The organism is Variovorax dokdonensis (assembly GCF_030316895.1).
GTDB lineage: Bacteria > Pseudomonadota > Gammaproteobacteria > Burkholderiales > Burkholderiaceae_C > Variovorax > Variovorax dokdonensis.
Genome location: NZ_JASZYV010000001.1, coordinates 1,134,672 through 1,250,014, shown reverse-complemented (window position 1 = coordinate 1,250,014; position 115,343 = coordinate 1,134,672). Strand labels below are relative to the sequence as shown.

General features: G+C 66.3%; 100 protein-coding genes and 1 tRNA gene (2 of these 101 cut by a window edge). 46 read left to right on the top strand and 55 right to left on the bottom strand.

The genetic code is table 11. The features are described 5' to 3' along the window. A protein-coding gene (locus tag QTH91_RS05780) for an endonuclease/exonuclease/phosphatase family protein (protein WP_286659051.1) crosses the window boundary here: on the top strand, nt 1-854 show its 3' portion. The gene continues 7 nt to the left of window position 1, outside the view; the window shows 854 of its 861 coding nt (coding positions 8-861); the start codon falls outside the window, past its left edge; it ends in the stop codon at nt 852-854. Nucleotides 855-890: 36 nt separating this feature from the next. On the opposite strand, the gene QTH91_RS05775 is transcribed toward QTH91_RS05780, so the two are convergent. The 4 genes from QTH91_RS05775 to QTH91_RS05760 form a co-directional block, all read right to left on the bottom strand. Further along, a complete protein-coding gene (locus QTH91_RS05775; RefSeq protein WP_286659050.1) occupies nt 891-1,097 on the bottom strand; it encodes a dodecin in 207 nt (68 codons plus the stop codon). 77 nt (nt 1,098-1,174) lie between these two features. Then, a complete protein-coding gene (locus tag QTH91_RS05770) occupies nt 1,175-2,596 on the bottom strand; it encodes a cytochrome P450 (RefSeq protein ID WP_286659049.1) in 1,422 nt (473 codons plus the stop codon). Between the two features lie 7 nt (nt 2,597-2,603). Then, nucleotides 2,604-3,782, bottom strand: a complete 1,179-nt coding sequence (locus QTH91_RS05765) for an acetyl-CoA C-acetyltransferase (RefSeq protein WP_286659048.1) — start codon at nt 3,780-3,782, stop codon at nt 2,604-2,606. A gap of 34 nt (nt 3,783-3,816) precedes the next feature. Beyond that, nucleotides 3,817-5,517 (bottom strand): PHA/PHB synthase family protein, encoded by a 1,701-nt coding sequence (locus QTH91_RS05760; RefSeq protein WP_286659047.1) that lies wholly within the window; start codon nt 5,515-5,517, stop codon nt 3,817-3,819. Nucleotides 5,518-5,664: 147 nt separating this feature from the next. Here QTH91_RS05760 and QTH91_RS05755 point away from each other — a divergent pair, with 147 nt between their 5' ends. Beyond that, on the top strand, nt 5,665-5,961 hold the full coding sequence (locus tag QTH91_RS05755) for a hypothetical protein (RefSeq protein WP_286659046.1): 297 nt from the start codon (nt 5,665-5,667) through the stop codon (nt 5,959-5,961). On the opposite strand, the gene pgeF is transcribed toward QTH91_RS05755, so the two are convergent. After that, a complete protein-coding gene (gene pgeF / locus QTH91_RS05750; protein ID WP_286659045.1) occupies nt 5,893-6,663 on the bottom strand; it encodes a peptidoglycan editing factor PgeF in 771 nt (256 codons plus the stop codon). The two genes, QTH91_RS05755 and pgeF, sit on opposite strands and share 69 nt — an antisense overlap. Then, nucleotides 6,660-7,301, bottom strand: a complete 642-nt coding sequence (maiA, locus tag QTH91_RS05745; protein ID WP_286659044.1) for a maleylacetoacetate isomerase — start codon at nt 7,299-7,301, stop codon at nt 6,660-6,662. Before maiA ends, pgeF begins: the two co-directional genes overlap by 4 nt. Nucleotides 7,302-7,453: 152 nt before the next feature. Here maiA and QTH91_RS05740 point away from each other — a divergent pair, with 152 nt between their 5' ends. The 3 genes from QTH91_RS05740 (at nt 7,454) to QTH91_RS05730 (ending at nt 9,495) form a co-directional block, all read left to right on the top strand. Further along, complete coding sequence (locus tag QTH91_RS05740; RefSeq protein WP_286659043.1) at nt 7,454-8,155, top strand: fumarylacetoacetate hydrolase family protein; 702 nt, start codon at nt 7,454-7,456, stop codon at nt 8,153-8,155. Nucleotides 8,156-8,162: 7 nt separating this feature from the next. Beyond that, nucleotides 8,163-8,714: an NUDIX hydrolase gene (locus QTH91_RS05735; protein ID WP_286659042.1), complete on the top strand. Its 552-nt coding sequence runs from the start codon at nt 8,163-8,165 to the stop codon at nt 8,712-8,714. 121 nt (nt 8,715-8,835) lie between these two features. Beyond that, nucleotides 8,836-9,495 (top strand): murein hydrolase activator EnvC family protein, encoded by a 660-nt coding sequence (locus tag QTH91_RS05730; RefSeq protein ID WP_286659041.1) that lies wholly within the window; start codon nt 8,836-8,838, stop codon nt 9,493-9,495. Nucleotides 9,496-9,499: 4 nt separating this feature from the next. Here QTH91_RS05730 and QTH91_RS05725 read toward each other — a convergent pair whose 3' ends face one another. Then, nucleotides 9,500-10,462 carry a LytTR family DNA-binding domain-containing protein gene (locus QTH91_RS05725; protein ID WP_286659040.1) on the bottom strand — a complete coding sequence of 321 codons (963 nt, stop codon included), beginning with the start codon at nt 10,460-10,462 and terminating at the stop codon, nt 9,500-9,502. A gap of 166 nt (nt 10,463-10,628) precedes the next feature. Between QTH91_RS05725 and QTH91_RS05720 the strand changes: the two genes are divergently transcribed. Beyond that, entirely contained in the window at nt 10,629-11,831 is a 1,203-nt protein-coding gene (locus QTH91_RS05720; RefSeq protein WP_286659039.1) for an acyltransferase family protein, read from the top strand. Here QTH91_RS05720 and QTH91_RS05715 read toward each other — a convergent pair. From QTH91_RS05715 to QTH91_RS05680, 8 genes are all read right to left on the bottom strand, one after another. Then, complete coding sequence (locus tag QTH91_RS05715) at nt 11,758-12,459, bottom strand: ABC transporter ATP-binding protein (RefSeq protein WP_286659038.1); 702 nt, start codon at nt 12,457-12,459, stop codon at nt 11,758-11,760. The two genes, QTH91_RS05720 and QTH91_RS05715, sit on opposite strands and share 74 nt — an antisense overlap. After that, nucleotides 12,459-13,205, bottom strand: coding sequence for an ABC transporter ATP-binding protein (locus tag QTH91_RS05710; protein WP_286659037.1), 747 nt, complete (start codon nt 13,203-13,205; stop codon nt 12,459-12,461). The genes QTH91_RS05715 and QTH91_RS05710 overlap by 1 nt, the downstream gene beginning before the upstream one ends. Before the next feature lie 23 nt (nt 13,206-13,228). Further along, on the bottom strand, nt 13,229-14,179 hold the full coding sequence (locus tag QTH91_RS05705; protein WP_286659036.1) for a branched-chain amino acid ABC transporter permease: 951 nt from the start codon (nt 14,177-14,179) through the stop codon (nt 13,229-13,231). A 20-nt stretch (nt 14,180-14,199) separates the two neighbouring features. Beyond that, nucleotides 14,200-15,072 (bottom strand): branched-chain amino acid ABC transporter permease, encoded by an 873-nt coding sequence (locus QTH91_RS05700; RefSeq protein ID WP_286659035.1) that lies wholly within the window; start codon nt 15,070-15,072, stop codon nt 14,200-14,202. Between the two features lie 195 nt (nt 15,073-15,267). Next, entirely contained in the window at nt 15,268-16,434 is a 1,167-nt protein-coding gene (locus tag QTH91_RS05695) for an ABC transporter substrate-binding protein (protein ID WP_286659034.1), read from the bottom strand. After that, complete coding sequence (locus QTH91_RS05690) at nt 16,431-17,240, bottom strand: alpha/beta fold hydrolase (RefSeq protein ID WP_286659033.1); 810 nt, start codon at nt 17,238-17,240, stop codon at nt 16,431-16,433. Before QTH91_RS05690 ends, QTH91_RS05695 begins: the two co-directional genes overlap by 4 nt. Nucleotides 17,241-17,243: 3 nt before the next feature. After that, complete coding sequence (locus QTH91_RS05685; RefSeq protein WP_286659032.1) at nt 17,244-18,800, bottom strand: benzoate-CoA ligase family protein; 1,557 nt, start codon at nt 18,798-18,800, stop codon at nt 17,244-17,246. After that, on the bottom strand, nt 18,797-19,273 hold the full coding sequence (locus QTH91_RS05680) for a DUF4863 family protein (RefSeq protein WP_286659031.1): 477 nt from the start codon (nt 19,271-19,273) through the stop codon (nt 18,797-18,799). Before QTH91_RS05680 ends, QTH91_RS05685 begins: the two co-directional genes overlap by 4 nt. Before the next feature lie 184 nt (nt 19,274-19,457). Between QTH91_RS05680 and QTH91_RS05675 the strand changes: the two genes are divergently transcribed. The 6 genes from QTH91_RS05675 to QTH91_RS05650 all read left to right on the top strand — a co-directional run bounded on the left by QTH91_RS05675 (nt 19,458) and on the right by QTH91_RS05650 (nt 26,835). Further along, the gene (locus QTH91_RS05675; RefSeq protein WP_286659030.1) at nt 19,458-20,393 is read left to right on the top strand and encodes a helix-turn-helix transcriptional regulator; all 936 of its coding nucleotides are present in this window, start codon (nt 19,458-19,460) and stop codon (nt 20,391-20,393) included. 127 nt (nt 20,394-20,520) lie between these two features. Continuing rightward, on the top strand, nt 20,521-22,194 hold the full coding sequence (gene boxC / locus QTH91_RS05670; RefSeq protein ID WP_286659029.1) for a 2,3-epoxybenzoyl-CoA dihydrolase: 1,674 nt from the start codon (nt 20,521-20,523) through the stop codon (nt 22,192-22,194). 44 nt (nt 22,195-22,238) lie between these two features. Continuing rightward, nucleotides 22,239-23,666 carry a benzoyl-CoA 2,3-epoxidase subunit BoxB gene (gene boxB / locus QTH91_RS05665; RefSeq protein ID WP_286659028.1) on the top strand — a complete coding sequence of 476 codons (1,428 nt, stop codon included), beginning with the start codon at nt 22,239-22,241 and terminating at the stop codon, nt 23,664-23,666. A gap of 33 nt (nt 23,667-23,699) precedes the next feature. Beyond that, a complete protein-coding gene (gene boxA / locus QTH91_RS05660; protein WP_286659027.1) occupies nt 23,700-24,983 on the top strand; it encodes a benzoyl-CoA 2,3-epoxidase subunit BoxA in 1,284 nt (427 codons plus the stop codon). Nucleotides 24,984-25,014: 31 nt separating this feature from the next. Then, entirely contained in the window at nt 25,015-25,455 is a 441-nt protein-coding gene (locus QTH91_RS05655) for a MaoC family dehydratase (protein WP_286659026.1), read from the top strand. 105 nt (nt 25,456-25,560) lie between these two features. Further along, complete coding sequence (locus QTH91_RS05650; protein ID WP_286659025.1) at nt 25,561-26,835, top strand: DUF2254 domain-containing protein; 1,275 nt, start codon at nt 25,561-25,563, stop codon at nt 26,833-26,835. A 9-nt stretch (nt 26,836-26,844) separates the two neighbouring features. On the opposite strand, the gene QTH91_RS05645 is transcribed toward QTH91_RS05650, so the two are convergent. The 5 genes from QTH91_RS05645 to QTH91_RS05625 form a co-directional block, all read right to left on the bottom strand. Next, complete coding sequence (locus tag QTH91_RS05645) at nt 26,845-34,380, bottom strand: autotransporter outer membrane beta-barrel domain-containing protein (RefSeq protein WP_286659024.1); 7,536 nt, start codon at nt 34,378-34,380, stop codon at nt 26,845-26,847. Between the two features lie 300 nt (nt 34,381-34,680). After that, complete coding sequence (locus QTH91_RS05640) at nt 34,681-35,121, bottom strand: CBS domain-containing protein (protein ID WP_286659023.1); 441 nt, start codon at nt 35,119-35,121, stop codon at nt 34,681-34,683. Between the two features lie 60 nt (nt 35,122-35,181). Beyond that, complete coding sequence (locus QTH91_RS05635; RefSeq protein ID WP_286659022.1) at nt 35,182-36,237, bottom strand: 2-oxoacid:ferredoxin oxidoreductase subunit beta; 1,056 nt, start codon at nt 36,235-36,237, stop codon at nt 35,182-35,184. Nucleotides 36,238-36,253: 16 nt separating this feature from the next. Further along, nucleotides 36,254-38,149, bottom strand: a complete 1,896-nt coding sequence (locus QTH91_RS05630) for a 2-oxoacid:acceptor oxidoreductase subunit alpha (protein ID WP_286659021.1) — start codon at nt 38,147-38,149, stop codon at nt 36,254-36,256. After that, on the bottom strand, nt 38,146-39,966 hold the full coding sequence (locus tag QTH91_RS05625; RefSeq protein WP_286659020.1) for an FAD-dependent oxidoreductase: 1,821 nt from the start codon (nt 39,964-39,966) through the stop codon (nt 38,146-38,148). Before QTH91_RS05625 ends, QTH91_RS05630 begins: the two co-directional genes overlap by 4 nt. A gap of 184 nt (nt 39,967-40,150) precedes the next feature. Between QTH91_RS05625 and QTH91_RS05620 the strand changes: the two genes are divergently transcribed. Further along, a complete protein-coding gene (locus tag QTH91_RS05620) occupies nt 40,151-40,435 on the top strand; it encodes a hypothetical protein (protein ID WP_286659019.1) in 285 nt (94 codons plus the stop codon). Between the two features lie 6 nt (nt 40,436-40,441). Here the strand turns inward: QTH91_RS05620 and QTH91_RS05615 are convergent, their stop codons facing one another. After that, nucleotides 40,442-40,918 (bottom strand): outer membrane protein assembly factor BamE, encoded by a 477-nt coding sequence (locus QTH91_RS05615; RefSeq protein WP_286659629.1) that lies wholly within the window; start codon nt 40,916-40,918, stop codon nt 40,442-40,444. A 65-nt stretch (nt 40,919-40,983) separates the two neighbouring features. Continuing rightward, the gene (locus QTH91_RS05610) at nt 40,984-41,883 is read right to left on the bottom strand and encodes an ion transporter (protein WP_286659018.1); all 900 of its coding nucleotides are present in this window, start codon (nt 41,881-41,883) and stop codon (nt 40,984-40,986) included. A 99-nt stretch (nt 41,884-41,982) separates the two neighbouring features. On the opposite strand from QTH91_RS05610, the gene QTH91_RS05605 reads away from it, so the two are divergent. Continuing rightward, nucleotides 41,983-43,017: an autotransporter outer membrane beta-barrel domain-containing protein gene (locus tag QTH91_RS05605; RefSeq protein ID WP_286659017.1), complete on the top strand. Its 1,035-nt coding sequence runs from the start codon at nt 41,983-41,985 to the stop codon at nt 43,015-43,017. Nucleotides 43,018-43,042: 25 nt separating this feature from the next. Here QTH91_RS05605 and recD read toward each other — a convergent pair whose 3' ends face one another. From recD to recC, 3 genes are read right to left on the bottom strand one after another with little or no spacing between them, the layout of a single operon-like run. After that, on the bottom strand, nt 43,043-45,154 hold the full coding sequence (recD, locus tag QTH91_RS05600) for an exodeoxyribonuclease V subunit alpha (RefSeq protein WP_286659016.1): 2,112 nt from the start codon (nt 45,152-45,154) through the stop codon (nt 43,043-43,045). Beyond that, nucleotides 45,151-48,960, bottom strand: a complete 3,810-nt coding sequence (gene recB / locus QTH91_RS05595; protein WP_286659015.1) for an exodeoxyribonuclease V subunit beta — start codon at nt 48,958-48,960, stop codon at nt 45,151-45,153. The genes recD and recB overlap by 4 nt, the downstream gene beginning before the upstream one ends. Next, nucleotides 48,957-52,574, bottom strand: coding sequence for an exodeoxyribonuclease V subunit gamma (gene recC, locus QTH91_RS05590; protein ID WP_286659014.1), 3,618 nt, complete (start codon nt 52,572-52,574; stop codon nt 48,957-48,959). The genes recB and recC overlap by 4 nt, the downstream gene beginning before the upstream one ends. A 108-nt stretch (nt 52,575-52,682) precedes the next feature. On the opposite strand from recC, the gene QTH91_RS05585 reads away from it, so the two are divergent. Next, nucleotides 52,683-53,993, top strand: a complete 1,311-nt coding sequence (locus tag QTH91_RS05585; protein WP_286659013.1) for a lytic murein transglycosylase — start codon at nt 52,683-52,685, stop codon at nt 53,991-53,993. 61 nt (nt 53,994-54,054) lie between these two features. Here the strand turns inward: QTH91_RS05585 and QTH91_RS05580 are convergent. The 11 genes from QTH91_RS05580 to QTH91_RS05530 form a co-directional block, all read right to left on the bottom strand. Then, nucleotides 54,055-54,131: transfer RNA gene (locus QTH91_RS05580), tRNA-Pro, on the bottom strand. A 25-nt stretch (nt 54,132-54,156) separates the two neighbouring features. Further along, entirely contained in the window at nt 54,157-54,672 is a 516-nt protein-coding gene (locus tag QTH91_RS05575) for a MerR family transcriptional regulator (protein ID WP_286659012.1), read from the bottom strand. 78 nt (nt 54,673-54,750) lie between these two features. Then, on the bottom strand, nt 54,751-55,113 hold the full coding sequence (locus tag QTH91_RS05570) for an integration host factor subunit alpha (protein ID WP_286659011.1): 363 nt from the start codon (nt 55,111-55,113) through the stop codon (nt 54,751-54,753). An 86-nt stretch (nt 55,114-55,199) separates the two neighbouring features. Continuing rightward, nucleotides 55,200-57,617, bottom strand: a complete 2,418-nt coding sequence (gene pheT, locus QTH91_RS05565) for a phenylalanine--tRNA ligase subunit beta (RefSeq protein ID WP_286659010.1) — start codon at nt 57,615-57,617, stop codon at nt 55,200-55,202. A 45-nt stretch (nt 57,618-57,662) separates the two neighbouring features. Further along, on the bottom strand, nt 57,663-58,709 hold the full coding sequence (gene pheS, locus QTH91_RS05560; RefSeq protein WP_286659009.1) for a phenylalanine--tRNA ligase subunit alpha: 1,047 nt from the start codon (nt 58,707-58,709) through the stop codon (nt 57,663-57,665). Nucleotides 58,710-58,822: 113 nt separating this feature from the next. Continuing rightward, nucleotides 58,823-59,182 (bottom strand): 50S ribosomal protein L20, encoded by a 360-nt coding sequence (gene rplT / locus QTH91_RS05555; protein WP_028253492.1) that lies wholly within the window; start codon nt 59,180-59,182, stop codon nt 58,823-58,825. 24 nt (nt 59,183-59,206) lie between these two features. After that, a complete protein-coding gene (gene rpmI / locus QTH91_RS05550; protein ID WP_132733279.1) occupies nt 59,207-59,410 on the bottom strand; it encodes a 50S ribosomal protein L35 in 204 nt (67 codons plus the stop codon). A 181-nt stretch (nt 59,411-59,591) separates the two neighbouring features. Beyond that, entirely contained in the window at nt 59,592-60,209 is a 618-nt protein-coding gene (gene infC, locus QTH91_RS05545; RefSeq protein WP_286659628.1) for a translation initiation factor IF-3, read from the bottom strand. 96 nt (nt 60,210-60,305) lie between these two features. Continuing rightward, entirely contained in the window at nt 60,306-62,213 is a 1,908-nt protein-coding gene (gene thrS, locus QTH91_RS05540; RefSeq protein WP_286659008.1) for a threonine--tRNA ligase, read from the bottom strand. A 338-nt stretch (nt 62,214-62,551) separates the two neighbouring features. After that, on the bottom strand, nt 62,552-63,883 hold the full coding sequence (gene aceA, locus QTH91_RS05535) for an isocitrate lyase (protein ID WP_286659007.1): 1,332 nt from the start codon (nt 63,881-63,883) through the stop codon (nt 62,552-62,554). A gap of 250 nt (nt 63,884-64,133) precedes the next feature. Next, nucleotides 64,134-64,538: a gamma-glutamylcyclotransferase family protein gene (locus QTH91_RS05530; protein WP_286659006.1), complete on the bottom strand. Its 405-nt coding sequence runs from the start codon at nt 64,536-64,538 to the stop codon at nt 64,134-64,136. A gap of 86 nt (nt 64,539-64,624) precedes the next feature. Between QTH91_RS05530 and QTH91_RS05525 the strand changes: the two genes are divergently transcribed. Beyond that, nucleotides 64,625-65,563 carry a DMT family transporter gene (locus QTH91_RS05525; RefSeq protein ID WP_286659005.1) on the top strand — a complete coding sequence of 313 codons (939 nt, stop codon included), beginning with the start codon at nt 64,625-64,627 and terminating at the stop codon, nt 65,561-65,563. A gap of 111 nt (nt 65,564-65,674) precedes the next feature. Continuing rightward, on the top strand, nt 65,675-66,091 hold the full coding sequence (locus QTH91_RS05520; RefSeq protein ID WP_286659004.1) for an SWIB/MDM2 domain-containing protein: 417 nt from the start codon (nt 65,675-65,677) through the stop codon (nt 66,089-66,091). A gap of 103 nt (nt 66,092-66,194) precedes the next feature. Here QTH91_RS05520 and QTH91_RS05515 read toward each other — a convergent pair whose 3' ends face one another. Next, nucleotides 66,195-67,925: a thiamine pyrophosphate-binding protein gene (locus QTH91_RS05515; RefSeq protein ID WP_286659003.1), complete on the bottom strand. Its 1,731-nt coding sequence runs from the start codon at nt 67,923-67,925 to the stop codon at nt 66,195-66,197. A gap of 148 nt (nt 67,926-68,073) precedes the next feature. Here QTH91_RS05515 and QTH91_RS05510 point away from each other — a divergent pair, with 148 nt between their 5' ends. The 9 genes from QTH91_RS05510 (at nt 68,074) to QTH91_RS05470 (ending at nt 77,385) form a co-directional block, all read left to right on the top strand. Next, the gene (locus QTH91_RS05510; protein WP_286659002.1) at nt 68,074-68,715 is read left to right on the top strand and encodes a TetR/AcrR family transcriptional regulator; all 642 of its coding nucleotides are present in this window, start codon (nt 68,074-68,076) and stop codon (nt 68,713-68,715) included. 81 nt (nt 68,716-68,796) lie between these two features. Then, nucleotides 68,797-69,816, top strand: a complete 1,020-nt coding sequence (locus tag QTH91_RS05505; RefSeq protein ID WP_286659001.1) for a Bug family tripartite tricarboxylate transporter substrate binding protein — start codon at nt 68,797-68,799, stop codon at nt 69,814-69,816. Between the two features lie 73 nt (nt 69,817-69,889). Next, nucleotides 69,890-70,378, top strand: coding sequence for a tripartite tricarboxylate transporter TctB family protein (locus QTH91_RS05500; protein ID WP_286659000.1), 489 nt, complete (start codon nt 69,890-69,892; stop codon nt 70,376-70,378). Nucleotides 70,379-70,400: 22 nt separating this feature from the next. Beyond that, nucleotides 70,401-71,897 (top strand): tripartite tricarboxylate transporter permease, encoded by a 1,497-nt coding sequence (locus tag QTH91_RS05495; protein ID WP_286658999.1) that lies wholly within the window; start codon nt 70,401-70,403, stop codon nt 71,895-71,897. Further along, nucleotides 71,894-72,730 carry a sugar phosphate isomerase/epimerase family protein gene (locus QTH91_RS05490; protein WP_286658998.1) on the top strand — a complete coding sequence of 279 codons (837 nt, stop codon included), beginning with the start codon at nt 71,894-71,896 and terminating at the stop codon, nt 72,728-72,730. Before QTH91_RS05495 ends, QTH91_RS05490 begins: the two co-directional genes overlap by 4 nt. Further along, nucleotides 72,727-74,103 (top strand): enolase-like domain-containing protein, encoded by a 1,377-nt coding sequence (locus QTH91_RS05485; RefSeq protein ID WP_286658997.1) that lies wholly within the window; start codon nt 72,727-72,729, stop codon nt 74,101-74,103. The genes QTH91_RS05490 and QTH91_RS05485 overlap by 4 nt, the downstream gene beginning before the upstream one ends. 22 nt (nt 74,104-74,125) lie before the next feature. Beyond that, entirely contained in the window at nt 74,126-75,301 is a 1,176-nt protein-coding gene (locus tag QTH91_RS05480; RefSeq protein WP_286658996.1) for a Gfo/Idh/MocA family protein, read from the top strand. A 12-nt stretch (nt 75,302-75,313) separates the two neighbouring features. Further along, a complete protein-coding gene (locus QTH91_RS05475) occupies nt 75,314-76,501 on the top strand; it encodes a dihydrodipicolinate synthase family protein (protein WP_286658995.1) in 1,188 nt (395 codons plus the stop codon). 5 nt (nt 76,502-76,506) lie between these two features. Further along, nucleotides 76,507-77,385, top strand: a complete 879-nt coding sequence (locus tag QTH91_RS05470) for a sugar phosphate isomerase/epimerase family protein (protein WP_286658994.1) — start codon at nt 76,507-76,509, stop codon at nt 77,383-77,385. 18 nt (nt 77,386-77,403) lie between these two features. Here QTH91_RS05470 and QTH91_RS05465 read toward each other — a convergent pair whose 3' ends face one another. Both QTH91_RS05465 and ettA read right to left on the bottom strand, forming a co-directional pair. Next, entirely contained in the window at nt 77,404-78,717 is a 1,314-nt protein-coding gene (locus QTH91_RS05465) for a PQQ-dependent sugar dehydrogenase (protein ID WP_286658993.1), read from the bottom strand. Nucleotides 78,718-78,788: 71 nt separating this feature from the next. Continuing rightward, entirely contained in the window at nt 78,789-80,450 is a 1,662-nt protein-coding gene (gene ettA / locus QTH91_RS05460) for an energy-dependent translational throttle protein EttA (RefSeq protein WP_286658992.1), read from the bottom strand. 461 nt (nt 80,451-80,911) lie between these two features. Here ettA and QTH91_RS05455 point away from each other — a divergent pair, with 461 nt between their 5' ends. After that, the gene (locus tag QTH91_RS05455) at nt 80,912-82,711 is read left to right on the top strand and encodes a DEAD/DEAH box helicase (protein ID WP_286658991.1); all 1,800 of its coding nucleotides are present in this window, start codon (nt 80,912-80,914) and stop codon (nt 82,709-82,711) included. Between the two features lie 83 nt (nt 82,712-82,794). Here the strand turns inward: QTH91_RS05455 and QTH91_RS05450 are convergent, their stop codons facing one another. Continuing rightward, nucleotides 82,795-84,066, bottom strand: coding sequence for an amino acid deaminase (locus tag QTH91_RS05450; RefSeq protein WP_286658990.1), 1,272 nt, complete (start codon nt 84,064-84,066; stop codon nt 82,795-82,797). 34 nt (nt 84,067-84,100) lie between these two features. On the opposite strand from QTH91_RS05450, the gene QTH91_RS05445 reads away from it, so the two are divergent. Next, nucleotides 84,101-85,000: a 2-dehydro-3-deoxygalactonokinase gene (locus QTH91_RS05445; RefSeq protein ID WP_286658989.1), complete on the top strand. Its 900-nt coding sequence runs from the start codon at nt 84,101-84,103 to the stop codon at nt 84,998-85,000. A 37-nt stretch (nt 85,001-85,037) separates the two neighbouring features. Then, nucleotides 85,038-85,679 carry a 2-dehydro-3-deoxy-6-phosphogalactonate aldolase gene (locus QTH91_RS05440; protein ID WP_286658988.1) on the top strand — a complete coding sequence of 214 codons (642 nt, stop codon included), beginning with the start codon at nt 85,038-85,040 and terminating at the stop codon, nt 85,677-85,679. Nucleotides 85,680-85,706: 27 nt separating this feature from the next. Here QTH91_RS05440 and QTH91_RS05435 read toward each other — a convergent pair whose 3' ends face one another. From QTH91_RS05435 to QTH91_RS05420, 4 genes are all read right to left on the bottom strand, one after another. Further along, nucleotides 85,707-86,474 carry a TSUP family transporter gene (locus tag QTH91_RS05435; RefSeq protein WP_286658987.1) on the bottom strand — a complete coding sequence of 256 codons (768 nt, stop codon included), beginning with the start codon at nt 86,472-86,474 and terminating at the stop codon, nt 85,707-85,709. A gap of 153 nt (nt 86,475-86,627) precedes the next feature. Then, nucleotides 86,628-88,070, bottom strand: a complete 1,443-nt coding sequence (locus QTH91_RS05430) for an MATE family efflux transporter (RefSeq protein WP_286658986.1) — start codon at nt 88,068-88,070, stop codon at nt 86,628-86,630. Between the two features lie 13 nt (nt 88,071-88,083). After that, nucleotides 88,084-89,337 (bottom strand): MFS transporter, encoded by a 1,254-nt coding sequence (locus QTH91_RS05425; protein ID WP_286658985.1) that lies wholly within the window; start codon nt 89,335-89,337, stop codon nt 88,084-88,086. Beyond that, entirely contained in the window at nt 89,330-89,809 is a 480-nt protein-coding gene (locus QTH91_RS05420; RefSeq protein WP_286658984.1) for a MarR family winged helix-turn-helix transcriptional regulator, read from the bottom strand. The genes QTH91_RS05425 and QTH91_RS05420 overlap by 8 nt, the downstream gene beginning before the upstream one ends. Nucleotides 89,810-89,858: 49 nt before the next feature. On the opposite strand from QTH91_RS05420, the gene QTH91_RS05415 reads away from it, so the two are divergent. Further along, entirely contained in the window at nt 89,859-90,404 is a 546-nt protein-coding gene (locus tag QTH91_RS05415) for a PaaI family thioesterase (protein WP_390368336.1), read from the top strand. A gap of 50 nt (nt 90,405-90,454) precedes the next feature. Here QTH91_RS05415 and QTH91_RS05410 read toward each other — a convergent pair whose 3' ends face one another. From QTH91_RS05410 to QTH91_RS05400, 3 genes are read right to left on the bottom strand one after another with little or no spacing between them, the layout of a single operon-like run. Then, complete coding sequence (locus QTH91_RS05410; RefSeq protein ID WP_286658983.1) at nt 90,455-91,615, bottom strand: alpha/beta fold hydrolase; 1,161 nt, start codon at nt 91,613-91,615, stop codon at nt 90,455-90,457. A gap of 14 nt (nt 91,616-91,629) precedes the next feature. Next, the gene (locus QTH91_RS05405) at nt 91,630-92,892 is read right to left on the bottom strand and encodes an acyl-CoA dehydrogenase family protein (protein WP_286658982.1); all 1,263 of its coding nucleotides are present in this window, start codon (nt 92,890-92,892) and stop codon (nt 91,630-91,632) included. Between the two features lie 5 nt (nt 92,893-92,897). Continuing rightward, complete coding sequence (locus tag QTH91_RS05400) at nt 92,898-93,956, bottom strand: 2,5-dihydroxypyridine 5,6-dioxygenase NicX family protein (RefSeq protein ID WP_286658981.1); 1,059 nt, start codon at nt 93,954-93,956, stop codon at nt 92,898-92,900. 180 nt (nt 93,957-94,136) lie between these two features. On the opposite strand from QTH91_RS05400, the gene QTH91_RS05395 reads away from it, so the two are divergent. The 13 genes from QTH91_RS05395 (at nt 94,137) to QTH91_RS05335 (ending at nt 106,897) form a co-directional block, all read left to right on the top strand. After that, the gene (locus tag QTH91_RS05395) at nt 94,137-94,856 is read left to right on the top strand and encodes a TetR/AcrR family transcriptional regulator (RefSeq protein ID WP_286658980.1); all 720 of its coding nucleotides are present in this window, start codon (nt 94,137-94,139) and stop codon (nt 94,854-94,856) included. 52 nt (nt 94,857-94,908) lie between these two features. Next, nucleotides 94,909-95,667, top strand: coding sequence for an SDR family oxidoreductase (locus QTH91_RS05390; protein WP_286658979.1), 759 nt, complete (start codon nt 94,909-94,911; stop codon nt 95,665-95,667). A gap of 72 nt (nt 95,668-95,739) precedes the next feature. Then, a complete protein-coding gene (locus QTH91_RS05385) occupies nt 95,740-96,765 on the top strand; it encodes an ABC transporter substrate-binding protein (protein WP_286658978.1) in 1,026 nt (341 codons plus the stop codon). Between the two features lie 28 nt (nt 96,766-96,793). Continuing rightward, nucleotides 96,794-97,567, top strand: coding sequence for an ABC transporter ATP-binding protein (locus QTH91_RS05380; protein ID WP_286658977.1), 774 nt, complete (start codon nt 96,794-96,796; stop codon nt 97,565-97,567). A 49-nt stretch (nt 97,568-97,616) separates the two neighbouring features. Next, the gene (locus QTH91_RS05375; protein WP_286658976.1) at nt 97,617-98,336 is read left to right on the top strand and encodes an ABC transporter permease; all 720 of its coding nucleotides are present in this window, start codon (nt 97,617-97,619) and stop codon (nt 98,334-98,336) included. 19 nt (nt 98,337-98,355) lie between these two features. After that, nucleotides 98,356-99,123 (top strand): SDR family NAD(P)-dependent oxidoreductase, encoded by a 768-nt coding sequence (locus tag QTH91_RS05370; protein ID WP_286658975.1) that lies wholly within the window; start codon nt 98,356-98,358, stop codon nt 99,121-99,123. 41 nt (nt 99,124-99,164) lie between these two features. Further along, nucleotides 99,165-100,181: a flavin reductase gene (locus tag QTH91_RS05365; protein ID WP_286658974.1), complete on the top strand. Its 1,017-nt coding sequence runs from the start codon at nt 99,165-99,167 to the stop codon at nt 100,179-100,181. A gap of 143 nt (nt 100,182-100,324) precedes the next feature. Further along, entirely contained in the window at nt 100,325-101,365 is a 1,041-nt protein-coding gene (locus QTH91_RS05360) for a Fe(3+) ABC transporter substrate-binding protein (protein ID WP_286658973.1), read from the top strand. Beyond that, entirely contained in the window at nt 101,362-103,089 is a 1,728-nt protein-coding gene (locus QTH91_RS05355; protein WP_286658972.1) for an ABC transporter permease, read from the top strand. Before QTH91_RS05360 ends, QTH91_RS05355 begins: the two co-directional genes overlap by 4 nt. Continuing rightward, nucleotides 103,086-103,772, top strand: a complete 687-nt coding sequence (locus QTH91_RS05350) for an ABC transporter ATP-binding protein (RefSeq protein ID WP_286658971.1) — start codon at nt 103,086-103,088, stop codon at nt 103,770-103,772. The genes QTH91_RS05355 and QTH91_RS05350 overlap by 4 nt, the downstream gene beginning before the upstream one ends. Before the next feature lie 86 nt (nt 103,773-103,858). Continuing rightward, a complete protein-coding gene (gene gloA / locus QTH91_RS05345; RefSeq protein ID WP_286658970.1) occupies nt 103,859-104,269 on the top strand; it encodes a lactoylglutathione lyase in 411 nt (136 codons plus the stop codon). Nucleotides 104,270-104,439: 170 nt separating this feature from the next. Then, nucleotides 104,440-105,438: an alpha/beta hydrolase gene (locus QTH91_RS05340; protein ID WP_286658969.1), complete on the top strand. Its 999-nt coding sequence runs from the start codon at nt 104,440-104,442 to the stop codon at nt 105,436-105,438. Further along, complete coding sequence (locus QTH91_RS05335) at nt 105,413-106,897, top strand: wax ester/triacylglycerol synthase family O-acyltransferase (protein WP_286658968.1); 1,485 nt, start codon at nt 105,413-105,415, stop codon at nt 106,895-106,897. The genes QTH91_RS05340 and QTH91_RS05335 overlap by 26 nt, the downstream gene beginning before the upstream one ends. On the opposite strand, the gene QTH91_RS05330 is transcribed toward QTH91_RS05335, so the two are convergent. From QTH91_RS05330 to QTH91_RS05315, 4 genes are all read right to left on the bottom strand, one after another. Beyond that, nucleotides 106,882-107,622 (bottom strand): haloacid dehalogenase type II, encoded by a 741-nt coding sequence (locus QTH91_RS05330; RefSeq protein ID WP_286658967.1) that lies wholly within the window; start codon nt 107,620-107,622, stop codon nt 106,882-106,884. The two genes, QTH91_RS05335 and QTH91_RS05330, sit on opposite strands and share 16 nt — an antisense overlap. A gap of 46 nt (nt 107,623-107,668) precedes the next feature. Beyond that, nucleotides 107,669-108,313 carry a bifunctional 4-hydroxy-2-oxoglutarate aldolase/2-dehydro-3-deoxy-phosphogluconate aldolase gene (gene eda, locus QTH91_RS05325; RefSeq protein ID WP_286659626.1) on the bottom strand — a complete coding sequence of 215 codons (645 nt, stop codon included), beginning with the start codon at nt 108,311-108,313 and terminating at the stop codon, nt 107,669-107,671. Continuing rightward, complete coding sequence (gene edd, locus QTH91_RS05320; protein ID WP_286658966.1) at nt 108,310-110,136, bottom strand: phosphogluconate dehydratase; 1,827 nt, start codon at nt 110,134-110,136, stop codon at nt 108,310-108,312. Before edd ends, eda begins: the two co-directional genes overlap by 4 nt. 143 nt (nt 110,137-110,279) lie before the next feature. Further along, a complete protein-coding gene (locus tag QTH91_RS05315) occupies nt 110,280-110,798 on the bottom strand; it encodes an OmpA family protein (protein WP_286658965.1) in 519 nt (172 codons plus the stop codon). Nucleotides 110,799-110,940: 142 nt separating this feature from the next. On the opposite strand from QTH91_RS05315, the gene QTH91_RS05310 reads away from it, so the two are divergent. Further along, nucleotides 110,941-111,663, top strand: a complete 723-nt coding sequence (locus QTH91_RS05310) for a gamma-glutamylcyclotransferase (protein WP_286659625.1) — start codon at nt 110,941-110,943, stop codon at nt 111,661-111,663. Beyond that, the gene (locus QTH91_RS05305) at nt 111,660-112,211 is read left to right on the top strand and encodes a superoxide dismutase family protein (protein ID WP_286658964.1); all 552 of its coding nucleotides are present in this window, start codon (nt 111,660-111,662) and stop codon (nt 112,209-112,211) included. Before QTH91_RS05310 ends, QTH91_RS05305 begins: the two co-directional genes overlap by 4 nt. A 10-nt stretch (nt 112,212-112,221) precedes the next feature. Here QTH91_RS05305 and QTH91_RS05300 read toward each other — a convergent pair whose 3' ends face one another. Next, nucleotides 112,222-112,812: a nucleotidyltransferase family protein gene (locus QTH91_RS05300; RefSeq protein WP_286658963.1), complete on the bottom strand. Its 591-nt coding sequence runs from the start codon at nt 112,810-112,812 to the stop codon at nt 112,222-112,224. A gap of 48 nt (nt 112,813-112,860) precedes the next feature. On the opposite strand from QTH91_RS05300, the gene pdxH reads away from it, so the two are divergent. Further along, nucleotides 112,861-113,508 (top strand): pyridoxamine 5'-phosphate oxidase, encoded by a 648-nt coding sequence (gene pdxH / locus QTH91_RS05295; RefSeq protein ID WP_286658962.1) that lies wholly within the window; start codon nt 112,861-112,863, stop codon nt 113,506-113,508. Between the two features lie 21 nt (nt 113,509-113,529). Here the strand turns inward: pdxH and QTH91_RS05290 are convergent, their stop codons facing one another. The 3 genes from QTH91_RS05290 to QTH91_RS05280 all read right to left on the bottom strand — a co-directional run. After that, the gene (locus tag QTH91_RS05290) at nt 113,530-114,135 is read right to left on the bottom strand and encodes a class I SAM-dependent methyltransferase (RefSeq protein WP_286658961.1); all 606 of its coding nucleotides are present in this window, start codon (nt 114,133-114,135) and stop codon (nt 113,530-113,532) included. A 19-nt stretch (nt 114,136-114,154) separates the two neighbouring features. Next, nucleotides 114,155-115,006, bottom strand: coding sequence for an isocitrate lyase/PEP mutase family protein (locus QTH91_RS05285; RefSeq protein WP_286658960.1), 852 nt, complete (start codon nt 115,004-115,006; stop codon nt 114,155-114,157). Nucleotides 115,007-115,085: 79 nt separating this feature from the next. Then, nucleotides 115,086-115,343, bottom strand: partial view of an AEC family transporter gene (locus tag QTH91_RS05280; protein WP_286658959.1) — the end only. The gene runs 690 nt beyond the window's last position; only the last 258 of its 948 coding nucleotides appear in the window; its start codon lies off the right edge, out of view; the stop codon is at nt 115,086-115,088.

The window sequence follows — 115,343 nt, the reverse complement described above, 5'->3', positions numbered from 1 at the left end:
TCGTCACCTGGAACACCCAGTGGTGCCGTGGCCTCGACGGCATCGTGAACCCCGAGCGCATCGTCGAAGGCGCGCGTGCCATGGCCGACTTCGACGTGCTGTGCCTGCAGGAGATCGCCCAAGGCTTCGACGACATGCCCGGCCATCCCGGCGACCAGCCGATGCAGTTGCAAGGCCTGCTGCCGGGCTTTGCCGTGTTCTTCGGCGCTGCGGTCGACGAGATCGACGCCCACGGCAAGCGCCAGCGCTTCGGCAACCTGATCGCCACGCGGCTGCCGGTGGCACGGATTCAGCACCACGCCCTGCCCTGGCCCGCCGACCCCGATCAGCCCAGCATGCCGCGCATGTGCACCAGCGTGACGGTGATCGACCCCGACCTGGGCGCGATTCGCGTGATGACCACGCACCTGGAGTACTACTCGTCCACGCAGCGCATGGCACAGGCGGTGGCGTTGCGCGAACTGCATGCGCAGGCCTGCGCGCAGACCCTGGCGCCGCCCAGGCGCGAAGAAGGCGACGCCGGCCCTTTCCAGGCCAAGCTGCATACCGAGCAGGCGGTGATCTGCGGCGACTTCAACATGGCGCCCACCGATCCGGCCTATGCGGAGATGGTCGAGGGCTTCGAGCCCATCGCCGGAACGCGACGCCACCTGCAGGACGCCTGGCGCGTCGCGCATGGCGATGCGCCGCACGCCCCCACCTTCCGTCTGTTCGACCGGCGCTACGGACCGGACCCCGTCGCCTGCGATTTCGTCTTCCTGAGCGAGGCGCTCGCCCCACGCCTGCGGCGCATCGAGGTCGACGGCAACACGCAGGTGTCGGACCACCAGCCAGTGGCCATCGAACTGGCCTAAAAGGCGATTCGACTCGGCTCGGCCCGGCTAGGCTGTCTATTCGAGCGTGAAGCCCACCTTGATCGTCACCTGCCAATGCGCAACCTTGCCGTCCTTGACATGGCCGCGCGTTTCAAGCACTTCGAACCACTGGATGTTGCGCACCGTGTCGCTGGCCTTGGCGATGGCGGTCTTGATCGCGTCGTCGCTGCCCTGCGTGGAAGAGCCGGTCAGTTCCAGAATTTTGTAGACATGGTTGCTCATGGCTTGCTCCTTGATGGTGCGGCCCATCATGCGCCACGACGCGGCGGGGTCAAGTCCGCCGGCTTCCATGATTTCCCTCAGCCGGGGCTGCGGGCAGCCAGTCGCATGCGAAGCCCGACCGGTGCCATGGTGAAGGACATGCGCTCCTGCGCCGGCAGCCCGTCGGGCGTATCCACGCCAAGGATGTCGAAGCGCTGCAGCAGCATCGCCATCGCCAGCTTGATTTCCAGCAGCGCGAGATAGCGCCCTGGGCAGATGCGCGGCCCGGCCCCGAACGGCATGGAAAGGCGTCGCGCCTGACTGGCCGCCGCCCCGGGCGCGCCATCTTGCAGCCAGCGCCGCGGGTCGAACGAAAGGGCTTGCGGCAGTCGGCCTTCTGCCACGCTGTCACGCCGCATCAGCGCCAACACGACCGCGCCCCGGGGCACGGCCACGTCGCCCACTTCGGTGTCGCGCAACGCCTGCAGGCCGATCAGCGGCGCCACGGGCTTGAGTCGCATGGTCTCGTGCGCGCAGGCCTCCACGAAATCGAGCCGCCCGATCTGCTCGTAGGCAGGCAGCGCGCGCGGGTCGTTGCCGAGCAGGTCCCTCACCTCGTTCCTGGCCTGCTCCAGCATGTCCGGATGGCGCCACAGCAGATCGATCATCCAGGCGATGGAGTTGGCCGTGGTGTCCTCGCCGGCCAGCAGCATGGTCATGACGTTGCCGGCCACTTGCGCATCGGTGATGCCGCTGCCTTCGACGTCGGCGGCAGCGATCATGGCTTCGAGCAGGTTGGACGGATGCTCGCGCAGGCCCGGGTCCGCCGCCATGCGCGTGCGCGCCTGCGCCACGAAGCCGTCGACCGCGCGGTTGACCTCTGCCACGCTGCGCACCAGTTGCCGATCGGCCGCGCTCGGAAACAGCCGCCACGTCGGTATGGGCGACAGCATGCGCTTGAGCAGGGCCGGGAAGATCTTGTCCAGGTGCTGCTGGATCACATCGCCGTCGGATTGCAGCGTGTTGACCTCCGCGCCGAAGGCCAACCCGGCGATCGTGTCGACGGTGTAGCGCATCAGGTCGGCCTGCAGGTCGATGCGGCGGCCGTCCTGCGCGGCCAGTTCCCAGCGCTGCCCCAGGCGCTGAGCGACCTTCTGCATCGCGGGGTAGTAGTTGCGCACATGGGCCGGGTCGAACCCGGCCATCACCATGCGCCGCTGGCGGCGCCAGTCATCCCCGCCGGCGGCGAACACCCCGGGCTTGAGCCCCATTTCGGCACCGACCAGTTCGAGCCGGGAATTGCGCTGAAAGCCCTCGGGCCGGTCGCGCAGCAGCATGGCCACCGTTTCATGGTCGCCCACCACCAGCAGCGGATGCCGTCCCAGCTTCAACTGGAAAAAAGGGCCGAAGCGATCCGCCCAGTCCTCCAACTGCTGATGCAATCTGGCGGGGCGGACCTGGGGCAAGTTGCCCAGCACCGGCCATCGAGCCGGCCCGGGCAGTGCGCCGATGCGACGCACGAACGGATCAGCGCTCGATGGTCAGCGCAACGCCCATGCCACCGCCGATGCACAGAGAGGCGATGCCCTTCTTGGCGTTCTGGCGCTGCATCTCGTGCAGCAGCGTCACCAGGATGCGGCAGCCAGACGCACCGATCGGGTGGCCAAGCGCAATGGCGCCACCATTGACGTTGACCTTGTTCATGTCCCAGCCCATTTCCTTGTGGACGGCGCAAGCCTGGGCGGCAAAGGCTTCATTGATTTCCAGCAGATCGAGGTCGGCGGCCTTCCAGCCGGCGCGCTGCAACGCCTTCTGCGATGCCGGCACCGGGCCCATGCCCATGAAGGCCGGGTCCAGCCCGGTGGTGGCGTAGCTGGCGATGCGGCCCAGCGGCTTGAGGCCCAGCGCCTGCGCCTTCTTGGCCGACATGACGACCACCGCGGCTGCACCGTCGTTCAGTCCGGAGGCATTGCCCGCCGTCACGCCGCCGGCCTTGTCGAAGGCAGGCTTGAGCCCCGCGAGCCCTTCGGCACTCGTCTTGCGATTGATGAACTCGTCCTGGCTGAACACCAGCGGATCGCCCTTGCGCTGCGGGATGTTGACCGAAACGATCTCGTCCTTGAACTTGCCGGCGTCCTGCGCGGCAGCGGCCTTGGTCTGGCTGGCCAGGGCCAGTTCGTCCTGGGCGGAACGGTCGATGCCGTACTTCTTGGCCACGTTCTCGGCGGTGATGCCCATGTGGTACTGGTTGTAGACGTCCCAGAGGCCGTCGACGATCATGGTGTCCTGCAGCTTCCAGTCGCCCATGCGCTGGCCGTTGCGCGAGTTGGGCAGCACGTGCGGGGCCATGCTCATGTTCTCCTGGCCACCGGCCACCACGATCTCGCTGTCGCCACAGGCCACCGCCTGCGCGGCCAGCATCACGGCCTTGAGGCCCGAGCCGCACACCGCGTTGATGGTGAGGGCCGGCGTTTCCTTGGCGACGCCACTCTTGATGAGCGCCTGACGGGCCGGGTTCTGCCCTGCCCCGGCGGCCAGCACCTGGCCCATGATCACTTCGCCGATCTGGTCGGCAGGAATGTTGGCGCGTGCCAGCACGTCCTTGATCACGATCGAGCCCAGCTCCGTGGCAGCGATGCCCGCGAGCGTGCCGCCGAACTTGCCGATGGGCGTGCGAGCGGCCGAAACGATGACGATGTCTTCCATGTCCAGATCTCCAGTGGTGTGAGTAGGGGACCGCTCAGGCCTTGGCCTTGACGTAGCGGCCGGGTGCGGGTTCGATGGCTTGGTACTTGCGTCCGCGCCCGTAGGTCTTGGGAGCGGCAATCTGGCGGCCGGCGTGCGAGGCCAGCCACTTGGACCAGTCGGTCCACCAGCTGCCGGAATGTTCGGTGGCGCGGGCCATCCATTCGTCGACCGAAGGGGGCAGCTTGCCGTCGGCGCGGATCCAGTGGCTGCGCTTCTTCTTGGCCGGCGGGTTGATCACGCCCGCGATGTGGCCCGACGCACCCATCACGAAACGGATGGGCCCGCCCAGCAACTGGGTCGACCCATAGGCGCCGCCGATGGGCACGATGTGGTCTTCGCGCGAGCCATAGACGTAGGCCGGCGCCTCGATGCGGCCCAGGTCGATCTGCTCGCCGCACACGGTGAGCGCGCCAGGCTGCGCCAGCTTGTTCTCCAGATAGGTGTTGCGCAGGTACCAGGCGTAGAAAGGTCCCGGCAGGTTGGTGGCGTCGCAGTTCCAGTAGAGAAGATCGAACGCCGGCGGCGTTTCGCCCTTGAGGTAGTTGCCGACGACGTAGTTCCACACCAGGTCATTGGGACGCAGAAAGCTGAAGGTCGACGCCAGGTCGCCGCCTGCCAACAGCCCCCCACTGCCCATCTGCATTTCGCGGTACTGGACCATCTGCTCGTCGATGAACACGTCGAGCACGCCGGTGTCGGAGAAGTCGAGCAGCGTGGTCAGCAAGGTGACCGAGGCGACCGGGTCTTCGCCGCGCGCAGCCAGCACGGCCAGCGCGGTGCTCAGGATGGTGCCGCCCACGCAAAAGCCCAGTGCGTTGATCTGCTCGGAGCCGCTGATGTCCTGCACCGTGTGGATCGCCTCGATGGCGGCGTTCTCGATGTAGTCGTCCCACGTGGCTTCGCGCAGCGATTCGTCGGGATTGCGCCAGCTCACCACGAAGACGCGGTGCCCCTGCTCCACCGCATAGCGGATCAGCGAGTTCTCCGGCTGCAAATCGAGGATGTAGAACTTGTTGATGCAAGGCGGAATGAGCAGGAAAGGCCGCTCGTACACCTTGGCGCCCAAGGGTTTGTACTCGAGCAGTTGGAACAGCTCGTTCTCGAAGACCACCGCGCCTTCGCTCACCGCCACGTTGCGCCCGACCTCGAAGGCACTCTCGTCGGTCATGCTCAGGTGGCCTTGGCGGATGTCTGCCAGCAGGTTCTGCATGCCACGCGCGATGCTCTCGCCCTGGGTGTCGATGGCCTTGCGCTGCGCCTCGGCGTTGAAGGCGAGGTAGTTGCTCGGTGCGCTGGCGGCCATCCATTGCTCGACCGCAAAGCGCAGCCGGGCGCGGACCTTGCCATCGCCATCGGCCGATTCGGCCAGTTCCATCAGCGTCCGCGCGTTGAGCAGGTACACGGCAGCCGAGAACGCGGCCATGGGGTTCTTGCTCCAGGCTTCGTCGGCGAAACGTCGATCCGGCAGCGAAGCCGGCGCAAAGCCCTGTTGCCACAGCCTGGCAGCTTCTGAAACATACTGTTGCTGTATGGCCTGGAGTTTTTCAGGATCGAAGGACAAGGCCGGCATCGCCATCCCCGGGTGATCGCCACCCTTGCCGCTCGACAGCGCCTGCATCGATGCCAGGGCCTGCGTCCATCCTTGCTGAAGGTTTGCAAGCAAGTCGGTGTTGTTCATGGCGCTTGCGCTCATCCGTGGTCTCCCTCTGATTGGCTTTTACGACGATCTGGCTTGACGATGTGGCTTGTGACGCGCTCCCGTGCGCTGGCACGGGCTTTGAGTATGCTGCATTCGATATCGCCCCCGCAACGCACTTCCGGCGCCGCCCTGCCTGTTTCCATGCATCTCGTGATCATCGCCTGGCTCTACGTGGCCCTCATGATGGCCGTGGCCGAAGCCACCAACACCACCGGCACGGTGCTGGGCGCCATCGTCACCTTCGTGCTGTACGGCCTGCTGCCGATGGCATTGGTGGCCTATCTGGGCGGCACGCCGGCCCGTCGCCGCGCCATGCGGGCCCGCGAACGGGAACAGGACGAGGCACGCCGCGGCGCCTCGACCCCGCCCTCAGACGCGCCAGACCAGGGCCGCGAAGCGCCCGCTGACCCGATCGCGCCGGTACGAAAAGAACCTTGATGCCTGCGCCACGGTGCACCAGGCGTCGCTGCCGTCGTTGCCCCAGACCTGGTTGACGCCCAGCGCCGCCAGCTGCCGGCGTGCCAGCGCGGGCAGGTCGGCCAGCCACTTGCCCTCGGCGCCTGCTGGTCTGAAGTGCGCGGCCGCGCCGGCGTCCTTCGATTCGAACTCGGCCTTGACTTCGCCGCCCACCTCGAAGGCACGCGGTCCGATGCAGGGGCCCAGCCAGGCCATGAGCTGGTCGCGATGACCCCGGTCGTCGTCGAAGACCTGCACCGTGCGCGCGAGCACGCCGGACGCCAGGCCCCGCCATCCGGCATGCGCGGCCGCCACCCGGCGTCCTTGCGCGTCGGTGAACAGCACCGGCAGGCAATCGGCCACCATGACCGTGCACGCAAGGCCGCTGTGCGTGGTGGTGGCGGCATCGGCCTCGACGCCGTCCGGCGTACCGTCCTCAAGCACCGACACGGCGGTGCCATGCACCTGCTGCAGATACACGGGCCGCGCGCCGATGGCGGTCGCCAGGCGCGTGCGGTTGGCGGCCACCCAATGAGGCGCGTCGCCGACGTGGTCGCCCAGGTTCAGGCTCGCATAGGGCCCCTCGGACACGCCACCGGCCCGGGTCGTGCACACGGCATGCACACCCGGCGGAGCGGGCCAGTCGGGCACGATCCAGCCGGGGTCGAGGTCGCCTGCGATCACGCTTCGGCGTCCGGGCAACGTGACGGCTGGGTGCTTTCGAAGGCTTCGAGTTTCATGCAGGCATCGAACGCCGCCATCGTGCGCGGCAGGCCCGAGAAGTCGCAGTCGAAGCGCCGGCCGTTGAAGATCTGCGGCACGAGGCAGCAATCGGCCAGCGTGGGCGATTCGCCGTAGCAGTAGGTCGATGGCGGCAGCTGTGCCAGCTGGCGCTCGAATGCCAGCAGGCCTTCGCGCACCCAATGGCGGTACCAGGTGTTCTTGGCCTCTTCCTCGACCTTGAGTTCGCGCACGAGGTACTTGAGCACGCGCAGGTTGTTGACCGGATGGATCTCGCAGGCGATGGACTCGGCCAGGGCCCTGACCCGTGCGCGCCCGAGGGGATCGGCCGGCAGCAGCGCCGGCTCCGGATGCGTCTCGTCGAGGTATTCGATGATCGCCATCGACTGCGAAAGGCGCTGTCCGTCGTCGAGCTCCAGCATCGGGACGAGCATGTCGGCGGACTTGTCCGAATAGGGCGGCTTCTTGTGGTCGCCACGCGCGATGTGGACAGCCTCGTAGTCGTAGGGCAGCCCCTTGAGCGCCAGCGCGATGCGCACGCGGTAGGACGCAGACGATCGAAAATAGTTGTACAGCTTCATGGTCCGTCGAGCATAGGCGCGCCCGGCGCGAGGCACAAGCAAGGCCGGCGCAGCCGCGCAGGCATCGCGCTCGCGCGATATGCTCTGGCACTCTGCGTGTTGCGTTCGGTGTCGGAGCGCAAATCTTTGAATCAAGAAGGAATACGAAAGTCATGGCTTCCGAGTACGTTGTTCCCGCGCCTCCCGTTGTCTCGATTCCCGTCGTGGGCGAGACCGGCCGCTTCCCGGTTCACCGCATCTATTGCGTGGGCCGCAACTACGAGGAACACGCCAAGGAAATGGGCTTCACCGGCCGCGAGCCGCCCTTCTTCTTCATCAAGCCGGCCAGCACCGCGGTGGTCGTGGACGAGGGCCAGACCGGCACCATCGCCTACCCCTCGCTGACCAAGAACCTGCATCACGAGATCGAGCTGGTGGCCGCCATCGGCAAGGCCGGCAAGAACATCAAGGCGGCCGATGCGCTGCAATACATCTACGGCTATGCGGTGGGCCTGGACATGACCCGCCGCGACCTGCAAGGCGAGATGAAGAAGCAGGGCCGGCCCTGGTGCATCGGCAAGGCCTTCGAGCAATCGGCGCCGGTGGGGCCGATCGTGCCGGCAGCGCGCGCAGGCGACGTGGCCAACGCCGAGATCTGGCTGCAGGTCAATGGCCAGGACCGCCAGCGCAGCCACGTCTCCAAGCTCATCTGGAACATCGCAGAGACCATCGAGCACCTGTCGACCGCCTGGGAGCTGCAACCCGGCGACCTGATCTACACCGGCACGCCCGAAGGGGTGGCCGCGGTGGTGGCGGGCGACACGTTGGTGGGCGGCGTCGCCGGCCTGCCGGAACTTCGCGTCAAGGTGGTCTGACGCGACCATGATCGAGCGGCCTCTCATCAAGTTCTGCAAGAACTGCGGCACCGCAGTCGCCTACCGTGTTCCCGACGACGGCGACACGCGCCAGCGCGCCGTCTGCCCCGCTTGCGACACCATCCACTACGAGAACCCGCTCAACGTGGTCGGCACGATCCCCGTGCTCGGCGATCGCGTGCTGCTTTGCAAGCGCAATATCGAGCCGCGCTGGGGCAAGTGGACGCTGCCCGCAGGCTTCATGGAACTGGAAGAAACCGTCGCCGAGGGCGCAGCGCGCGAGACCACCGAGGAATCGGGCGCCAACTTCCGCATGGGCGAGTTGTTCGCGGTGATGAGCGTCACGCGGGTCGGCCAGGTCCACCTCTTCTACCGCGCCGAACTCCTGGACGACCGCTTCGATCCCGGCCACGAGACGATCGAGGCGCGCCTGTTCGAGGAAGCCGAAATCCCCTGGGACGAGATCGCCTTTCGCACCGTGCGCGAGGCACTTCGCCTGTACTTCGAGGATCGGCGCACTGGCGTCTTCGGCCGTATTCATACCGTGGACATCCGATGACGAGCGCCACGCGCACCATGCCTTGCGCATCGTGCCGTGAGCGAGGCCGCGTCCGGCCCAGGCTGGCTCACCGGCCTCGCGTGTGCGAACATCGTCGCTCGTGAGCACATCCAAGCAAGCCATGCATCAAGACAAGAAACTTCATTCCGCTTCACGCCCCTGTCACATCGCGGCCCGCAAGGTCGCGTTCCGGCGCGTGGCGATGGCCGCCGGCGCTGCGGCGTCCGCCATCCTGATCACCGCCTGCACGTCCACGCCGCTGCCGCCCATGGCGCCCTACCCGGCCCCAGGCACGCCCGGCGCGCCCGCAGGAACGCCCCAAAGCGGCATGCCGGGCGCGATGCAACCAGGTGTTTCCGGACAGCCCGTACAGCCTGGTGCCGTGCCGGGCACGGCGGTCGCGCCATTGACGGCCCGGTTCATCCGACCAGCCAACGGCACCGTGGTCGGACGCTTCGATGGCAAGGACAACAAGGGCATCGACATCGCCGGCCAGCTCGGCGACCCGGTGATGGCCTCGGCGGCCGGCCGCGTCGTCTACGTCGGCGACGAGCTGCGCAACTTCGGCAACCTGATCATCGTGGACCACGGCGACAACTTTCTGACCGCCTACGCCCACAACCGCATCGTGCTGGTTCAGGAGCGCCAGACGGTCACGCAGGGCCAGAAGATCGGCGAGATCGGCCGCAACGCCGAAGGCACGCCCATGCTGCACTTCGAGATCCGAAAGAACGGCATTCCGGTCGATCCGGCGCCTTACCTGGCGGGCATGCAGCCCTGACCTGTCAAGTGCCCCGCCCAGCCTGCGCATTCGCCTGCAGGTTGGCGCGGAAGCGGCGGCTGCAGGGCACCTGCCCGCCTCCTCGCATGTGCAGCCGGGAATCGCCGCCTTCCAGCGGTTCGATCTCCGCGATCCGATCCAGATGCACCGCCCAGCTTCGATGCACGCGAACATGACGGGCGGGATCGAGTTGATCCAGAAACTCCGTGAGCGTCGCACGCAGCAGGTAGTCGTGCCCGTTCACGTGCAAGCCCACGTAGTTGCCCTGCGCCTGCACCCAGTCGATGTCTGAAGCGGCGATCAAGAACTCGCGGCGAAGCTTGCGGACCAGGAAGCGGTCGGGCCGGCTGCGGACAGCGGGCGTGGGCGGTTCGCCGCGCTCTTCGGACGCATTGCCATCCGGTGCGGGCGCGGCGGTCAAGCCGCTGACTTCGGGTGGTAAAGGCGTCCCTTCGGGCTCGTCCAGCACGCGCGCCTCGCCCTGCAGGCGCAATAAGAACAAGCGATAGCCCAGCAGCAGCAGAAGGATGAGCACGTAGGTGCGGACATCCTTGAAGTATTCGTAGGGCCAGTGCCGGAGCCAGTCGCCGAAGTCGTATTGCTGTCCCGCCCAGGCGTAAGCCATGCGGCGCAGCAGAACCATGCCCGCCACGTGCAGCAGGCTGAAGAGCACGCTGCCCAGCGCGTGCCAGGGCAGGTTGCGCCAGAGCCGGTCGCCCGAGAGCGGAAAGCGCCGCTCGAATGCGATCACCGCCGGCACCAGCGCCAGGATCACGAGGTGGCTGCTGAGCTCCCACACCAGCACCTGCCAGAACGCCACCTCGCGGCCACCGCCGCGCGCGTCGACCAAGGCCACCGCGACGCTGGCCGCCACCTGCAGCACTAGCAGCCCGATCCAGAACGCGACTTCGGCCCGACGTCGATAGGGACGGAAGCGTTCGAAGAGATTGGCCTGCAGCACCTGCATGGCCGCGATTTTGTGGGACGCGAGCACATATGGGACGGCCGAGCGGCCGGAATTCGTCCCTGCGTGCCACCGCTCGTCCCAGGAGGCGGCGTGCCGTCCCGCCGGCCGCCGCCAATAGCGGCGCGGCACCTAGCCTGCGGGCATCGCCATCCTGTCTCCCAGCGCCATGACCACCCCGTACCGCCGCCACGACATCGACGCCCTGCGAGCCCTCGCCTTCCTGCTGCTGATCGTCTACCACGTCGGCATGTACTACGTGGCCGATTGGCCGTGGCACCTCAAGAGCGCCCATGCCGCGACCTGGCTCCAATGGCCCATGGTGGCGATCAACGTCTGGCGGATGGATCTCGTGTTTCTGCTGTCCGGCGTGGCCTTCGCCATGCTGGCCCGCCAGGCTGCGCCGCTGCAATTGCTGCGCCGGCGTGCGATTCGACTCCTGGTGCCGCTGGTGTTCGGGATGTGGTTCGTCGTGGTCTGGCAGGCCTATGCGGAAGCGGTGGACAAGGGCGCCGTCGCGCCAGGCATCGTCGACTTCGTACTTCGCTACTGGCAGATGGGCCCCTGGCCCGAGGACGCGTTCGCCGGCGCGGACTTCGGCGTCACCTGGAACCACCTCTGGTACCTGCCCTACCTTTTCGTCTACACGGCGCTCATGTGTCTGTTGCTCCCGCTATGGCGGCTTGCGGCCGGGCAACGCCTGCGCGCCGCCTTTTGCAGCCTGCGCGGCCCCGCGATGCTGCTGCTGCCGGCCCTGCCGTTGGCGCTTTATGGCGTGCTGCTGGCGGAGCGCTTTCCGGCCACGCACGACCTGCTGCACGACGGCCATCTGCATCCGCTCTATTTCACCGTCTTCGCCTATGGCTTTGTGCTGGGCACCGATGCCGGCGCGTGGAACGAACTGATGCGCCTTCGCCGATGGGCCCTCGGGCTCGCGCTGGCCAGCCTTGCCATCTATCTCGTCACGCGCGCAGCGGCATCGGCTGGGTGGGCACCCTGGCGGCAAGTGCTGCGCGCGGGCTACGCCTGGTTCGCACTGGTCGCCATTCTGGGATTCGGGCACCGTTGGCTGAACCGGCCGTGGCGCTGGCTCCCCTGGGCCTCGGAGTCGGTCTACCCCTGGTACATGCTGCACCAGACGCTCATCGTCGTGCTGGCCTACGGGCTTGCGCCCATGCGGCTTTCAGCCGGCGCGGAAGCCACCCTGCTGCTGGGCGGAACGCTCCTGGGGTGCTGGCTTCTGACCGACTTCGCGATCCGCCGCACACGCTGGCTGCGGCCGCTGTTCGGGCTGAATCTCAGACGCCCAATAGTTCGGACACCTGAGCCGGCTCGGCCAGCAGTGCCGAAGATTGGCCCTTCAGCACGATGAGGCCCTTTTCCATCACCACCGCCTGGTCGGTATGGCCGAGCACCTTGCGCCAGTCCCGATCGACGATGAGCGTCGAGATGCCGGTCGCTCGGATCTCGCCGATCACGCGCCAGATCTCCGCCACCACCAGCGGCGCCAGGCCCTCGGTGGCTTCGTCGAGGATCAACAGGCGCGGATTGGTCATGAGCGCTCGGCCGATCGAGAGCATCTGCTGCTCACCGCCCGACAGTTGCTGGCCGCCGTGCGACAGGCGTTCGGCCAAGCGCGGGAAGGTGCTCATCACGCGCTCGAAGGTCCAGGCCCGCTGGCCGTCCGGGCCAGGGCGCGCGCTCATCACGAGGTTCTCGCGCACCGACAGATTGGGGAAGATGCCGCGGCCTTCGGGCACGTAGCCGATGCCCAGTCGCGCCATTTTTTCGGGCGTCCAGCCGGTCACGTCGCGGCCCTCGGCCTGCACGCGGCCCGAAGCGGGACGCACATAGCCCATCAGGCTGCGGATCAGCGTGGTCTTGCCCATGCCGTTGCGACCGAGCAGCCCAACGGATGTGGCAGCCGGCAACTGGACATCCACGCCGCGAAGGATGTGGCTGTCGCCGTAGTAGGTGTTGAGGCCTTCGACGCTGAGCATCAGTGGTCCTCCCCGAGGTAGGCGGTGCGCACCTGCGCGTTCTCGCGGATCGATGCCGGATCGCCGCTGGCGATGACCGCGCCGTTGACCATCACCGTGATGCGGTCGGCGATGCGGAACACCGCATCCATGTCGTGCTCCACCAGCAGGATGGCGTGCTCGGCCTTGAGCTTCTCGAGCAGCGCCAGCATGCGGTCGGTTTCTTCCGCGCCCATGCCCGCCAGCGGTTCGTCCAGCAGCAGGACGCGCGGCTTGGTGGCCAGGCACATGGCCACTTCGAGCTGGCGCTTGGCACCGTGGCTCAGCGTGCCGGCCACGCGGTGCGCGACATCGGCAAGGCCGGCGGCCGCCAGCGCCTCGCCGGCGGCGGCATTGCTGGCGCTGCAGGCGCCCGCGTTCTGCCAGATGGCCCACGGCCGGGGCGTCGCGGCCTGGGCGGCAAGGCGGCAGTTCTCGTGCACCGTGAACTCCGGAAAGATGGTGGTGCGCTGGTAGCTGCGGCCCACGCCCGAACGCGCGCGCATGGCCTGGGAACGGCGCGTGATGTCGCGCCCGTCGAGCTTGATCTGACCGGCCGACGCGGCAATCTCGCCCGAGAGCATGTTGATCAGCGTCGACTTGCCGGCACCGTTGGTGCCGATGACGGCATGCACCTCGCCGCGGTGCAGGTCGAGGGTGACGTCGCTCACGGCCACCAGGCCGCCGAAGCGGCGCGTGAGTGTCGAGACGGAAAGCAGTGCGTTCATGGCGCTTTGTTCTTGTGGCCGGTTCATGCCGTGGCACGCGGTGAAATGCGCTGCGCCAGTCCGATCAGGCCCTTGGGCAGAAGCGCCACGAAGGCGATGATGGCGATGCCCAGCGTCAGTTGCCAATGGTCGGCCAGCGGTCCGACGAAGGCTTGCGTGGACAGCACTTCCTTGAGCACCGTGAAGACCACGGCGCCGATCACCGCGCCACGCAGATGCCCCAGTCCGCCAAGGATGATCATGAGCAGCACGTCGCCGGAGTTGTGCCACGACAGCAACTCCGGATTGACCACGCCGTCGCGCGATGCCAGCAGAAAGCCCGCCAGCCCGGCCAGCGCGCCGGCAATGACGAAAGCCGCGAGCTTGTAGCCGTAGACCGGAAAGCCCGCCGCCTTCATGCGCTGCTCGTTCACGCGGATGCCCGCCAGCGCCGCGCCGAAGCGTGACCTCCCGATCAGCGCCAGAAGCGCGTACGTGAACACCAGCGACGCCAACACGACGTAGAAGGTGGTCAGGCGGTTTTCCATGTCCAGCGCGCCGAGCACCGGCCGGATGTAGAGGTAGATGCCGTCGCTGCCGCCGCCGAAGTCGGTGTCGTGGAAGACGAAGAAGGCCATCTGCGCGAAGGCGAGCGTGACCATGATGAAGTACACGCCACGCGTGCGAAGGCTGAGGGCGCCGACCACCAGCGCATAGCCGCCTGCGCAGAGCATGGCCAGGGGCAGCAGCGTGGCGATCGATCCGCCCTCGTTGCCCGAAGCGAGCACCGTGGTGTAGGCGCCGATGCCGTAGAAGGCGGCATGGCCCAGGCTCACCAGCCCGGTCATGCCCACCAGCAGTTCGAGGCTCAGCGCGAAGATCGACAGGATCATCACCTTGACCACGAAGTCCGACGCATAGGGGCTCAGTTCGGGGCCGGCAACGGCCAGCAAGATCGCGCAGGCCAGCGGCAGGAAAGTCGAGAGGCGTTTCATGGGGTTGTTCTTCTTTTCGATCACGCCTTCTTGCCCATGATGCCTTCGGGGCGCCAGATCAGGATGATGGCCATCAGCACGTAGATGCCCACGCCGCTCAGCTCGGCGAAGAACACCTTGCCGAAGGTATCGACGAAGCCCACCAGCAGTGCGGCGAGCAGCGCGCCGGTGATGGAGCCGATGCCGCCAATCACCACCACCACGAAGCAGATGATGAGCACGCTCGCGCCCATGTTGGGATAGACCGAGCTCATCGGCGCGGCGATCATGCCGGCCAGCGCGGCCAGTGCCACGCCCGCCGCGAACACGATGCGATACAGCCGCCGGATGTCGATGCCCAGGCCGCGCACCATGTCTCGGTTGCTCGCGCCTGCGCGGATCATCATGCCGAGGCGCGTTCGATTGACGACGTAGTACAGGCCGATGGCCACCACGATGCACGCGACCGACGCGAAGATGCGATACCACGGATAGCTCATCAGATCGCCCAGCGCGAAGCTGCCGCTCAGCCAGGGCGGCAGCGGCACGCCGTGGACGTCGTTGCCGACCAGGATCGAGCGCAGTTCCTCGAACACGAGGATGAGCCCGTAGGTCATGAGCACCTGCTGCAGGTGGTCACGCTGGTAGAGATAGCTGAAGAACGCCCACTCGAGCACGTAGCCCAGCAAGGCCGTGAGCACCAGCCCCGCCAGCAGCATGACGATGAAGCGGTCGCCGAACAGCGGCGCCAGCGAGAACGCCAGGTACGCCCCGATCATGTAGAAGCTGCCGTGGGCGAGATTGATCACGCCCATGATCCCGAAGATCAGCGTCAGCCCCGACGCCACGAGGAACAGCAGCAAGCCGTACTGCACGGCGTTCAGGCACTGAACAAGAAAAGTCGCAAGATCCACCGTGTGGGGCCTTCAGTACAAAGAATTCGCGGAGCAAGAACCGCACCGCATTAAACCAACAGCGCGCCCCGGGCTGGCCCGCCGGGCCCAGCCCTTCGCGAACACCGCGCAACCGGCTTGGCCGGTCCGCAGGTGTTGCCCCCGTCAGGGGGTTGGCGTAGCGACACGAAGTGCGCGAAGACTGGGGGCGGGCAACTACATCCTGCATCCACGGGCAGGATCGGCCAGCCCCTTGACCGCGACACCCACCACCTTGTTCTCCATGCCGTCGACCTTGCGCAGGTAGAAGTCTTGCACCGGGTTGTGCGCCTTGCTCACGGTGAAGGCACCGCGCGGGCTATCGATCTTCGCCTTCTCGATGGCACCAGCGAATTCGGCCTTCTTGCCGATGTCGCCCTTCACCGCCGTCATGCCGGTGGCCAGCATCTGCGCGGCGTCGTAACCCTGCACGGCATAGACGTCCGGCTGCAGCTTGTACTGCGTGGCGTAGGCCGTGCGGAACGCGTTGTCGCGCGGCGTGTTCAGGCCGTCTGCATAGTGCAGCGTGGTGAGCATGCCCTGCGCCGAATCACCCTGCGCCTGCAAGGTGCCATCGGTCAGGAAGCCGGGGCCGTACAGCGGGATGTTCTTGTTCAGGCCCGCCGCCGCGTAGTCCTTGACGAACTTGACCGCGCCGCCACCGGCGAAGAACGAATACACCGCATCGGGCTTGGCCGCCGCAATCTCGGTCAGCAGGGCCTGGAACTCCACGTTCGGGAACGGCACCGTCAGGTTCTTGACCACCTTGCCGCCGCCCTTCTCGAAGCCTTCCTTGAAGCCCGCCACCGACTCGTCGCCGGCCGCGTACTTCCAGGTGATGGTCATGGCCGTCTTCTTGCCTTCCTTGGCGGCCACCATGCCCATGGCATAGGCCGGCTGCCAGTTGCTGAACGAGCTGCGGAAGATGTTCTGCGCGCACATCGGGCCGGTGACGGCATCGGCGCCCGCGTTGGGAATGATCAGCACGGTGCCGCTTTCCTTGGCGGCCTTGGCCATCGCCATCGCCACGCCGGAGTGGACGGTGCCGATGATCACATCGACGTTGTCGCGCTTGATGAGCTTGTTGACGTTGTCGGTGGCCTTGGCCGGGTCGGACTCGTCATCGACCTTCACGTATTCGATGTCGCGGCCGCCGAGCTTGCCGCCGAGTTCCTGCACACGCAGCTTGAAGCCGTTCTCGATGGCCACGCCCAGTGCGGAGTAGGTGCCGCTGTACGGCAGCATGAGGCCGACCTTGAGCGCGGGTTGCTGCGCGTGCGCGAAGGATGCGAGGCTGGCCAGCGCCAGGCAAGACAGGGCTGCACGTGGGAAGGAAAGGCTCATTGCGAACTCCAATGTTGGACAAACGAAAAGGTTGTAACTATTACCGTTTCCGGCTGATCCCGATGCGGGGAATGCCCGCATTCCGGAAGCTCCGCCAGCTGCACTGTCTTTGCACGAACCGCGCCCGAGGCGATGGCGCGGATCTGGGCCAGCGTGCCGTATTCGTCGCCGACGCCCTGGATGGCCAGCACCGGGCAGCGCACGGACGGCAGCTCGGACTCGATGTTCCAGGCGCGAAATGCCGGATCGAGCCAGATGCGGTTCCAGCCCCAGAACGCGGAATCGACGTTGTCGTGATAGCGGCTCAGGCGCTGCGGCATGTCGGTGGCGAGATAGGCCTCGCGCGCCTGCTCGATGCCTCGGATGGTCACGTCTTCCACGAAAACATGCGGCGCCATCAGCACCAGGCCCGCCACCCGCTCCGGAAACCGGGACGCATACAACAGCGAGATGGAGCCACCATCGCTGTGCCCCACCAGCCAGGGTGCATCGGCGCCCTGCTCCACGCCGACCGCTTCGAAAAACGCCGGCAGCACTTCATGCGCCTGGCGGTGCATGAAGTCCACGCCCCAGCGCTCGTCCTCGGGACGCGGCGACGAGCGCCCATAGGCCGGGCGCGAGAACACCAGGCCCCGAAAGCCTCCGGCATCGCAAAGGCGCTGCGGAAAGTCCTTCCACATCGCGACCGAGCCGAGGCCTTCATGCAAGAAGACGAGCAGCGGCGCTGAAGTGCGCTCGGGCGCGATGCACTCGTACTCGATGCGCACCGGTCGGCCGCGCCATTCGATGTCCGCGAATTCGGTCAAGGATCAAGCCCCCTGCTGCTCGCGCTCGCGCAGGCGGAACCGCTGGATCTTGCCGGTGGCGGTCTTGGGCAGCTCGTCCACGAACTCGATGAAGCGCGGGTATTTGTAGGGCGCCAGCCGTTCCTTCACGAAGGCCTTGAGCGTGTCTGCATCCACCGCTTGCCCGTTCTTGCGGACCACGAAAGCCTTGGTCTTGGTCAGGCCCTCGGCGTCGGGCGTGCCGATCACAGCGGCCTCCAGCACGGCCGGATGCTGCATGAGCGTGGCTTCGACCTCGAAGGGCGACACATAGATGCCGCTGACCTTGAGCATGTCGTCGCTGCGGCCGGCATAGGTGTAGTAGCCGTCGGCGTCGTGGCTGTACTTGTCGCCGCTCTTGGTCCATCCATCCCGGAAGGTCTCGGCCGTCTTCTCCGGATTGGCCCAGTACATCAGCGCGGCGCTCGGGCCCTTGATGTACAGGTCGCCCACTTCGCCCGGTGCCACGGTCCGTCCATCTTCGCCGCGCAGTTCGATCTCGTAGCCCGGCACCGGCTTGCCGGTGGTGCCATAGCGGATGTCCGCCGGGCGGTTCGAGATGAAGATGTGCAGCATCTCGGTGGAACCGATGCCGTCGATGATGTCGCACCCAAAGTGCTGCTTGAAGCGCTGCGCGATCTCCGCCGGCAGCGCTTCGCCGGCCGATGAGCACATGCGAAGCGAAACGGCATCGCGCGCCGGCAGTTGCGGCGAGGCCAGCATGCCGGCAAAACCCGTTGGCGCGCCGAAGAACACCGTCGGCCGCGTCGCGCCGGTCCAGCGTTTGAAGACGGCGTCGGGCGTCGGGCGTTCCGCCATCAGGACCACGGTCGCGCCAACGGTCAGCGGGAAGGTCAGCGCGTTGCCCAGGCCATAGGCGAAGTAGAGCTTGGCCGCGGAGAAGCAGACGTCGTCTTCCGTGAGCCCCAGCACCGGCGTGCCGAACAGTTCAGCCGTCCACCAGGGATTGCCATGCGAGTGGACGGTGCCCTTGGGCTTGCCGGTGGAGCCTGACGAGTAGAGCCAGAAGGCGTGGTCCTTGGGGCCGGTGTCCGCCGGCTGCGCGAGCGGCGCCTGCGCGCCGATGGCGGCCTCGATGTCCTGCGCGCCCTGCGGCAAGGCGCCTTGCGGCTGCGACACGAACAGGCTGCGCACGCGTTGCCCCGGCGCCTTTTCCATGGCGTCCTGCAGCACAGGCAACAAGGCGCCCGACACCATCGCCGTCGTCGCCTCGCTGTGTTCGAGCATGTAGGCGTAGTCCTGTGCCGTCAGCAAAGTGTTGACCGCCACCGGAATCACGCCTGCGTAGAGGCTGCCCAGGAAGCACACCGGCCAGTCGTTGCCGTCGAGCATGAGCAGCAGCGCGCGCTCGCCGGGCTTGACGCCCGAGGCCAGCAACGCGGCGCCAAGCCGGCGGGCGCGGGCTTCGAGTTCGCCATAGGAAAGCGGACCGCGATCGTCCAGGTAGGCCGTCTTGGCGGCGCGGCCGCGATTGAGCGAGAACAGGTGCTCGGCGAAATTGAAGCGGTCAGGCAGGCTCATTGGCTGGCTCCCTTGGTGAATTCGATCTTTCCTTCGGGCAGCAGATAGAGCACCAGCGCCCTGCCGCGCGACACCGTCGGGCGGTGCGCGGTGCCCGGGCCGTACACGCACCAGCCAGCCGGGCGGCTGTCGAACTGCGCGTCGCCTTCGAGCGGCATGATCAGGTCGATCTCGCCTTGCGGATGAACGTGGTGCGGGCCGGCGATGTCCTGCATGTCCACCACGTCCACCGAGAAGCGATGCAGCGCATCGTCCGCCTTGAAGACGCGGCCATAACGAATGCCGCCGCCCTCGCGCTCGCAGGCCCAGCCTTCCGCCACGCCGGCCAGGCAATCGGCCTTGATGCCCTCGTAGACGGCACTGCCGGGGCCGTGCGAGGCGTTGAGCCAGCGGTCGAGTTCGGCGTCGAGCGGTCGGCCGGCGAGCTGCGCGGTCAGCGCGGCTATGCGGTCGTGGAAGGCTTGCTTGGTCATCGTGGGGCGGCTTTGGTCGATGGAAACGCCGCTTGGCTTGCGGCTTCGAGCGGCGTGCAGTATCTTGCTTGCGGTGAAACGTTAAACACCGATCAAACCTGTGTCAAGCAATATAGTGCATGATCGGTGTTAACCCCGACCCGGCGCCGCCGGGTTCTCCCCAAGGCCAGACCGACGAGGCCCCATGAACGAACGAACCGACGAGGCCCTTCTGCTTTCCACCCAGGGCGCCGACGCCCCTGCGGGCGACGACGCCAAGAACCCGCTGCTCGCCGCATTGGGCGAACGCGTGCGCAACCTGCGCGCTCGCCGGGGCTTGACGCGCAAGGCGGTGGCACAGGCCGCCGATGTCTCCGAGCGCCACCTTGCCAACCTGGAATACGGCACCGGAAACGCCTCGATCCTGGTGTTGCAGCAGGTGGCCGGCGCGCTGCAGTGCCCGGTCGCCGAGCTCGTGGGCGACGTGACCACCGCGTCGCCGGAATGGCTGCTGATCCGCGAGCTGCTGCAGGGCCGCAGCGAAGCGGACCTGCGCCGTGTGCGGCTGGCCATCGGCGAGCTCTTGGGCAACGGCCCGCGCGACGCGTCACGTGGCCGGCGGATTGCGCTGGTCGGGCTGCGCGGGGCGGGCAAGTCGACGCTCGGCCAGATGCTCGCCGACGACCTGGACGTGCCTTTCATCGAGCTGAGCCGCGAGATCGAGAAGTTCGCCGGCTGCAGCGTGCGCGAGATCCACGACCTCTACGGCACCAACGCCTATCGCCGCTACGAGCGCCGCGCGCTGGAAGAAACGGTGCAGATCTACAGCGAGGTCGTCATCGCCACGCCGGGCGGCATCGTCTCCGACCCGGCCACCTTCAACGAACTGCTGTCGCACTGCACCACGGTCTGGCTGCAGGCCGCCCCCGAGGAACACATGGGCCGCGTGGCGGCACAGGGCGACACGCGGCCGATGGCGGCGAGCAAGGAAGCCATGGAAGACCTGCGGCGAATCCTGCAGGGCCGCGCCGCCTTCTATTCCAAGGCCGACCTCAAGGTCGACACCTCGGGACGCGACCTGGCCTCGGCATTCGCGCTGCTGCGAGAAACCGTCCGCGAATCGATCGACCGCAACGGCTGACAGCGCCGGGCCTGCCCCGCAGATGTAAGAAATCGCCAGAGGACTTGACGCGGATCAGAACATGCATAATGATGCATATCACGTTCCGCAGAACTTGCATTATTTTGCTCACACGGAGATTCCGGACATGACCGACGCCACGACCACGACCCAGCCCAAAGTCGACTACCGCATCGAGCCTTCGCAATACCGCCACTGGAAGCTGGACGTGGACGGCAGCACTGCCCGGCTGTCGCTGGACATCGCGGAAGACGGCGGCATCCGCCCCGGCTACAAGCTCAAGCTCAACAGCTACGACCTGGGTGTGGACATCGAACTGGCCGACGCGCTCAACCGGGTGCGCTTCGAGCATCCGCAGGTGCGCACCGTCGTCGTCACCAGCGGCAAGGACCGCATCTTCTGTTCGGGCGCCAACATCTTCATGCTGGGCGTCTCCAGCCACGCCTGGAAGGTCAACTTCTGCAAGTTCACCAACGAGACGCGCAACGGCATCGAAGACAGCTCGCGCCATTCGGGACTGAAGTTCCTGGCGGCCGTGAACGGCGCCTGCGCCGGTGGCGGCTACGAACTGGCCTTGGCCTGCGACGAGATCCTGCTGGTGGATGATCGTTCTTCGTCAGTCTCCCTGCCCGAAGTGCCGCTGCTGGGCGTGCTGCCCGGCACCGGCGGCCTGACCCGCGTGACCGACAAGCGCAAGGTGCGCCACGACCTGGCCGACATCTTCTGCACCAGCGTCGAAGGCGTGCGCGGCCAGCGCGCCGTGGAATGGCGCCTGGTGGACGCCGTCGCCAAGCCTGCCCAGTTCGCCGCCGCCGTGCAGGAGCGCGCCAGCAAGCTGGCCGCCGACAGCCAGCGCCCCGCCGACGCCAAGGGCGTCAAGCTGCCGCGCCTGGAGCGCCAGGACAGCGCCGACAGCATCGCCTACGAATACGTCACGGTGCAGATCGACCGCGCACGCCGCACCGCGACCTTCACGGTCAAGGCTCCTGCGGGCAAGCAGCCGACCGACATCGCCGGCATCGAGGCAGCAGGCGCCTCGTGGTGGCCGCTGGCCATGGCGCGCCAGTTGGACGACGCCATCCTGTCGATGCGCACCAACGAGTTGGACATCGGCACCTGGCTACTTAAGACCGAGGGCGACGCCCAGGCCGTGCTGCAGTCCGACGCCACGGTGCTTGCCCATCAAGACCACTGGCTGGTGCGCGAGACCATCGGAATGCTGCGCCGCACCTTGGCGCGACTGGACGTGTCGTCGCGCAGCCTGTTCGCCCTCGTCGAGCCGGGCTCATGCTTCGCCGGCACGCTGGCCGAACTGGCTTTTGCCGCCGACCGCACCTACATGCTGGTGCTGCCCGACGAACCCGATCGCGCCCCGCGCATCGCGTTGAACGAGATGAACTTCGGCGTGCTGCCGATGGTGACCGACCAAAGCCGCCTGGCGCGCCGCTTCTATGAAGAAAGCGAGCCGCTCGAAGCCGCCCGCGCCAGCATCGGCCAGATGCTCGACGGCGACGCCGCACTGGCGCTGGGCCTGGTCACCGCCGCACCGGACGACATCGACTGGGACGACGAGATCCGCATCGCCATCGAAGAGCGCGCCGCCATGTCGCCCGACTCGCTCACCGGCCTTGAAGCGAACCTGCGCTTCGCGGGCAAGGAGAACATGGTCACCCGGGTGTTCGGTCGGCTGACGGCCTGGCAGAACTGGATCTTCCAGCGGCCCAACGCCGTCGGCCCGAAAGGCGCACTGAAGGTCTACGGCACCGGCGAGAAGGCCGGCTTCGACATGAATCGGGTTTGACCCCCAGTCTTCTTATTCAATCTTCAACCTACGCAGGGCCCACCATGAGCAGCATCAACTACAGCGAGAAGATCCCGAACAACGTCAACCTCGGCGAAGACCGCACCTTGCAGCGGGCGCTCGAAGGCTGGCAACCGAACTTCATCAACTGGTGGGACGACGTGGGGCCGGACGGCTCCACCAACTACGACGTCTATCTGCGCACCGCCGTCAGCGTCGACCCGCAGGGCTGGGCCCAGTTCGGCCACGTGAAGATGCGCGACTACCGCTGGGGCATCTTCCTGAACCCGGGCGATGCCAACCGCGAGATCCACTTCGGCGACCACAAGGGCGAGAAGGCCTGGCAGGACGTGCCCGGCGAACACCGCGCCAACCTGCGCCGCATCATCGTCACGCAGGGCGACACCGAGCCGGCTTCGGTCGAGCAGCAGCGCCACTTGGGCCTGACGGCACCCAGCATGTACGACATGCGCAACCTCTTCCAGATCAACGTGGAAGAAGGCCGCCACCTGTGGGCCATGGTGTATCTGCTGCACAAGCACTTCGGCCGCGACGGCCGCGAAGAAGCCGAGGCGCTGCTGCAGCGCCAGTCGGGCGATCAGGACAACCCGCGCATCCTGGGCGCATTCAACGAGAAGACCCCCGACTGGCTGGCCTTCTTCATGTTCACCTACTTCACCGACCGCGACGGCAAGTTCCAGCTTTCCGCACTGGCCGAGTCCGCCTTCGATCCGTTGGCGCGCACGACCAAGTTCATGCTGACCGAAGAGGCGCACCACATGTTCGTGGGCGAATCGGGCGTCTCGCGCGTGCTGGCCCGCACCGCGCAGGTGATGAACGAACTCAAGACCGACGATCCGAAGAAGATCCGCGAGGCCGGCTGCATCGACCTGGGCACCATCCAGCGCTACCTGAACTTCCACTACTCGGTGACCATCGACCTTTTCGGCGCCGACCAGTCGAGCAATGCTGCCACCTTCTACAGCTCAGGCCTCAAGGGCCGCTACGAAGAGGGCAAGCGCGAGGACGACCACGTGCTCAAGGGCCAGACCTACAAGGTGCTCGAAGTGAACAACGGGCAGCTCGTCGAGAAGGAAGTGCCGATGCTCAACGCACTGAACGAGGTGCTGCGCGACGACTTCATCAAGGACTCGGTGGCCGGCGTCAATCGCTGGAACAAGGTGCTTGAAAAGGCCGGCATCCCCACGCGTCTGGTGGTGCCGCACAAGGCCTTCAACCGCCAGATCGGCGCGCTGGCCGGCATCAAGATGTCGCCCGATGGCAAGGTGGTGAGCGAGAGCGAATGGAACGCTCGCAAGGCCGAATGGCTGCCCACGCCCGAAGACTTCGCCTTCGTCGCGTCCCTGATGGGCCGCGTGGTCGAACCGGGCAAGTTTGCCAACTGGATCGCGCCGCCGGTGATGGGCATCAATCGCCAGCCGGTGGATTTCGAGTACATCCGTTTCGGCTGATTGCGTTACAAGGGAGGCACAAGGAGATTCACGATGGACATGGCCGTAGCCAAGACTGGCGTCATTCAGCAGCACCTGATCGACCCGGAGATCTGCATCCGCTGCAACACCTGCGAAGCCACCTGCCCCGTGGGTGCGATCACGCACGACGACAACAACTACGTGGTGCGCGCCGATGTGTGCAATGGCTGCATGGCCTGCATCTCGCCCTGCCCGACCGGCTCCATCGACAACTGGCGCACGATGCCGGTGGCCAAGGCCTATTCCATCGATGAGCAGTTCGGCTGGGAATCGCTGCCAGCAGAACTCACGCCGGATCAACTGGAGGCCGAGGGCCTGAACGCCGAGGTTGCCGAATCGGCGGCGCAGGCGTCCACGGCCGAGCCCGTTGCCGAAGCCGAGCCCGGCACCGTCTCCTTCAATTCCGCCCAATACAACGCGAGCACGCCGCCCTGGTCGGCCGCGCACGCATACACCAACCTCTATCCGCCCAAGAGCCCGACCACGGCCACGGTGGTGGGCAACTTCAACTGCACCGAAGCCGGCTACGAGAACCAGACACACCACATCGTGCTCGACTTCGGCACCATGCCGTTCCCGGTGCTCGAAGGCCAATCCATCGGCATCATCCCGCCGGGCACCGACGCCAACGGCAAGCCGCACCATGCGCGCCAGTACTCCATCGCCAGCCCGCGCAACGGCGAACGCCCGGGCTACAACAACGTCTCGCTGACGGTCAAGCGCGTACTGCAAGACCACCAGGGTCGGCCCACGCGCGGCGTGGCTTCCAACTACGTGTGCGACCTGAAGGTGGGCGACACGGTGCAGGTGATCGGCCCCTTCGGCAGCACCTTCCTGATGCCGAACCACCCCAAGTCGCACATCGTCATGATCTGCACCGGCACCGGCAGCGCACCCATGCGCGCCATGACCGAATGGCGCCGCCGCCTGCGCAAGAGCGGCAAGTTCGAGGGCGGCAAGCTGCTCCTGTTCTTCGGCGCACGCACGCAGCAGGAACTGCCCTACTTCGGCCCGCTGCAGTCGCTGCCCAAGGACTTCATCGACATCAACTTCGCCTTCTCGCGCACGCCCGATCAACCCAAGCGTTATGTGCAGGACCGCATGCGCGAACGCGCTGCCGACCTGGCGGAACTGCTCAAGGACGGCCAGACGCACTTCTACGTCTGTGGCCTCAAGAGCATGGAAGAAGGCGTGATGCTGGCGCTGCGCGACGTGGCGGCCGAAGCCGGCCTGGAGTGGGACACGGTGGGCGCCGCGCTCAAGCGCGAAGGCCGTCTGCACCTCGAAACCTACTGATGCCGATGGACCCGCGTTCCGTAAAGGCCGCATGAAGTTCGCCGAGTTTCATGCGGGCCAGGTGATCGAGGCCGGGCCTTACCTCGTCACCGAGGAAGAGCTGGTCCGCTTCGCCAGCGCCTATGACCCGCAGTGGTTCCATACCGATGCACAGGCCGCAGCCGAAGGCCCCTTCGGCGGACTGATCGCGAGCGGTTGGCACACCTGCGGCATTGCCATGCGGCTCGTTGCGCAGGCCGCGCTGGAAGGGTCCGAGTCCTTTGCCTCTCCGGGGCTGGACTATGTGAAGTGGCCCAACCCCGTGCGCCCCGGCGATTCGCTGCGGCTGGCAGCGCAAGTGATCGAAGTGCGGCGTTCGGAGAAGCGACCGACGCTCGGCATCCTTCGCTGGCAGTGGCGCCTCGTCAACCAGCGCGAGTTGACGGTCCTCGACCTGCTGGCCACCAGCCTCTTCAAGCTCCCCGCTGACTGAGCGTCACCCGCTTTCGCTCGCACGGCACGGGCGGGCGCGTAGGCCAAGTCCCGCGCGGCCGCCGCTGGTGCGCTGCTACGATGGCCCGGCCCGCCAGCACCAGCGATGAACCTCAAGATCCGTTTCCTGCTTCTTCGGTTGGCCCGCAAGACGTGGGTCCGTTGCACGCTGTTCTCGGCATTCGCCGTGCTGGCCGTGGCAATGGCCATCGTGATCGGCCCGTGGATTCCGTCCGACCTGGCGAAGCGACTGGGTTCTGACGCCACAGAAAGCGTCTTGCAGATCCTGGCTTCCAGCATGCTGACGGTGGCGATCTTCTCGGCAACCACCATGGTCTCGGCGTTCAGCGCCGTTGGCAGCAGCGCCACGCCGCGCGCCGCGCCATTGCTGATCGAAGACAGCACCATCCAGAACACGCTGGCCACCTTCATCGGCGCCTTTCTCTACAGCCTGATCGCGCTGGTCGGACTCAACGCGCAGGTCTATGGCGATGGCGGGCGTCTGGTGCTCTTCGGCTTCACCATCGTGCTGCTGGTGTTCGTGGTGGTCGTGCTGCTGCGCTGGATCGACTACCTCTCCAGCCTGGGCCGCATGAGCGAGACGATCCGCCGCGTCGAACGCGCGACCATCGGCGCGATCGAACAGCACCTGCCCAACCTGGGCGCCACGCCGCAGGCACCAGGTCTGCGCGGCCCGCACGAGGTGCATGCCGGCGGCACCGGATTCATCCAGTACGTGGCGATGGACGCGCTGCAGGCTCAGGCGGGCAAGCTGGGCTCGACCCTGCACCTGCATGTGCTGCCGGGCCAGTTCGTGGAGCCCACCATGGTCATTGCCAGCACCCAGGCGCCGCTGGACGATGCTGCACGCACCGCCGTGCAGGACGCCGTCATGGCAGGCGCGTCCCGCACCTTCGACGACGACCCGCGCTACGGCATGGTGGTGCTCGGCGAGATTGCCGCGCGCGCGCTGTCGCCGGCAGTGAACGACCCAGGCACCGCGCTGGACGTGCTGGCTTCGGGCGTCAGGATCGTGTCGCACTGGCGCCGCATCCAACGCGAAGCCGGGGTCACGTCGATCGCCTGGCCGGATGTGAGCGCGCCCGCGATGAGCCACGAAGGCTTCTTGCGCGACTTGGCTGAGCCGATTGCACAGTACGGCGCCAGCTCGCTGCGGGTCTCCGAAGCGCTGCTGCGTGCGCTGGGCACCGCCGTTCGCCTCGGGGGTGCCGATATGCAGGAACCTGCGCACCGACTCGCTTCCAAGGTCCTGGCGTGGGCGGATCTGGCGCAGCAACCCGCGAGCGAACGCGCTGCGTTGCTGGACGTGGCGCGCGAGACCGGCCTGTATCCGGCCTGCCTCGCACCCACGAGCGATTGAGCGGATCGATCACCAGCTGTACTTCGCTCCTGCCTGGATCCTGCCCGAGCGGTAGCCGTGGCTGCCAACTTCGCCCCCCAAGGCGCCCCATGCGCTGACCTGCTTGCTCAGGTTGACCTGCAGGCCCACCTTGACCTCGATGCGGTTCGACGGCAACGCGTCGCGAACCACATCGCCGTTGAAGCGCATCGTCGTATCGGCACCGTCGTGCCACCAGTTCAACTCCGCGAACGGGCGAAGCTGCCGAATGCCGACATCATCCTGGGTGTTGCCGTGCACCCGCACGCCCAGGCGCGTGGTGACCGCGCTACTGTCCATGCCCGAAATCACCGTGCCCGTGGCTTCGGCGTGATCGCTGGCGCGGTACGTCGACACGATCACCTGTGCCTGCGGCTCCACGTACATCTGGTGCCTGTCGTCGTCCAGCAGCTTGAAGGCATAGCCTGCTTCCAGCGAAGCGGTCACGCCCGTGGCGTTGTAGGACTCCCGTGCCAAGCCCTGGCCCTGCACGGTGCTGCGGTACTGCCCGCCCATGACCCAGGCGTCCACGTAGGGACCGGAGAGGATGTCCTGCCTGCCGTACCAGGTGCCGTAGGCGCCCAGGTTGTAGCCATCGACCTGGCCTTGGGCGATGCCGCGGCGGTTCCGATAGGCGCTGCTCATCTGGCCGAGCATGCCCATCGCGCCGATGCGGATGCTGCCCTCGCCGCCGTCGCCCAGGCGGATCAGATCGGCGCCGCCGTGCAGAAGGTACGAACTGCCATCGACCGTGCTCATCGGATCGACGCCATAGCGCTGGCTGTTAGTGCCTTCGACCCGCAGTGAGCCATTGGCATCGCTGGCGGCGCCCTTTCCGGGCAGTTGACCGTCCCGATCCACGCCGGGCGCCTGGCCCTGGCGATCACGCAAGGTGTGCATCGCCATCTGCCGGGCAGCGGCACGGTTGGCCAGGTAGGCGCCGACTTCGGGACGGTAGCTCGGCGCGGACGGCGCGGCGATGCCTGGATCTGTCGCCACATGGGTGGCGGCTGCACCCGTGTCTTCCGGCATGTCCGGTGTCGTTGCGTTGCCCGGGCTTTCCGTATCCGAAGTGAGGTACCAATCCTCGGCCTGCCCGCCATTGCCGCCACGCAAGAGGTTGTAGTCATAGGCGCCGGCCGCGAGCGTGCCCGTGCCTTTCCGATACCCCGTGGAAGACGCATCCAGATGGAAAGCATCGCTCGCGGTCGTGCCGCCGTTCAATGTTTCCACCACGCGGATGCCCTGCATCGTCGGCGCGCCAGGGCCACCTGCGCTCTGCACGATCACCGCCGTGCTGCCCGAGGCCCGTCCTCCCTCGATCACCAGCTTGTCGGTCGGTGATGCATCGTCGGCCAGCACGGTGCGAATGAGCAGCCGAGCGCCTTCGCCCACGTAGTTGCCCTTGACATGCAGGACGTTGCCTGGCGCGCTCTGCGAGGGGCCGGCAAGTTGCACCAGGCCGCGGTTGACCAGGCCTTGCGACAAGGTCAGCGTGGAGTTGGGCAGCACCGGAGCGACAGCCTGGGCTGCGGACGCTGCGGCCTTGAACGTTGGCGTGCCCTTGACGGCCACGGCAGCCAGGGGACTTTGCGCCTGCTGCGAAGGCAGCGCATTCAACGCACGGATGGTGCCCTCGTTGGTCACATGCCCGCTGACCGTGCCGCTGCCTGTGAGCACAGCGCCCTCGGCCACCGTCACCTCGCCCGCATTGGCCGCGCCGAGCCAGCGTGCCGGGTGCGCCGCATCGCCCACCATCAGCTCGCCCGCTTCGATGCGCGACGTACCGCTGTGGCGCACTGAATCGCCCACGCTCAGTGTGCCGCCGCCGCGTTTGACCAGATCGCCCGCGCCGCTCACCGCATTGACCAGTTCGCCTTGGGCTCCATCCACCGTCAGCACGCCCTGGTGGTCGATCGCTCCGCTGCCCAGCCCGGCCACATCGTTGATCCGAACCTCCGCACCTGTGGCGATGGTCGTGTTCGCGGCCAGCGCCCGATTGGCGCCTTGCACGTCCAGCACGCCCCCGGCGACGTTCAACCGCCCCTTGCCCTTCAAGGCGCCGGCGGAGATGCCGCCGTTGGCAATACCGAGCGCGCCGCCGTTGATGTCAAGCGTCGAGTTCGTCTCGCCATTGAAGGCACCGATGGTCTGCGTCTTGCCGTTCAGATCGGCGATTGCGGCGTTGGCGATGTCGAGCCGGTTGGTCTTGCCCAGGGCGTTGTCCGCCTCCAGGCGCAGCGTGCCGGTGGCCACCATGGTCTGGCCGCTGTAGTCGTTGCCCGGGTTGGACAGTGACACGGTGCCCGCGCCGGCATCGACCACCAGGCTGCCCAGCCCTGTCACCCTGGCCGACATGTCCGCACCCGCACCAGTGGCGCCGCTGTCCTGGCTCAGGCTCAGGCTGCGGCCTTGCTGCAAGTCCAACTGCGTGAGGCCCCAGTTGACGTACAGCCCGTCGCCCGGCGCGGTGCTCAGGCGATGGTCGTAGGAGCCCCTGGCCACGGTCTCGCCGCCCTGGGCAATATCAAGCAGACGGGCGGAAGCGATCGCGTTGCCCTGCTGATCCTGCAGCGCCAGACCGCCGCCATGGCCGGTGACGCGAGTCGCGCTCACCAGCCGGGTGCCGATGTTGGCGTCGTCCTGCTTCAAGAGGTTGACGCGATCGGGCGTGTCCTTGGGGCTCAGGTCGTAGCCGGCGGGTACGCTGACCTGCACGACGCCCGCGTGGCTGGCATCCAGAGTGCGGGCGGCGATGGTGGTGCTGGCGCCAATCTGGTCGGGAAGGTTCGCCGCAAAGCGCAGGGTGCCGCCGTCGATGTCCAAGCCCCCGATGCGCTGCTCGCCCTCGCCCACCGTGCTCACACTGCCCTCGCCGGCCCGCAGCGTAGCGTTGCGCAGCGCGCCCGTGTTCTGCTCTTTCAGCGCAAAGGTGGTGTCCCCCAGCGACAGCGTTCCGGTGAAATCCGCGCCGGTCGTGCCTGCATTGGCCACGCCGAAGTCGAAAGACTGCCCGCCACTGCTGGTGGTGACAGTGCCTGCGCCTTGCAGCGGGTTGTTCAGCGTAAAGGCGCCGACTGTTGCCGCCACAGCCAGCGTGCTGCCGCCGTCGATGACGATGGCGCTGCCGTCGCGGCCGTCGTCGGCGGCCAGCAGGGCCTGCTTGATGGTGACGACGGCACCGTTCGACAACCGCACGGTGTCGAAGTGTGCGATGGCGCCTGCGTCGTCGTAGGTGTAGCGCGCGCCGTCGAAGACAAGCTGGTCGGTACCCGAGACGCCGTCTACAGCGTCGAAGCTCGCATTGCCCCTGACCGTCACCAGGTCGTCGCCGCTGCCGCCATTCAGGGTGCCCGACAACGTCGACCCGTTGTCCAGCAGCGCAGAGTTGGCGCCTGCGCCCAGCGCCACGACGCCGGTGATGCGGCCCTGGTTGACGAATTCGGAGTCCTCGTCGCTCAGGGCCAGCGCATCGCCGATCGCACTGGCGGCGATGAGGCCGCCCCGTGCGTTCGTGAAGCGGCGGGCCGCGCCCGCATCGACCGTGGGCGCCAGGGCGCTGATGGAGGTGAGCGAGCCGCGGTTGATCGCCTCGGTGACTCCCTGGCGCAACACCAGGGCGGAGCCGCCGGCGGCGTGGCCGACGTCGACGCTGACGGCGGAGTCGACCTTGCCCGTGGTATTGGCCACCAGGCCCTGGCCGCCCGCGCCGCTGACCTTGATGTTCAGCGCCTCGGAGGCCGACAGGTCCAACGCATTGGCCGCTTGGCTGCCGTCGGCGTTCTGCAAGGCGATGCCGGTTCCGCTGCCCGCCACGCGGATCGTGCCGCTGTTGTTGTTGTTGATGCTGGCACCAGTGCGAAGCCCGATGCCGTCGGCCACGTCGATCGTGATCTCGTTCAACTGCAGGTTGCCGATCTCGGCCGCATTCTCGATGCCGTGGCCGGTGGCGCCCGGCGCATTGACGACGATGTGTGCGCCTTGCACCGTCAGGCCGACTGCGCCTGCGCTGACGAGCACGCCGTGGGCACTGCCGCGAGCTTCGAGCGTGCCCAGGCCGGCGCCGACAAGATCGAGGCTGGCGCCGCTGCCCAGTTCGACCGCGGCCTTACCGTCGATGGCCAGGATGGTGGCGCTGTTGGTGACCGACGAGTCCGCGCCTTCGACGTACACCGCAGTGCCGTTGGCGGTGAGGTTGCCGGCATTGTTCAGTTGCCCGGACTGCACGCGCACGGCCTGCGAGTTCGCGCCCGCGAGGACGACGCTGCCGGTGTTGACCAGGCTGCCCTGGTTCTGAGTGACGAAGCCGGTGGCGCCCGCATGAGAGGCGCTCACGGCCGTGGCGTTGGTCAGGGTCGAGCCAGTGCCTGTGGCCTGCTCGCTGCCGTCGAGTCCGTAGCGCTTCCCGTCGACGATGCCAGCCGTGGCGCCGACGCCAGCCAGTTCGATCTTCGCACCGGCGGCCACGGTGGCTTGCGCGCCGCCCGTCACCTGCAGGCCACGTGCGTCGTTGCCTTCGACGGCCAAGGTGCTGCCGGATTCGACGTGGACCGTCGCACCATCGGCGGCCTGCACGCCGGCGGCACCATCGCCTTGGAGCGTCATCGTTCCGCCCGTCATTCGGACCACGGTCTGCGTGCCACTGGCGCGAATGCCCACCGTTTGCCGCTCCGGCGAGCCACCCTGCAAGAACATGTCGCCAGAGGTCCTGACCAAAGTAGGCAGGGTACCGCTCGCGTCCTGTGCATCGATGCCCGTGCCGCCGTCGTTGACCGTGATGCTTCCGAAGTTGGTGGCTCGTGCACCTGCTTCGACCCGGATGCCCGTGGTGTCCCGGCCCAGGAAAGCGATGCTGCCGGTGTTCGCCAGTTCAGCGCCATTGCGCGCGATGTATCCCGTCACTTCGTCGAGCGCCGAACTCAGGGCCGCACCGCTGACCAGCAGCGTGCCGGAGCCGAACCCCGCCGCACCCGCCTCCAGGCTGGCGTCGGACAGCACGCCAGCGACAGGATCGCCGACCGCCGCGCCATCGATACCGTACTTCTGCCCGTCCACCACGCCCGCCACGGTGCCGACGGCATCCAGATTGACCATCGCCGCGGTGGAGATCTTGCCTTGTGCGCCGCCTTCGATGCGAACAGCGGTGGCGTTTCGGCCGGTCAGGCGTGCGTTGAGCGCTCCCGAGTTGTATGCCGACACGTCACTGCCCGTGGCGCCCGTCATGACCACCGCCGTTGCCCGTTCGCCCGATGCCAGCAACGTCCCGCCCGAGCCAGCGGCCGCGCGGTAGTCTGCCCCGGCTTCAAGCCGGAAAAGCGTCGACTCGTCCGTACTCACTTCGAACGAAGTGGTGCCGTTTCCCCTGATGCTGGAGCCTGGGCCATGGACGAAGTAGCCGATCTGCCCCATTCCGTCATTGAACCGGACACTGCCGCCCGTCGCGATGGCCACTGTCCCACCCTGTCGCGCATGCACGCCGATCGCGCCGTCGCCATCGAGGTTGACGGCGCCCGACACATCCACCCGCGATCCACTGCCATCGGCCCAGACTCCATAGCTGCGCAAGCCGCTGCCCGGGTCGAGGCCGCCGGCAACGTTGATCGAGCCGGAGGTCTGCGCCAACGCACTGCTACCGCCCGAGCTTTCGACCTTGATGCCCACGCCATTGACGCCATTGAGGTTGATCGTGCCGCGATTGAGCACGACGCTCGATCCGCTGTTGATCGCGTGCATCGCAATGTTTTCCAGAGGATCTCCGGGCGCACGGCCGTTCACTTCGATGGTCCCGGAATTGATGGCGGTGGCTCTGGTCGCGTTGGCGACCAGGAAGGCCTTTGCGTTCTGGGTGAGCGTGCCGACGACGATCCTTCCCTCGTTCACCGCCCGCGCCGTCTCGGTCACGCGAATGCCGACATCGCTGCCGCCGTTGTCGGCATTGGTGGTGTCGACGACCGCCTCGGGCGACGCGGCGTTGTACTGCGCTGCCCGGCCCATGTAGATCACCCCGGTCGGACTGTTGGTAAAGATCGCATCGCCGTTGGCGATGGCGCCGTAAGTCGTGCCATAGCTGGCCGTGTTGGCCACATCCACGTTGATGATGCCGTTGTTGACGGCCGCGGCCTTGGCCGACAGCTTCACCGCGTACTGCTCACCCGGCGTGGTGCTCAGGTTCCATCCGGCCACGTTCATGATGCCGTTGTTGGTGAACGTGGTGCCGGGGTCCGTCGCCAGGACGAGCCTGGCTTCGGTGTACTTTCCGTTGTAGTTGCCGTCCCGCGTGGTGTCCCAGCCGTTCTCCGCGTAGTAGCCACCCGACATGACCCCGTTGTTGAAGGCGGTGCCGCCCGAGGCCAGTCGCAGGCCGAGGCTTCCCGACGACGACATCGAGCCGCCCCGTTCCACCTCGAAGCGCCCGCCGTTGAAGACGCCGACGGTCGCGGATCGCTGGTCGATCTGCGCCCCCGCAAGAATCCTGCCCCGCGCACCCGCGCCGTCGACAAGAATGGAATGGCTGAACCCCCTCGGCACTGTGATTTCGTCGTCTGCGCTGAACGACACGCTGTACGCGTGGCTCTCCTGCCGCTGGCTCACCGCCTGATTGAAAGCCGCGTCATAGGCGGCCTGGGATTTCAACTTGCCCGCGCGCAGCGCTGCCACCAGCACGTCGTTGTAGGCGGCCAGTTCCTTCACGTTGGTGACGGTATAGCTGCGCCCATCGAAGCCCCTGAAGGTCCCGGCATAGACGGGCACGGTGACGTTCAGGTTGGCGCTCGTCGCACCGCTGGGCGCATAGCCGGCCACGAAGATGATCAGGTTGCGCGAGGCCCAGTCGACGCTGCTGCCATCGCCCCGCGCGATGGCGATGCTCGTGCTCTTGGCGGCCATGGAGATTGCGTTGCCGGCAGCCGCTGGCGCCCGGGTCTTGTCACCGATGTCGACCACACCGCTGGCGCCGTTGTGCACCGACAGCATGTTCGCGCCGACGTACTGCCCGTTTCCGACGTTGTTGTATTGATCCGCCCTGGCGGTGCCCCAGTTGGATACGGAAAAGCGAGCGCTGTCGTAGGTCGCCACGGTCAGGCTGCCGCCAGTGATGGGGTCGGGCGTCTTCACCCCCAGGACCTGTGCACCCAGGCTCAACTTCTCGCGCTCGTTCAAGGCTGGCACAAGCTCGGCAAACGTCGGGTAGACAAGGCCGGTATTGCCCAGCGCGATATCGCTGGCGCTGCCTCGCAATATCACCGACTGGCCTGCCCCATCCGCGATGGTGGCACCGGCCATGTCGTCGTGATCGAGCGGGTTGAATCCGACCGGACACACGCCCGCTACAGGCGAGGAGCCATCGCCGCAAGCAACGCCGGCTCGCGCGAGGCCCGAGCCACCGCTCGCCAAACACAGCGCCGCTGCGCCGAGCAATGCCCTGGCGATGGAACGGCTGGCACCCTTGCTTCGGCCCTTGCTGAACTCGGAAGCCGCAACCCAGGCATCACGTGCAGCGCACCAGACGATTCGATGAATCTTGTTCACTTGTTCTCCCTTGTGTCTCGCAGCGCAAGAAACTTCTCACAGGCTTGTGCGAAACCGCCGGGGATTGAAGCCGAACAACTCAGCTTTCCTTACCCGCTGTTTCTGCGTTAGCTGTGGGAAATTTCGCTTTCTTGCGAGCGACGCCCGACGAGCAGCACCTGGACGCAGGTGACTCTCGCCCGCTTGGGGCGCAAGGGAACAGTGAAGGCAGCACTGCGGACGACGCCGCACGCATGAGCGCAACTGCGTTGCGCGCTGATCAGGTTCGGCCCGCCGAAGCGGCAGGTTCGAGGCCGGGCCTCAGCCCAGAACGTCGTTCACCTGCTCGTTGAATTGCGCCTGGCTCCAGGCCACACCCAGTTCGCGCGGCAGCGCGTCGCGCACCGAGAACACACCGAGGATGCGGCCACTCGCGGTCATCAGCGGCAGATGCCGGAAGCCGCGCTCCAGCATGAGGCACACGGCGTCAGACACCGGCATCTCTGGCGGCACGCAGATGGGATTGGGCGTCATGACTTCGCGAACCGTGGTCCGCTCGGGATCGAGCGCGCGCGCCAGCACGCGCGTCATGAGGTCGCGCTCGGTCAGGATGCCGAGCAGAAGGTCGGGCGGTTCCATGATCAACACGCTGCCGCAGTTGGCGCGCGTCATCACGCCGGCCGCCTCGCGCACGCTGGCGTGCTGGCCCAGGCAGAGAACGTGCTTGCGCGAGATGGACTGGAACACGGTGCGTTCGGCCATGGGATTCCCTCCTGCTGGACTGCACATGCTGAGGCCTGCGCGGCCAGCGCGCAAGGCGTCTCAACGTAAGGAGTTGTTGAGCTTTTCCAGCGACGCGGCACCCGGGCACAACTCGGCCACGTCGAGCCCGTTGAGCGCCTGCTCGACTGTGTTGAGCGCGGTGTGCAGGTCGGTCGCCAGCGGATCGACGTAGAGCAGCCCGGTGACGATCTCGCCCAACGCCTGGTGCTTCTGCATGTACGCCATCGCGGCGTATCGATCGGACGGGTCGTAGTTGGCATGCAGGCTGCGCAGGCGCAGCAAGGTGCCGTCGTGCTGACGGACGTCCATCACCTCGCCGGGCGCGATGTCGGCGGTGATCTCTTCCCGGCCCGAGATGAAGTCGATGCGGCTCACGGCCTCGTTGTGTTCGCGCACGTAGTCGTAGCTCTTGGTGCTCCCGGGGTGGTTGTTGAAGGCCACGCAAGGACTGATGACGTCGATGAACGCGGCACCACCATGACTGATCGCCCCCTTGATCAGCGGGACCAGCTGCGCCTTGTTGCCCGAGAAGCCGCGCCCCACGTAAGTGGCGCCCAGCTGAAGCGCCATGCCCACCAGGTCGATGGCGCTGTCGGTGTTGACCACGCCTTTCTTGCTCTTGCTGCCTTGGTCGGCAGTGGCCGAAAACTGCCCCTTGGTCAGGCCGTACACGCCGTTGTTCTCCACGATGTAGGCCATGCGAACGCCGCGCCGCATGGCGTGCGCGAACTGGCCCAGGCCGATGGATGCCGAATCGCCATCGCCCGAGACACCGAGATAGAGGAGGTCCCGGTTGGCAAGGTTGGCGCCGGTCAGCACGCTGGGCATGCGTCCGTGCACGGTGTTGAAGCCGTGCGAGGCGCCCAGGAAGTAGTCGGGCGTCTTGCTGCTGCAGCCGATGCCCGAGAGCTTGGCCACCCGGTGCGGCTCGATGTCGAGCTCCCAGCAGGCCTCGATGATCGAAGCCGAGATGGAATCGTGCCCGCAGCCGGCGCACAGGGTGGAGATCTTTCCTTCGTAGTCGCGCCGGGTGTAGCCGACCTTGTTGGTTGCCAGCGTCGGATGGTGCAGGCGGGGCTTGGCCAGGTAGGTCATCGCGTGCGTTCCTTGCTTACTTGGCCGTGGCCTGCATGGCCGCGCTGGTGTTGGCCGGCGCTTCGGCGGGCGCAGGCGCTGCTTGCGCAGGCAGCCACGCCTCGCCTTTCACCCGCCGCCCGATGGCATCGACGATGAAGCGCGCCGTGATGGGCGTGCCGTCGTAGTGCAGCACGGCAACCACACGGGCGGGGTCGACCTCAAGCTCGTCGATCAGCAGGCTGCGCATCTGCCCATCGCGGTTCTGCTCGACGACGAACACCTGGTCATGCTCCGCAAGGAAGCGCGACACGCTTTCGGGAAAAGGATAGGCGCGCAGGCGCATCGCATCGAGATGCACATCGGCGGCCTGCAGCGCCTCCAGCGCCTCGTGCATGGCCGGCGTGGTGGAGCCGAAGTAGATCACGCCCAGCCGCGTCGGCTTCGAGGCTGGCTGCTGCACGGGCTGCGGCACCAGGGTCGCTGCCGTGGCGAACTTGCGCAGCAGCCGCTCCATGTTGTAGATGTAGTCAGGTCCGCGCTCCGAATAGCGGGCATAGGCATCGCGCGTGGTGCCTCGCGTGAAGTAGCTTCCGCGCGTGGGGTGCGTGCCGGGCAACGTGCGCCAGGGAATGCCATCGCCATCCACGTCCTTGTAGCGCCCGAAGTCGCGGCCGGCCTCCAGCTCCTGCGCGCTCATGACCTTGCCGCGGTCGTAGCGGCGCGCGTCGTCCCATTCGAAGGGCTCGCACAGGCGCTGGTTCATACCGATGTCGAGGTCGGTCATGACGAAGATGGGCGTCTGCAGCCGGTCTGCCAGATCTAGCGCAGCGGCCGCATGCTCGAAGCACTCCTGCGGGTCCTGCGGAAAGAGCAGCACATGCTTGGTGTCGCCGTGCGAAGCATGGGCGCAGGCGAGGATGTCGGACTGCTGCGTGCGCGTGGGCATGCCGGTAGAGGGCCCGCCGCGCTGCACATCGATGATGGTGACCGGGATCTCCGCGAAGTAGGCCAGGCCGATGAATTCCGACATCAGCGAGATGCCCGGCCCCGATGTCGCGGTGAACGCCCTGGCGCCGTTCCAGCCCGCACCCACCACCATGCCGATGGAAGCCAGTTCGTCCTCGGCCTGCACGATCGCAAAGCGATGCTGGCCGGTGGCCGCGTCGACGCGGAACTTGCTGCAGTAGCGCTGGAAGGCCTCGGCCACCGACGACGAGGGCGTGATCGGATACCACGCCGCCACCGTGGCGCCGCCATACACGCAGCCCAGCGCGGCCGCGCTGTTGCCATCGACGAAGATGCGCCCGCCCACCGCATCGGCACGCCGCACCTTGAGGCCCACCCGGTCGCCCAGATGCTCGCGCGCGAAGTCGCAGCCCAGGTGCAGGGCGCGCACGTTGGAATCGAGCAGCTTTTCCTTGCCCTTGTACTGCTCCGAGAACAGCGTCTCGACCACGGCCGGTTCGATGCCCAGCAGCACGGCCAGCGCGCCCACGTAGACAATGTTCTTGAACAGCTGACGCTGGCGCGGGTCCTGGTAGACGGCGTTGCAGATCTCGGTGAGCGGCATGCCGATCACGCAGATGTCGTCGCGGAACTTCGATGCCGGCAGCGGCCGCGTGCTGTCGTAGAAAAGGTAGCCGCCGCTGGCCAGTTCGGCCACGTCGGCGTCCCAGGTCTGCGGATTCATCGCGACCATCATGTCGGTGCCGCCGCGCCGGCCCAGGTGGCCGGCCTCGCTCACGCGCACCTCGTACCAGGTGGGCAAGCCCTGGATGTTGCTGGGGAAGATGTTGCGCGGGCTCACCGGCACGCCCATGCGCAGGATGGCCTTCGCGAACAGCTCGTTGGCCGACGCCGAGCCCGAGCCATTGACGTTGGCGAACTTGATGACGAAGTCGTTGACGGCCTGCAGATACGGTGTGCTCATGCCGCCGCCTCCTCGGTTGCGGCCGTGCGCGATGCGCCAGCCTGCGCCGTCTTGAGCAAGAACTTCTGCATGTCCCACGCACCGGTCGGGCAGCGTTCGGCGCACAGGCCGCAGTGCAGGCAGACGTCCTCGTCCTTGACCATCACGCGGCCCGTCTTCAGGCCGCCCGACACGTAGAGGCTTTGCGCGAGGTTGAGCGCTGGCGCCTTCAGGCGCGTTCGCAGGTCCGCCTCGTCGCCGTTCTCGGTGAAGCTGATGCAGTCCATGGGGCAGATGTCGACGCAGGCGTCGCACTCGATGCAAGCCTTCTCTTGGAACACGGTCTGCACATCGCAGTTCAGGCAGCGCCCCGCTTCCTGGAACGCGGTGGCGGCGTCGAAGCCCAGTTCGACCTCGACCTTGATGCTGGCCAACGCCCGCTCGGCCTGCGCCCACGGCACCTGGAAGCGCATGTCGGCGGAAGTGTCGTTGTCGTAGCTCCACTCGTGGATGCCCATCTTCTGCGAGATGAGGTTGGTCATCGGTGGTGGACGCTCGGCCAGCGGCTCGCCTTCGAGCAGTCGGTCGATCGACACGGCCGCCTCGTGCCCATGCGCCACGGCGGTGATGATGTTCTTGGGCCCGAAAGCCGCATCGCCGCCGAAGAACACATGCGGCACGCTCGACTGGAAGGTGGCCTTGTCCAATACCGGCAGCCCCCATTCGTCGAAGTCGATGCCGCAGTCGCGCTCGATCCAGGGAAAGGCGTTCTCCTGCCCCACGGCCACCAGCACATCGTCGCATTCGAAGAAGACCTCGGGCTCGCCGGTCGGCACCAGCGTGCGACGGCCCCGGGCGTCGTATTCGGCGCGCACGACCTCGAAGCGCATGCCGACCAGCTTGTCCCCTTCGTGCACGAAAGCCTTGGGCACATGGAAGTTGATGATCGGAATGCCTTCGCGCTCGGCGTCTTCCTTCTCCCACGGCGACGCCTTCATCTCGTCGAAGCCGCTGCGCACGATCACCTTCACATCGGCGCCGCCCAGCCGCCGGGCGGAACGGCAGCAGTCCATGGCAGTGTTGCCGCCACCCAGGACGATCACGCGCCGCCCGATCTGCGTCACGTGGCCGAACGAGACCGAGGCCAGCCAGTCGATGCCGATGTGGATGTTCGCCGCGGCTTCGTGGCGCCCTGGCAGTTGCAGGTCGCGCCCACGAGGCGCACCGCAGCCGACGAAGACGGCGTCCCAGTCCTGTGCCAAGAGCGCCTTCATCGATTCGACGCGCTCGTTGCCGCGAAACTCGACGCCCAGATCGAGCACATAGCCCACCTCTTCGTCGATGACCGATTCGGGCAGACGGAAGCGGGGAATCTGCGTGCGGATGAAACCGCCGGCGCGGCCCTCTGCGTCGAACACCGTCACCGCGTAGCCCAGCGGCGCCAGGTCGCGGGCCACGGTGAGCGAAGCCGGCCCCGCACCGATGCAAGCGACCCGCCGTCCATTGCTTGGGGCCGGGCGCGGCATGCGCGCATGCACGTCTTCCTTCATGTCGGCAGCCACGCGCTTGAGGCGGCAGATGGCCACGGGCTCGGGGTGCTTCAGGTTGCTCTCTTCCACCCGACCTCGCCGGCAGGCCGGTTCGCAGGGCCGGTCGCACGTTCGCCCCAGGATGCCGGGGAAGACGTTCGATACCCAGTTGACCATGTAGGCATCGCCATATCGGCGCTGGGCGATCAGTCGGATGTACTCGGGAACGGGGGTGTGGGCGGGACAAGCCCACTGGCAATCGACGACCTTGTGGAAATAGGCCGGATTCGCGATGTCGGTACGCAGCAAGGCTTGTCTCCTATTCGCTGCCGCCCGCTGCTTCGCCGAGGGGTGCGAGCAGGCGCGGGTCTGCGCGCAGTATGCGCCGCTTGTCCACGAAATGCAGAGGGGTGAAATCCCTCAAACGCAGCCGCTAGTCCCCCAGAGACAAATTCCTACAGACAAGGGCACTTGGGAGGATCAAGGTAAAGCCATGACACAGCCCATCGAACTCATCGTCGCGGAGCCGATGCCCGGCTCCTATGTATGGCGCCTGCTGGAGACGGACGAACAGGGTGGAAACGCCCGCGTCATCCGTGCGGCGTTCGACCCGCTCGACAGCTACGAGGTGGCGCTTGCCGCCGGCCAGGGCGCACTGGACCACGAGATCCGGCGCCGCCATGAGCCTGCTGCAGCGCACAAGGAATCTGACGGCGCTTCCGGCAAGAAGACTACCGCCAAGCCAGCGGGCAAGGGTCGCTCGAAGGCTACGCACTAGGCGTCGTTAGGGCGCCTCGGTACTGCGATCGGGCGTGGAGCCACTGCGCAGCACGCGCTGTTCGTTCTGGTCGAGTACGGCCGTGAACACCATGGGCGAGTTGGGCGGCTGCACCCAGCGCCAGTCCCATTCCGTCTCGCCCCGCAGGGGATACGGCGTCCGTTTTGCGGGCTTGCCCAGCAGCTGGCGCAGTTCTTCGGCCGCCATGCCCGGCTGAACACGCGCGAAGTTCTGGGGCGTGAGGACCTGGCGCAGCGCACTCATCTTGCCGTCAGGGCCGATGGTGATCATGTAGTTCTTCTGGCCCTGCGGTTGCCGGTTGTATTCGAACATCCGCCCGCCGGGCACCGTCCAGACGCGTTCGGGCTCGCCGAATCTGGCGCGCACGTCGGCTTCCGTCGATACGCCCTCCTCGAGTTCCTGGATGCGCTGCGGGTCGCAGCCGATCAGCGAAAGCAACGATCCCAGCAGGCCAGCGGCCATCAGCGTTCTCCTGTTCACAACGGCTTCCCTTGGTTGTTTCTGGCGCGCAGGCATGCGGCTCGCGCTCAGCGCGCCTCGGCCGCCTCGTGCTGGTAAGGCGGCAGCTTGGCGCCACAGTCACTGCAGAACCGCGCACGCGGCGAATGCCCTTCGCTCAGGCATTCGTGGCAGGTGCGGGTGGTGGGCTGCGACGAACTGGCAGCGCGTCGCAGGGTGAACTCCGCACCCACGATGCCCGTAGGCACCGCCAGCGTTCCCCAGCCGATGAGCATCATGGCCGAGGCAATGACGCGGCCCAGGTCGGTCTGCGGCGTGATGTCGCCAAAGCCCACCGTCGTCATGGTGGTGATGGCCCAGTAGATGCCCACCGGAATGCTGGTGTAGCCATTGGCCGGCCCTTCGACCACATACAGCAGCGTGCCCATCACCATCACGATGAGCATGACGAAGATGAGAAAGACGAAGATCTTGCGGCGCGACGCATGCAGCGCCTGGCCCAGCAGGCCGAACTCGTCCACGTACTCGGCCAGCTTGAAGATCCGGAACACGCGCAGCAGCCGCAGGATGCGCACGTCGATCAGTGCGGACATCTCCGGCACGAGGATGGCGAGGTAGGTGGGCAGCACCGCCAGCAGATCGACGATGCCGTAGAAGCTCAGCGCGTACCGCAGCGGCCGCCGCACGCAGGCCAGGCGGGCGATGTACTCGATGGTGAAGGCAATGGTGAAGATCCATTCGAACACCTGGAACTGCGTCTGCCAGCGTGCATGAACAGAAGCGATGCTGTCGGCGATCACCACCGCGACGCTGGCAATGATCACCAGCAGCAGCGCCACGTCGAACAGGCGACCCGCTCGCGTGTCCGCTTCGAAGATGATGGTGTACAGCCGCAGCCGCCAGCCTGACTCCGGCCGGCCATAGCGCTGGCTGTCGCGTACCTGAAAGCTGGGGGCAGATGTGGCCATGGCGGCATGGTAGTGCACCACCCGGCACAAGACCGCCTCGTTCATCTCAGGTTCACACCCGCCACCTACCGTCCGCAACGACCGGACCGGAGGAAGACCATGCTTGCTGCGATCAGAGGCGACAGAACGCACGCGGCGCGATGCCTCGCGGCCGCTGCGGGCGTCGTTGCCGTCACCCATGCCGGCCTTGCCGCCGCACAGGCCGCTCGGCCCGAAACAGGCGCGCTCATGGGCGCGCAACGGCAGTCGGACCTGATCTTCATCCACGGCCTCGACGACCGCTACGGCGGCCTGGGCTTCACCAGTCCCACCAACGGCGAAGGCTGGTTGCGCCTGGACGGAGGTGGCATGAAGAGTTCGAGCAACAACGCGCGCTTCGAGGCCGACAGCAGCACCTGGCTTCTTCAAGGCGGCGTGGCACTGCCGGTGCCGCGTTCGTGGAGCCACTGGCGCCTTGGCGCCCTGGCCAGCTATGGCAGTGCAAGCACCGACGGCACCGCGGCGGGCAATCCCTACACGGCCAAAGGCCAGGCCGACGGCTATGGCCTCGGCCTGACGGCCACGTGGCGCCAGGACCCGACCAGCCGCCTGGGCTGGTATGGCGACCTGTGGTGGCAATACGGCTGGTTCGACAACAGCGTGTCACCGCCCGGCCTGGCCACCAACGACTACAAATCGCACGTGGGGCTGGCTTCGGGCGAGGCGGGCTATTCGTTCGCCCTCACACCCGGCTGGCTCCTGACGCCGCAGGCACAGTGGGTGTACGTGCACAACCACGCCTACACCTTCATCGAATCGGACGGCACGCAGGTCGAAAGCGCCCACCGGGGCGGCTGGACCTCGCGCCTGGGCGTCCGGCTGCAGCGCACGAGCGACCCCGATCAGCGCGGCCTGCGCTTGTCGCCCTACGCGGCGGCCAACTGGTGGCACGACGCGTACCTGGGCGACGAGGTGATCTACAACGGCAGCCAGTCGATCAAGGACCTGTATCCCAACGACCGCTTCGAGCTCAAGGGCGGGCTGTCCATCGGCGTGGGCAACAAGTGGTCCGCCTGGGGTGACGTGGGCTGGCAGACGGGCAACCAATCCTTCCAAGCCTGGACGGCTCGCGTGGGCGCGCGCTACGCGTGGTGAACGCGCATCGGCCGATGCAAGGCGATCACAAGCCGCCCACCCGCTGCACCGCCCGCTCGCTGGCCGCACGCACGGCCTGCGGCGACGCGAGCAGCGTGAACCAGTGGCGTGCCCGGGTGATGCCCGTATAGAGCAGTTCGCGCGTCACCACCGGGCTCGGCTGCTCGGGCAGCAGCAAGGCCGCATGGCTGAATTCCGACCCCTGGGACTTGTGCACGGTCATGGCGAACACGGTTTCCACGTCGCGCAGCCGGCTCGGCAACACCCAGCGCACGCCGCCTGGCAACTCCGGTGCGGCGAACGCCACGCGCAGGCGCCAGGCGGCCCCCGTCGACGCGACGCCGCGACGGTCCGGCACCGCCAGCGTGACGCCCACATCGCCATTGCGCAGGTCCAGGCCGTAGTCGTTGCGGGTGACCATGACGGGGCGGCCGGCGTACCAGCCCGAAGCATCGCCTTCGATCAGGCCGCGCGCGCGCAGCAGCCGCGCGATGCGGGTGTTGAGCGCCTCCACACCCTGCGGTCCGCGCCGCAATGCGCAAAGCAGTTGGAAGCCGCCCAGCGCGCCGAGCACGCCATGCGCCCAGCCATCGAACGCCGCCTGGGGTGCGTCGATCGGCGGCTGCGTGTCGCGCATGCGCTGCAGGTAGTGGCCATGGCCGACCGGCGGCGGCACCGGTTGGCCCTGCACCATCCGGCCCTTGGCACGCCATGCGAAGTCGTCATCGCCGCCGTCCACCACCAGGCGAGCGAAAGCGGCGTCGTCGCTGGCCGGGTCGAGGTGGCGCAGGTCGGAAAAGCCGCTTTGCAGCACGTCGCGAACGCGCTCGCTGCGCCCGGCATTGACGGCGTCGGCCAATTGCCCGATGCCGCTGTCGGCGCCAAAGCGCCAGCTCACCCGCAGCTTGGCCACGGCCTGGTCGAGCGGCTGGCCCTGCGGGTCGAGCAGTGCATCGTCGATCGACTGCCCGGTCGCGCTGCGCAGCCAGGCAGCGGTCTGCGGCGTGTAGTGGCCTGCATCGGCGCGTCGGCACAGGTCGCCCAGCACGGCGCCGGCTTCCACGGAGGCCAACTGGTCCTTGTCGCCCAGCAGGATGAGCGGCGCTTCTTCGGGCAGCGCGGCCAGTACGTTGGCCATCATCTCCAGATCGAGCATCGATGCTTCGTCGAGCACCAGCAGATCGAGCGGCAACGGGTTGAGCGCGTCGTGCCGGAAGCGCCGCGTGTCGGGCCGGCTGCCCAGCAGGCGGTGCACGGTGCCGACGCTGGTGGGGATGGCGGCACGCAGTTCCTCGGCGCCGGCGGCATCCACGTTCGGCAAGCGATCGAGCGGCAGCTTCTGCACGGCGCCCGCGATCGACTCCGACAGGCGGGCCGCGGCCTTGCCGGTGGGCGCCGCCAGCCCGATGCGCAGGCGGCGGCCTCCTTGGGCCATGGCCATGTACTGCAGCACGGCGAGCAGGCGGACCACGGTGGTCGTCTTGCCGGTGCCAGGGCCGCCGGTGATGATCGAGAACGCCTGGCGCGCGGCCAGCGCGCAGGCGGCCTTCTGCCAGTCCATGCGTTGGCCAGCGGCCGGATCGAACAAGGCATCGAGCGCCGCGGCCAATAGCGGAAGCGCTGCTTCTTCGGCCGCTGCCGTGCGCGTGGAAACGCGGCGCGCCACTTGCTGGCGAACCTGCTGCTCGTAGTGCCAATAGCGTCGCAGGTACAGGCGCGTGCCGACGCGCACCAGCGGCGTGCTGCCCTGCCCGGTGCCGACCAGCAGCGGTGCGGCGTCCAGTGCCGCCTGCCAACGCTCGAAGCCGACCGACGCCAGCAGCATGGCCGGCGCATCCGGTGGTGCCTCTTCTGTCGCGGCGAACGCCAGCCCTTCGGGCGGCAATGCCAGCGTGAGGCCCGCATCCTGGCAGGCGGCCTGCAGGTCGAGGCATGAATGCCCTCGCCCCAACTGGTGGCTCGCCCATGCCGCCGCCAGGATCACGAGCGGATCGGCTTCGGGCGCCATGCGCGAAAGAAAGGCGGCAAAGCTGCGGTCCAGCTCGCGCAGCCAGCCCGCATCCACCCACCGTACCAGCGCCGCAAACAACGAGGCATGCGCATCGGCCGTCGGCCCGAGCAAACGTGCGTCGCTCACAGTTCCAACTCCATCTGGCCTCTTGCGGCCGGTGGCGGCGCAGGCGGCAGGCCATCGAACATGCGGTCCAGCGCGTCGATCAGCGCGCGCGGCAGGCGCTCGGCATGCACGCCCTGCCCTGGCGCCGCATGGCCGCGCAGGAACAGATACACCGCGCCGCCCACATGGCGCTCGTAGTCGTAGCCCGGCAGCCTGGCGCGCAGCAGCCGATGCAGCGCAAACACATACAGCACGTACTGCAGTTCGTAGCGATGCTGCAGCACCGATTGGCGAAGCGCATCCGGCCCGTAGTCGGCATCGGCTTTGCCCAACCAGTTCGACTTGTAGTCGGCCACCCAGTAGCGGCCATCGTGCTCGAACACCAGGTCGACGAAGCCCTTGAGCATGCCGTTGACCTGCCTGGGCAACAGCGCCGGCCGGGGCGCGCCGCCGAGCGTGTGGCGACGCACGAGTTCGTCCAGCATCAGCGCGTCCACATGCTGTGCGGCAACGAGGAACTCCATCTCGATCTGCAACGCCTTCAGTTGCGACGGCGCGACCGACACGGCGCGCCGATGGCCAGGCTCGGGCGGCAGGCGCAGCGGCGTGGCCAACCAGTCGAGCAGCCAGGCTTGCAGCGGCGCTGCCCATTCCTGCCAACCTGCCTGCGCGCAGCGGCGTTCGAGCCAGCGCGCCAGTTCGGCCTGCACGCCCTCGTCTTCGGCCACACGCGCGAAGCCTTGCCGACCCGCCCATTCGAGCAAGCCGTGCAGAAAGCTGCCTGGCACCGAGCCGGCGGGGAAATCATGCAGCCGCCCCAGCGACGCCAACGCCGTGCCGGCACGCGACTGAGCCTGAGGCGCCGCGGCATCGTCGCGACTGTCGAGGTAGATGTCGTCGGCTGCGCTGTCGGGCCCGGCCGGCAGTTCGTCGGTCAATGGCCGGACGTTGGACGCAGGCATCGGCAGCGACGCCGCGCCCTCCCCATCTGTCGCAGATAGGTTGCCCTGCATGTCCAGATGCCGCAGCGCCGAATAGCTGGCAATCCACCAGCGCTCGGGCGGCCGCGAAGGCAGCGGTGGCGGCGGCGCCAGTTCAGGCCTTGGCGCTGTGTCCTGCCACTGCGCGTCGCTGGGTGCCGGCGCCTCGAGCACGGCGACGACGCCGTCTTGCGCGCCTGCGCACAGGGCCACCGGGCCGGCATCGCCCAGCACTTGTCCGAGGGCGCTGCGCGCCTTGTCGGATTCGGGCATCACGCCCACCCACGTTGCATGGCGAGCACGCGTCAGCGCCACATAGAGCTTGCGCAGGTCTTCACCCAGGCGCTCGTCGTCGGCACGCCGAAGCCCTTCGTCATCGGGCGCCAACGCCACGCGCAATTGGCCCTCCTCGTCGTGCCAGCGAAGCGGCATGTCCTTGCGCGACACGGCGCGCGCATGGATCGCGAACGGCAGGAACACCAGCGGAAATTCCAGCCCCTTGGACTTGTGCACCGTCACCACCTTGACCAGCGCGGCGTCGCTTTCCAGGCGCAGTTTGCGGCCTTCGGCGGGCATGCCCTGCACGTCGCGCTGCTCGGACAGCCAGCGGATCAGCGCATGTTCGCCGTCGAGCTGGCTGCTGGCCTGCTGCAGCAGCTCGGCCAGATGCAGCAGGTCGGTCAACCGTCGTTCGTCCTGCAGGGCCAGCAGGCGCTGCGGCACGTCGAAGTCATGCAGCAGGTGGCGCAGCATGGGCAGCACGCCCTGGCGCCGCCACAGCTGCTGGTAGTGGCGGAACTGAAGCACGCGCTCTTCCCATTGCAGCTCGTCCTGGTTGAGCGCATCGAGCGCGGCCCAGTCCAGGCCAAGGCTGGGTGTGGCCAGGGCGGCGCGCAGCGGGCGGTCGTCGTCCGGCTCGGCGCAGGCGCGCAGCCAGCGTTGCAACTCGCCGGCCACGGGACTGGCGAAGACCGATTCCATGTCCGACAGGTAGACGCTGCGCACGCCCCGGTCGCGCAAGGCCGCGCGCACACGCTGCGCCTCGCGGCCGGTGTTCACCAACACCGCGATGTCGCCGGCACCAAGCGGTTGAAGCTTGCCGTCCGGCTGCATGAAGCCGGCCCGGCCTTCGGCGCCCGCCATGAGCAGCCGCACGATCTCGCCGGCGCAACTGGTGGCCAGCGCATCGACGGCTTCGCCCTTCTTGCCGGACTCGGCCGGCATCGTCCAGAAGGTGAGCGCCGGTGCAGACACGCCGTCGATCCGCCATTGCTCCTTGCGCCCCTGCGCGGCCACCGGCACGAAGGGCACCGGGTTCTCGTCGGTCGCCGCATCGCGAAAGCCGAACGCCCCGGCGCCGTCGGGCCGCACCTCTGCGCCTTCGAAAACGCGATTGACCGCCGTCACCATCGCGTGGCTGGACCGGAAGTTGGTGCCCAGCGTGTGGTGCCGACCATCGGTGTCGCGCCTTGCCGCCAGGTAGGTATGGATGTCCGCGCCCCGAAAGCCGTAGATGGCTTGCTTGGGGTCGCCGATCAGCACGACGGCACTGTCCTGCGCGTTCTCGGCCACGCGATAGACGGCGTCGAAGATGCGGTATTGCAGCGGGTCCGTGTCCTGGAACTCGTCGATCAGCGCGACCGGAAACTGCGCGCGGATCAGGCCGGCGAGCCGCGCGCCATTGGGCCCTTGCAGCGCGGCGTCGAGCCGGGTGAGCAGTTCGTCGAAGCCCATTTGCGCGCGCCGTGCCTGCGCCAGCTCCAGGCGTTGCGCGATCCAGTGCAGCGCATGGCGCAGCAGCTCCGCGCGGCCGTCGGGCAGCGAGGCAATGCGCTGCTGCAGCGTGGCCAAGTCGTGCAGGGCCGGATGATCGAAGGCAGCCTTGCCATCCTTGGACGCATCCAGGATGCCTTCCGGCGTCAGGCGCGACCATGCGGCGTTCTTGTCGTCGAAGGGCTCGACCGCATCGTCCGCGGCCCACTGGCGCAAGAGGTCCAGCCAACGGTTGTAGTTGCGTGCCTGCAGCTTTCGTCCGTCGATCAACTTCCTGGCCGCCGCGTCGTCCAGCAGGTTGCGCAACTCGTCCACCCAGCCTTCGCGCCACGGCGTCTTCCAGGCCTGCAGGCTGCGGCCCACGTCTTCGCGCTGGCGGCGCAAGATGACGGCGGGCTCGTCGCCCTCGGCCAGCGCATCGCGCACCGGCAGAACGCGCTCGACCTCGGCACACAGGGCCTCCGGCGTGGCCCACCATTGCCGCACCTGTCGTGCATCTGCCTGCTCGAGCGGGTTGAAGAAGGTGCGCCAGTAGTCGCGCGCCGCCTCGGCGAGCAGATCGCGCTGGTCCGCTTCGAGCGTCTGGATGAATGGGCTGCCGCTGTCGAAGGCGTGCTCATGCAGCATCCGGTAGCACCAGCCGTGGATGGTGGAGACGGCCGCCTCGTCCATCCACTCGGCCGCCAGCCGAAGCACGCGCGCGCAGTGCGGCCATTGATCGGCCGGGTATTCGGCGCGCAGGTCGTGCAGCAGGTCCCTTCCCGGTGGCAGGCTTTCGACCTCATCCGGTTCCGCCAGGAAGGCTTGCGCCGCCTGCGCCAGTCGAGCGCGGATGCGATCGCGCAGTTCCTGCGTGGCCGCCTGGGTGAAGGTGACGACCAGGATCTCGGGTGGCGTGAGCGCACGCGCGAACGCGGACGCTTCTCCGCCATGGCCCAGCACCAGACGCAGATACAGCGCCGCAATCGTGAATGTCTTGCCGGTGCCGGCGCTGGCCTCCACCAGTTGGCTGCCGCGCAGCGGAAAGCGCAACGCGTCCATGGTGCGAGGCTGCTGGTCGTTCGCCTTGTTCATGCGTCGCCCTTCGCATGCAGCGATTGCCACAGAGGCGCCAGCAACTGCTCGCACCAACGTGCAAATTCGCCATCGGCCCACAGCGCATCGAAATCCGGATAGGCACGCGCCAGCTCCGGGCTCTGCTCCCGCTCGGGGCGACCGCCGCCGTGGGTGTCGCCTTCGTAGACCTTGCGCGCAGCCTCACGGGCGGACTGCGGCGTGGCTTTCGCGCCGCTGCTTTTCAGGAGCCATTCGCGCCCTGATTGCAAGGCCAGCGGCAACGGGCGACGCATGCCCTCGTGGTACGCGCGCACGAGCGCTGCCCAGGCCGCGCGCGCATCGTCTTCGGCCATCGGTTCAAGCGTGACGTCGCCTGCCTTGCTGATCAGCCGCGTGGTGATCGGCTGGCCCGCCAGGTGCGCCGCCAGGTGCGCGACCCAGTGCGGCGCGATCTTGTCGATGCGGTACACGTTGTCCTTCACCAGGCCGCTGCTGAGCAGCAGCAGGCGACAGGCTTGGCCGTTTTCATCGGCGCGCAGGTGATCGAGCCAATCGCCGAGTCGCATCGATTCGTCGCCGGGAATCTCGGGCGGCAGATCCAGCGACCGGTGCGGCAGCGGGCGAGGCCAGTTGCGAAGCTCGGCGTCATAGAGCGCGAAGAGCTTGTCCATGGGCTGCGCCAGGTCCTCCTGGACCAGCACACCGAACTCGCCCATCGGCAGGTCGCCGCGTCGGGCCATGCGTTCGAGTTCCGCGGCCCGCACCTCGGCCAGTTCGCTCGGCGGCAGCCCGCCGTCCATGGCGGCGCGCTGTGCGGCGATCAATTGATCCTGGAGCTTCCAGTTGACCAGTGCGTCGAGCGCAAAGGGCTCTTCATCTTCCTGAACCGATTCGTCGTTGTCGAAGTGCACGCCCAGCCGCTGGCGGAAGAATTCGCGCACGGGCTGGCGTAGGAAGTCGCCCAATCGCTTGAGCGTCAACGGCGGACCGGCGAGCGCCGGCAGTTCGGCCGGCGCATGCGCGTCGCGGCCGTCATCCACCACCGCGACGGCAGGCGCTGCCGCGCGCCATTCCCAGGCGTAGCTGAACAACCCCGCGGCGCGGCCCGCGGCATCGAAGTAGGCAGCGTCGAAGGGCGCAAGGCGATGCTCCCGCGTGAGGGCCGCCAGCAGGCGCTTTCCGGCTTCATCCTGCGTCAATGCTTCATCGCCACGCAGGCGCCAGCCCGCGGCCACGAGATCGCGCAGTTGCGCCACCAGCACCGAAGCCGCGCGCTCGGAGGGGTCGTGAATGCTTCGCCCCACCCAGCTCAGGTGCAGGCGCTCTCGCGCGGAAAGCAAGGCTTCGAGGAAGAGGTAACGGTCGTCCTCGCGGCGAGACCGGTCGCCGGGCCTGAAGTCCTGGCCCATCAGGTCGAAGTCGGCCGCGGGCCGGCTGCGCGGATAGCTGCCGTCGTTCATGCCCAGCAAAGCGACCATCCGAAACGGGATCGCGCGCATCGGCAACAAGGTGGCGAAGGTCACGCCACCGGCCAGGAAGGGTTGACTGAGCGCCGGCGCGTCGACCTGCGACAACCAATGCTCGCGCACCACCGACAGCGGCAGCGACTCGGTCAGCGCCGCATCTGCGCAGGCCTGCTCCCAATCGCGCAGGCCTTGGTCGAGTCGTCGCAGGGTCAGGCCATCGGCTTCGTCGGCGTCGCCATCGAAGAAGTCGGCCAGGAGCGTGCGCAGGCGCTCTCCCCACTGCGCCGGCGTGGCCGGCTGCGCCAGCGCCTGCCAATGGCGCGCCAGCACGTCGATGAAGCGCGTGAGTGGCCCGAGCAAGGCCGCGTCCAGCCCCCCGATCTCGTCGAGCGGCTCGATGCCTTGCCACGGATTTGCCTCGCCAATCGCGTAGCCCAGCAGCATGCGCTTGAGGCCGAAGTCCCAGGTGTTGATGTCGTCCGCCAGCGGCAATTCGAGCGACTGGCGCTGCTGGGCGTGCAGGCCCCAGCGCACGTTGGCGGCGCGAACCCAGCGATGCAGCAGCGGCAGCTGCGCTTCGTCGATGCCGAAGCGGGCGCGAAGCGCGGGCACTTCGAGCCAATCGAGCACGTCGCTCACCGCGACCCGCGATTGCGGCAGTGCAAGCAGTCGCTCCAGCGCACCCAGCAGCGGATCGTGGTGGCGCTGGCCCTGATCGGCAATGGAATAAGGAATGCGCCGCGCATCGTCCGCAGCGGCCATGCCGAAGACAGCCTGCACATGCGGCGCGTAGGCCGCGATGTCTGGCACCATGACGATCACGTCGCGCGGCTGCAGGCTGGGGTCTTGCGCGAACGCGGCCAGCAATTCGTCATGCAGCACTTCCACCTCGCGTTGAGGGCTGTGCGTAATGTGAAACCGCAGCGAGTTCTCGCTGGCGGGATCGATCGCGCTCCATCGCTCGCGCGTCTCGGGCAGCGGCCGCAGATCCCGGATGTCGTCCTGCAACTGGCGCAGCAGCGTGTCGCCTGCATTGGCTTCGAAGTGATCGACGCGCAGCCCCGCTTCGGCGAAGCGCTGGGCGTAGGTGCCTTTTTCGTCATGCAAGTCGAGCAGGCGGATGAAGTCGCGCCCCTGCTTGCCCCATGCGGCAAGCAGCGGCTGGGCATCGAGGTGCAGTGCAGCGCCTGCATCGGCTCCGTTTGCGCCGGCAGGCGGGCTTCGCCTCGGCTTCTGGCGGCGGCGCTCGACGCGCAGCAGGTCCTTGTCAGCGACGATGTCCGACCAATCGTGCTCGCAAGGGTTGTGGACGCACATCAGCACCTGCACCCAGCCCGCGAGCGCGCCCAACACTTCAAGCGCCTGTTGAGGCAGCGAGGAGATGCCGAACACCACGAGTCGGCGCGGCAGGCCGACTGGCCTGGGTTGGTCGGTGCGCGCCTGCACGGCTGCCATGAAGCGGCGATGGACCGCCGCCCGGCTGCCTTCTGCCGCTTCGGGGCCCACGTCTTCCTGCAAGGCGCGCCACAGGCGTGGCTGCCATCGCAGTTCGTCGGCCACCGGCTGCTCGCCTCGACGGCTCGTGACGATCACATCACGCCCAGCCGCCCAGTCGGCCAACCAATCGGCCCGATAGACCTGGTACTGGTCGAACAGATCGGCCAGGCGCTCGGCCAACTGGTGCCGCTTGCGCAAGTCTTCGTCGTTGGCCAGGAAGCGGCGCAGAGGTGCGAACTCCGCCTCGTGAAGAAGCGCTGGCAAAAGGCGCATGAGCCGCCAGGTGAGCAAGGACTTATCGAACGGAGAGACGGCGGGAACGGCCGCGTCGCCCAGCACGGCCCGATAGGCACGCCAGATGAATGCCGCGGGCAGTTCGGTCCGCATTGCCGCCGCGATGCCCACGCCGCCTTGGCTGGGCGGCTGTGCAAGCGACAAGCGAAGCCATTGCGCCACGCCGTTGCTTTGCACCAGCACGCACTCATCCTCGAGCGGTGCGAGCGGATGCCGCTGCAGCCACGCGAGCAGCAGGTCGCGCAGCGCTTCGGGATGGTTGCCGTGAACCACCATGAAGCCGGGCGGGAGGGTGTGCGCGACTGGCGACACGTCGGGATGCTGAAGTTCCGCCGGGCGGTGAGGCTTGTGGGGTCGATCCGGTGCGATTGGCATGGGGCCAACGCAGTTTAACGATTGCGATCCTGCGCGCGGCATGCTCGCTGACATGGAAAGTTGCATTCACGCCCTGACCCGTCCGCCCATGCGGGCGAGAATCCGACGATGCATTTCAGACACGACCTGCCCTCTTCTTCGGTGATGGCTCGCATCGCGCTCAGCGGCGCTCTGGCCATCTGGCTTTCAGGCTGCGCGACGGCCAATGCGCCGGCGCCGGCTGCCACCCCCGGCGCCGCGCCGACACCTGCCGCATCGCCGGCGCCCGCCACACCTGCCGCATCTTCAGAAGTGCCGACGCGCGAGTTCAACCAATGGGTCGCGCAGTTCCGCACTCAGGCACGTTCGGATGGCATCGACGAAGCCACCCTGCACGCGGCCTTCGACGGGGTGCAGTTCCTGCCCGACGTGGTGGAGCGCGACCGCGCGCAACCCGAGTTCACACGTGCGGTCTGGGACTACCTGGACACGGCGGTATCGAGCACGCGCGTCAGCCGCGGCATGGACAAGCGCATGGAGGTCAATGCCGAGCTGAATGCCGCCGCATCGCGCTATGGCGTGCCCCCCGAGGTCATCGTTGCCATCTGGGGCATGGAGAGCAACTACGGCGCCAACTACGGGAGCACGCCGACCATCGATGCGCTGTCGACGCTGGGCTTCGAGGGCCGACGTTCCAGTTGGGCGCGCGGGCAGTTGATGGCGGCACTGCGCATCCTGCAAAACGGCGACATCGCCCGCGAGCGCATGATCGGCTCGTGGGCCGGCGCAATGGGGCAGACGCAGTTCCTGCCGTCGAGCTTCCTGAGCTACGCGGTGGATGCCGATGGCGATGGGCGCCGGGACATCTGGAACAGCATGGCCGACGTGACCGCTTCCACCGCCAACTTCCTGGCCCGCGAGGGTTGGCGCAGCGGCCAGCCTTGGGGTCTGGAAGTGCGCCTGCCAGACGGTTTCGACTACGCACGCGCCGACGACGGGCTGCGCCAGTCTGGCGCCCAGTGGGCCGCCGAGGGCATCCGATCGGTCGACGGCGCACCATTGCCCGACTTGCCGCAAGCGAGCCTCTTGCTGCCGGCTGGCGCGCGCGGACCGGCCTTCATGGTGGGACCCAACTTCCGCGCCATCCTGCGCTACAACAATTCGACCAGCTATGCGTTGGGCGTCGGCTTGCTGGCTCAACGCATCTCGGGTGGCAGTGGCGTGCAGGCGGCCTGGCCGCGGGAGTTGCAGCCGCTGTCCCGCACCGATTCGCGCGCCTTGCAGGAAGCGCTCAATGCCAAGGGCTTCGATGCCGGCACACCCGACGGCGTGATCGGCCCGGCAACGCGAGGCGCGATTCGCAACTATCAGCGCAGTGTCGGAATACCGGCGGATGCGTATCCGACCAGCGAATTGCTTCGACGGCTGCAAGGCACGTAGCGAAGAGTCAAGGCAAAGAAAAAGGGCGTCTGGAAAACCAGACGCCCTTTTTGCTTTTTGTTGGTCGGTGTGAAAGGATTCGAACCTTCGACCCCTTGCACCCCATGCAAGTGCGCTACCAGGCTGCGCCACACACCGAAGCCGTCGATTATAGCGTGAGGAATCAGTGATTCAGGGTCAGCAGGTCACGAATCTCAAAAAGCTCGCGCCGAAGCATTTGCAGTTGCGAGGTCGGCAGCGTGGGCATGGTCGAAAGACTCGGGCGCGCCCCATTGATCGGCATGGCGGAAGGCATGTGCGCCTCACCTTGAATGGCGGCTTCGAATGCTTCGTGGTCGATCTCGATCGCCTCCATGCCTTCCATCAGCGTGTTGGCGTCTGCAGCGGTCGCGGTCGAACCCCTGGTGCCCGCGCGCTCGGACTGCGCGAGTTCCTGCAGCTTGTTGCGCGCCCCGCTGATGGTGAAGCCTTGGTCATACAGCAGATCGCGAATGCGCCGGATCATCAGTACCTCATGGTGCTGGTAATAGCGCCGGTTGCCTCGCCGCTTCATCGGGCGAAGCTGGGTGAATTCCTGCTCCCAATAGCGCAGCACATGCGGCTTGACGCCGCAGAGCTCGGCCACCTCTCCGATGGTGAAGTAGCGTTTCGCGGGGATCGAGGGGAGCGTTTTCTCCATTGAAATCAATACGGTACGCGGGAAAGCTGAGAAGCTTAACGCGCCCCGCTGCAGTGCGCAAAGAACATCAACGCACCGTTACGCTTCGCTGCCCAGATTCCACTCGACCTCGGTCGGTTCTGTCGGAATGCTGCCACTGATCTGCTCCTTCAGCTTGGCGCTGGCATGGAACGTGGCCACGCGGCGCGGGCCGATCGGGATCGCTTCGCCCGTGCGCGGATTGCGTCCCGGGCGCGCGGCCTTGGTCCGAATCTGGAAATTGCCGAACCCAGAGATCTTGACGTCTTCGCCTGCCACCAAGCGCGACACGATCAGATCGAAGAAGGCTTCGACCATGTCCTTGGATTCGCGCTTGTTGAGGCCGATCTGCTCGAACAGCAGGTCGGCCAGGTGTGCCTTGGTCAGCGCCGGCGTCTCGACGGATTCAATGGTGATTTCCATGACAGGGCGCTCCGCTTCTTCGCGTTGCGGCGCATTTGAATGTTCCAGACCGTCGTCGTTCTGCATCCTCGTCCCCATCGTGGTCATCAACGAAGCCTTGCACCGAGGCGCTGACCCAGCGTATCGATGACCGCACGCACGGCGGGCTCTACCTGTTCGTCCGTCAGCGCATGCTGGGCGTTGAAAGACAAGCGCACTGCCATGCTCTTCTCGCCGGCAGCGACCGAGGTGCCCGCGGCACCGCCGATGGGGCGATAGATGTCGAAGAGCACGGCATTTTGCAGCAGGCCCTGAGTCGGTGCGGCATGGATGGCGTCCATCACGGCAGCATGCGTGACCGACTCGCTCACGACCACGGCAATGTCGCGGTCGACGGCCTGATGTTTGGGAACGGGCTGGGCGATCGGCAGATCGCGCTGCTGCAATGCATCCAGATCGAGCTCGAACAAGACAGGGGCCGACGGCAGCTCCCAGCGCTGGCGCCAGCGCGGGTGCAGTTCCCCCACGACGCCGACGGATTGGCCGTCGACCAGTACTCGCGCCGCGCGCCCGGGATGCAGCGCCGGATGCTCGACGGGCTCGAAGCGCGCCGCGCGTGGTGCCAACAAGGCTTCGATGTCACCCTTGACATCGAAAAAGTCAGCGCGATGCGGCTTGCCATCCCAGCGCGAATCCTCGGCGTCGCCCCAGGCAAGACCCGAAAGGCGCATGGGCTGGCGAATGCCGGACACGGTCGTATCGCTGGCGGAAACTGCGGCATCACGGAAGAAAACGCGGCCGGCTTCAAAGACACGCACGCGCGCAGCCTTGCGGTCGATGTTGAACTTGAGCACCTGCAAGAGGCTACCCAGCAGCGACGAGCGCATCACGCTCATCTGACTTGCGATCGGGTTCAGAAGGCGAATGGGATCGGCATTGCCGGCGAGGTCGCCTTCCCAGTCCGCTTCGACAAAGCTGAAATTGATGGTCTCCTGATAGCCCAGCGCAGCCACGCGATGACGCAAGGCAAAGCGCCCGCGACGGGATTCCGACAGCACGCGCGCCGTGATGGGCGCGAGCGGTGGATTGGTAGGCAGCTTGTCGTAGCCGATCAAGCGAGCCACTTCCTCGATCAGGTCTTCTTCCAGGGCCAGGTCGAAGCGATGCGGCGGGGGCGTCACTGTCAGCGTGCCGTCTCCCTCGGCGATCGAGAAGCCCAGGCGACGCATCACCGCCGAACATTCCGCCTGCGTGAGCGGCATGCCAATCACCTTCGCGGCACGCGCTACACGCAGGGTGACAGGCTTGGCTTCCGGCAGCTTGAGCGACTGGTCGTCGATCGGGCCGGCACGGCCACCACAGATCTGCTGCACCAGTGCGGTAATGCGCTCGATGATCTCTACGGTGCGGCTGGGGTCCACGCCCCGCTCGAAGCGGTGGCCTGCATCGGTGGAGAAGTTGAAGCGGCGCGAACGCCCCTGGATGGCTTCAGGCCACCAGAACGCAGCTTCGACATAGATGTTGTGCGTGCTGTCCGAAACCGCCGTGGCATCGCCACCCATGATGCCGGCGAGCGATTCGACCTCCCGCTGGTCCGCAATGACGCCGACTTTCGCATCCACGGTGACGGTATTGCCATTGAGCAACTTGAGTTGCTCGCCCTCGCGGCCCCAGCGGACGGTCATGCCGCCGTGAATCTTGTCGGCATCGAAGATGTGCGACGGCTGGCCGTATTCGAACATCACGTAGTTTGAGATGTCCACCAGCGGAGAGACGCTGCGCTGGCCACAGCGCGCCAGACGATCGACCATCCATGCAGGCGTCTTGGCTTGCGTGTCGACGTCCTGGATCAGGCGTCCCGAGAACCGGCCGCACAGGTCGGGCGCTTCCACCTTCACCGGCAGCACGACGCCGTGCGCCACTTCGGCGGTCGGCACGCCGGGTGTCTTCAGCGGCGCACCGGTCAGCGCGGAAAGCTCGCGTGCGATGCCGTACACGCTCAGTCCGTGCGCCAGATTGGGCGTGAGCTTGAGCGTGAGGAGCATGTCGTCTAACGACAGCACCTGGCGAATGTCACCGCCAATGGGCGCATCGGCGTCCAGCTCGAGCAGACCGCCGTGATCTTCGCTGAGCTTGAGCTCGCGCGCCGAGCAGAGCATGCCCTGGCTTTCGACGCCGCGCAGCTTGCCCAGCTTGATCTTGAACGCCGCACCGTCTTCGCCAGGCGGCAACTCGGCGCCCACCAGCGCGCAAGGCACCTTGATGCCGACACGTGCGTTGGGCGCACCGCACACGATGTTGAGCAAGCTGCCCTGCCCCACGTCGACTTGGCACACGCGCAGGCGATCGGCGTTGGGATGCTGAACGGCCTCCTTGATTTCGCCCACCACCACCTTGTTGAACGGCGGCGCTGCGGGTCGGCGCTCCTCGACCTCGAAGCCCCCCATCGTGAGGGTTTCGGCCAGTTGTTCGCTTGTCAGCGGCGGGTTGCAGAACTCGCGCAGCCAGGACTCGGGAAATTGCATCGTCTTAGAAGAAATTCAGTACGTTCGAAACGAACTCGGGGGCCGTCACTGCTGGAACTGCGACAGGAAGCGCAGATCGCCTTCGAAGAACAGGCGCAGATCGTTCACGCCATAACGCAGCATCGCCAGGCGATCGATGCCCGAACCGAATGCGAATCCGATGTGGCGCTCTGGATCGAGCCCCATGTTTCGCACGACCTGCGGATGCACCTGCCCGGAACCCGAAACCTCCAGCCAGCGACCGGCGAGCGGCCCTTGCTCGAACATGATGTCGATCTCGGCGCTGGGCTCCGTGAAAGGAAAGTAGCTCGGCCGAAACCGCAGCTTGAGCGCATCGGTTTCGAAGAAGGCCCGGATGAAGTCCAGGTACATCACCTTCAGATCCTTGAAGCTGACGTTCTCGCCGATCCAGAGGCCTTCGACCTGGTGGAACATCGGCGAATGGGTCGCATCGCTGTCCACACGGTAGGTGCGACCGGGAGCGATCACGCGGATGTCGGGCATGTGCGCCTGTCCGGCGTATTTGCGCGCATGCGCTTGCGCGTAACGCACCTGCATCGGCGAGGTGTGCGGGCGCAGATTGAGCAGTTGGCCGTCCTCGTCCTTCATGTCGACGTAGAAGGTGTCCTGCATCGACCGCGCGGGGTGATTCGGCGGGTTGTTGAGCGAGGTGAAGCTGAACCAGTCGGTCTCGATCTCCGGACCGTCGGCCACGTCGAAACCCATGCTCGCGAAGATCGCTTCGATCCGCTCTTGCGCGCGAGCAACCGGGTGCAGGCCTCCCCCAGCGCGGCGCCGACCGGGCAGCGTGACGTCGAGCGCCTCGGATCGCAGTTGCGCGTCGAGCTCGGCATCGGCCAATTGCTGGCGCCGCTCGTTCAGGGCCGCCTCGATCGCCTGCTTGGCCTGGTTGATGGCTGCGCCGCGCGACTTCTTCTCGTCGACCGACAGCTGGGCCATGCCCTTCATCAATTCCGTGATGCGTCCGGATTTGCCGAGAAACTGGGCCTTGGCGTTTTCGAGATCGGCCGGTGCGCTAGCTTGCGCGAATGCAGCGCGGGCACTGTCGACCAGGGAGTCCAACTCGTTCATGTGTTCTGGAGAGCGGGGAGAAACAAAAAAAGGCTGGTGCTTCAAACGAAGCGCCAGCCTTTGTACCGTGGCCCCGGCGCGCCACCCGGAGGGACAGCGCGCCAGATGCGGGATCAAGCAGCCAGCTTGGCCTTGACCTGCTCCACGATGCCGGCGAAAGCGGCCTTGTCGTGCACGGCGATATCGGCCAGGACCTTGCGGTCGATCTCGATACCAGCCTTGCGGATGCCGTTGGCGAACTGGCTGTAGGTCAGGCCCAGTTCACGCGAAGCGGCGTTGATACGCGCAATCCAAAGTTGGCGGAACACACGCTTCTTGGTACGGCGGTCACGGTAGGCGTATTGGCCTGCCTTCATCACCGCCTGCTTGGCGATGCGGAAGACATTGCCGCGACGACCGCGGAAACCCTTGGCGAGTGCGAGAACCTTCTTGTGGCGGGCGCGAGCCGTTACACCACGTTTGACGCGAGGCATTTAAGTACTCCTTGTTCGTCTGAATTAAATGCCCATGCCGGGCAGCATGGCGGCCATCGAAACCATGTTGGTCTCGTGAACCGTCACTGCGCCGCGCAGGTGGCGCTTGTTCTTGGTGGTCTTCTTGGTCAGGATGTGACGCTTGAAGGCTTGACCGCGCTTGACGGTGCCACCGGGACGAACGCGGAAACGTTTTTTCGCGCTGCTCTTGGTCTTCATTTTGGGCATTTGAATGCTCCTTTAATTTGTGCTCGTGAGGCGCCGTGGAGGCTTTCCATGGACTTGCTGGCCCCGAGACACTTCTTCATCCCGCCTTGGCCCGTTCTCCGAAGAGGTCGGACCAGGCGAAATCCCTGGTTCTCATATTCACTCTCGCGCCACCCCGAAGCGTGGCACCGCACTTTCAGCCTCAGGCCGTCGTGCTTGCGGTCGGCGCAGGCGTCTCGCCGGCCGGCTTGGCAGTACTACCGCCCTTCTTGCGCCCCGGCGCGATCATCATGATCATCTGCCGGCCTTCCAGCTTCGGGAACTGCTCAACGAGGATGGTGTCGCCAAGATCGTCGCGGATGCGTTGCAACAGCGCCAATCCCAACTCCTGGTGCGTGATCTCGCGTCCGCGAAAACGCAGCGTGATCTTGCACTTGTCGCCTTCTTCAAGAAAGCGTCGGATGTTACGCATCTTGATGTTGTAGTCGCCGTCATCGGTACCGGGTCGGAATTTGATTTCCTTGACCTCGATGACCTTCTGCTTCGACTTCGCCTCGGCCGCCTTCTTCTGCTCGTGGTACTTGAACTTCCCGTACTCGATCAGACGGCACACAGGCGGCGTGGCCGCTGCAACGACTTCCACCAGATCCACGTCGTGCTCACCTGCCAGGCGCAGCGCCTCGGCCAGCGGCATGACGCCCAACTGCTCATTGTCGGGTCCGATCAGGCGAACTTCCGGGGCCATGATCTCCCGGTTCAGGCGGTGCTGCCGTTCCTCACGGTGGCGGCGGTCGCGAAATGCAGTAGCGATGGTCAGAATCCTCAAGTCAAGCGACCGCGGCTAACGGCCAAAAGCCGCCCCAATGCGCGCATCAGCCAAGACACGACTCCGGGCCACGCTTGAGGCGACTTGGAATCAACGCTTGTGTTGAATGTCTTCCTCGACCTTCTTGCAGAAGTCTTCGAGGGACATTGCACCGAGGTCGATATTGCCCCGGGCGCGCACTGCGACGGCGCCGGCTTCCCGCTCCTTGTCACCCACGACAAGGATATAGGGCAGCTTTTGCAACGAATGCTTGCGTATTTTATACGTAATCTTCTCGTTGTGCAGGTCGAGGTGAACTCTAAGCCCTTGATTCTGCAACGATTTTGTTACTTGCGTTGCGTATTCGGCATGGGAGTCGGTGATGTTGAGCACCGCGACCTGTACTGGCGCCAGCCATGCGGGCAATGCGCCGGCGTGGTGTTCGATCAGCATTCCGATGAATCTCTCCAGGCTGCCGACGATGGCGCGATGAAGCATGACCGGATGGGCGCGGCCACTCGATTCGGTGACGTATTCGGCGCCCAGGCGCTCGGCCATGAAGAAATCCACCTGCATCGTCCCGCATTGCCACTGACGCCCGATGGCGTCGCGCAACGTGTATTCGATCTTCGGGCCATAGAAGGCACCATCGCCCGGGGCAATCACAAATTCCACGCCTGAACGGCGCAGGGCCTCCATCAGCGCTGCTTCTGCCTTGTCCCACAAGGCGTCCGAGCCGATGCGGTGCTCCGGCCGAGTTGCCACCTTGTAGAGGATGTCCGTGAAACCGAAGTCCTGGTAGACCTTCAGCAATTGCGCCGTGTAGGCCACGCATTCATTCAGGATCTGGTCTTCAGTGCAGAAGATGTGCCCGTCATCCTGCGTGAATCCGCGCACCCGCATGATGCCGTGCAAGCCGCCCGAAGGCTCATTGCGGTGACACTGTCCGAATTCGCCGTAGCGGATCGGCAGGTCCCGATAACTGCGCAAGTCACTCTTGAAGATTGTTACGTGGCCGGGGCAATTCATCGGCTTGAGCGCGTAGTCGCGCTTCTCGCTCTCCGTGACGAACATGTTCTCGCGGTAGTTCTGCCAATGGCCCGTCTTTTCCCACAGGCTCTTGTCCAGGATCTGAGGCCCTTTGACCTCCTGGTAGCCCGTGTCCCGATAAACCTTTCGCATGTACTGCTCGACCGCCTGCCAGATCGCCCAACCCTTCGGGTGCCAGAAGACCAGGCCCGGTGCCACCTCGTCGATGTGGAAGAGATCCAGCTCCTTGCCAAGCCGACGATGGTCGCGCTTCTCTGCTTCTTCAATCCGCTGGATGTATTGGTCAAGCTGCTTCTTGTCGGCCCATGCCGTGCCATAGATGCGCTGCAATTGCTCGTTCTTGGCGTCGCCACGCCAATAGGCACCAGCCAGTTTCGTCAGCTTGAAGACCTTGAGGAAGCGCGTGTTGGGCACATGTGGGCCGCGGCACATGTCGACGTACTCCTGGTGGTAGTACAGACCCATGGCTTGCTCGTCAGGCATGTCTTCGACCAGGCGCAGCTTGTAGTCTTCGCCGCGGGCCTTGAACACTTCGATGACTTCCGCGCGCGGCGTCATCTTCTTGATCACGTCGTAGTCCTGGGCGATCAATTCACGCATGCGCGCCTCGATGGCGGCCATGTCTTCGGGCGTGAAGGGCCGCTCGAAGGAGATGTCGTAATAAAACCCCTCTTCGATGACTGGGCCGATCACCATCTTCGCGCTGGGATAGAGCTGCTTGACCGCGTGGCCCACCAAGTGCGCCGTCGAGTGGCGGATGATCTCCAGCCCCTCGTCGTCCTTGGGCGTGATGATCTGCACACGGGCATCGTGATCGATGACATCGCTGGCATCCACCAGCTTGCCGTCGACTTTGCCGGCCACCGTCATCTTTGCCAGGCCAGGGCCGATGGATTGAGCGATATCGGCCACCGAGACCGGTCCGGGATACTCGCGCTGCGAGTTGTCGGGAAGCGTGATGTGGATCATGAAAAACCTTTGCGAGAAAAACAAAAAAGCGCGGTGAATGCCGCGCTTTGTTCGGTGCATGAGACGCTGGCAGACGCCAGCCGCGCGGCCTAGCGGCCCGCCCCCTTCGATGGGAGAAGGCCTGACATTTGCCAGGTAGTTCGCGGTGTCATAACCGGATTTGCCTTTCTCGCTCTTGCAGATGAATGATGCCCGCCGTGCGCGGTAGCCCGTAATTCTATCCAAGCGGGCCGAAATTCGGGCAGATCGCCAAAACCGATCCAACACGCGCAAAGAAAAAAGCCCGGCGCAAGGCCGGGCTGTGAGCTTGTGACAGCAGCTGTCGGTTCGTCGACCGATCAGTGGAACTGCTCTTCTTCCGTCGAACCGGTCAGCGCCTTCACCGACGAGGAGCCGCCCTGGACAACGGTGGTCACGTCGTCGAAGTAGCCCGCGCCGACTTCCTGCTGGTGCGAGACGAAGGTGTAACCCATTTCGCGAGCGGCGAACTCTGGCTCCTGAACCATTTCCACGTAGTGCTTCATGCCTTCGCCTCGTGCATAGGCATGCGAGAACTTGAAGGTGTTGTACCAGTTGCTGTGGATGCCAGCCAGCGTGATGAACTGGTACTTGTAGCCCATGGCCGACAGTTCGTCCTGGAAGGAAGCGATGGTCTTGTCGTCGAGGTGCTTCTTCCAGTTGAACGAGGGCGAGCAGTTGTAGCTGAGCAGCTTGCCGGGGAACTTGGCATGCATGGCCTGAGCGAACTCGCGTGCAAAGCCCAGGTCGGGAGTGCCCGTCTCGCACCAGACCAGATCGGCCACCTCGGCGTAGGCCAGGCCGCGGCTGATGGCCTGCTCCAGGCCATTCTTGACGCGGAAGAAGCCCTCTTGCGTCCGCTCGCCGGTCAGGAACGGCTTGTCATTGGCGTCGTGGTCGGAGGTGATCAGGTTGGCTGCTTCGGCATCGGTACGTGCCAGAACAATGGTGGGCACGCCCATCACGTCGGCAGCGAAGCGCGCAGCCTGCAGCTTCTCGACGGCTTCCTGCGTCGGCACGAGCACCTTGCCACCCATGTGCCCGCACTTCTTGACGGCGGCCAGTTGGTCTTCGAAGTGCACGCCGGCGGCGCCAGCGGCAATCATGTTCTTCATGAGTTCGAAGGCATTGAGCACGCCGCCGAAGCCGGCTTCCGCGTCCGCCACGATCGGCAGGAAGAAGTCGATGTAGTCCTTGTCGCCGGGGTTGAGGCCACGGCCCCATTGGATCTCGTCGGCGCGCTTGAAGGTATTGTTGATGCGGCGAACCATGGCCGGCACCGAGTCGTAGGCGTACAGCGACTGGTCGGGATACATGGTTTCGGACGTGTTGCCGTCGGCTGCGACCTGCCACCCGGACAGATAGACAGCCTCCAGGCCGGCCTTGGCCTGTTGCAATGCCTGGCCGCCGGAAATGGCGCCGAAGGAATTGACGTAGCCCTTCTTGGCGCCGCCATTGATCAAGTCCCAGAGACGCTCGGCGCCGCGGCGGGCCAGCGTGTTCTCGATGGGGAACGAACCGCGAAGACGAACCACGTCGGCGGCGCTGTAGTTGCGCTTGACGCCCTTCCAGCGCGGGTTGGTCGCCCAATCTTTTTCAAGTGCGGCGATCTGCTGTTCGCGGCTGAGTTGTTCGGTGAGGGTCTGGGGCATGTTTTCACTCCGGAAGTTGAAGGAATCGGGTTCTTGAGGCGCCTTGGCCATGCCCAAACTTTAACGCGCATCTCAACTCTTATGTCTTATATAAGACTATTTTTCTGCCTTTATGAATCAACTACTTACGTGCATTTTTCTCAATGCGGAATACCTTTTCTTGTATTGAGAAATTTTGACGCAATGCAGCACGTCGATATTTCGCAATACGAGAACCACTTTGCCTTCATGAAAACAGGTCTTGCGAGGCTCAACCTGCCATCCAATCTCCGGAGGCGATGATCGCGCGGCCTTGAGCCCGCGAAGGATGGATTTCGTACACCGTGCACTGCAACTCTTGCCCGCCGACGTCGACCGAAACCGTCCGTCGCCGATATTCGCCGTCATCGTCCGGTCGCACATCTTCGAGTCTGTCCAGTTGCTCCTCCACTTCCTGGTCGATCTGCCAGACTTCGCCATAGACGCGCCCCGGGCCGCCAAGCAGTACACCCGGATAGCCGCCCAGGTGATACAGCGTGCCGGCAATCCATCCCGAGCCAACCAGTCGTGCAGACGGGCGGTAGCGCCTGATGTCGTTGCTGCCGCCCGCGCGCAAGGTTCCATAGACGAATACAAGCGTGGCCGCAACGGGGCGAGGGGAATCGTCATGCATCATTCAGCGAGTTTCCGCCATCTCCCCTGCGCTTGACCTCCCACGCTCACCCTCCCCGCCTCGTTGCTTATGGTTGCCTCGCACTCAGCATGTCGCTGGTCGGGTGCTACGTGGCGCTGTCCAAACCGCTTGTCGCTGCCATGCCGGTGCTTCTGCTGGCGTGGCTGCGCTTCGGCATTGCCGCGCTGGCCATGCCGCACTGGCTTCGGCGCCCGCCCGACGAAGCGCCGATGTCTGGCCGCACACGCGGCCTTGTCTTCCTGGAGTCTTTTCTAGGGAACTTCCTTTTCTCGATCTGCATGCTCTTCGGCGTGAGCATGACCAGCGCCGTCTCGGCTGGCGTGATCATGGCGGCGATTCCGGCGATGGTCGCGCTGATCAGCTGGATCTTCCTGCGCGAGCGCATCACGCCCCAAGTCATGCTCGCCATCGCCTTTTCGGCGCTGGGGATCGGGCTGCTGGCACTTGCTCCGGCGCACGGTCACGCGCCGGCTGCCTCCGACACCGCGACAAGCGCCCGCCCTTGGCTTGGCAACCTCCTGGTCTTCTGCGCCGTCGTCTGCGAGGCGTCCTACGCGGTGATCGGCAAGTCGCTCACCGGCAAGTTGGGGCCAAGGCGTATCTCGGCATTGATCAACCTTTGGGGCTTCGTTCTGTCGACGCCGTTCGGTATCTGGTTCGCACTTCGTTTCGATTTTTCTTCGATATCAGTCAGCCTGTGGGGCCTGCTCCTGGTCTACGCCCTTGCCGCCAGCATCTGGACTGTCTGGCTCTGGATGACTGGCTTGCGCAGCGTTCCGGCATCCAAAGCTGGGGTTTTCACGGTGATGCTTCCGGTCAGCGCGGCACTGGTTGGCGTGCTTGCGCTGGGCGAGAAACTGACTGCATTGCAACTGCTGGCTTTCGGTGCGGCCCTGCTCGGGGTGGTGCTGGCTACGTGGCCCCGTCGCGTGCCAGCGCACTCCCAGGTGGGCTCGGATGCGCATCCCCTCGTGCCTCCCTCTGAAAAAAACAACAACTGCCATTGAAAAACAGCGCTTCTCGCTTGGAAACGTGTTTCTTCTCCCGTAGCATGCGCAATGCCAGTGAAGAGTTGGTTTTTCACTGGTGAGTACTCAGTCGAAAAAAGGAAAGCAACCATGGCAACTGCAAAGAAGGCTCCGGCCAAGAAAGCGCCGGCAAAGAAGGCCGCACCGGCGAAGAAGGCGGCTCCCGCAAAGAAGGCCGCTCCGGCGAAGAAGGCGGCTCCCGCGAAGAAGGCAGCTCCGGCCAAAAAGGTCGCTGCCAAGAAGGCTCCCGCAAAGAAGCGCACGCCCAACGCCGCGTTCATGAAGGCGCTGGCTCCAAGCCCCGCACTGGCTGCCGTCGTCGGCTCCACGCCGCTGCCGCGCACCGCCATCGTGAGCAAGCTGTGGGACTACATCAAGAAGAACAACCTCCAGGACAAGGCCAACAAGCGCATGATCAACGCCGACGCCAAGCTGAAGGAAATCTTCGGCAAGGGTCAGGTGTCGATGTTCGAACTGGCCGCACTGATCGGCAAGCACGTCAAGTAAGGCGCGCGCGCGGCAGGTGGTGCACCGCCTGCCCGGTCGAACAAAAGCCGGCTGATGCCGGCTTTTTCATTGCTGGTGCAGAAGCCGGCCGCAGCCCGCCGGCTCAGCGTCCTGCCTTGCGAGCCCCTTGCCGGATGGCATCGAGCGAGCCCCGAGTCGTGATCACCTGGGGATCGAGCGGTATTTCGATCAGCGTGCCGGTGTCGGCCGCCAACGCGCGCAAGAGGGCCGCTTCGAAATCCTCGGTTCGCTCCACCCGTTCTGCCGCATAGCCATAGGCCCGCGCCAACGCGCAGAAGTCAGGGTTGGCGAGCCTGGTGCCACTGACCCGCTCCGGATATTCGCGCTCCTGGTGCATCCGGATCGTGCCGAACATGCCGTTGTTGAGCAGCACGACGATGCTCTTCGCCCCATGCTGGGCGGCGGTCGCCAGTTCCTGGCCGTTCATGAGGAAGTCGCCGTCTCCCGCGATGGTGAAAGCGACCCGCCCCGTCAGCAGATTGGCCGCGATCCCGGCCGGCACCCCGTAGCCCATGGCACCGCCAGTCGGTGCCAGTTGCGTCTTGTTCCCCTTCGCCAAACCGTGGTGGCGGAAGTAGCGGTGCACCCAGCTGGCAAAGTTGCCGGCGCCATTGGTCAGCACGGCATCGGCAGGCAGATGCTCCTGCAGCAAGCCCACCACCTTGGCCATGTCGACCGCGCCGCGCGGCGCCTCGGGCGGCATCCCGGCCAGAGGCTGCGGCTGCAGATTGGCAAGGTAATCGGCATTGGCCGCGCGCGTCCACGCCTCCCACGGAACTTCAGGCGGAGCGCTGATCACCTCCAGACTGCGAGCGGCGGCACTCATACCGGCATTGATGGCCAGGTCGGCCCGGTACACGCGATTCAGTTCCTCGGCGCTGGCATGGATGTGCACCAGCTTCTGGGCGGGTCTGGGCGCCTGCAGCAGCGTGTAGCCGCTCGTGGTCATCTCGCCAAGGCGAGGCCCGATCGCAATGATGAGGTCGGCGTCCATGATGCGCTGCGCCAATTTCGGGTTGAGCGCGATCCCGACATCCCCGGCGTACTGCGGATGGTGGTTGTCGAAAGTGTCCTGAAAGCGGAACGCGTTTCCCACCGGCAGGCGCCAGTTCTCCGCAAATCGCTGCAGGGCTTGCGCAGCCTGCGGCGTCCAGCCACTGCCGCCGGCGATCACAAAGGGCCGGCTCGACGCCATCAGCATCTCGCGCAAGCTGCGCAAGGCACCTGGGTCGCTCCAGGGTTGCACGGCTTCAACGCGTGGCAAAGGCTTTGCCACGACGTGGCGTGCGAGCATGTCCTCCGGCAGCACCAGCACGACGGGTCCAGGCCGGCCGTTCATGGCAGTCGCGAAGGCACGCGCCACATATTCTGGGATGCGCTCGGCGTCATCGATGCGCTCCACCCGCTTGGCGAAGCCTTTGGTGCTGGGGCCGAAGAAGCTGTTGTATTCCACTTCCTGGAAAGCCTCGCGGTCGCGAAAGTCACCGCCGACATCGCCGACGAACAAGATCATCGGCGTCGAATCCTGGAAGGCGGTGTGAACACCGATGGAAGCGTTGGTCGCCCCCGGACCGCGGGTGACGAAGCAGACGCCCGGGCGGCCGGTCAGCTTGCCCTGCGCCTCCGCCATGAACGCGGCACCACCCTCCTGGCGATTGATGACGAAGCGAATGCGCCCCTCTTCGGCGTGAAAGCCGTCGAGCACGGCCAGGAAGCTCTCGCCGGGCACGCCGAAAACTGTGTCGACGCCTTGCTCGATCAGGCACTGGACAATCAGGCGTCCTGCCGCCGTGGTGGGTTCGTGCTGCTGCATGCGCTGAGCTCTCTCTTCAGTGGGCATTTGATGATCAAGGAATTATGGGCTGGCGAGCACCGATCATCGGTCAGGCGCGGCGCGCCCCGGCACCGAATACGGGTTGCCATGGATGGCCTCTAATTCACCAAACAGTTAAAAACCACCCATGACTGACACCGCACCGGAGCCCCGGTCCCGCAACGCCGACCGGTCGCAGCAGGCCATTCTCGAAGCTGCTCGGGACGAGTTCGCACAGCATGGCCTGGCGGGCGCGCGGGTCGACCGAATTGCCGAGCGGGCGGACGTCAACAAGCGGCTCATCTACTACTACTTCGGCAGCAAGGACGACCTGTTCCTGGCCGTGCTGGAGGGCGTGTATGCGGACATCCGAACTGCCGAGCAGAAGCTGCACCTGCTGGCGCTGTCGCCGCCCGACGCGGTGCGTCGCCTGACCGAGTTCACCTGGGACTATTACATCGATCACCCGGAGTTCATCACCCTCCTGAACAGCGCCAACCTCCACCAGGCGCGCCACTTGAGGAAATCGAGCCGGGTGCGGGAGATGAACTCGCCGGTGATCCAGACGCTGGGCGACATCCTCGAGCGCGGGCGCAAGGACGGAGTGTTCCGCGGCGGCGTCGATGCGGTGCAGCTCTACATCTCGATCGCCTCGCTGGCGTACTTCTACCTGTCGAACAACCACACGCTGTCGGCCATCTTCGGGCGCGACCTGATGACCGGCAAGGCACGCGCCGAACGGCGCTCGCACATCTGCGACGTGATCCTCGGGTATGTACTGAAGGATTGACCGTGACGATGCGTTGACGTTCACGATGCATCTCTACACAATTCACTCGCTGGTGAATTGCAAGAGAACAGGAGACAAACCGTGAGCATCGCTACTTCCCTTCCCGTGCTGGCGCGCCGCGCCTTCGTGCTGGCTGCACTGACCTCGGCCGTTTCCGGCGCCTGGGCGCAGTGGAAGCCCGAACGTCCGATCACCCTGATCGTGCCCTGGGCCGCTGGCGGTTCGACCGACCAGGTGACGCGCGTGACGGCCGCAGAACTCGAGAAGGCGCTGGGCCAGACCATCGTGATCCAGAACCAGCCTGGCGCCTCCGGCTCGGTGGGCTCCAAGAACGCGCTGGAAGCCGCGAAAGACGGCTACACCTGGACCGCAGGCGCCGCCAAGGACCTGGGCACCTACAAGGTGCTGGGCATGCTCGACACATCCATCAAGGACTGGAACCTGTACCTCAACGTGGCGCACGTTGCGGTGGTCGGCGTCAACGCCGACACGCCGTACAAGTCCATGAAGGAACTGCTCGACGCCATGAAGGCCAAGCCCGGTACGGTGTCGGTGGCGACGGCCGGCGTCAATTCGAGCGGCCACTCCGCCATCGAAGCCATCGCTCGCGCAGCCGGCGTTACCTACAAGCACGTGACGTATGACGGCGGCGCGCCGGCAGCCGTCGCCGCAGCTTCGGGCGAAACGCAGGTCACCACGCAATTGGCGGCCGAGCAGACCGACATGATCCGCGCCAAGAAGATCCGCCCGCTCGCGGTGGTGGGCGACAAGCCGTTGACCATCGAAGGTTTCGGCACGGTGCCGCCGCTTTCGGACTTCATTCCCGGCTTCAAGGACCCGGTCAACTACTTCGGCATCTTCGTGCCCAAGGGTGTGCCCGCGCAGGTCACCCAGACGCTGGACAACATCTGGAAGAACGAGATGGTCAAGAACGCGGCGCTCAAGAAGTACGCCGAGTCCCGCGGCGCGCTGTTTGCGCCGGCGTATGGCGAAGAAGCCCAGAAGGCGGTCTTCCCGGCCATCCAGTCCTACGCCTGGGTCCAGCAGGGCGCGGGCAAGGCCAAGGTATCGCCCGACACGGTCGGCATTCCGAAGCCCTGATTCGGCTCGTCCCAGCGCGCGTCGGCCTCCGCGGCCGACGCGCCGCTTCTTCTGATCTCGCCTCCTCATCCTCATGACTGACAACGCCGCCCCTTCAGACCGCATTGCCGGGCTTGGCTGGATCGTCTTCGGCGCGCTCCTGCTCGCCGAATCGCTGCGCATGGACCGCTTCGAAGGCCAGCAGGCAGCGCTGTTCACGCTCCCCGGCTTCATGCCCGGCCTGCTCGGGGCGGTGCTGATGGTGCTTGGCCTTCTGCATGTTCTGCGGGGTCGCCCTTCCGGCCGGTCGGCCGCCGAGCGCACGGGCCAGCCGGCCGAGCGCCTGCTCAACGGCCGCGCGCTGGTCACGCTGGTGCTGAGCGTCGGCTATGCGGCCGGCATGGTCGGACACATGCCCTACGCCTTGTGCACCGCGATCTACGTCGCCGCCTTCGTCGCCATCTTCGCGGCGCCGGGCACCTCGATCCAGCGGCGCCTGCTGGTCGGCGCCATTGCCGGTGTGGCCACCGCGGCGGCCGTCACCGTCGTCTTCGAACACCTCTTCCTGGTCCGCCTGCCCTGACCGGGCGGACGGCACGAATCGCATGCTTCAGGGACTCTCGCTCTTCGGCCACTCGCTGGCCACCTTCGCAACACCGACGGTGATCGGCTATGCGCTCCTGGCGACGCTGGTCGGCGTGGTGATGGGCGCGCTGCCCGGGTTGACGGCCACGATGGCGCTGGCCCTGGTGACCACGCTGACGCTCAAGCTCGAACACAGCCAGGCGCTGCTGATCCTCATCTGCACCTACGTCGGGGCCATCTACGGTGGCTCGCGCTCGGCGATCCTGCTGAACATTCCCGGCACGCCGGCCTCCGCCGCCTCCTGCCTCGATGGCTACGCACTCGCCCGCCAGGGCCTGGCCGGCCGGGCGATGGGCGTGGCCACGTCCGGATCGGTGATGGGCACGCTGGTGGGCATGTTCTTCCTGGCTGCCTTCACGCCGGTGCTGGGCAGCTTTGCGCTTGACTTCGGCGCCTATGAATTCTTCTGGCTGGCGCTGTTCGGCGTGCTGATCGCCGGCACGCTCACGGGCGACGACCCGCTCAAGGGCTGGACCGCAGGCATCGCCGGCCTGTTCGTGGCAACGATCGGCCAAGAGCCGCAGTACGGCTACGAGCGCTTTGCCTGGGGCGTTCGCGACCTGGCCGGTGGCATCCAGCTGGTGCCGGCGCTGGTGGGTGCATTCGGCTTTGCCGAGCTGCTGACCGCCATGCGCCATCGCCAGTTGCCGGTGAAGATCAGCGCCTTCGACTCCGTGCTGCCGCGCATCGGCGACGTCTTCAAATACTGGCGCACCATCCTGCGTTCGGGGCTCATCGGCACCGGCGTGGGTGTGGTGCCGGGCGTGGGCGAAGACATCGCCGCCTGGTCCTCCTATGCCGCAGCCAAGCGCGCCAGCAAGGAAAAAGAGCAGTTCGGCAAAGGTTCGATCGAAGGCCTGATGGCGGCTGAAACGGGCGACAACGCCTGCGTGCCCGGGGCCATGATTCCGGTGCTGACGCTGGCCATTCCCGGTTCGGCGCCGGCGGCGGTGCTGATGGCCGCCATGATCATCCACGGCGTGCGCCCGGGCCCGATGATCATGGTCGAGAACCCGCAGTTCGTATACGACGTGGTCGCGATGATGCTGTTCGCCACCATCGGCATCCTGATCTACGGCCTGGTGCTGACGAAGGCCCTGGTGCAGGTGCTGCGCGTGCCGCAGCACATCATCGTGCCGATCATCTTCGTGCTGTGTGCGGTGGGCAGCTTCGCCATCGCCGGCCGCCTGTTCGACATCTACGTGATGCTGGCCTTCGGCATCATCGGCTTCTTCCTGCGCGGCTGGGGCTATCCAATGGCGCCGCTGGTGCTGGGCATCGTGCTGGGCGACCTGCTCGAGAAGAACCTGCGCCGCGCGCTGGTGCTGTCCGACGGCAGCCTGGCGCCCTTCTTCACCCGCCCGATCTCGGCCTGCGTGGCCGCGCTGATCTTCGCCGTGATCGCCTACAAGATCTGGTCGCAGATGCGTGGCCCGCGCAAGGTGGCAACGGCATGAAGCTGCGCCTTTCGCTGTGCAACGAAGTGCTGGCGCCAGAGCCTTTCGCGCGCCAGTGCGAATTGGCCTGCGCTATGGGCTACGACGCGCTCGAGGTCGCGCCTTTCACGCTCGCGAACGATCCGCAGACCCTGGATGCGACGCACGCAAGACGCCTGACTGAAACCGCAAAGGCGCACGGCCTGGCGATCTCAAGCCTGCACTGGCTGCTGGTGAAGCCCGAGGGCCTGTCGCTCGTCACAGCGGATGGTGACGTGCGCGAGCGCACGCTCGACCTGTTGCGTCGCCTGATCGATTTCGCTCACGAGTGCGGCGCCACGGCGTTGGTCCATGGCTCGCCGAAGCAACGATCGCCGCAAGGGTCGCAGACGCCGGCCGATGCGCTGGCCAGACTCGAAGACGCGCTGGCCGAACTGGCTCCGCACGCCGATGCGGCCGGCGTCACCTACTGCCTTGAGCCGCTGTCTCCTGTCGAGACGTCCGTCGTCAACACGGTGGCCCAGGCGGCCGCCGTGGTGGACCGCATCGGCTCTCCAGCGTTGCGCACCATGTTCGACTTGAGCGCGGCGTCGCAGGCCGAGACCGAGCCGGTGCACGAGGTCCTGGCGCGCTTCCTGGCCAGCGGCCATGTGGCGCATGTGCAGCTCAACGATCGCAATCGCCGCGGCCCGGGGCAAGGCCAGACCGATCTGCGGCCAGTGCTGAAGGTCCTGCGCGATCACGACTACGCCGGCTGGACCGCCATCGAACCCTTTGAATACGCGCCCGATGGCCCTGGCTGCGCGGCATTCAGCGCCGGCTATGTCCGCGGCATGTGGACGGCCTTGTCATGAGCAATCCAAACGCATGCGCGGTGCGCGTCGTGGCCATCGAACGCTTCGAGCGTCCGGTCACCCTGCGCCTGCCCTTCCGCTTCGGAGCGGCCACCGTCACGCACTGCCCGCAGGCTTTCGTGCGTGCACGCATCGAGATCAAGGGCAAGCCCTACTTCGGCGCCGCTGCAGAGCTGATGGTGCCCAAGTGGTTCGACAAGCGGCCGGCGTTCACGCACGAGCAGAACTTCGAGCAGTTGCGCGAAGCGCTGCGCATCGCCGCACAGGCCTACACGGATGCTGACGAAGGCACGCCCTTCCTCGTCTCGCAGACCGCTGGCGCAGCGGCCATCGAGATCGGGGTGTCGCGTGGACTGCCGCGCCTGGCGGCTCAGTTCGGCACGGCGCTGCTCGACAAGGCCGTGGCCGACGCCGCCCTTCAGGCAGCGGGTCTGTCATGGGTGGACGGCGTGAGCGCCGGCGTGCTGGGCGATCCGTACCACACGCGGCTTTCATGGCAAAAGCCAGCCAGCGTGGCCCTGCGCCACACCGTCGGCATGGCGGACATGCTGGGCGACGAAGATCCTGCAAGTTGGGCCGACCTGCCCCGTGACGGCCTGCCCGTCACCCTGTCGCAGGCGGTCGCGCACTATGGCCTGCGCTGGTTCAAGCTCAAGCTGGGCGGCCAGACCGAGTCGGACCTGGAGCGCCTGACGCGCATCGCCGCCGTGCTGGACGCGCAGGCGGGCGACTACCGCGCCACGCTCGACGGCAACGAAAGCTTCGCCGATCCCGATCGGCTGGCGGCGTTCTGGAATGCAGCGCGCTCGCACGCACCGCTGTCGAAGCTCATGCCACGCGTGCTGCTGCTGGAGCAACCGCTGCCGCGTGCGCAGGCGCTGGAACACTCGATCGGCGGTCTGGGCATCGACGTGCCGGTGATCCTGGACGAATCCGACGACGCCAACGATGTCCTGGAGCGCGGCATCGCGCTGGGCTATCGGGGCATCTCCAGCAAGGCCTGCAAGGGCATCTACCGTTCGATGCACAGCGCGCTTCGCATTGCCGCCGATCCGGCACGACTGCTGCTGTCGGGCGAAGACCTCACCTGCCAGGCCGGCCTGGCCGTGCAGCAAGACACCTTGCTGGCCGCGAGCCTGGGTGTGACGCACATCGAGCGCAACGGCCACCACTACGTCGACGGATTCGGCATCGCGCCAGACAGCGAGGCAGCCGCCTTTGCGCAGGCACTGCCCGACTTCTACGAATCGACGAGCGGCCGTCCGCGCCTGGCCGTGCGCCAAGGCCATCTTCAACTCGGTGCGCTGATGAGCCAGACCGGCTTCGGCGCGCCCGTCCAACCGGACTGGAGCCAGCTCCAGTCGCTTCTCTGATCCTTCTGGGAGAACCCACATCATGGCAACACAACGACTCGGTTTGATCATGCACGGCGTCACCGGCCGCATGGGCATGAACCAGCACCTGATCCGCTCCATCTGCGCCATCCGGGCACAGGGCGGCGTCACGCTTTCCAATGGCGACAAGGTCATGCCCGACCCGATCCTGATCGGCCGCAATGCCGAGAAGATCGAGGCGCTGGCCAAGGCCCACGGTATCGCGCGCTGGGGCACCGACCTCGATGCGGCGCTGGCCAATCCGGACGACACGGTCTTCTTCGACGCCGGCACCACCCAGATGCGCCCCACCCTGCTGGCCAAGGCCATCCGGGCCGGCAAGCACGTCTACTGCGAAAAGCCCATTGCCACCAACCTGAACGAAGCGGTGGAGATCGCCCGGCTCGCCGAAGAAGCCAAGAAGAGCAAGGGCCTGAAGCACGGCGCGGTGCAGGACAAGCTCTTCCTGCCCGGCCTGCGCAAGCTCGACATGCTGCGCCGCGCCGGCTTCTTCGGCCGCATGCTCAGCGTGCGCCTGGAGTTCGGCTACTGGGTGTTCGAAGGCGACCTCCAGCCCATTCAGCGCCCCAGCTGGAACTACCGCAAGGAAGACGGCGGCGGCATGATCCTGGACATGATGTGCCACTGGCGCTACGTGCTGGACAACCTGTTCGGCGAGGTCAAGTCGGTCTCGTGCCTGGGCACCACCCACATCCCCAAGCGCTGGGACGAAGACGGCAAACCCTACGAAGCCACGGCCGACGATGCCGCCTACGCCACCTGCGAACTGACCGGCCACAACGGCGAGCCGGTCATCGCCCAGATCAACATGAGCTGGGTGACGCGTGTGCGTCGCGACGACCTGGTGACCTTCCACGTCGACGGCACCGACGGCTCCGCCGTGGCGGGCCTGTCGAGCTGCCGCGCGCAATCGCGCGTGGCCACTCCGCGCCCGGTCTGGAACCCGGACGAGAAGCAAACCATGAACTTCTTCGACCAGTGGCAGGAGATTCCAGACAGCCAGGCCTACGACAACGGCTTCAAGATCCAGTGGGAGCACTTCATCCGCCACGTGGTTGAAGACGCACCCTACAAGTGGACGCTGCCTGAAGGCGCCAAGGGCGTGCAACTGGTCGAGGCCGCACTGGAAAGCTGGCAGGAGCGCCGCTGGATCGACGTGCCTGCACTGAAGGTCTGACTGGAAGGCATCATGGCCCTGACCCTCAAGCTCCCCACCGCCGACGGCGCCCTCGCGCCCTACACCATGAGCGGCTCGGTGCTGGCCCGACCCGCCGCCGGCCTGAATTTCAACCGCATTGCCTACTCGGCGGCGCACGTCGTGGCCGACCCGATGGCCGTGTGCGACCCGTGGCTGCAAGCCGCCGTAGATTGGGACGCCACCATCGCCTATCGCCGCCACCTGTGGTCGCTCGGCCTGGGCGTGGCCGAGGCCATGGACACCGCGCAGCGCGGCATGGGCCTGGACTGGGCCACTTCGCTCGAACTGATCCGCCGCTCGCTCGATGCCGCCAAGGACGTTCCAGGCGCATTCCTCGCATCGGGCTGTGGCACCGATCACCTGGATCTCGATGCGGTCAAGAGCGTCGACGACGTGATTCGCGGCTACGAGACGCAGATGGAGGCCATCGAGGCGCTGGGCGGCAAGCTGATCGTCATGGCCAGCCGGGCGCTCGCCCGCGTGGCCAAGGGGCCGTCCGACTACGAGCGCGTGTACGACCGCGTGCTGTCGCAGGCGAAGCAGCCCGTCGTCCTGCACTGGCTCGGCGACATGTTCGACCCCGCGCTGGCGGGCTACTGGGGCACGTCGGACCTCGACGCGGCCATGGACACGGCGCTGGGCATCATCGCCGCGCATCCGGACAAGGTCGACGGCATCAAGATCTCGCTGCTCGACAAGGACAAGGAAATCGCCATGCGCCGGCGCCTGCCGCCCGGCGTGCGGATGTACACCGGCGATGACTTCAACTATGCCGAACTGATCGCAGGCGACGGCTTCGGCAACGAACCGACGCACGGCAAGAGCGACGCGCTGCTGGGCATCTTCGATGCCATTGCGCCTGCGGCCAGCGCCGCTTTGGGCGCGCTCGCGCAAGGCGACGAAGCGAAGTTCCACGCCCTGCTGGGTCCGACCGTGCCGCTGTCGCGCCACATCTTCGCGGCCCCCACGCGCTTCTACAAGACGGGCGTCGTCTTCATGGCATGGCTCAATGGCCACCAGTCGCACTTCACCATGGTGGGCGGCCAGCAGAGCACGCGTTCGCTGCAACACCTGGCCGAGCTGTTCCGTCTGGCCGACGCCGCCAACGTCCTCGAAAAGCCGGAGCTTGCCGTGTCGCGCATGAAGACGCTCTTGGCCCTGCACGGCGTGGAAGGGTGACGGCGATGCGGGACTTCTCGGGCGGCCACGAGTGGTTGTCGATCAACACGGCCACCATCCGCAAGCAGAGCGGCGCCGAAGTGCCGCTGGATCGCATCATCGACCAGTGCGCCGAGCGCGGCATCCGCGCCATCAGCCCCTGGCGTGACCAGGTGGCGGGTGTCGGGCTCGACAAGGTGGCTGCCCAGCTCAAGGCGCTGGACATCCGTCTGTCGGGCTACTGCCGCGGCGGCTTCTACCCTGCCGCCGACGCGGCCGGCCTGAAAACCGCGCTCGACGACAACTACCGCGCCATCGACGAGGCCAAGACGCTCGACGCGCCCTGCCTCGTCCTGGTCGTCGGCAGTCTGCCCGGCGCCCTGCAGGGCAAGGCGGCGTACACCGACATCGGCCGCGCGCGCGGCGAGGTGCGCGATGGCATCGCCGCGTCGCTGGAGTACGCGCGCAAGGTCGGCATGCCTCTGGCCATCGAACCGCTGCACCCGATGCAGGCGGCGGAACGCGCCTGCATCAACACGCTCGAGCAGGCGCTCGACCTGTGCGACGAACTCGACGCGGCCCGCAGCGGCATGCTCGGCGTGGCGCTGGACATCTACCACGTGTGGTGGGACCCGAAGCTGCAGCAGCAGATCGAGCGTGCCGGCCACGAGCGGCTGCTGGCCTACCATGTCTGCGACTGGCTCACGCCCACCCGCGACCTGCTCAACGACCGCGGCATGATGGGCGACGGCGTGGTCGAACTGAAGAAGATCCGCGGCTGGGTCGAGGCGGCGGGCTACGCCGGCTTCAGCGAAGTCGAGATCTTCTCCACCCAGGACTGGTGGCAGCGAAGCGGCGACGAAACGCTGGACGTCTGCATCGAGCGGCACCGCAGCGCGGTGTAGCCGCAGGCCCGGCAGTCGCTATTGCGCCTGCAGGCGCAGCAGCTTGCCGTTGGGGCTGGCGTCGGTCAGCAGGTAAAGCCAGCCGTCGGGGCCCTGTCGCACATCGCGGATGCGCTCGCCGCGATCGGCCAGCAAGCGCTCGCGCGACGTGACAGCGTTGCCGTCGAGCGTGAGGCGCCACAGCGCCGTTCCCGCGAGCGCGCCGACGAAGAGATTGCCCTTCCATTGCGGGATGGCATCGGCGGTATAGAAGGCCAACCCGCTGGGCGCGATGGACGACTTCTGGCCGCCGCTCCAGGCAGAGCCGTCGATGGTTTCCCAGTACGTCACCGGCTGCACCATGCCTGCCTTGGCAGTGCCTTCCCCCACCTGCGTGGTGGTGCCGTACTCCTGGCCGTAGCTGATGATGGGCCAGCCGTAGTTCGCACCGGGCGCGATCCGGTTGATCTCGTCCCCGCCCTGAGGCCCGTGCTCGCTCAGCCACAGCTCGCCCGTGGACGGATGCAGGGCCGCACCTTGGGGATTGCGATGGCCGTAGCTCCAGATCGAGTCGCTGTGCGTCCCGGCCACTGGGGCAAAGGGATTGCCCGCCGACGGCTGGCCGTCCGTGTCGATGCGCATCACCTTGCCGTTGTCGCGCGCAAGGTCTTGTGCAAAGCCTCGCTGAGTGTCGAGCAGGCGCTCGCCCAGCGTGACGAACAGTCGCCCATCACGATCGAACACCAGCCGCGAGCCGAAATGGCCGGTGCTGGCCACCTTGGGCTGCTGCCGGAAGATCACGACGACGTTGCTCAGCGCCCGTGCGTCGGCGTCGAGTTCGGCACGCGCGACGGCCGTGCCGTTGAGACTGCTCGTGCCTTCGGCAAAGGAGAAGTAGATGCGCCGATTGGTCGCAAAGCCAGGATCGACCACCACATCGAGCAAGCCGCCTTGCCCTTCGGCCAGGACTGCGGGAACACCGCTGACCTGATCGCCCCCTGCCGGAGCGGCGCCGTTCGGCTGCCGCAGACGCATCCGCCCGCCGCGCTCGGTGATCAGCATGCGCCGGTCGGGCAAGAAGGCCAGCGCCCAGGGATTGCTGAGCCCCGTGGCGACCTCCGCAACCCGCCACGGGACCGGCGTCGCCGGAGTGGTGGCGGTCGGATCGGGTTGCGCGGGCGTGACCGGCTGAATGCCTGCGTTGCCGCCGGCAATCTCGGTGCCGGCCACCAGGTTGCCTTGCGAGGCCGCCGTGGGCGCCGCCACACCTGCGCCGCCCCCGCCGCCGCCGCAATGGCTGAGCACCGCAGCCAGCCCCAGCCAGAGGGGCCATCTCCAAGTCGCGCGTCCCATGCTGCACCTCGGTCGAGTCGCAAGACCCCCGAGTGTGCGCCTGCGCGCGCGGGCGCGGTGTCGGCGCAGGCTTACTTGAGGGCCTTGAAGCGCACGCGCTTGGGCTTGGCGCCTTCTTCACCCAGGCGACGCTTCTTGTCGGCTTCGTATTCCTGGTAGTTGCCGTCGAAGAAGACCCACTGCGAGTCGCCTTCGGCCGCCAGGATGTGGGTGGCGATGCGGTCGAGGAACCAACGATCGTGGCTGATCACCAGCACCGTGCCCGCGTATTCGAGCAGCGCGTCTTCCAGGGCGCGCAGGGTTTCCACGTCCAGGTCGTTCGACGGTTCGTCCAGCAGCAGGACGTTGCCGCCCTGGATCAGCGTCTTGGCCAGGTGCAGGCGGCCGCGTTCGCCACCGGAGAGGTTGCCCACCTTCTTCTGCTGGTCCTGGCCGTTGAAGTTGAACCGGCCCGCGTACGCGCGGCTGGCCATCTGGAACTTGCCGACGTTGATGATGTCGAGGCCGCCCGAGATGTCTTCCCAGACGGTCTTCTCGTTCGCCAGCGCATCGCGCGTCTGATCGACGAAGGCCATCTTCACGGTCTGGCCGACCACGACTTCGCCGCTGTCGGGCTGTTCCTTGCCGGCGATCAGCTTGAACAGCGTGGACTTGCCGGCGCCGTTCGGGCCGATGATGCCGACGATGGCGCCGGCAGGAATGTTGAAGCTCAGGTTGTCGATCAGCACGCGGTCACCGAAGGACTTGCTGACGTTCTTGAACTCGATCACCTGGCTGCCCAGGCGCTCGGCCACAGGAATGAAGATTTCCTGCGTTTCGTTGCGGCGCTGGTATTCGATGTCGCTCAGCTCCTCGAATCGGGCCAGGCGCGACTTGCTCTTGGCCTGGCGCGCCTTGGGGTTCTGGCGCGACCATTCGAGTTCCTTCTTCAGTGCCTTGGCGTGAGCTTCTTCGGACTTCTGCTCCTGAGCCAGGCGCTCGCCCTTCTGTTCGAGCCAAGTGCTGTAGTTGCCCTTCCATGGAATGCCGCGGCCGCGGTCCAGTTCCAGGATCCACTCGGCAGCGTTGTCCAGGAAGTACCGATCGTGGGTGATGGCCACCACGGTGCCCGAAAAGCGCTGCAGGAAGATTTCGAGCCACTCCACCGATTCGGCGTCCAGGTGGTTGGTGGGCTCGTCCAGGAGCAGCATGTCCGGCTTGGAGAGAAGAAGCTTGCACAACGCGACGCGGCGCTTCTCGCCACCGGACAGCAAGCCGATCTTGGCGTCCCATGGCGGCAGGCGCAGCGCATCGGCCGCGATCTCGATCTGGTGCTCGGAGTCCGTCCCTGCGGCGGCGATGATGGCTTCCAGCTCGCCCTGCTCCTTGGCCAGCGCATCGAAGTCGGCGTCTTCGGCGGCGTACAGCTCGTACACCTCTTCCAGGCGCTTCTTGGCGGCGTTGACTTCACCCATTGCGTCGTCGACTTCCTCGCGCACGGTGCGCTCGGCGTCGAGCTTCGGCTCCTGTTCGAGGTAGCCGATGGTCAGTCCGGCCATGGGCACGGCTTCGCCTTCGATCTCCTTGTCGACGCCGGCCATGATCTTCAGCAGCGATGACTTGCCGGAGCCGTTGAGACCCAGCACGCCGATCTTGGCGCCGGGGAAAAACGAGAGCGAGATGTCCTTCAAGATCTGCCGCTTGGGCGGCACGGTCTTGGAGACCTTGTTCATGGTGAAGACGTACTGGGCCATGGGTCGTCCGTATGGAAGCGTTTCAAAGGGGAGAAATGGGCGGGCCGGATGCCGGGCGGGCCGCGCCGGCCACAGCCGTTGTCGGTCACGCGAACCGGCAGAAAAGCCGCCCGGCCGAGCCCCTGACATTGCCTGCGGGGGCCTGCGGCCGAAGCGGGGAGTCTACCGCAGGGGGGCGTCGGGACGGCCTTTCGCGGCAAGATCGCGCACGACCGAGTGCCATTGAACCGTGGGCAAATCGGGCAGTCGGCCAACTCGTGCGACAATACGGGGGTCGACGGGCACAGTTACCCGCGACACCGGCTCCGCGCCGGGGCTGACGGAAGTGCAACCTTCCTCACGCCCAACGTCCCCAACTGCATCTGCCTCAACTGGCCCGGCCCCAGCTCCTCGCTGTGCCGCGGCGGGCCGATACCCGTGATAGAAAAACACAGCGCCGTGTACGGCGCCCCATGCACTCAATGACATTTGACGAACTCAAGCTCGCTCCGGCCATCCTGAAAGCCGTGCGCGAGCAAGGCTACGAAACGCCTACCCCCATCCAGGCCCAGGCCATCCCGGCCGTCCTCGAAGGCCACGACCTCCTCGCCGGCGCCCAGACCGGCACCGGCAAGACGGCGGCCTTCACGCTGCCGATCCTGCACAAGCTGAGCATGGCGCGCAGTGCCGCCAACAAGTTCGGCGGTACCGGCATCCGCTGCCTGGTGCTCACCCCCACCCGCGAACTCGCCGCACAGGTCGAAGAGTCGGTCCGAGATTACGGCCGCTATCTGCAGCTGTCGTCCACCGTCATCTTCGGTGGCGTGGGCATGAACCCGCAGATCGACCGCCTCAAGCGCGGTGTCGACATCGTCGTCGCCACGCCCGGCCGCCTGCTTGACCTGCAGCAGCAGGGCATGCTCGACCTGTCGACGGTCCAGATCCTCGTCCTGGACGAAGCCGATCGCATGCTCGACATGGGCTTTATCCACGACGTGCGCAAGGTGCTCGCGCTGGTGCCCAAGGACAAGCAGAGCCTGCTGTTCTCGGCCACCTTCAGCGACGAGATCCGCGAACTGGCCAACGGCCTGCTGCGCAACCCGCAGAGCGTGCAGGTCACGCCGCGCAACACCACCGTGCAACGCATCACCCAGGTCGTGCATCCGGTGGGCCGCGCCCGCAAGAAGGCGCTGCTGGCACACATCATCCAGAAGAACGACTGGAGCCAGGTGCTGGTGTTCACCCGCACCAAGTTCGGCGCCAACAACGTGGCCGACTACCTGAACGAACATGGCGTCACCGCCATGGCGCTGCACGGCAACAAGAGCCAGAGCGCACGCACCCAGGCGTTGTCGGGCTTCAAGACTGGCGAGTTGCGCGCCCTGGTGGCGACCGACATCGCCGCGCGCGGCATCGACATTGATGAGCTGCCGCACGTCGTGAACTACGAGATCCCCAACGTGCCCGAGGACTACGTGCACCGCATCGGCCGTACCGGCCGCGCGGGTCGCGAAGGCCAGGCTGTCAGCTTCGTCTGCCTGGACGAAGAGGGCTTCATGCAGGAAATCGAGCGCTTCACCAAGCAGCAGATCCCGCAAGAGCCGCTGGAAGGCTTCGGACCTGAAGAAGGCGAGCGCGCGGAGCCCATCGCCATGGGCCGCCAGACCCTGTGGGGTGGCGCCGGACGCCCGCCAAGCCGCGACGTGATGCAGGCGGCCGCCAAGGCTGCGCGTCAGGACATGATGCAGCGCATCCGCGACAACAAGGGCCGCCAGGGTGGCCAGGGTGGCGGCCAGCGCGGCAATGGCAAGGACGCCGCGGCCGGTGGTCGCGATGGCCAGCCCCAGCAGCCCCGCAATACGCATCCTTCGCGTCCGGAGCACGGGCCTGAAGGCGAAGGCCGCAATGGCAACAGCCGTCGCCGCCGTCGCGGTGCCGGCCAGGGCGGCGGCGCGGCTCGCGCGCCCCAACCCCACGCAACGCATCACGCCCCGCACGGCGGCGGCGGTGGTGGTGGTGGCGGCGGCGGCTACGAAGAGCGCCAGCCTCGTCACTACGGCAACAGCCAGAGCCCGACCCAGGCGGACGCGGTCGCGCACCGTCGCGCCGAAGTTGGCGTGGGCTATGGCGCCGGCCCCGATCCCCTGCGCACCAGCGTCGACAGCTTCGGCGGCCGTGGCCGTCGTGGCGGCGGTGGTGGCGGTGGTGGTGGTGGCGGTGGGAATCGACGCAACGGCGGCGGCGGTGGCGGTGGCCGTTCCGGCGGCGGCGGATTCCGCTGATCACCAAGCGCACTGTTCACAAGGCCCGATGGTTTGCGCCATCGGGCCTTTTTGCTTTTGAGCGGCGGGCCGGCGTTGTCCGGCTAGAAGCAGGTGTGCACGGCGCCCCGCACACCACCCTCGTCATCGACCAGCGCCATCCAGCGCCATTTGTCGAAGGTCGTGCAGGGATGGGAGATGCCCAAGGCCACGCGATCACCCACAGCTGGGGCAATGCCGGCCGCATCAAAGCGCAGATAGGCGTGCTGGTCGTTCAGCGCAGTGACCTTCCAGCCCGCTGGTGCCGAGGCGGCGATTCGCTCGCCCAGCCGCGCGAGTCGTACCGGGATCGGCATTTCAATGTCATGCGAAATGTCGCGCCGGCCGCAAGTGAGCAAGGCCAGACCTTCCTCGGGCACCGACTGCACCATCGACCACACTTCGAGCGCAGGGCGCAGCGAGTCGTCGAGCCCTTCGCGACGCTCGACTTGGGCCAGGTAGCGACGGTAGTTGCCATGGTCGTGCGTGAGGTAGCAACCCGAGCGGAGCACGCCGGTCACTCGTCTCGATAGTCCGGCCGTCCGGAGCATCGGAATGACGAGATCGAACACGGCCGATCCGCCTGCGGTCAGCAGGATCTGCTCGTCTTCGAACAAGTCCTGGGCATCGCAGGCACGAACGACTTCGTTGACCCGCCGCAGCAGCGCACTGACCTCTCGCACATCGTGATCGTTGTCGCAGTTGGCCGCGTGGCCCTCGTAGCATTCGACGCCGCCCAGGCGGACCGCAGACGAACGCTGGATGGCGCGCGCCAGATCGATCGCGTCATCGAAGTGGCGCACACCTGTCCGCTGCCCCGGCACGCCGATCTCCAGCAACGCGTCGAAACGGCCGCCATGGCGACGCCGACGCGCCCACGCTTCGATCATGGCCAGTTGGGCCCGTGAATCGACCAGGAACCAGACGCGTAGCCCGTCATGCTGGGCCAGCAGAGCAGCCAGAGCGTCGAGATCCGCGTCACTGAGCACCTGGTTGGCGATGATGGCGCGCCGTGCGCCGGCGCGCACCCCGACTGCAAGCTGGAAGATGGTCGCGAACGTGAGGCCCCAGGCGCCAGCCTTCAACTGCATGTCGAACAGCTCGGGCGACATCGTCGTCTTGCCATGCGGCGCCAGTTGCACGCCCTTGCGACGTGCAAAGTCCTGCATCCAGGACAGGTTGTGCGCCAGCGCGGATTGGCGCAGCGTCGCCAGCGGGTAAGCCAGGTCGTCAGCCAGTACGTTCCATCCAAGCGCGCCAAGTGCGTCGCTGCGGCAAGGCTGCGCGCGGGCGGGGAAGCTCTTGTAGGAGTGATCGAGAAGGAAGGTATCGTTCATGGTTCCATTCGTTCAACGGGCTGGTTCAACCTCCATGATCGCAAACCTCGAAGCCGCGACATTGAAAGCACGCCTGGTTGCCGTGGACTGGGGCACCAGTTCGCTGCGCGGCGCGCTCCTTGACGCCGACGGCAAGGTCCTGCAAGAGCAGACGCATCCACGCGGCATCCTCTCCGTCGAGCCCGGCGGCTTTGCCGCCGTGTTCGATGAACTCTTCGGCCACTGGATGGGCGAATCCGGCACGCGCTGCCTGATCTCCGGTATGGCCGGCAGCCGCCAGGGCTGGGTGGAAGCGCCCTACTGCCCCTGTCCGGCAAGCCTGGAGGATGTTCGCGCGCGCATCGTCGACCAGGGCCGGGTGTCCATCGTGCCGGGCCTGTCGGACGAACACGACGGCGTCCCCGATGTCATGCGGGGCGAAGAAGTGCAGATCTTCGGCGCGATCGCCCTCACCGGCATTCGCGACGGCTTGTTCGTCCTGCCCGGTACCCACAACAAGTGGGCCCAGGTGGAAGACGGACGCGTCATGGGTTTTCGAACCTTCATGACCGGCGAGTTCTATGCCCTGCTGTCGCGCCACTCGATCCTTTCGCGCACCATCGATGCAGACGCGCCGATGGATGAAGCGGCATTTCTGCAAGGTGTGCGCGTTGCCGACAACGGGCATGGCCTGTTGCACAACGCCTTTGGCGTGCGCACGCTGGGCTTGTTCGAGCGGCGTTCCCCGGGTGAGCTGGCCAGCTACCTGTCGGGCGTGCTGATCGGCGAGGAGTTGCGTACGCTGCTACCGCAGGGCCATCATTCGCTGACGCTGATTGGCGCCCCGCAGCTCACATCGCGCTACGCTCTGGCCCTGGGAGCCCTGGGCATTCAGGCAAACACGCTCGGCGCCAATGCCACCTGGGCTGGGCTGCACGCGCTCGCCGCGCGATGACCATTCCTCATTCCTGATTCTCGGCACACCACACACCATGAGCAGCATCCAGGACAAGTTCGACAAGGCGATGGCGCAGTTGCCACTCGTGGCCATCCTTCGTGGGCTGACACCGCAAGAGGCGGCCGGCATCGGCGACGCGCTGGTCGAAGCTGGCTTTGGCCTGATCGAGGTGCCGCTGAACTCGCCCCAGCCGCTGGAGAGCATCGCGCTCTTGCGACAGCGTCATCCGCAAGCCGTGGTCGGTGCCGGGACGGTGCTGAACACACGGCAGGTACTGGAGGTGGCGGCCGCCGGCGGCGAACTGGTCGTCTCGCCCGATGCCAAGCCCGCCGTGATCGCCGCCTCGCGCCAGGCAGGACTCATCAGCCTGCCGGGCGTCATGACGCCCACCGAAGCTTTCGCCGCACTGGACGCCGGCGCGCATGGGCTGAAGATCTTTCCGGCCGAGATGGCCTCGCCCGCCGTGGTCAAGGCCTTGCTCGCGGTGCTGCCGGCCGGCACGCCCATCCTCCCCGTAGGCGGCATCTCGCCGGGCAACATGGCCCAGTGGCAGATCGCCGGTGCAGCCGGCTTCGGCATCGGCTCGGCCCTCTACAAACCGGGCAAGAGCGCCACGGCCGTGCGCGAGGACGCGCATGCCTTCGTCGCCGCATATCGGGGCCAGCTGCGCGCTTGAACGGCCGAGGCCGGCGCGCATGCTGGATCAGCCACGCAGGTAGTGCAGCATGGCCGGCCCCGCCAGCGCCACGCCCGCCACCACCAGAAGCGCACAGACGATGCCTTGCACCACGCGGGGCGACCAGGCCGGCGGCGCGCGCCGCACCCATGCGGTGACGCCGAACACCAGCGGCGCGGCCAATACGCTCAGATAAAGCGAGTCGAGCCCGAACTGCCCCGTGGGCACCACGATGGCCAGACGCACCAGCGAAGCGATGGCGAAGCACGACACCAGCGTGTGGCGGATCGAGATCGCCGCCATCGGCTGCCGATAGAAGTGGTAGACGAGCGGCGGCCCCGAGGTGGAGAACAGCCCGCCCATCACACCCGACACCAAGCCCATGGCGCGAAACGACGCCGAGGACGACCGTACCGCCCTCGGCGCGGCACGCAGCAGCAGCATGGCCGCGCAGGCCAGGATCGTGAGACCGAGCAGGAGCCGCAGCAGTTCGACCACGTTGCCCGACAGCCATCCAAGCAGGAACACCCCGCCGGCCACGCCAAAGACGCTGCCCATCATCGTGTCGCGCAGCGCTTGCACATCGACCGCCTTGCGCGCACCGCCTCGCAGTGCGGCCCATGCCTGCACCAGGCTCAGAAGATTGCAGGCATTGGCCGCGTCCGCCAGCGGCACCACGTGCAGCACGCCTACCAGGCCCAGCAGGATCAGACCAAAGGCAAAGCCGGTGAGCGCCTGGGCCCAGGTGGCCAACGCGACGCAGACGAGAAAAACGCCACCATCGAGGACCGTCATCGAACGGAACCCACGAAAGGATCAAGCGGAAACAAACTGGCCCCATCCAACAGGGGCGAAAACCAACCAGGCGAGCGCATTCATCGAGGCTAACCGATGGAACGCCCTCGCTGTGACAGCCTTCCGTCTCGTCTCTGGGTGCGATCGGGCGGCTCAGGGCGCCATACGCTCGGCACTCAATTCGACATGCCGAAGCAGCGCCGCAGGCCGCCTCGGCCACCCCACCCGGCCAAACCAGGCGCCGCCCGCGATCGCACAGGCGATCACGCAGCCGTAGACGACCAGCGCCAATCCCTGCGCCAGGAACACATGATCCAGCCCGCCGCCCCAGCGCAGGGCCAGCCAGCCTCCGATGGCAGCGACCGCGAGGCGCGCGAGATTTCCCAGCACCGGCCAGAGCAGCCTGCCCGCGCCCTGCGACGCGAAATACAACACCAGGCCGACGCCGAAGAACCCATAAAGCGGCCCCACCATCCGCAGGTACTGCGTGCCGGCATCCAGCATCGCGGCGTCATGGCCGAAGAGCAGCAGCCATTGGCGGGGCCAGATGGACGCCGCAAGGCCGACCGCTTCCGACATCGCAAACGCCAGCCCCGCGCCGATCCATGCAGCGCGAATGGCACGCTCCCGATCGCCCGCGCCCATGCACGTACCCACCATCGCCAGCAAGGGCGCGCCCAACCCGAACACCAGCGGCACCAACAGGTACTCGAGGCGCGCGGCGGTTCCGTAGCCCGCGATCGCGTCCGGGCCGAAGCGCCCGGCCAATGCCGTGGCGGTGCCGATCGACAAGTTGGTGGCGAACGTCGAGATCGCGCCGAGCAGCCCCACGCGAAGAATGTCCCGGAAGAGCCGCCATTGCAGCTGGATGCCGGCAAAGCGCGGTGCCAGCAGGCTGCGTGGCGATCGCAGGTAGGCCCACAGGACCAGCGTGCCGCCGAGGTAATACAGCAGCAGTGCGATCGCCCCACCCGCGATGCCCAGCGCAGGCACTGGGCCCCAGCCGAAGATGAGCAGGGGCGACAGTGGGATCAGCACGATCACGCCTGCAACAGTGACATTGGCGGGCACCGCCATGTTGCCGGTTCCGCGGATCACCGCCGCCAGCGAGTTGAACAGCCACACCAGCGCCGCGCCGGCAAACACCCAGTGCGAATACACAAGCGCGCCAGCCAGCGACTCGCCGCTGCCGCCCATCTGCGTGTAAAGCCAGCGGCCGCCCAGCAGCAATGCCACGGTGAATACGGCCGCAAAGCCCAGGGCAATCACGATGGCGTGGAGCACCAAGGCATTGGCGTCATCACGCCGGCGTGAACCCAGCGCGCGCGCAATGGCCGAGGCAATGCCGCCGCCCATCGCGCCGGCCGAGGTCATCTGCATCAGCATGACGATGGGAAAGACCAGCGCCATCGAAGCGAGCGCATCGGCGCCCAACTTGCCGACGAAGTAGGTCTCGATGAGGCCGACGGCGGCCTGCGCCACCATCACCAGCACATTGGGCGCAGCCAGCTTGAGCAGCGTGGGCGCGATGGGGCCTTCGAGCAGGAGCCGAGTGCGCGCGTCGAGCACGGCGGTCGTGGTCGTGGTCGTGGTCATTTGCGAGATGCCTTCAGGCTGCGGCGACCGCACGCCGTGCCAGCGGTGCCTCGCGGATCGACAGGTTCACCAGTGCAGCGCCAATGGCCAGCACGATGTCGATGTACCAGACCCAGTCGTAGCTGCCGGTCGCCTCGAACACCCGGCCTCCCAGCCATGCCCCGAGAAAGCCGCCCACCTGATGCGCCAGCATCACGATGCCGAACAGCATCGCCATGTTGGAAGGGCCGAAGAACTTGGCCACCAGCCCCGCCGTGGGCGGCACGGTCGAAAGAAAGCTCACGCCCATCACCGCCGCGAAGACGAGCACCGTGGTGGGCGTCTTGGGCGCCAGCAGGAACACGAGCACCGCCACCGCGCGCACCGAGTACACCAGCGCCAGCAGCGACTTCATGCGCCAGCGGCCCACCGCCCAGCCCATGGCAAGGCTGCCGACGATGTTGAACAGGCCGATCACACCCAAGGCCCAGGCGCCGACCTGAGGACTCAGGCCGCAGGCCTCGACCACGCCGGGCATGTGCGTGGCAAGAAAGGCCACGTGAAAGCCGCAGACGAAAAATCCCGTGGCGAGCATGCGATAGCTCGGCAGCCGCACCGCCTGACGCACGGCCTCGCGCGCGCCCAGTGGCTTGGCCGCCGAAGCCGTTGCGGCGGCCGATGCACCCTGCAGCGAGTTGCCCTTGAGCACCCATGCGGCCGGCAACGCCAGCAGCACCAGCAGGCCCATCCACTGCATGGCGTTGGCCCAACCCGTGGCGGCGATCAGCGTGATGGCGATCGGCGCCATCGCGAACTGGCCGAAGGACCCACCCGCATTGACCAGGCCCGTCGAAAAGCCGCGCCGCTCCGCCGGCACCATGCGCATCGCGGCGGCCATCAGCACCGACGGCCCCGCCATGCCGGCCCCGCCGGCAGCCAGCACGCCGATACAAAAGATGAGGCCAGCCGTGGAGGTCATGAACGGCGTGAGGATGGTGCCCAGCGCCACCAGCAGCACGCCGATGAAGATCACGCGCCCGGTGCCGATGCGGTCGGCCACCGCGCCGGCAAACGGTTGCGTCAACCCCCACCAAAGTTGGCCGAACGCAAAGGCCAGGCTGATGCTGCCCACGCCAAGTCCCGTGGCGGTGTTGAGCGACGAGAGAAAAAGCCCCATCGTCTGGCGCACGCCCATGGTGAGCGCGAACACGCCACCGGCCGCCAGCAGCACCAGCCACACGGCGTAGCGCTTCAAAGGAGCGCCCGCAGACCGTTGAACATCAGTCATTGATCGCTCCTTCGACTTCTTGATCTGATTCGCCTTCGGGCTCACTGCCAAGCAGCGCCAGGGAGTCGTCGATCAGCGCATGCAGCGCGCTCACCTTGTCTGCGCCAAGACGCTCGTTCAGCGCAAGCTGGGCCACCTTCCAATGACCCTGCGCCTCGCGCCGCTTGACCCGCCCCGCGTCCGTGATGCGCAGCAGGCGGCTGCGCGCATCGACGCCAGCGCCCATCTCGATCCAACCGGCAGCCAACAGCGGCTGGAGGTTTCGGCTGAGCGTCGACGGCGTCATGTGCATGGCCTCGGCCAGATCAGCCGGCCGGATGGGGCCGAGATTGAGGACGTTCGACAGCAGCGAATACTGCGTGGTCTTCAGACCGCAGTTCGCCATCTCGGCGTCGTAGATGCGGCCAATGTGGCGCATCAATTGCCGCACCTTGAAGTTGGTACAGCCTTGAGGAAGTTTGGCGGGGCTCATGCTACGATTGTAGCTGCAACTATTGCATATGCAACTCAAGGATCAAGGTATGAGCATGGAAGACACCCTCACCGCATGGCTGGCGCAGGAAGCCGAGGTCGCCGCCCGTCTTGACGCTGGCCCCGGGCCGGGCGTCGCGCGACCGGAACAGGTGGCCGGCAAGACTGGCCTGGAGATGATGCAGGCCATGCTCGATGGCGAACTCCCCTACGCTGCCATCGCCAAGACCCTGGACTTCACCATCCTCGAAGTGGAGCCTGGCCGCGCGCTCTTCCAAGGCACGCCGAAGCCGGCCCACCTGAACCCCATGGGCGGCATCCATGGCGGCTGGTATGCCACCTTGCTCGACTCGGCACTCGGCTGCGCGATCCACACCATGATGCCGGTCGGCCGCGCCTACACCACGGCAGAGTTGGGCGTGAATCTGGTCAAGGCCATCGGCCCCAAGGTGCAGCGCGTGCGAGCCGAAGGCAAAGTCGTGCACTGCGGGCGCCAACTGGCCACCGCCGAGGCGCGCCTGTACGGCCCGGACGGCACGCTCTACGCGCACGGCACCACGACCTGCTTGGTGTTCGAGATGCGGCAGCCCACGTAAGAGCCCAGATCGGTCGAGACGGTCAACCGCGCCCGTCTCGCCTGGAATGGCTAAAGGGCCTTGTAGACAACCCGCGTGCTGGACACCAGATGTTCCCGGACCATGGCTTTCGTGGACTCGGATGAATCCCGCCACGCCACGAAGGCCGGCGAGTCCAGGACTTCCGGACTGTCGAGGTCGTAGATGGTCAGGTATTGCACTCGCTCACCGGGCGTCACGAATCGCCGCGCCGAACGGACGCCGCGCTGCATCAGCATTTCTGGGACGTGAGTCTGGTCATACCAGCGGTTGAAAGCTTCTTCGGAGCCCGGCCGAACCTCGAAGCTCATCAGCAATACGCCCCCAGAGGACGTCGAGAAGGCCGCATGGTTGCATCGCCCTTCCCGCACGCGGTCTCCAGCCCTGACGTTGCGCAGGAATCCTTCGACGGCCGCGTTGAACATCGCCGGCGATTCCAGGTTGGACAAGTGCCCCAGGCCAGGCAGCACCGACAGCATGGCACCGGGTATGGCTTGGCTGATGGCGCGCAGCTTGCTGAGTGGAAACAGCGGGTCGGCCTCAGCCGCGACCACATGCACCGGACAGCGAATCGCCGCCAGGTCCACATGATTCTGGTATGTCGATGTCGCCGTCAGCGTCTTCAGATACGAGTCCGTGCGGAGCGCGGCGATGCTGTCGATCAGCTGTTGAAGCACGTCGGCCGAACATGAAGGCCCAGCCAGCGAGCCGGCCACCGCTGGCGCGATCTGCGCCGGCGTGAGACCTGCCAACAAGGGAGCGCGGCGACGCTCCAGAAAGACCTTTCGATCCTCGGCCGGCATGTCACCCGCATCGGCGACCGCACTGCAGGCGGTGAAGCTCAGCAACCGATCCCGGTGGTGCTGCAGAAAGTCGAAACCGATGCGCCCCCCGAGCGACAAGCCGACCAGGTGGCAAGCGTCGGCGCCCAGATACCGCAAGACGCGAAGCAGGTCGCCCCGAATGTCTTCGAAACGCAGCGGACCGACGTAGTCTTCGCTGGCACCGTAGCCGCGCAAATCCCAGGCCGCGGCCTGGAACCCGAGCGCGGCGAAGTGTCCAAGCTGAACATGCCAGTTGGTCCGATTCCCACCGATGCCATGGAGAAACAGGATCAGCGGCCCTTCTCCGGCAATGTCCAGGGCAATCTGCGGTGCCCCAGGTACCCATTCCGTCCTTAGATCCTGCGTCATGTTCGACCGCCCGCTCACTCCGCCTTGGGCGGCGTCAACTGCGCCATCTCTTCCTGGGAGTAGAGCGACAGCAACCCGATGCGTTCCTGGCAGATCTCAGCGGTGAACGGCAGCATGAGCGAACCGCAACGGCTGTCGCGGTAGAGGCGCTCCAGCGGGAGCGAACGAAGCATCGCCTGCCCACCGCACGTACGAATGGCCAACTGCGTGATCTTGGCCGCGTTCTCCATGACGGTGTAGTGGCCGATGTACATGCGCAGCAGCGCCTCCCTGTCCGGCGTGGGCACGGCCTCCGAGATCATGCGCAGGTAGATCGCACGCGTCTGCTCCAGTGCGATCGCCATCTCCGCCACCGCGAGGCGCTTGGTCGGGTAGTGGCGCCGCTTGACCGGAGGCATCCCCTCGATCTCTCCCTTGAGATAGGCGCATGTGAACTCATAGGCACCTTGGGCAATGCCCATGTAGGCTGGAGAGATCGTCACGAACGAGTGTGGCCACAAGGATCGCGTCCGGAAGTAGGTGCCGCGAGGCATGATCTGCTCCTGCTCGGGCACGAACACGTCCTTCATGATGATGTTGCGCGACACCGTCGGGCGCATGCCCAGCGGGTCCCAATCGCCCACGATCTCCAGGCCCGGTGTATTGGTAGCGACCGCCAGGAACAAGGTGTCCTCGAAACGGGGCGGACCATCGTTGATCTCGGTGCAGACGATGCCATGGAAGTCCGCCGCGCTGGACAGCGATGCAAAGATCTTGCGGCCATTGATCAGCCAGCCCCCATCGACACGCTTCGCTGACGTGGCGTACGGCCGAGTGGTCCAGTCCTCGCCAGTCTCGGAGAAAGGCTGCGAATACAGCTTGCCCTCTTCGATGATCCGGCCGAAGTGGTGCTTGCGCGCACGCTCGCCAGCCTTGAGTTCATCCTCGGAAAGCGGGCACGCATCCATCAGCATGCCCGGATAGGTGGTCGAGCAGGTGTGCATGTTGAACGTCAATGCGGTAGCGCCGCACCAGCGACCGATCTCCGCAGCCACGAGCATGTAGGTCTGAAATGAAGCGCCGATTCCCCCGAAGCGCTTGGGAATGCACAGGCCGAGGAACCCGGCTTCGCGCAGATCCTGATAGTTCTCGTACGGGAACGATGCCTCTCGGTCATAGTGCGCAGCGCGATGCTGGAACTTGGACTTCCCCAGTTCCCGAGCAATGCCGACGAGGCGCTTCTGTTCGGAGGTCAGCTCGAAGCGCATTTCCTGTTCAAGCGTCGAAGGTTGGGTCATGGCGTTCATTGCAGGTTCGCTTTCATGTCTGAGGAGAGTTGTCCATCGGTCACCACAGGGCGACCATCAACGGTGATCGAGCACGCACGCATCGGGATGTCGAAGTGCCCCTTGGTGAAACGACCGGCGTTCTCGTTCGCGCCGGTCGAAAACAGAAAATTGCCGGCGAAGACGCGCAACTCGGTGCCGTTGACGTCATTGCGGTCGTACATGGTCAGTGCATCCCAGCGCGCACGTGGATTCATGCCCCATCCGACATGAGACACGGCGTAGGCGTTGCGATCGCCCCAAGCCTCGAAGTAGCTGCGCATCAGTTCCGCATCGAGGCCTGAGCCTTCGATCCGCGTCACATAGTCGGCTTCGATGTGCAGCGTGATCGGCGACTCCAGATAGCGCTTGAACGTCAAATTGACGTCCCCTGGCGCGAGCACGATCTTCCCGTGCGTTGCGCCGCTGGCCGGCACGCAGGCAACGAGCCCGCCGGGCCAATGCGTGCGGGTTCCAGGCTCGGTGCAGTAGCCCCAATTGCCGCCGACGACGGCGCCGACCAGATCGACCGACAACTCGGTCCCCGCTGCGGATGTCACCTGCATCTTCCGCGCGTCAGACAGCAATTCGCGCCCACGGCGCACCGCGGCCTCGAGTCCCGGCGTGCCTGCCACGCGTTCCAGGATCTCTGGATGCTCATTGCTGATCATTACCAGTCGAGCGCCTCCAGAAAGGATCTGCTTGAGTTCCCTGGCATGGAGCAAGCCCTCCACCGTGCAGTCCACGACAACCTGCGCTGCGCTCAATCCCGCGATCACCGCGCCGTGCTCTCCGATGACGTCGGAAGCTCCGGTCGATCGCACGGGCACCTGTTCGGTTTGCGGTGGCGTCGGCAGCACGACGTGGAATGGTCTTGCTCCGATGGAGAGCAGTGCGAGCTCCGCCAGGTGCACGTTCAATGCACGCGACTGCGTCTCGGAAAGGATGGCCACGAGGTCTCCCGCACCCACTGCACAGCGCCTGAACTGCGCTTCGAATGCGGCGATCCATCGACCTTCGATTCTTTGCTGTTGCATCAATCCTCCAAGGTTGGAAAAAGACAGTTCCTGCGCCGTGTCTGACCCAACAAAATTCCGATTGCGTTACTACACGGTTTAGTTTATTCTTGATCCAGGCTTCGACGATGTCAAGCACTTGCCGACGACGGCAACTCGAATCGCCTGACGCGTCATTGGCCATTCAACCAAGGAAGGTGAATGAAAAAGAAGACGAGGTCTCCCTCACTCACGGCGGTCGCAAAGACCGAGGTCGTGGAGCTCGGCGAACGGGCCGTCGAGAAGAAGCAACGCATCGTCGATGCCGGCTTGCGCGTCTTTGTGGAAGACGGCTTTCGCGGAGCGAGCATGGACCGCATTGCCACCGAAGCGGCCGTTTCGAAGCCGACGATCTATCGCTACTTCGAAAGCAAGGAGCATCTGTTCGAACAGATCCTTCGCGGTGTGTCTGACCGCATGCTGCTGCCGGTCGAACACGCGCGGGACGATGCCGCACCCGTCGAAGCCATTCTTTGTCAGGTTGCGGGCAATGCGGCCGAGGTTGTTCTGTCCGACGATGTCATTGCTCTGCAGCGTCTGGTCACCGCGGAACTCACCCGGTTTCCAGATCTCGCGCACGGCTTCTTTCAGAACGGTCCGAAGCGTGCCATCACCGGCTTCGGAAAGATGCTGCGCGAGTGCCGTGACGCCGGCGAACTCGAGATCGATGACCTGAACGTCGCAGCTCATCAGTTCTGGTCGCTGACGATCGGCATGCCCCACCGCACCAAGCTCATCGATCCGGACTGGTCAATGACCCGGACGGAGGTCCGCAAGTGGATTGCGTCGGGCGTCAAGAGCTTCCTGAAGCTCTACGGCGTACAGGCCGCCGGACGACGCGCAGGAAGCGAGCCCAAGCTGAGATCCAACGCTGCCAGCTAAGTCTGGCGCCCAGTCAACCAATCTGAAACCAGAGGACCCGCAAATGAAGTCTTTGCAAGACAAGGTGGTTTGGATCACAGGTGGAGCGACGGGGATCGGCATCGGGGCGGCCCGGGCCCTGGGCGACGCAGGTGCCATCATCATTCTCAGTGGCCGCCGCCAGAGCGCACTCGACGAAGCTGCGCAGGAATTGCGGGCTGCAGGGATCCAGTGCGAGACCGAAGCACTCGATGCTGCTGACCCGCAGGCCGTTGCCAAGGTGGGCGCAGACATCGTTTCACGACATCGCGCGGTCGACATCCTCATCTACAGCGCCGGCCTGAACGTTCCTGATCGCTTCCTCTCGCAGATCGGGGCGGAAGACTGGCGCCGCATGGTCGACGTGAATCTCAACGGTGCCATGTACTGCGCCAAAGCCGTCTTGCCTGCAATGCGAGAGCAGCGCAGCGGTCTGATCATCAACATCTCCTCGTGGGGTGGCAAATACGTCGTTCGACAAGCGGGATCCGCCTATACGGCCGCCAAGCACGCGGTCGTGGCCTTCACCGAGTCACTGAACATCGAAGAATGCGTCAACGGCATCCGAGCTTGCGTCATCTGTCCGGCCGAAGTGTCGACGCCGTTTCTTGACTCCAGGCCGCTCAAGCCAACGGAAGAGCAACGGCAAACCTTTCTTCAGCCGGAAGATCTCGGCCGCGTCATCCGATGCGTGGCCGAGCTCCCGGCGCGCGCTTGCGTCAACGAGATCCTGATCTCGCCAACGCTGAACCCGTTGTACGTCGCCCAGCACCAGAAGCCCGCATTCGCCTGAAGCGACACCGACGCGCCAGGCAAGCGGAACCCTCGGATTTCTTGGTCTTTTTTTTGGCAAGGAGAAGCGAAGATGATGCGATCCATCAAGCGGCTGACGGCCGCACTAGTCGGTCTGACACTGACCACGGGGGCCGCGTTCGCACAGTCGCAAGAGACTGTCGTGCGCCTGAATGACTACCCGGGAATCGGCAATCCCATGGCGCGAGTCATGGTGGATCAGAAGCTTTGCGAGAAGCAGGGCTTTCGTTGCACCTTGCAGACCATCCCATCTGCCGCACTTGCCATGCAGGCGCTTCTTGCGGGCAGCCTGGACGTGGCTTCGGTCGGCGCGGAAACAGGGTTGCTCGCTGCATCGAAAGGCGCCAAGGTCAAGGTCTTCGGTGCCGCCCTGGTCAACACGAACTTCTTCTTTGCGGTGGGCAACCACCTGGGTCCCCAAGTCACCGGGCAGAAGTATCCGGAAGTGGTCAAGAGCCTGAAAGGCAAGCGCATTGGCGTCGCGGCTCGCGGGTCCGCCGCCGAGTACCAGTTTGCGTCATTGGCCGCAGGCGCAGGCTTGAAGACCGAGGACTTCACGATGGTCGCCGTCGGCGGGCCCGACACCGCGTTCGCTGCGCTTGCCAACAAGCAGATCGACGGACTGTTGGGATTCGAGCCAGTCGCTGGCATGTGCCAAGTGCTGGGCGCATGCACGATCGCGGTCGACATGCGCAAGGGTGAGGGCCCGAAGGAACTCGTGGCGCTCAACGGCGCCTCGGCCCCGAACTTCGTGCGTGCCGAGTTCGCCCGGGACAACCCGAAGGTCCTGGCAGGCCTGGCTGCGGCATTTGCCGAGGCCGAAGGCTACTTCACCAACCCATCGCACTTCGACGAACTGGTCTCGATGACGGAGAAGTACTTTCCGATGAACCACCCCAAGCGCAAGGAGATCATCAGCACTGCGTTGCAGGCTTCGGTGGGTGCCGTTCGCTTTCGGATCGACCCCAAATCGCTGCAGGCCATCTCGGACTACATGCAGCGCACCGGCCAGCTTCCGGCCAGCTTCGATACCGCAGGCCTGCTGCTGACGAACTACGCAAGTTCCAAGACTGACTGAACCACCACATTCAAGGGACTCAATCGCAATGGCATCCCCGATCGTCGACATCAAGGACTTGTCGCTGCGCTTTGACAACGGCTTTCATGCCTTGTCGAACGTCTCCCTCACCCTGCGGCAAGGAGAATTCGTGTCCATCGTCGGGCCCAGCGGCTGCGGCAAGACGACGCTGCTGAACATGATGGCCGGGCTCGTGCGGGCACCGCATACCGGACACATCTCGGTTCATGGCCAGGCTCCGGCTCTGGGTACAGCAAAGACCGCATACATGCTGGCTCGGGACTGTCTTCTTCCCTGGCGCACCACGCTCGACAACGCGTGCTACAGCATGGAGTTGCGACGCGTTCCGAAAGAGGCCGCCCATGCCAAGGCTCGCAAGCTGTTGAATGCGGTCGGTCTGACCGATTTCGAGAAGCTGTATCCGAAGTCGCTGTCGCACGGCATGCGCCAGCGCGTCGCGCTGGTGCGAACCTTCGCGCTGGACAGCGAACTTCTGTTGATGGACGAACCGTTCGGCGCGCTCGACGCGCAGACGAAGGTGACCCTGGCCGACATCCTGCTGCGGCTGTGGGAGATGGAGAAGAGAACGGTCGTATTCGTCACGCACGACCTGGCTGAAGCGATTGCGCTGTCAGACCGGGTGATCGTGATGAACTCAGGGCCCGGGCGGATCGTTCGGGAGATGGTGATAGACCTGCCACGGCCACGTTCCGTGCGCAAGATGCAAGGCAACCCGCACTTCCATGAACTCTACACAAGCCTTTGGAACTCCATCGATCAATCGGCGCATGCGCACGCCTGATCTTCTGCGCAACCTTGCGCAAGGCCGGGGCAAGCTGGCCCTGCATGCGTTGTTCCTGCTGATCCTCATCGGCAGCTGGGAGCTGGCCACACGTCGCGACTGGGTCGATCCGACGTTCTTTGGTTCGCCATCGGGCGTCGCGGCTTATCTCTGGTCGGGGCTGTTCGTCACCGGGTCGATCTTCAAGGATTTGGGGTGGACGATCGCCGCCACGCTGATCTCTTTCGTCCTTGGCAGTGCGGCGGCATTGCTGTTGGGCCTTGCATTCGCACGCTTTCCGAGCCTGCAGGAATTTTGCGAGCCCTATCTAGCCGCCATCAACGCCATGCCTCGAATCGCGTTGGCGCCAATGTTTCTGCTGTGGTTCGGATTGGGAATCGGCTCCAAGATTGCGGCCGGGGTCAGCTTGACTTTCTTCATCGTGCTGTCGAGCACCATTGCCGGCGTGCGCGGCGTCTTGACGGACTGGGTGATCCTTTCCCAGACGCTCGGGGCGACGCCGACGCAGCTGTTCTGCAAGGTCACATTGCCCAGCGCCGTGCCCGTCATCTTCTCCGGCCTGAGACTAGGACTGGTGTATTCGCTGCTTGGCGTCGTTGGCTGTGAACTGATCGCGTCTGAGCACGGCCTGGGGCAGCAGATCGCCTATCTCAGCTCGAGTTTCAACATGTCCGGCGTCATGGGCCTGCTCTTGCTTCTTGCTCTGTTGGGCATGGGCGCAACCTGGTTGATGAATCGGATCGAGAAGGTCTTGCTCGCCTGGCAATAGCCGCGCGAAGGTGACAACGATGAAGCACGCATTGATCACTGGTGGCGCCTCGGGGATCGGCGCTGCGACCGCCTGCCGCATGGCGGACGCAGGCATTCACGTGACTATTGCGTGCCTGCCGTCGGATGTACCTGGCGCTGACGCGCTTGCAGAGGACTTGCGAGCCCAAGGCCGCGCCTGCGATGTGCTCACTGTCGACGTTTCGGATCCGCTGCAAGTGGAAGACTTGTTCTCGCGATGCGCGTCGCTATCCGGCTCCATCGACATTCTTGTCAACTCGGCCGGCGTGGACACCAGCCGTCCGGTGTCGATCACACAGACGGACAACGCCGATATCGAGCGGATCGTTCGCGTCAACGTGATGGGAACGATGTTTTGCTGTCGCGAGGCGGTTCGGAGAATGTCGACCGCACTTGGTGGCCAGGGTGGGTGCATCGTGAACGTGTCTTCCATGGCCAGCACCATCGGCGGGCGCGTCGGCAAGACCATCTATGGCGCCTCCAAAGGCGCGGTCGACGCTTTCACCAAAGGGCTGGCACGCGAAGCCGCGCCGCTGGGCGTACGCGTGAATGCCGTGCGGCCGGGCGCAACCCGTACGCCGATGGTGGCCGCGTTCCTAGAGGACCCAGCCTACGCCGGGCGCATCGTCGGCTCCATTCCGCTGGGCCGCATCGCAGAGTCCATGGAAGTGGCCGAGGCGATTCACTGGCTGGCTTCCGACGCGGCTTCGTTCGTCTCCGGCGCCCTCCTCGACGTTTCCGGCGGAGGATTCTCGATCGCCAGTTGAGTGCCTCAGACACCTTCCTTCGACAACTTCAAGGAGACCTCATGAACCTGCCCGCAGCATCATCCGAGGGCGTCGATTCAGTCGCGCGATTCGACCCGCGTGGGTTTCGCAATGTGCTGGGCACATTCACCACTGGCGTCACGATCATCACCACCCGCGCCGAAGACGGCCAGCCCATCGGACTGACCGCCAACAGCTTCAATGCCGTCTCTCTCGACCCCCCGCTGGTGCTGTGGAGCATCGCCAAGAACGCATTGAGCCGGGCCGCCTTCGAACACTCCGGCCACTGGGCGGTCCATATCCTGTCGGCGGATCAGCAGGCGCTTTCAGACCGGTTCGCACAACGTGGGACCGACAAGTTCGCCGGAGTGGCTTGCGAGAACGGTGCAGGCGGCGTTCCCATGCTTGTCGGATGCTGTGCACGCCTGCAGTGCAAGACCAGTTTCTTGTACGAGGGTGGCGACCACTTGATCCTTGTCGGCGAAGTGCTTGCCTACGACAGCAGCGACGCAGCTCCATTGGTCTTCCAGGCCGGACGCTACGCGGTCGCCACGCGCAAGGCCGCACCACTGTCCTTGTCGGCCGACACTTCGAGCGATGCCGGCCCCACCTACAGCGAGAACTTCCTGGGTTATCTCCTGTGGCGTTCGTTCCATCAATTCCAGCGTGCCGTGCGTTTGCGTGTCAGCGAGGCTGGTCTGTCGATGATGGAGTACTACGCGCTGTGTGCCTTGGTCGTGCAGGATGGTCGTACGCTGGAAGAGGTCAACGCGTTCACAGGGCTGACTGGCGAACTGGTCGACGAGCAGACGGTTGCTCAGTTGACCGCAAAGCACTTGATCCAGCACACCTCAAGCCTCGCCGACCGTCTCTATCTGACAGATGCCGGTCGAGACAAGACTTTGCACCTCATGGCTGCGGGCATGGCCAAGGAGGCCGATGTTCTCGACAAGCTCGGTTACTGGGAGGCTCTCTCCTTGAAAAACCTGTTGAAGCAACTGATCGTGCACACCGACGCCGGTCAACCGCATCCCTGGGACAAGCTGCCGACGCACTGACCGCGCGGCAGGTTCCGGCAACAGCGAGCTTGGCGGCGGCCGCGCCCGATTTTCCGCCCCGCGTGAGTGATAATGATTCTCAAGCGGAAACGACGACAACAACAGACGCCGCCTGGTTATCTCTCTACATCCGGAGCTCGCTCATGTCTGTTCGTCGCACCTGGCGCCGTCTCGCGCTGCCTTTCGCCTGCGTGGCCGCGCTGGCCGCCACTTCCCTTTCCGCCCAAGCCAGCGGGCAGCTCACGCTCTACACCACGCGCGAGCCGGGTCTCGTGCAGCCGCTGCTGGCGGCCTTCACCGCGCAGACCAACATCCAGGTCCAGACCGTGTTCGTCAAGGACGGACTGCTGGAGCGCGTCAAGGCCGAAGGCGAGCGCTCCCCGGCCGACCTGCTCATGACGGTCGACGTCGGCAACCTTCTGGATCTGGTGGAAGGCGGCGTCACGCAGCCCGTGCGTTCGGCCGCCCTCGAGTCTGCCGTGCCGGCTCAATTGCGTGGCGCGGGCGGTGAGTGGTTCGCGCTGTCGATGCGCGCGCGCGTGCTCTATGCGGACAAGAGCCTTCCGCTCACCGGCTTTCGATACGCCCAGCTGGCCGACCCGCGCTACAAGGGCAAGGTCTGCATCCGCTCGGGTCAGCATCCCTACAACACCGCCTTGGTGGCCGCGATGATCGCGCACGAGGGCGAAGCGAAAACCGAAGCCTGGCTGCGCGGCGTCAAGGCCAACCTGGCGCGCAAGGCCGCAGGCGGCGATCGCGACGTGGCGCGCGACATTCTCGGTGGCATCTGCGACGTGGGCCTGGCCAACTCCTATTACGTGGGCCAGATGAAAACCGCCAAGCCTGGCAGCGACGCGCGCAAGTGGGGCGATGCGATCCAGGTCATCCGTCCCACCTTCGCCAACGGCGGCACGCACGTCAACATCAGCGGCGCCGCGCTGGCGCGCCATGCGCCCAATCGCGACAACGCGGTGCGCCTGATGGAGTTCCTGGTGTCCGAACCGGCCCAGGCCATGTATGCGCAGGCCAACTTCGAATACCCGGTGCGCAAGGGCGTCCCGATCGACCCCGACACGGCCGCCGCCATCGGCAGCATCACGCCGGACACCTTGCCACTCGCGCAGGTGGCGCTTCATCGCAAGCAGGCGAGCGCGCTGATCGACAAGGTCCGCTTCGACCAGTGAGCGCCGTCGGGCCTCGAACCGCCGGGGCACTCTGGCGCAGTGCGTCGCTGGCGGTCGCGCTGGCCGTGCTTGCGCCGCTGGTGGGGCTGGGCTGGCTGGCGTTGGGCGGCGATCTCGCGCAATGGCCGCATCTGGCCCGCCACGTGCTGCCGCAGGCGGCGCTCAACACGCTGCTCCTGATGGCCGGCGTCGGGGCGCTGGTGCTGCTGATCGGCACGGCGTGCGCGTGGCTGGTGAGCGCATTCGAGTTTCCCGGCCGCGGCGTCATGGCCTGGGCGCTGCTGCTGCCGCTGGCCATGCCCACCTACATCGTTGCCTTCGCCTACCTCGATCTGCTGCATCCCATTGGTCCCATCCAGGGCGCCATTCGCTTGCTGCTCGGTTACGACAGCCCGCGCGAGTTCCGCCTGCCGGACCTGCGATCGCTCCCCGGCGCCATCGTGCTACTGGGACTGGTGCTCTATCCCTATGTCTACCTCACCGCCCGCGCGATGTTCATGACTCAGCCGGCAAACCTGATGGAAGCCGCCCGCACCCTTGGCGAAAGCCGTGCGGGTGCCTTCTTCCGAGTCGCCCTCCCACTGGCGCGTCCAGCCCTGGCGGTCGGCGTTGGCTTGGCACTGCTGGAAACGCTGAACGACATCGGCGCTTCGGAGTTTCTCGGCATCCAGACGCTGACCGTGGCGGTCTACACCACCTGGATCACGCGCTCCGACCTGGCTGGCGCAGCGCAACTGGCCTGCGCCATGCTCTTGATCGTGGTCGCACTTCTGTGGCTGGAGCGACGCGGCCGGCAGCAGCAGCGCTTCGGCGCTGCGCAGCGCATGCGACCGATGCAACCCAGGCGGCTTTACGCCGTGTCTGGCTGGGCCGCGCTGGCGGTGTGCGCGCTGCCGGTGTTGCTGGGCTTCGTGCTGCCGGCGGCCTACCTGGTCGCAGAAACGGCCAAGCGCCTGTCGCAAGGCCAGTGGGTTTCGCGGGAACTGCTGGCGGCACTGGGCAGCAGCCTGGGCCTGGCCGCCGGGGTGACGGTGCTGACGGTGGTGGCCGCATTGACCGTGGCCTGGGCCACGCGGCAGTTGGCATCGGCGCCCAATCCGGCGCGGTGGCAGGCCCGTGTGGCTGGCCTCGGCTACGCGGTACCGGGGACGGTGCTCGCCATCGGCCTGCTGACGCCCGCGCTTTCGCTCGACGCCGCGCTCGCCCAGTTGCTCGGCCTGCCGGGTCTTCCACTGATGACCGCGGGCGTGGTGCTGGTGGCCGCCTGCGCCATCCGGTTCCTGGCCATGCCGCTGGGCGGCATCGAAGCCGGACTGGCGCGACTTCCCCCCGCACTCGAGCAATCGGCTCGCCTGCTCGGAGAAAGCCCCGCCGGCACGCTGCGCCGGGTTCATCTGCCATTGCTGCGTCCGGCGCTGGCGGCTGGCGCTCTGCTGGTTTTCGTCGATGCGATGAAAGAACTGCCCGCCACGCTGTTGCTGCGCCCACCAGGCATGGAGACGCTGGCGACGTGGCTCTATGCCGAAGCGGCGCGCGGAACGTATGAAGAAGGTGCCGTGGCCGCGCTGGCGATCGTGCTGGCGGGCCTGGCGCCGGTGATCCTCTTGGCTCGCCAGCGATCTGACGGCGAGGAACACGCACGAGGCGCTGGCACCGCCGCCCTCCCCGCGACCTTCGCCACGGCCTCATCTGCGCAAGGCGCCCTGCCGGAGGTCCCGCGATGAGCGCCGCGCTGTCTCTCGACGCCGTCGGCGTGTCTTACCACGGCCCTCGCGGCAAGCATGTGGCCCTGCATGACTTTTCGCTTGAACTGCCCGCAGGCCACATCGGCTGCCTGCTCGGCCCATCGGGCTGCGGCAAGACCACTGTGCTGCGTGCCATCGCCGGGTTCGAGCCCGTGAGTTCCGGCAGCATCCAACTGGGTGATCACCTCCTGTCGTCGCCCGTAGTGCACGTGGCGCCCGAGAAGCGACGCGTCGGCATGATGTTCCAGGAATACGCCCTGTTCCCGCACCTCGACGTCGCCAGCAACGTCGGCTTCGGGCTTCGCAGGCAATCGGCCGCCGTGCGGCGGGCCCGCGTGTCCGAACTGCTGGCATTGGTGGGCCTGCCCGAAGCCGGACCGCGCTATCCGCACGAGCTTTCCGGCGGACAACAGCAACGCGTTGCCCTGGCGCGCGCGCTGGCCCCGGCACCCGACCTGATGCTGCTGGACGAGCCCTTTTCCAACCTGGATGGAGCCACGCGCGAGCGCTTGACCTTGCAGGTGCGCGATATCCTGCGCGCCGCCGGCCAGACGGCCGTGCTGGTCACGCATCACGAAGTCGAGGCGCACGCCATGGCCGACCACATTGGCGTGATGCACAACGGCAGGCTCACTCGCTGGAGCGACGCGGTGCAGGCCTGAGCGGCGCCCATGCCCCCAGGCCGGCAGCGACACGCCCGAGGCCGCAAAATGTCGCGCTTTCATGGCCCCACGAAAGAGAACAGGACATGCGCCTTCTTCACACCATGCTGCGCGTCGGCAACCTGCAGCGCTCCATCGACTTCTACACCCAGGTGCTGGGCATGCAATTGCTGCGCACCTCCGAGAACCCGGAATACAAGTACAGCCTGGCCTTCGTCGGCTATGAAGGCAATCCGGCTCAGGCCGAGATCGAACTGACCTACAACTGGGGCACCGAAAGCTACGACATGGGCACGGCCTACGGCCACATTGCGCTGGGTGTGCCCGATGCCTACGCGGCCTGCGAAAAGATCAAGGCAGCCGGCGGCAACGTGACGCGCGAAGCCGGCCCGGTCAAGGGCGGCACCACGGTCATCGCCTTCGTGACCGATCCAGACGGTTACAAGATCGAGCTCATCCAGCGTGCCGAGAACGCCGAAGGCGGCGGCTTGCGCTGAAGCGATTCGATCTCCCGGCATTGCCCTTCGGGTAAACGCCAAGCCTTCGACCCCTCGGTTTCACCTATTGTCCCGCTGCATCGCGCCCGACCATCGGCCGCGAAGTTGACAAGAAAAGCAAGGCGAAGCGCATCGCGCGCTTCGACCGGACAGGGAGTTGAATGCAAGCCATGACCACATGGCCCTGGGCTTGGCTCAAGCGCAAGTCCATCAATTGGGCCTTGCGCGCCACGGTCAAGCCGCTATGGCGGCGACAGAACCTGAGTGCCGAAGAACTGCAGCGCCTCTTGGCGCAAGCCGAGTCGTGGCTGCCCGTTCCCGGGGGCGCGCCCGGTTTGCGCAAGCGCATCGACCACCACTTCGAGGCGGAGTGGTTCGAGCCCAAGACGCCGACGACGCGCGTGCTGCTCTACCTTCACGGAGGCGCGTGGATCATCCACGTGCCCCGCTTGTATCGCAACGCATCGCGGCGCCTGGCCAGGCTGCTGCAGGCCCGCGTGCTGCTGCCCGATTACCGCCTTGCGCCCGAGCACCGATTTCCCGCCGCCAGCGATGACGCGCTCGCAAGCTACGAACACCTCCTGTCCATGGGCGTTCGGCCCCAGGACATCGTCATCGGCGGAGACTCCGCTGGCGGCAATCTGGCACTCGTCACGTTGCTGCGCGCGCGCGACCGCGGCCTGCCGATGCCTGCCTGCGCCTTCGTCTTCTCGCCCGTCACCGACCTGACGTTGAGCGGCCCATCGGTGCTGCGCAACGGCGGCACCGACGTGATGTTCAGCGCCGCCGCAGCACCGCTGTTGAGCCATGCCTACCTCGGCGAAAGCGGCCAGGCGGATCACCCTTGGGTCTCGCCACTCAAGGGCGAGCTCCATGGCTTGCCGCCCATTCTTCTTCAGGCCAGCGACAGCGAGATGCTGACCGACGATTCACTGCGCTTTGCGCAACATGTCCGGGCTGCCGGCGGCAAGGCCGAGGCGTCGCTGTGGCCAGACCTGCCGCACGTGTTCCAGTTGATCGGCGCCTTGAGCGAATCGCACCTTGCGCTGCAAGAGGTCGCCGATTTCGTGCGCCGCTCGACCACGCCCGGCGCCACGGCGCCCACGCACGACGACATCAGAAATCACAACAGGGAGACCCACCATGAAGAAGCCCATTCCACCCATTGACCTGCTGTTCCTGCTCGGGGAATCGCGAGACGCGCCCCAGCACGTCGCCGGTCTGATGATCTTCGAGAACCCCGCGCCCTCCTCCGGCTGGAGCATCGCGGACCTGGTGGCGCGATACCGCGCGGCCAAGCCCATCTTTCCCTTCAACGTCGTGCCCAAGCTTTCGCTGTTCGACCTGCCCTGCTGGGTCGAGGTGGAGCAGATCGACATGAACTACCACGTGCAGCATCTGGCGCTGCCGGCGCCGGGCACGGACGACCAGGTCAACGAGATGGTGCAACGCTGGCACGACACGCTCTTCGATCGCGGCCAGCCGCTGTTCCAGGTCTGCGTGATCGAGGGCCTGCAGGACGATCGCTTTGCCATCTACGTCAAGCTGCACCACGCCATCGTGGATGGCGCCTCTGCCATCGCGCGGATCCTGGGTGCCGTCAGCGAAGATCCCGCCGCCCCGCTCGGTGATCCGCTCTACGCCATCGACGTGATGGCGCCGGAAGACAGGTCCACCGAACTGCCGCCCACGCTGGCCAAGCAATGGCTTGGCATGGCCAACCGTGCGGCCAAGGGTTCGCTCATCGCCGCCGATCTTTACGTCGGCTTTCTCAAGAAGACCGCCTCGCGCATGCGCGGAGCGCCGCCTTCCGGCAGTCGCCCGTTCGAGGCACCGATGACGGTGTTCAACGAACGGGTCGTCCATGGCCGCTCCTATGCGCGGACCAGCCTGCCGATGGCCCAGCTCAAGGCGGCTGCGAAGGCCGCGGGCGGGACCCTCAACGATGTCGCGCTGACCCTGGTGGACGATGCGGTTCACCACTATCTGGCCGAACGCAAGAAGCCGCTGGCTCAGCGACTGCTGGCCCTGGTGCCGGTGTCGCTGCGCGAAGCGGGCGACAAGGAAGCAACCACCAAGATCTCCGCGCTCGTGATTGCCATGGGCGATGGCCAGGCGGCCGTGCGCAACCGGCTGGCGCAGGTCATGGAACACATGAAGGAAGGCAAAGCCGAGCTCCAGGCGATGTCCAAGGCGGCTGCCGGCGGCTACAGCGTCGCGATGTACTCGTTGGCCAACGCGATGGGCAAGCTCGGTTTCGACAAGCCCCTGGCCAACATGATCATCTCGAACGTCCCCGGCTCGCCCAAGCAGATGTACCTGGGCGGCTCTCGCATGCTGGGTGTGTTTCCGGTGAGCGTCATCAGCGTGGGCATGGGCCTGAACGTGACGCTGGTCTCCAACGCCGGCCGCCTCGACGTTGGCATCACTTCACAGCGACGCTCGATCCCCGATCCGGAACGGATTGCGGGGCTGATGCTCGACAGCTTGAACGCCATGATGGCCGACACCGAGCCGGCCACGCCGGCTGGCGTCATCGAAGGCGACACGAAACCGACGCGGGCCCCGCGCGTCGCGCGAAAGGCGTCACGCCGGCCGACGCCAAAGGCCGCTCAGCAGCCCAACTGATCGGCCAGCGCGACGAGGTCGCGCACATGCATCGTGTTGTCCGGCTGGGGCGACACGTCCTTGGGCCGGTCGGCGCCATTCTCGAGCGGACGCTCCACATAGGCGGTGCGCAGGCCACAGGCACGCGCCGCCGCCAAGTCGTCGGCGTGGGCGGCCACCAGCATCAGTTCGCCAGGCGCCACGTCGAAGACCCCGGCCGCGCCGAGGTAGACGCGCGGGTCGGGCTTGTAGGCCTTGAACACTTCCGCCGACAGGATGCAGTCCCATGGCAGACCCGCGCGCTTGGCCATCTCGGTCAGCAGGCCGATGTTGCCGTTCGACAGCGTGCAGATCGTGTACTTGGCCTTCAGTCGAGTCAGACCCTCGACCGCATCGGGCCAGGCGGGCAAGCGATGCCAGGCGGCATTGAGCTCGCGCCGGGCTTCGCGATCCAGCCGCTCGTCGAGGCCGAAATCGCGCAGCACCTCGTCCAGGATATGCAGATGCAGTTCGTCGACGAGCGTGAAGCCGCCCTCGCCCGCCTCGATGCGCGCCATGACGCTCTGCATCGCAGGCGCGTAGCCGGCGCGCCAGGCGCGGGCGAACTTGGCACCGTCCACGCCCGGCAGCATGCGCTCGACCTCGACGCGGATACCGCCATGCCAGTCAACCACCGTACCGAAGACGTCGAAGGCAATGACCTTGATACCCTGCGCGTCCGCGTGAATGCCTTTTTGTTCCGTCATCGTTGTCTCCCTTCTTCTATGAGTTGACGAAATCCGGTCAAGCCTCTCAGCGCGGCAGCGCGGCGGCCTCGCTGGCCAGCTGCGTGATGCGCGTCCAGTCGCCCGTCTGGACCGACTCGTTGGGCACGATCCACGATCCGCCGACGCAAGCCACGTTCGACAGGCTCAGAAATTCGTGGGCGTTGGCCGCGTGAATGCCGCCCGTGGGGCAGAAGGTCACGTCGCCGAACGGTCCTTGCCAGGCCTTGAGCATGGGCGCTCCGCCGGCTTGCAGCGCCGGGAAGAACTTCAGTCGGTTGAAGCCGTCTTCCTGCGCCATCATGATTTCGCTGCCGGTCGCCACGCCCGGAAGCAGCGGCAGGCCGACGTCGTGGCAGGCCTTGGAAACCGTCCGCGTATAGCCCGGGCTGACGCCGAAGCGCGCGCCCGCCAGCGCAGCGGCCTGGGCATCGGCGGCGCTGCGGATGGTGCCGGCGCCAGCCACGGCTTCGGGCACTTCCTTGGCGATCCGCTCGATGCAAGCCAGTGCGGCCGGTGTGCGCAGCGTCACTTCCAGCATGCGGATGCCGCCAGCCACCAGCGCCCGCGCCAACGGCACGGCGTGGGCAGGGTCGTGCAGCACGATCACCGGAATGACCGGCACATCGTCCATCACGTCTTGCGCGCTCAGTTTTTCCGGCAGGGGTTTCATAGCCATGTGCAGGCTCCTTCTTCAGCAGTCAATGCATTGCGGCGCATGCCCGCAAACAGTTCGCGACCCAGGCCATGCCCATCGGCATGGCGCAGTTCGTCGGGCATGCGCGCAATCTCGCGCGCTTCCCATTCCTGGTCGGACACCAGCACTTGCAGCGTGCCGGCGATCGAATCGAGGCGGATCGTGTCGCCATCGCGCACCTTGGCGATGGCACCGCCGGCCGCCCCTTCGGGCGACAGATGGATGGCCGCCGGCACCTTGCCCGACGCTCCGCTCATGCGGCCGTCGGTCACCAGCGCCACCTTGAAGCCCTTGCCCTGCAGCACCGACAGCGGGGGCGTGAGCTTGTGCAGCTCCGGCATGCCGTTGGCCTGCGGCCCCTGCCAGCGCACCACGCACACCACGTCGCGATCGAGCTCGCCGGCGGTGAATGCCTTCTGCAGCGCAGCCTGAGAATCGAACACGCGCGCCGGCGCCTCGATCACGTGCCGGTCTTCCGGCACGGACGACACCTTGATCACGCTGCGGCCCAGATTGCCGGTCAGCAGCTTCAAGCCGCCGGTCGGGCTGAACGGGTCAGCGGCCGGCCGGGCCACGGCCTCGTTCTTCGAGGGCGCGGCGCTCTTCCAGACCAGGCGGCCAGGCTCGGCAGATTCGGGAATGTTGGAGAACTCCGCCAGTCCGCCGGCCCGAACGGTCAGCACGTCGGCATGCATCAGGCCCGCGCCGATCAACTCGCCGATCACAAAACCGGGGCCGCCCGCGTTCTGGAACTCATTGACGTCCGCCGTACCGTTGGGATACACGCGGGTGAGCAAGGGCACCACGTCGGACAACTCGGAGAAGTCGTTCCAGTCGATCGAGATGCCGGCAGCGCGCGCCACCGCCACCCAGTGGATCAGGTGATTGGTGGACCCGCCCGTGGCCAGCAGCGCGCACATGGCGTTGACGATGGCACGCTCGTCCACCACATGGCCAATGGGCGGGCACGCGTAGGCGGTCTGCGCAGCGCGGCCAAGCACCGTGCGGACCGCTTCGCGAGTGAGGGTTTCGCGCATCGAGTCGCCGGGCTGGATGAACGCCGTTCCCGGCACGTGCAGGCCCATGGCTTCGAGCAGCATCTGGTTGCTGTTGGCCGTGCCGTAGAAGGTGCAGGTGCCCTGGTCGTGGTAGGCGCCCATTTCGGCCTCCATCAAGCCGGCGCGGCCGACCAGACCTTGCGCCGCCTGCTCGCGCACCTTGGCCTTGGCACTGTTGGACAGGCCGGACGGCATCGGCCCCGCGGGCACGAACACCGTGGGCAGGTGGCCGAAATGCAGCGCGCCGATCAGCAGCCCCGGCACGATCTTGTCGCACACGCCCAGCAACAAGGCGGCGTCGAACATGTCGTGCGTCAGCGCCACGGCTGTGCCCATGGCGATCACGTCGCGCGAGAACAGGCTCAGCTCCATCCCGGGCGTGCCCTGTGTCACGCCGTCGCACATGGCCGGAACGCCCCCGGCAACCTGCGCCGTGGCGCCCAGTCGACGGGCCTCGTCCTTGATGATGTCGGGATAGCCCTTGAACGGTGCGTGGGCCGAGAGCATGTCGTTGTAGGCCGTGACGACGCCGATGTTCGGCGCCCGCTCGGCCACGATGCGCAACTTGTCGCTGGCGGGAACGCCCGCCACGGCATGCGCCACATTGGCGCAGCCCATGCGGTCGGACCCGCGTTCGCGCGCACCCGTCTGGGCGACGCGCTCAAGATAGGCTTCGCGCGCGCCGCGGCTTCGCTCGCGGATGCGCTCGGTGACGCGTTGAACGGTGGAATGTGTGCTCATGGGGGGAAGTGTTGTTCGCGGATTCCAGCAGATGCCGTGCCCGCTTCGCGGTAGCTGGCGCTGAAGGCGGTCATGGTAGCGCGGGTGAATGAAAAACACGGCCCGGGCCGTGTTTGCCCACTCACGCGAATGCAGGATGGCGGTCAGTCGACGAGTTGCACTTCGACACGTCTTGCCTGCGCTCCGCCACCGGTACCGACGGTCGACTGCGGCTTTTTCATGACCACTTGCGCCGGCGGCACCCCGAGAGTGCCGAGCAAGTCGCGCACGGCCTGTGCGCGTCGAAGCGCCAGCGCTTCATTGGTGGTGGCGTTGCCGGTGGTGTCGTGAAAGCCGGAGATCTGGGCCTTCTTGCCGGCGCCCACGCCTTCGATGATGGGCGTCAACGCCTCGGCCGCGCCGGCCGGCAGTTCGCTGCCGCCAGACACGAAGTAGATCCTGACCACGCCCTCTGCCGTGCGGATTCCCCCACCGTCCGGCACGCTGGAGGCACCTGGCACCGCTGCGCCAGCCACCGCCTGGTTGGCGATGACCGCATCGGCACGCGGCCCACCACGCGACACCGCAAGGCCCACGACGAGCAGGAGCACGAGGGCAATGACGCCCATGCCGAGGCCGAGCACGAGGTAGGTCTGAGCCTCATCGTCTTGGTTGGCGGACATCCGTGGGAATTCCTGGTTGGTTGTGAATAATGGCGTGGTGACTCATGCCCCGGAAATTGTAGGCGCCACCGATTCGTCGGCGTCGACCAACTCCAGTCCCGCTCCGGCCGACTCCGCCAACGGCTGGACCGGCACGTCGGCGATGGATGAACAGCACCTCAAGCCGATTCGCGACCCCCAACCGATGCTCGAGCGCACCATCGCGGAATGGGGCGGCCACGAAGACCTTTGGGTGTTTGCCTACGGTTCGCTCATCTGGCGGCCGGACTTCGACTTCACCGAACGCCGCCCCGCCCGCCTGCACGGCTGGCATCGCGCTCTGAAGATGTGGAGCCGCATCAACCGCGGAACGCCGCAATGCCCGGGCCTGGTGTTCGGCCTGCTGTCCGGCGGCAGTTGCCAGGGCGTGGTGTTCCGCATTCCGGCCAGCGCCGGCCTCGAAACGCTCGGCCAGTTGTGGCTGCGCGAAATGATGACCGGCGTGTACGACCCCCGATGGCTGCCCTGCGTCACGTCCGCCGGACGGGTGCGGGCGCTGGCGTTCACGCTGTCGCGTCGCAGCCCCAACTACACGGGAGAACTCCCCGACGCACGTTACCGCGAGATCTTTGCCCAAGCCTGCGGGCGCTACGGCACCTCGCTGGAATACGCCATGCAGACGCTCGAAGGACTGCGCCACCACGGCATCCATGACGCGGCGCTCGCCCGCCTGATCCGCCTCGCGGAAGTCCGCCAGCACGAACAGGAACTGGCCCAGGAAGATGCGCAGGTATCGGCTTCTTCCGACGACAGCCGGCACGCCGACGCGCTAAACCTGTCGCTCCCGCTCACGACTGTGACAACCCCAACGAAGGAACGATCATGAAGAACAATTTTCGGCGTGCCTTGACGCTGTCCGTCAGCTTGGCCTGCGTGGCCATGCTGGGCGCGTGCGGCAACATGTCCATGAATGGGCGCGCTGGCGCCAGCGCTACCTTGGCGCCCACCGCCGCCGTCTCACCCAACACCGTGGCCGGAACGGTCACCTTCACTGCCCTGGAGCACGGCGTGCGCGTCGCCGGCGAAGTGCGGGGCCTCAAGCCCGGCAGCGAACACGGCTTCCACATTCATGAGAAGGGCGACTGCGGCGACAACGGCAATGCGGCCGGCGGGCATTTCAACCCTTCAGGCGGCAAGCACGGGAAATACGGTTCAGCAGGCGGCCATGCGGGCGACATGCCCAGCCTGGTGGCCGATTCCAGCGGCGCCGCGCGCTTCAGCGTGGACGACCACAGCATCTCGCTGACCGAGGGTACCCCCAACAACATCGTCGGGCGCGCCCTCGTGGTTCACCGCGATCCGGACGACTTCAGCTCGCAACCTGCCGGTAATTCGGGCCCACGCGTGGCCTGCGCGGTGATCGTGCGCAAGTAGCGCCCGAAGCTCAGACGCCGCCAAGACCGCCCAGCAACAACGCTTCCGCCTTGGCCAGATCGGCCAGGGTGTCGATGTCGGTGAGGATGCCCGCATCCTCGACGGGGACCTCGACCACCTCACCGCGCTCGCGAAGCGCCTGAAGCAGGCGGGCGGCCCCTTGCGGCCCCGCCAAGGCCGCCAGCTCGCCACCGCATTGCGCCGAGAAGCCGACCGGATGGCCGGCCTGCCCTTGGTGAACGGGCTGCGCCGCACTGGCACCTTCCGTCAACGCCTGGGCCACCTTGCGCAGAGTCTGGGGCTGGATCAATGGCAGGTCACCGGGGAGGATCAACCATCCTGGGGCAGAGGACGTTGCACGCACGGCCGCAGCAATCGAATCGCCCATTCCGTCGTGGCCGTCGTCTTCCAGATGCCAGGGCAGGCCGCTGGCGCGCACGGCTTCCAGCGTATGGTCGAGCACCGCGCGGCCTGCCAGCCTGGCCAGCAGCTTGGAGCCGCGGCCGCCTGATGCAACGAAGCGCTCGCCTCGGCCCGAAGCCAGCACGATCACGACGGGCGCCGAAGCCGCGGACGCGGCGGGTTTTGCGGTGGCAGTCATCGCACAAGTATGCGCGCCTGCGCGGTGGTCTGGCGGACAATGCGCAGCATGACTTCCCCGAAAGATCTTCTGTCTCAGCTGCGCAAGAGCTACGAGCGCGCCGAGCTGGACGAAAAGAGCAGCGAGGCCGATCCGCTGCGCCAGTTCGAACGCTGGATGAGCGAGGCGCTGGATGCCCAATTGCCAGAGCCCAATGCCATGACGCTGGCCACCGTCGGCTCTGACCTGCGGCCTTCCACCCGCATCGTGCTGATCAAGGGCTACGACGCACGCGGCATCGTCTGGTACACCAACTACGAAAGCCGCAAGGGTCGCGAACTGGCCGGAAATCCGTATGCGGCGCTTCAATTCCATTGGGTTGAACTGGAGCGCGTGGTGCGCATCGAAGGCCGCGTCGAGCAGGTCGAGCCCGAACTCAGCGACGAGTACTTCGCCAGCCGCCCACTCGATTCGCGCCTCGGCGCATGGGCCAGTCCGCAAAGCCAGGTGATCGCCGGGCGCGACGTGCTGGTCAAGAACGCGGCCGGCGCGGCGGCCAAGTACCTGCTCGCGCCGCCTCGGCCGCCGCACTGGGGCGGCTACCGGCTCAATCCGGATCGCTGGGAGTTCTGGCAGGGCCGCAAGAGCCGCCTGCACGACCGTCTGCGCTATCGCATGGAAGACGGCCACTGGCTGCGAGAGCGTCTCGCTCCCTGAATCCGATGAAGGGCGAAGGTCTCAGGGCTCGGCCGATTCGAGTGCGAACACCGGCACATCCGCCTGCCGGCTCAGCCAGAGGCCGCCGCCCATCTGCTTGAACGAGCCTGCCAAGCCGCGCCGATAGACCTCGGCGCGATGGCGAAACAGGTGCGGGTCGGTCAGAGTGTCGTCTACGATGTCCTGCTCGTAGTCCTCGCGCGCCACCACTTCGAGGTACAGCGCACCGCTGCAAAGCTCGCCCAGGTTGCGCAGCGCCAGCTTCAGATCTGCCGGGCTCAGGTAGGCGAGCACGCCTTGGCAGATCACGAGGTCGAAGGGCTCGCGCGCCCGGTAGTCCACCACCGATCCGCGCTCCCAACCGTAACGCTCGCACAGATACTGGCTCACCTCCACGCCATGGAAGCTTGCCTGCGGGAAGTGCCGGGCGATGATGTCGCGCCACAGGCCGATGCCGCAGCCCACGTCGAGCACACGCTGCACCGGCACACGCAGGTACTTGAGGTAGGCGCAGACGAAGTTGCCCAGTCGCTCCATGTGCCGCGGATCGGCCACGCGGGTCTTCTTGTCGAAGTAGTAGCGCTCGTAGTACGCCTCGTCGAAGTTGGCTGCGTCGATCGATTCCATGCAAGATCCCGGATGCGCCTCAGCGAGCGCGGAAGAAGGCGTCGAGGCTCTGGCCCGAGGCGGCGTCGGCAAACCCGGTGAACCGCCCTTCGTCGGCCAGCATGCGTGCGGCGCGCATGAACCCGCCCCATGCGGCCCGCGCCAACGCGCCGCCTACGCTGACGCGCCGCACGCCCAGGGCGGCGATCTGCGACAGGTCCAGGTCGCTCGACCACCCCACCAGGAGGTTGACGGGCTTGGGCGCCACCGCCTGCACAACGGCCGAGATCTGATCTGGCGTGCGCAGGCCCGGTGCATAGAGGCAATCGGCGCCGGCCTGCGAATACGCCTGCAGGCGTGCCACCGTGTCGGCAAGGTCGTTCCGGCCGTGAAGGAAATTCTCCGCGCGCCCGATGAGCATGACATCGCCACCGGCGGCGTCGATGGCCCGGCGCGCGGCCCGGATTCTGTCTACCGCATCGGCAAGATCGCGGATCGGCTGGGCGGGATCCCCACTCGCATCCTCGATCGACAGGCCGGCCACGCCGGTGTCGACGGCCATGCTAACGCTTTCCGCAACGCCGTCGGCGTCTTGCGCATACCCGCTTTCGAAGTCGGCGTTGACCGGCAGGCCAGTCGCGGCCACGAGTTCGCGCAGGTGCGTCAACACGTCGTCACGGGCCACGCCGCTGTCGGGCTTGCCCTGCGACCAGGCAAAGCCGGAACTGGTGCTCGCCAATGCCTTGAAGCCCATGCCCTCCAGCATGCGGGCGCTGCCCACGTCCCAGGCGTTGGGAATGATGAAGCAGCCACTCGCATGAAGGTCGCGAAACGCGCGGCGGCGGGCGGCGATGTCGGCGGCGGATGGATGCGGGAGATTGGCAATCGGCATGGCAGTCTGGTCTTTCCGGGAACGGGGCATCTTGCCCGCCAATGGCAAGCGCTTCAAGCGCTTCAAGCGATGCGAGCGGTCAGAGCTGGCCCATGGCCCACATGCTCAACGACACCGTCGCCAAGGCCAAAGCCGTGGACACGGCAACGCTAGCCGTGATCAGCCCTTCCGAGGTCTGATAGCGCTGCGAGAACAGGAACACATTGGCGCCCATCGGCAAGGATGCGGCCACCACCATGACGGTGAGCGGCAGGCCGCGCACCCCCAGGAACCAGCCGATGGCGGCGACCAGCATCGGATGCAGAAGGTTCTTGATCACCGATTGCGCCAGCGCCGG

Coding starts and splice junctions, on each gene's coding strand:
- QTH91_RS05775 (WP_286659050.1), bottom strand. CDS start 1,097: ATGAGCAACCATGTCTACAAAATTCTGGAACTGACCGGCTCTTCCACG.
- QTH91_RS05765 (WP_286659048.1), bottom strand. CDS start 3,782: ATGGAAGACATCGTCATCGTTTCGGCCGCTCGCACGCCCATCGGCAAG.
- QTH91_RS05760 (WP_286659047.1), bottom strand. CDS start 5,517: ATGAGCGCAAGCGCCATGAACAACACCGACTTGCTTGCAAACCTTCAG.
- QTH91_RS05755 (WP_286659046.1), top strand. CDS start 5,665: ATGCATCTCGTGATCATCGCCTGGCTCTACGTGGCCCTCATGATGGCC.
- maiA (WP_286659044.1), bottom strand. CDS start 7,301: ATGAAGCTGTACAACTATTTTCGATCGTCTGCGTCCTACCGCGTGCGC.
- QTH91_RS05740 (WP_286659043.1), top strand. CDS start 7,454: ATGGCTTCCGAGTACGTTGTTCCCGCGCCTCCCGTTGTCTCGATTCCC.
- QTH91_RS05735 (WP_286659042.1), top strand. CDS start 8,163: ATGATCGAGCGGCCTCTCATCAAGTTCTGCAAGAACTGCGGCACCGCA.
- QTH91_RS05730 (WP_286659041.1), top strand. CDS start 8,836: ATGCATCAAGACAAGAAACTTCATTCCGCTTCACGCCCCTGTCACATC.
- QTH91_RS05725 (WP_286659040.1), bottom strand. CDS start 10,462: ATGCAGGTGCTGCAGGCCAATCTCTTCGAACGCTTCCGTCCCTATCGA.
- QTH91_RS05720 (WP_286659039.1), top strand. CDS start 10,629: ATGACCACCCCGTACCGCCGCCACGACATCGACGCCCTGCGAGCCCTC.
- QTH91_RS05715 (WP_286659038.1), bottom strand. CDS start 12,459: ATGCTCAGCGTCGAAGGCCTCAACACCTACTACGGCGACAGCCACATC.
- QTH91_RS05710 (WP_286659037.1), bottom strand. CDS start 13,205: ATGAACGCACTGCTTTCCGTCTCGACACTCACGCGCCGCTTCGGCGGC.
- QTH91_RS05705 (WP_286659036.1), bottom strand. CDS start 14,179: ATGAAACGCCTCTCGACTTTCCTGCCGCTGGCCTGCGCGATCTTGCTG.
- QTH91_RS05695 (WP_286659034.1), bottom strand. CDS start 16,434: ATGAGCCTTTCCTTCCCACGTGCAGCCCTGTCTTGCCTGGCGCTGGCC.
- QTH91_RS05685 (WP_286659032.1), bottom strand. CDS start 18,800: ATGAGCCTGCCTGACCGCTTCAATTTCGCCGAGCACCTGTTCTCGCTC.
- QTH91_RS05680 (WP_286659031.1), bottom strand. CDS start 19,273: ATGACCAAGCAAGCCTTCCACGACCGCATAGCCGCGCTGACCGCGCAG.
- QTH91_RS05675 (WP_286659030.1), top strand. CDS start 19,458: ATGAACGAACGAACCGACGAGGCCCTTCTGCTTTCCACCCAGGGCGCC.
- boxC (WP_286659029.1), top strand. CDS start 20,521: ATGACCGACGCCACGACCACGACCCAGCCCAAAGTCGACTACCGCATC.
- boxB (WP_286659028.1), top strand. CDS start 22,239: ATGAGCAGCATCAACTACAGCGAGAAGATCCCGAACAACGTCAACCTC.
- boxA (WP_286659027.1), top strand. CDS start 23,700: ATGGACATGGCCGTAGCCAAGACTGGCGTCATTCAGCAGCACCTGATC.
- QTH91_RS05655 (WP_286659026.1), top strand. CDS start 25,015: ATGAAGTTCGCCGAGTTTCATGCGGGCCAGGTGATCGAGGCCGGGCCT.
- QTH91_RS05650 (WP_286659025.1), top strand. CDS start 25,561: ATGAACCTCAAGATCCGTTTCCTGCTTCTTCGGTTGGCCCGCAAGACG.
- QTH91_RS05640 (WP_286659023.1), bottom strand. CDS start 35,121: ATGGCCGAACGCACCGTGTTCCAGTCCATCTCGCGCAAGCACGTTCTC.
- QTH91_RS05635 (WP_286659022.1), bottom strand. CDS start 36,237: ATGACCTACCTGGCCAAGCCCCGCCTGCACCATCCGACGCTGGCAACC.
- QTH91_RS05630 (WP_286659021.1), bottom strand. CDS start 38,149: ATGAGCACACCGTATCTGCAGGCCGTCAACGACTTCGTCATCAAGTTC.
- QTH91_RS05620 (WP_286659019.1), top strand. CDS start 40,151: ATGACACAGCCCATCGAACTCATCGTCGCGGAGCCGATGCCCGGCTCC.
- QTH91_RS05615 (WP_286659629.1), bottom strand. CDS start 40,918: ATGGCCGCTGGCCTGCTGGGATCGTTGCTTTCGCTGATCGGCTGCGAC.
- QTH91_RS05610 (WP_286659018.1), bottom strand. CDS start 41,883: ATGGCCACATCTGCCCCCAGCTTTCAGGTACGCGACAGCCAGCGCTAT.
- QTH91_RS05605 (WP_286659017.1), top strand. CDS start 41,983: ATGCTTGCTGCGATCAGAGGCGACAGAACGCACGCGGCGCGATGCCTC.
- recB (WP_286659015.1), bottom strand. CDS start 48,960: ATGAACAAGGCGAACGACCAGCAGCCTCGCACCATGGACGCGTTGCGC.
- recC (WP_286659014.1), bottom strand. CDS start 52,574: ATGCCAATCGCACCGGATCGACCCCACAAGCCTCACCGCCCGGCGGAA.
- QTH91_RS05585 (WP_286659013.1), top strand. CDS start 52,683: ATGCATTTCAGACACGACCTGCCCTCTTCTTCGGTGATGGCTCGCATC.
- QTH91_RS05575 (WP_286659012.1), bottom strand. CDS start 54,672: ATGGAGAAAACGCTCCCCTCGATCCCCGCGAAACGCTACTTCACCATC.
- QTH91_RS05570 (WP_286659011.1), bottom strand. CDS start 55,113: ATGGAAATCACCATTGAATCCGTCGAGACGCCGGCGCTGACCAAGGCA.
- pheT (WP_286659010.1), bottom strand. CDS start 57,617: ATGCAATTTCCCGAGTCCTGGCTGCGCGAGTTCTGCAACCCGCCGCTG.
- pheS (WP_286659009.1), bottom strand. CDS start 58,709: ATGAACGAGTTGGACTCCCTGGTCGACAGTGCCCGCGCTGCATTCGCG.
- rplT (WP_028253492.1), bottom strand. CDS start 59,182: ATGCCTCGCGTCAAACGTGGTGTAACGGCTCGCGCCCGCCACAAGAAG.
- rpmI (WP_132733279.1), bottom strand. CDS start 59,410: ATGCCCAAAATGAAGACCAAGAGCAGCGCGAAAAAACGTTTCCGCGTT.
- thrS (WP_286659008.1), bottom strand. CDS start 62,213: ATGATCCACATCACGCTTCCCGACAACTCGCAGCGCGAGTATCCCGGA.
- aceA (WP_286659007.1), bottom strand. CDS start 63,883: ATGCCCCAGACCCTCACCGAACAACTCAGCCGCGAACAGCAGATCGCC.
- QTH91_RS05530 (WP_286659006.1), bottom strand. CDS start 64,538: ATGATGCATGACGATTCCCCTCGCCCCGTTGCGGCCACGCTTGTATTC.
- QTH91_RS05525 (WP_286659005.1), top strand. CDS start 64,625: ATGTCGCTGGTCGGGTGCTACGTGGCGCTGTCCAAACCGCTTGTCGCT.
- QTH91_RS05520 (WP_286659004.1), top strand. CDS start 65,675: ATGGCAACTGCAAAGAAGGCTCCGGCCAAGAAAGCGCCGGCAAAGAAG.
- QTH91_RS05515 (WP_286659003.1), bottom strand. CDS start 67,925: ATGCAGCAGCACGAACCCACCACGGCGGCAGGACGCCTGATTGTCCAG.
- QTH91_RS05510 (WP_286659002.1), top strand. CDS start 68,074: ATGACTGACACCGCACCGGAGCCCCGGTCCCGCAACGCCGACCGGTCG.
- QTH91_RS05500 (WP_286659000.1), top strand. CDS start 69,890: ATGACTGACAACGCCGCCCCTTCAGACCGCATTGCCGGGCTTGGCTGG.
- QTH91_RS05495 (WP_286658999.1), top strand. CDS start 70,401: ATGCTTCAGGGACTCTCGCTCTTCGGCCACTCGCTGGCCACCTTCGCA.
- QTH91_RS05490 (WP_286658998.1), top strand. CDS start 71,894: ATGAAGCTGCGCCTTTCGCTGTGCAACGAAGTGCTGGCGCCAGAGCCT.
- QTH91_RS05485 (WP_286658997.1), top strand. CDS start 72,727: ATGAGCAATCCAAACGCATGCGCGGTGCGCGTCGTGGCCATCGAACGC.
- QTH91_RS05480 (WP_286658996.1), top strand. CDS start 74,126: ATGGCAACACAACGACTCGGTTTGATCATGCACGGCGTCACCGGCCGC.
- QTH91_RS05475 (WP_286658995.1), top strand. CDS start 75,314: ATGGCCCTGACCCTCAAGCTCCCCACCGCCGACGGCGCCCTCGCGCCC.
- QTH91_RS05470 (WP_286658994.1), top strand. CDS start 76,507: ATGCGGGACTTCTCGGGCGGCCACGAGTGGTTGTCGATCAACACGGCC.
- QTH91_RS05465 (WP_286658993.1), bottom strand. CDS start 78,717: ATGGGACGCGCGACTTGGAGATGGCCCCTCTGGCTGGGGCTGGCTGCG.
- ettA (WP_286658992.1), bottom strand. CDS start 80,450: ATGGCCCAGTACGTCTTCACCATGAACAAGGTCTCCAAGACCGTGCCG.
- QTH91_RS05455 (WP_286658991.1), top strand. CDS start 80,912: ATGACATTTGACGAACTCAAGCTCGCTCCGGCCATCCTGAAAGCCGTG.
- QTH91_RS05450 (WP_286658990.1), bottom strand. CDS start 84,066: ATGAACGATACCTTCCTTCTCGATCACTCCTACAAGAGCTTCCCCGCC.
- QTH91_RS05445 (WP_286658989.1), top strand. CDS start 84,101: ATGATCGCAAACCTCGAAGCCGCGACATTGAAAGCACGCCTGGTTGCC.
- QTH91_RS05440 (WP_286658988.1), top strand. CDS start 85,038: ATGAGCAGCATCCAGGACAAGTTCGACAAGGCGATGGCGCAGTTGCCA.
- QTH91_RS05435 (WP_286658987.1), bottom strand. CDS start 86,474: ATGACGGTCCTCGATGGTGGCGTTTTTCTCGTCTGCGTCGCGTTGGCC.
- QTH91_RS05430 (WP_286658986.1), bottom strand. CDS start 88,070: ATGACCACGACCACGACCACGACCGCCGTGCTCGACGCGCGCACTCGG.
- QTH91_RS05425 (WP_286658985.1), bottom strand. CDS start 89,337: ATGACTGATGTTCAACGGTCTGCGGGCGCTCCTTTGAAGCGCTACGCC.
- QTH91_RS05420 (WP_286658984.1), bottom strand. CDS start 89,809: ATGAGCCCCGCCAAACTTCCTCAAGGCTGTACCAACTTCAAGGTGCGG.
- QTH91_RS05415 (WP_390368336.1), top strand. CDS start 89,859: ATGAGCATGGAAGACACCCTCACCGCATGGCTGGCGCAGGAAGCCGAG.
- QTH91_RS05410 (WP_286658983.1), bottom strand. CDS start 91,615: ATGACGCAGGATCTAAGGACGGAATGGGTACCTGGGGCACCGCAGATT.
- QTH91_RS05405 (WP_286658982.1), bottom strand. CDS start 92,892: ATGACCCAACCTTCGACGCTTGAACAGGAAATGCGCTTCGAGCTGACC.
- QTH91_RS05400 (WP_286658981.1), bottom strand. CDS start 93,956: ATGCAACAGCAAAGAATCGAAGGTCGATGGATCGCCGCATTCGAAGCG.
- QTH91_RS05395 (WP_286658980.1), top strand. CDS start 94,137: ATGAAAAAGAAGACGAGGTCTCCCTCACTCACGGCGGTCGCAAAGACC.
- QTH91_RS05385 (WP_286658978.1), top strand. CDS start 95,740: ATGATGCGATCCATCAAGCGGCTGACGGCCGCACTAGTCGGTCTGACA.
- QTH91_RS05380 (WP_286658977.1), top strand. CDS start 96,794: ATGGCATCCCCGATCGTCGACATCAAGGACTTGTCGCTGCGCTTTGAC.
- QTH91_RS05370 (WP_286658975.1), top strand. CDS start 98,356: ATGAAGCACGCATTGATCACTGGTGGCGCCTCGGGGATCGGCGCTGCG.
- QTH91_RS05365 (WP_286658974.1), top strand. CDS start 99,165: ATGAACCTGCCCGCAGCATCATCCGAGGGCGTCGATTCAGTCGCGCGA.
- QTH91_RS05360 (WP_286658973.1), top strand. CDS start 100,325: ATGTCTGTTCGTCGCACCTGGCGCCGTCTCGCGCTGCCTTTCGCCTGC.
- QTH91_RS05350 (WP_286658971.1), top strand. CDS start 103,086: ATGAGCGCCGCGCTGTCTCTCGACGCCGTCGGCGTGTCTTACCACGGC.
- gloA (WP_286658970.1), top strand. CDS start 103,859: ATGCGCCTTCTTCACACCATGCTGCGCGTCGGCAACCTGCAGCGCTCC.
- QTH91_RS05340 (WP_286658969.1), top strand. CDS start 104,440: ATGACCACATGGCCCTGGGCTTGGCTCAAGCGCAAGTCCATCAATTGG.
- QTH91_RS05335 (WP_286658968.1), top strand. CDS start 105,413: ATGAAGAAGCCCATTCCACCCATTGACCTGCTGTTCCTGCTCGGGGAA.
- QTH91_RS05330 (WP_286658967.1), bottom strand. CDS start 107,622: ATGACGGAACAAAAAGGCATTCACGCGGACGCGCAGGGTATCAAGGTC.
- eda (WP_286659626.1), bottom strand. CDS start 108,313: ATGAAACCCCTGCCGGAAAAACTGAGCGCGCAAGACGTGATGGACGAT.
- edd (WP_286658966.1), bottom strand. CDS start 110,136: ATGAGCACACATTCCACCGTTCAACGCGTCACCGAGCGCATCCGCGAG.
- QTH91_RS05315 (WP_286658965.1), bottom strand. CDS start 110,798: ATGTCCGCCAACCAAGACGATGAGGCTCAGACCTACCTCGTGCTCGGC.
- QTH91_RS05310 (WP_286659625.1), top strand. CDS start 110,941: ATGGATGAACAGCACCTCAAGCCGATTCGCGACCCCCAACCGATGCTC.
- QTH91_RS05305 (WP_286658964.1), top strand. CDS start 111,660: ATGAAGAACAATTTTCGGCGTGCCTTGACGCTGTCCGTCAGCTTGGCC.
- QTH91_RS05300 (WP_286658963.1), bottom strand. CDS start 112,812: ATGACTGCCACCGCAAAACCCGCCGCGTCCGCGGCTTCGGCGCCCGTC.
- pdxH (WP_286658962.1), top strand. CDS start 112,861: ATGACTTCCCCGAAAGATCTTCTGTCTCAGCTGCGCAAGAGCTACGAG.
- QTH91_RS05290 (WP_286658961.1), bottom strand. CDS start 114,135: ATGGAATCGATCGACGCAGCCAACTTCGACGAGGCGTACTACGAGCGC.
- QTH91_RS05285 (WP_286658960.1), bottom strand. CDS start 115,006: ATGCCGATTGCCAATCTCCCGCATCCATCCGCCGCCGACATCGCCGCC.